General features: G+C 42.5%; 99 protein-coding genes, 4 tRNA genes, 1 pseudogene, 1 riboswitch and 1 other annotated feature (1 of these 106 running past the window's edge). Of the genes and pseudogenes, 48 read left to right on the plus strand and 56 right to left on the minus strand.

The window, feature by feature from the left end; genetic code table 11:
* Positions 1-207: 207 nt before the first annotated feature.
* Positions 208-2187 carry a tetratricopeptide repeat-containing diguanylate cyclase gene (locus DZ860_RS13315; RefSeq protein WP_120032059.1) on the minus strand — a complete coding sequence of 660 codons (1980 nt, stop codon included), beginning with the start codon at positions 2185-2187 and terminating at the stop codon, positions 208-210.
* A 712-nt stretch (positions 2188-2899) separates the two neighbouring features.
* Between DZ860_RS13315 and DZ860_RS13320 the strand changes: the two genes are divergently transcribed.
* Complete coding sequence (locus DZ860_RS13320; protein ID WP_120032061.1) at positions 2900-4291, plus strand: peptide MFS transporter; 1392 nt, start codon at positions 2900-2902, stop codon at positions 4289-4291.
* Between the two features lie 677 nt (positions 4292-4968).
* Here DZ860_RS13320 and gltS read toward each other — a convergent pair.
* From gltS to DZ860_RS13355, 7 genes are all read right to left on the minus strand, one after another.
* Positions 4969-6195, minus strand: a complete 1227-nt coding sequence (gene gltS / locus DZ860_RS13325; protein ID WP_120032063.1) for a sodium/glutamate symporter — start codon at positions 6193-6195, stop codon at positions 4969-4971.
* Between the two features lie 288 nt (positions 6196-6483).
* The gene (locus DZ860_RS13330) at positions 6484-9138 is read right to left on the minus strand and encodes a beta-N-acetylhexosaminidase (protein WP_120032065.1); all 2655 of its coding nucleotides are present in this window, start codon (positions 9136-9138) and stop codon (positions 6484-6486) included.
* A gap of 709 nt (positions 9139-9847) precedes the next feature.
* Entirely contained in the window at positions 9848-10084 is a 237-nt protein-coding gene (locus tag DZ860_RS13335; RefSeq protein WP_120032067.1) for an HP1242/YdcH family protein, read from the minus strand.
* Between the two features lie 168 nt (positions 10085-10252).
* Positions 10253-10804 (minus strand): DUF2301 domain-containing membrane protein, encoded by a 552-nt coding sequence (locus DZ860_RS13340; protein WP_120032069.1) that lies wholly within the window; start codon positions 10802-10804, stop codon positions 10253-10255.
* 210 nt (positions 10805-11014) lie between these two features.
* Positions 11015-11227 (minus strand): transcription antiterminator/RNA stability regulator CspE, encoded by a 213-nt coding sequence (gene cspE, locus DZ860_RS13345; protein WP_120032071.1) that lies wholly within the window; start codon positions 11225-11227, stop codon positions 11015-11017.
* A gap of 292 nt (positions 11228-11519) precedes the next feature.
* Positions 11520-11870, minus strand: a complete 351-nt coding sequence (locus DZ860_RS13350) for a DUF3147 family protein (protein ID WP_120032073.1) — start codon at positions 11868-11870, stop codon at positions 11520-11522.
* A gap of 61 nt (positions 11871-11931) precedes the next feature.
* Positions 11932-12870: a LysR family transcriptional regulator gene (locus DZ860_RS13355; RefSeq protein ID WP_120032075.1), complete on the minus strand. Its 939-nt coding sequence runs from the start codon at positions 12868-12870 to the stop codon at positions 11932-11934.
* Between the two features lie 105 nt (positions 12871-12975).
* Here DZ860_RS13355 and DZ860_RS13360 point away from each other — a divergent pair, with 105 nt between their 5' ends.
* On the plus strand, positions 12976-14313 hold the full coding sequence (locus tag DZ860_RS13360) for an MATE family efflux transporter (RefSeq protein ID WP_120032077.1): 1338 nt from the start codon (positions 12976-12978) through the stop codon (positions 14311-14313).
* 114 nt (positions 14314-14427) lie between these two features.
* On the opposite strand, the gene DZ860_RS13365 is transcribed toward DZ860_RS13360, so the two are convergent.
* The 8 genes from DZ860_RS13365 to pheS all read right to left on the minus strand — a co-directional run bounded on the left by DZ860_RS13365 (position 14428) and on the right by pheS (position 25871).
* The gene (locus DZ860_RS13365; RefSeq protein ID WP_120032079.1) at positions 14428-15396 is read right to left on the minus strand and encodes a hypothetical protein; all 969 of its coding nucleotides are present in this window, start codon (positions 15394-15396) and stop codon (positions 14428-14430) included.
* The gene (locus DZ860_RS13370) at positions 15396-18383 is read right to left on the minus strand and encodes a toxin VasX (RefSeq protein WP_120032081.1); all 2988 of its coding nucleotides are present in this window, start codon (positions 18381-18383) and stop codon (positions 15396-15398) included. Before DZ860_RS13370 ends, DZ860_RS13365 begins: the two co-directional genes overlap by 1 nt.
* Entirely contained in the window at positions 18373-18678 is a 306-nt protein-coding gene (locus DZ860_RS13375; RefSeq protein WP_120032083.1) for a hypothetical protein, read from the minus strand. Before DZ860_RS13375 ends, DZ860_RS13370 begins: the two co-directional genes overlap by 11 nt.
* Before the next feature lie 6 nt (positions 18679-18684).
* The gene (locus DZ860_RS13380) at positions 18685-19197 is read right to left on the minus strand and encodes a DUF4123 domain-containing protein (protein ID WP_120032085.1); all 513 of its coding nucleotides are present in this window, start codon (positions 19195-19197) and stop codon (positions 18685-18687) included.
* Positions 19197-21314 carry a type VI secretion system Vgr family protein gene (locus DZ860_RS13385; RefSeq protein WP_120032087.1) on the minus strand — a complete coding sequence of 706 codons (2118 nt, stop codon included), beginning with the start codon at positions 21312-21314 and terminating at the stop codon, positions 19197-19199. Before DZ860_RS13385 ends, DZ860_RS13380 begins: the two co-directional genes overlap by 1 nt.
* A 248-nt stretch (positions 21315-21562) precedes the next feature.
* Positions 21563-22081 carry an Hcp family type VI secretion system effector gene (locus DZ860_RS13390; RefSeq protein ID WP_120032089.1) on the minus strand — a complete coding sequence of 173 codons (519 nt, stop codon included), beginning with the start codon at positions 22079-22081 and terminating at the stop codon, positions 21563-21565.
* 367 nt (positions 22082-22448) lie between these two features.
* The gene (gene pheT, locus DZ860_RS13395; RefSeq protein WP_120032091.1) at positions 22449-24869 is read right to left on the minus strand and encodes a phenylalanine--tRNA ligase subunit beta; all 2421 of its coding nucleotides are present in this window, start codon (positions 24867-24869) and stop codon (positions 22449-22451) included.
* An 18-nt stretch (positions 24870-24887) separates the two neighbouring features.
* The gene (pheS, locus tag DZ860_RS13400) at positions 24888-25871 is read right to left on the minus strand and encodes a phenylalanine--tRNA ligase subunit alpha (RefSeq protein WP_005594293.1); all 984 of its coding nucleotides are present in this window, start codon (positions 25869-25871) and stop codon (positions 24888-24890) included.
* A 462-nt stretch (positions 25872-26333) separates the two neighbouring features.
* On the opposite strand from pheS, the gene DZ860_RS13405 reads away from it, so the two are divergent.
* Positions 26334-26825, plus strand: a complete 492-nt coding sequence (locus DZ860_RS13405) for a GNAT family N-acetyltransferase (protein WP_120032093.1) — start codon at positions 26334-26336, stop codon at positions 26823-26825.
* A 137-nt stretch (positions 26826-26962) separates the two neighbouring features.
* A complete protein-coding gene (locus DZ860_RS13410) occupies positions 26963-28057 on the plus strand; it encodes a PQQ-dependent sugar dehydrogenase (RefSeq protein WP_120032094.1) in 1095 nt (364 codons plus the stop codon).
* Between the two features lie 163 nt (positions 28058-28220).
* Here DZ860_RS13410 and DZ860_RS13415 read toward each other — a convergent pair.
* From DZ860_RS13415 to uvrY, 7 genes are all read right to left on the minus strand, one after another.
* Positions 28221-28296 (minus strand) — tRNA-Gly (locus DZ860_RS13415).
* 24 nt (positions 28297-28320) lie between these two features.
* Positions 28321-28407 (minus strand) — tRNA-Leu (locus tag DZ860_RS13420).
* Positions 28408-28484: 77 nt separating this feature from the next.
* A tRNA-Gly gene (locus DZ860_RS13425) sits at positions 28485-28560 on the minus strand.
* Between the two features lie 36 nt (positions 28561-28596).
* Positions 28597-28670 (minus strand) — tRNA-Cys (locus DZ860_RS13430).
* A 396-nt stretch (positions 28671-29066) separates the two neighbouring features.
* Positions 29067-29624 (minus strand): CDP-diacylglycerol--glycerol-3-phosphate 3-phosphatidyltransferase, encoded by a 558-nt coding sequence (gene pgsA / locus DZ860_RS13435; RefSeq protein WP_120032096.1) that lies wholly within the window; start codon positions 29622-29624, stop codon positions 29067-29069.
* 74 nt (positions 29625-29698) lie between these two features.
* Positions 29699-31531 carry an excinuclease ABC subunit UvrC gene (gene uvrC / locus DZ860_RS13440; RefSeq protein WP_120032098.1) on the minus strand — a complete coding sequence of 611 codons (1833 nt, stop codon included), beginning with the start codon at positions 31529-31531 and terminating at the stop codon, positions 29699-29701.
* A complete protein-coding gene (gene uvrY, locus DZ860_RS13445) occupies positions 31531-32175 on the minus strand; it encodes a UvrY/SirA/GacA family response regulator transcription factor (RefSeq protein ID WP_120032100.1) in 645 nt (214 codons plus the stop codon). The genes uvrC and uvrY overlap by 1 nt, the downstream gene beginning before the upstream one ends.
* A 345-nt stretch (positions 32176-32520) precedes the next feature.
* On the opposite strand from uvrY, the gene DZ860_RS13450 reads away from it, so the two are divergent.
* From DZ860_RS13450 to DZ860_RS13460, 3 genes are all read left to right on the plus strand, one after another.
* Positions 32521-33006: a DUF3015 domain-containing protein gene (locus DZ860_RS13450; RefSeq protein WP_120032102.1), complete on the plus strand. Its 486-nt coding sequence runs from the start codon at positions 32521-32523 to the stop codon at positions 33004-33006.
* 94 nt (positions 33007-33100) lie between these two features.
* The gene (locus DZ860_RS13455) at positions 33101-34984 is read left to right on the plus strand and encodes an Lnb N-terminal periplasmic domain-containing protein (protein WP_120032240.1); all 1884 of its coding nucleotides are present in this window, start codon (positions 33101-33103) and stop codon (positions 34982-34984) included.
* Between the two features lie 64 nt (positions 34985-35048).
* On the plus strand, positions 35049-37418 hold the full coding sequence (locus DZ860_RS13460) for a DNA polymerase II (protein WP_120032104.1): 2370 nt from the start codon (positions 35049-35051) through the stop codon (positions 37416-37418).
* A gap of 57 nt (positions 37419-37475) precedes the next feature.
* Here DZ860_RS13460 and DZ860_RS13465 read toward each other — a convergent pair whose 3' ends face one another.
* Positions 37476-38240, minus strand: coding sequence for a nucleotidyltransferase domain-containing protein (locus DZ860_RS13465; RefSeq protein ID WP_120032106.1), 765 nt, complete (start codon positions 38238-38240; stop codon positions 37476-37478).
* Between the two features lie 135 nt (positions 38241-38375).
* Here DZ860_RS13465 and yeiP point away from each other — a divergent pair, with 135 nt between their 5' ends.
* Positions 38376-38942 (plus strand): elongation factor P-like protein YeiP, encoded by a 567-nt coding sequence (yeiP, locus tag DZ860_RS13470; protein ID WP_120032108.1) that lies wholly within the window; start codon positions 38376-38378, stop codon positions 38940-38942.
* 3 nt (positions 38943-38945) lie between these two features.
* Positions 38946-39266 carry an HI1450 family dsDNA-mimic protein gene (locus DZ860_RS13475; protein WP_120032110.1) on the plus strand — a complete coding sequence of 107 codons (321 nt, stop codon included), beginning with the start codon at positions 38946-38948 and terminating at the stop codon, positions 39264-39266.
* Positions 39267-39512: 246 nt separating this feature from the next.
* Here the strand turns inward: DZ860_RS13475 and ihfA are convergent, their stop codons facing one another.
* Positions 39513-39809 carry an integration host factor subunit alpha gene (gene ihfA, locus DZ860_RS13480; RefSeq protein WP_120032112.1) on the minus strand — a complete coding sequence of 99 codons (297 nt, stop codon included), beginning with the start codon at positions 39807-39809 and terminating at the stop codon, positions 39513-39515.
* A 351-nt stretch (positions 39810-40160) separates the two neighbouring features.
* Positions 40161-42272 (minus strand): sensor domain-containing diguanylate cyclase, encoded by a 2112-nt coding sequence (locus DZ860_RS13485; RefSeq protein WP_120032114.1) that lies wholly within the window; start codon positions 42270-42272, stop codon positions 40161-40163.
* 525 nt (positions 42273-42797) lie between these two features.
* Here DZ860_RS13485 and DZ860_RS13490 point away from each other — a divergent pair.
* The 6 genes from DZ860_RS13490 (at position 42798) to DZ860_RS13515 (ending at position 45750) form a co-directional block, all read left to right on the plus strand.
* On the plus strand, positions 42798-43049 hold the full coding sequence (locus tag DZ860_RS13490) for a hypothetical protein (protein WP_120032116.1): 252 nt from the start codon (positions 42798-42800) through the stop codon (positions 43047-43049).
* An 86-nt stretch (positions 43050-43135) separates the two neighbouring features.
* Entirely contained in the window at positions 43136-43678 is a 543-nt protein-coding gene (locus DZ860_RS13495) for a septation protein A (protein ID WP_120032242.1), read from the plus strand.
* A gap of 211 nt (positions 43679-43889) precedes the next feature.
* Positions 43890-44291, plus strand: coding sequence for an acyl-CoA thioester hydrolase YciA (gene yciA / locus DZ860_RS13500; RefSeq protein WP_120032118.1), 402 nt, complete (start codon positions 43890-43892; stop codon positions 44289-44291).
* A 110-nt stretch (positions 44292-44401) separates the two neighbouring features.
* Positions 44402-44698, plus strand: a complete 297-nt coding sequence (locus DZ860_RS13505) for a YciI family protein (RefSeq protein WP_120032120.1) — start codon at positions 44402-44404, stop codon at positions 44696-44698.
* Positions 44699-44700: 2 nt separating this feature from the next.
* On the plus strand, positions 44701-45102 hold the full coding sequence (locus DZ860_RS13510; protein ID WP_120032121.1) for a GspS/AspS pilotin family protein: 402 nt from the start codon (positions 44701-44703) through the stop codon (positions 45100-45102).
* A gap of 426 nt (positions 45103-45528) precedes the next feature.
* Positions 45529-45750 carry a hypothetical protein gene (locus DZ860_RS13515; protein WP_120032122.1) on the plus strand — a complete coding sequence of 74 codons (222 nt, stop codon included), beginning with the start codon at positions 45529-45531 and terminating at the stop codon, positions 45748-45750.
* A 324-nt stretch (positions 45751-46074) separates the two neighbouring features.
* On the opposite strand, the gene DZ860_RS13520 is transcribed toward DZ860_RS13515, so the two are convergent.
* Positions 46075-46323, minus strand: a complete 249-nt coding sequence (locus DZ860_RS13520; protein WP_120032123.1) for a DUF1289 domain-containing protein — start codon at positions 46321-46323, stop codon at positions 46075-46077.
* A gap of 201 nt (positions 46324-46524) precedes the next feature.
* Here DZ860_RS13520 and DZ860_RS13525 point away from each other — a divergent pair, with 201 nt between their 5' ends.
* The 10 genes from DZ860_RS13525 (at position 46525) to DZ860_RS13570 (ending at position 59167) form a co-directional block, all read left to right on the plus strand.
* Positions 46525-46968: an META domain-containing protein gene (locus DZ860_RS13525; RefSeq protein ID WP_120032125.1), complete on the plus strand. Its 444-nt coding sequence runs from the start codon at positions 46525-46527 to the stop codon at positions 46966-46968.
* Between the two features lie 282 nt (positions 46969-47250).
* Positions 47251-48393 (plus strand): ABC transporter substrate-binding protein, encoded by a 1143-nt coding sequence (locus DZ860_RS13530; protein ID WP_120032127.1) that lies wholly within the window; start codon positions 47251-47253, stop codon positions 48391-48393.
* A 49-nt stretch (positions 48394-48442) separates the two neighbouring features.
* Entirely contained in the window at positions 48443-50143 is a 1701-nt protein-coding gene (locus DZ860_RS13535) for an ABC transporter permease (protein ID WP_120032129.1), read from the plus strand.
* A complete protein-coding gene (locus DZ860_RS13540) occupies positions 50109-50744 on the plus strand; it encodes an ATP-binding cassette domain-containing protein (protein ID WP_120032131.1) in 636 nt (211 codons plus the stop codon). Before DZ860_RS13535 ends, DZ860_RS13540 begins: the two co-directional genes overlap by 35 nt.
* A 22-nt stretch (positions 50745-50766) precedes the next feature.
* On the plus strand, positions 50767-51384 hold the full coding sequence (locus tag DZ860_RS13545) for a CDP-alcohol phosphatidyltransferase family protein (RefSeq protein ID WP_120032133.1): 618 nt from the start codon (positions 50767-50769) through the stop codon (positions 51382-51384).
* A gap of 207 nt (positions 51385-51591) precedes the next feature.
* Positions 51592-53502 (plus strand): arginine decarboxylase, encoded by a 1911-nt coding sequence (speA, locus tag DZ860_RS13550; RefSeq protein WP_120032135.1) that lies wholly within the window; start codon positions 51592-51594, stop codon positions 53500-53502.
* Positions 53502-54431: an agmatinase gene (speB, locus tag DZ860_RS13555; protein ID WP_120032137.1), complete on the plus strand. Its 930-nt coding sequence runs from the start codon at positions 53502-53504 to the stop codon at positions 54429-54431. Before speA ends, speB begins: the two co-directional genes overlap by 1 nt.
* A gap of 184 nt (positions 54432-54615) precedes the next feature.
* The gene (norR, locus tag DZ860_RS13560; RefSeq protein WP_120032139.1) at positions 54616-56145 is read left to right on the plus strand and encodes a nitric oxide reductase transcriptional regulator NorR; all 1530 of its coding nucleotides are present in this window, start codon (positions 54616-54618) and stop codon (positions 56143-56145) included.
* 184 nt (positions 56146-56329) lie between these two features.
* Positions 56330-57991 (plus strand): hydroxylamine reductase, encoded by a 1662-nt coding sequence (gene hcp / locus DZ860_RS13565; RefSeq protein WP_120032141.1) that lies wholly within the window; start codon positions 56330-56332, stop codon positions 57989-57991.
* An 87-nt stretch (positions 57992-58078) separates the two neighbouring features.
* Entirely contained in the window at positions 58079-59167 is a 1089-nt protein-coding gene (locus DZ860_RS13570) for an FAD-binding oxidoreductase (protein ID WP_120032143.1), read from the plus strand.
* A gap of 59 nt (positions 59168-59226) precedes the next feature.
* Here DZ860_RS13570 and DZ860_RS13575 read toward each other — a convergent pair whose 3' ends face one another.
* From DZ860_RS13575 to DZ860_RS13585, 3 genes are all read right to left on the minus strand, one after another.
* Complete coding sequence (locus DZ860_RS13575; protein ID WP_120032144.1) at positions 59227-60159, minus strand: class I SAM-dependent methyltransferase; 933 nt, start codon at positions 60157-60159, stop codon at positions 59227-59229.
* Between the two features lies 1 nt (position 60160).
* Positions 60161-60856 (minus strand): TIGR01621 family pseudouridine synthase, encoded by a 696-nt coding sequence (locus tag DZ860_RS13580; RefSeq protein ID WP_120032146.1) that lies wholly within the window; start codon positions 60854-60856, stop codon positions 60161-60163.
* 146 nt (positions 60857-61002) lie between these two features.
* Positions 61003-62373, minus strand: a complete 1371-nt coding sequence (locus tag DZ860_RS13585; protein WP_439333132.1) for a sodium-dependent transporter — start codon at positions 62371-62373, stop codon at positions 61003-61005.
* A 414-nt stretch (positions 62374-62787) separates the two neighbouring features.
* Here DZ860_RS13585 and cls point away from each other — a divergent pair, with 414 nt between their 5' ends.
* A complete protein-coding gene (cls, locus tag DZ860_RS13590; protein ID WP_120032150.1) occupies positions 62788-64242 on the plus strand; it encodes a cardiolipin synthase in 1455 nt (484 codons plus the stop codon).
* A 146-nt stretch (positions 64243-64388) separates the two neighbouring features.
* Positions 64389-65594 (plus strand): cystathionine beta-lyase, encoded by a 1206-nt coding sequence (locus tag DZ860_RS13595; RefSeq protein ID WP_120032152.1) that lies wholly within the window; start codon positions 64389-64391, stop codon positions 65592-65594.
* Positions 65595-65711: 117 nt separating this feature from the next.
* Here DZ860_RS13595 and DZ860_RS13600 read toward each other — a convergent pair whose 3' ends face one another.
* From DZ860_RS13600 to pspA, 7 genes and pseudogenes are all read right to left on the minus strand, one after another.
* Positions 65712-66284: a DNA-3-methyladenine glycosylase I gene (locus tag DZ860_RS13600; RefSeq protein ID WP_120032154.1), complete on the minus strand. Its 573-nt coding sequence runs from the start codon at positions 66282-66284 to the stop codon at positions 65712-65714.
* A gap of 97 nt (positions 66285-66381) precedes the next feature.
* Positions 66382-69480: pseudogene (locus DZ860_RS13605) on the minus strand (efflux RND transporter permease subunit); the annotation flags it as partial.
* Entirely contained in the window at positions 69473-70555 is a 1083-nt protein-coding gene (locus DZ860_RS13610; protein WP_279386834.1) for an efflux RND transporter periplasmic adaptor subunit, read from the minus strand. The pseudogene DZ860_RS13605 and the gene DZ860_RS13610, both read right to left, overlap by 8 nt.
* A 13-nt stretch (positions 70556-70568) precedes the next feature.
* Positions 70569-71600, minus strand: coding sequence for an efflux RND transporter periplasmic adaptor subunit (locus DZ860_RS13615; RefSeq protein ID WP_120032160.1), 1032 nt, complete (start codon positions 71598-71600; stop codon positions 70569-70571).
* 176 nt (positions 71601-71776) lie between these two features.
* On the minus strand, positions 71777-72166 hold the full coding sequence (gene pspC / locus DZ860_RS13620) for an envelope stress response membrane protein PspC (RefSeq protein WP_120032162.1): 390 nt from the start codon (positions 72164-72166) through the stop codon (positions 71777-71779).
* Complete coding sequence (gene pspB / locus DZ860_RS13625) at positions 72159-72392, minus strand: envelope stress response membrane protein PspB (RefSeq protein WP_120032164.1); 234 nt, start codon at positions 72390-72392, stop codon at positions 72159-72161. The genes pspC and pspB overlap by 8 nt, the downstream gene beginning before the upstream one ends.
* 145 nt (positions 72393-72537) lie before the next feature.
* Complete coding sequence (gene pspA, locus DZ860_RS13630; RefSeq protein ID WP_120032166.1) at positions 72538-73206, minus strand: phage shock protein PspA; 669 nt, start codon at positions 73204-73206, stop codon at positions 72538-72540.
* Positions 73207-73410: 204 nt separating this feature from the next.
* On the opposite strand from pspA, the gene pspF reads away from it, so the two are divergent.
* The 7 genes from pspF (at position 73411) to DZ860_RS13665 (ending at position 80563) form a co-directional block, all read left to right on the plus strand.
* On the plus strand, positions 73411-74406 hold the full coding sequence (gene pspF / locus DZ860_RS13635; protein WP_120032168.1) for a phage shock protein operon transcriptional activator: 996 nt from the start codon (positions 73411-73413) through the stop codon (positions 74404-74406).
* A gap of 117 nt (positions 74407-74523) precedes the next feature.
* Entirely contained in the window at positions 74524-76143 is a 1620-nt protein-coding gene (gene sapA / locus DZ860_RS13640; RefSeq protein ID WP_120032170.1) for an ABC transporter substrate-binding protein SapA, read from the plus strand.
* Positions 76144-77106, plus strand: coding sequence for an ABC transporter permease (locus tag DZ860_RS13645; protein WP_120032172.1), 963 nt, complete (start codon positions 76144-76146; stop codon positions 77104-77106). It begins immediately after the preceding gene.
* Positions 77093-77980, plus strand: a complete 888-nt coding sequence (sapC, locus tag DZ860_RS13650; RefSeq protein WP_120032174.1) for a putrescine export ABC transporter permease SapC — start codon at positions 77093-77095, stop codon at positions 77978-77980. Before DZ860_RS13645 ends, sapC begins: the two co-directional genes overlap by 14 nt.
* A complete protein-coding gene (locus tag DZ860_RS13655; protein WP_120032176.1) occupies positions 77980-78975 on the plus strand; it encodes a peptide ABC transporter ATP-binding protein in 996 nt (331 codons plus the stop codon). Before sapC ends, DZ860_RS13655 begins: the two co-directional genes overlap by 1 nt.
* Positions 78972-79757, plus strand: coding sequence for a peptide ABC transporter ATP-binding protein (locus tag DZ860_RS13660; protein WP_120032178.1), 786 nt, complete (start codon positions 78972-78974; stop codon positions 79755-79757). The genes DZ860_RS13655 and DZ860_RS13660 overlap by 4 nt, the downstream gene beginning before the upstream one ends.
* 32 nt (positions 79758-79789) lie before the next feature.
* The gene (locus tag DZ860_RS13665; protein WP_120032244.1) at positions 79790-80563 is read left to right on the plus strand and encodes a DUF2927 domain-containing protein; all 774 of its coding nucleotides are present in this window, start codon (positions 79790-79792) and stop codon (positions 80561-80563) included.
* 69 nt (positions 80564-80632) lie between these two features.
* Here the strand turns inward: DZ860_RS13665 and DZ860_RS13670 are convergent, their stop codons facing one another.
* Entirely contained in the window at positions 80633-81538 is a 906-nt protein-coding gene (locus DZ860_RS13670; protein ID WP_120032180.1) for a manganese-dependent inorganic pyrophosphatase, read from the minus strand.
* A gap of 201 nt (positions 81539-81739) precedes the next feature.
* On the opposite strand from DZ860_RS13670, the gene DZ860_RS13675 reads away from it, so the two are divergent.
* Entirely contained in the window at positions 81740-82942 is a 1203-nt protein-coding gene (locus DZ860_RS13675) for a putative manganese transporter (RefSeq protein ID WP_120032182.1), read from the plus strand.
* Between the two features lie 97 nt (positions 82943-83039).
* On the opposite strand, the gene hisIE is transcribed toward DZ860_RS13675, so the two are convergent.
* From hisIE to DZ860_RS13720, 9 genes are all read right to left on the minus strand, one after another.
* Positions 83040-83690, minus strand: a complete 651-nt coding sequence (hisIE, locus tag DZ860_RS13680) for a bifunctional phosphoribosyl-AMP cyclohydrolase/phosphoribosyl-ATP diphosphatase HisIE (protein WP_243641857.1) — start codon at positions 83688-83690, stop codon at positions 83040-83042.
* Entirely contained in the window at positions 83687-84460 is a 774-nt protein-coding gene (gene hisF / locus DZ860_RS13685; protein ID WP_120032184.1) for an imidazole glycerol phosphate synthase subunit HisF, read from the minus strand. The genes hisIE and hisF overlap by 4 nt, the downstream gene beginning before the upstream one ends.
* Positions 84442-85179 carry a 1-(5-phosphoribosyl)-5-[(5-phosphoribosylamino)methylideneamino]imidazole-4-carboxamide isomerase gene (gene hisA, locus DZ860_RS13690; RefSeq protein WP_120032187.1) on the minus strand — a complete coding sequence of 246 codons (738 nt, stop codon included), beginning with the start codon at positions 85177-85179 and terminating at the stop codon, positions 84442-84444. Before hisA ends, hisF begins: the two co-directional genes overlap by 19 nt.
* A gap of 12 nt (positions 85180-85191) precedes the next feature.
* Positions 85192-85806: an imidazole glycerol phosphate synthase subunit HisH gene (gene hisH / locus DZ860_RS13695; protein WP_120032248.1), complete on the minus strand. Its 615-nt coding sequence runs from the start codon at positions 85804-85806 to the stop codon at positions 85192-85194.
* Between the two features lie 30 nt (positions 85807-85836).
* Positions 85837-86910 (minus strand): bifunctional histidinol-phosphatase/imidazoleglycerol-phosphate dehydratase HisB, encoded by a 1074-nt coding sequence (hisB, locus tag DZ860_RS13700; protein WP_120032189.1) that lies wholly within the window; start codon positions 86908-86910, stop codon positions 85837-85839.
* A 108-nt stretch (positions 86911-87018) separates the two neighbouring features.
* A complete protein-coding gene (gene hisC / locus DZ860_RS13705) occupies positions 87019-88059 on the minus strand; it encodes a histidinol-phosphate transaminase (protein WP_120032190.1) in 1041 nt (346 codons plus the stop codon).
* 11 nt (positions 88060-88070) lie between these two features.
* A complete protein-coding gene (gene hisD, locus DZ860_RS13710; RefSeq protein ID WP_120032192.1) occupies positions 88071-89366 on the minus strand; it encodes a histidinol dehydrogenase in 1296 nt (431 codons plus the stop codon).
* A 3-nt stretch (positions 89367-89369) separates the two neighbouring features.
* Positions 89370-90266 carry an ATP phosphoribosyltransferase gene (gene hisG, locus DZ860_RS13715; protein WP_120032194.1) on the minus strand — a complete coding sequence of 299 codons (897 nt, stop codon included), beginning with the start codon at positions 90264-90266 and terminating at the stop codon, positions 89370-89372.
* Positions 90267-90333: 67 nt separating this feature from the next.
* Positions 90334-90470: a sequence feature (His leader region), on the minus strand.
* 171 nt (positions 90471-90641) lie between these two features.
* Positions 90642-92240 carry a Na+/H+ antiporter NhaC family protein gene (locus tag DZ860_RS13720; RefSeq protein ID WP_120032196.1) on the minus strand — a complete coding sequence of 533 codons (1599 nt, stop codon included), beginning with the start codon at positions 92238-92240 and terminating at the stop codon, positions 90642-90644.
* 116 nt (positions 92241-92356) lie between these two features.
* Positions 92357-92541: riboswitch (Lysine riboswitch) on the minus strand.
* Between the two features lie 483 nt (positions 92542-93024).
* Between DZ860_RS13720 and DZ860_RS13725 the strand changes: the two genes are divergently transcribed.
* The gene (locus DZ860_RS13725; protein ID WP_120032198.1) at positions 93025-93432 is read left to right on the plus strand and encodes an H-NS family histone-like protein; all 408 of its coding nucleotides are present in this window, start codon (positions 93025-93027) and stop codon (positions 93430-93432) included.
* Positions 93433-93548: 116 nt separating this feature from the next.
* Here the strand turns inward: DZ860_RS13725 and DZ860_RS13730 are convergent, their stop codons facing one another.
* Together DZ860_RS13730 and DZ860_RS13735 are read right to left on the minus strand one after the other, a co-directional pair.
* A complete protein-coding gene (locus tag DZ860_RS13730; RefSeq protein ID WP_120032199.1) occupies positions 93549-94853 on the minus strand; it encodes an inosine/guanosine kinase in 1305 nt (434 codons plus the stop codon).
* Between the two features lie 94 nt (positions 94854-94947).
* Entirely contained in the window at positions 94948-95217 is a 270-nt protein-coding gene (locus DZ860_RS13735) for a hypothetical protein (RefSeq protein WP_120032201.1), read from the minus strand.
* A gap of 191 nt (positions 95218-95408) precedes the next feature.
* Here DZ860_RS13735 and mnmA point away from each other — a divergent pair, with 191 nt between their 5' ends.
* The 3 genes from mnmA to purB all read left to right on the plus strand — a co-directional run bounded on the left by mnmA (position 95409) and on the right by purB (position 98701).
* Positions 95409-96530 carry a tRNA 2-thiouridine(34) synthase MnmA gene (gene mnmA / locus DZ860_RS13740; protein WP_120032203.1) on the plus strand — a complete coding sequence of 374 codons (1122 nt, stop codon included), beginning with the start codon at positions 95409-95411 and terminating at the stop codon, positions 96528-96530.
* Positions 96531-96559: 29 nt separating this feature from the next.
* Positions 96560-97177, plus strand: a complete 618-nt coding sequence (gene hflD, locus DZ860_RS13745) for a high frequency lysogenization protein HflD (protein ID WP_120032205.1) — start codon at positions 96560-96562, stop codon at positions 97175-97177.
* Between the two features lie 153 nt (positions 97178-97330).
* Positions 97331-98701, plus strand: coding sequence for an adenylosuccinate lyase (purB, locus tag DZ860_RS13750; RefSeq protein WP_120032207.1), 1371 nt, complete (start codon positions 97331-97333; stop codon positions 98699-98701).
* Positions 98702-99066: 365 nt separating this feature from the next.
* Here purB and htpX read toward each other — a convergent pair whose 3' ends face one another.
* On the minus strand, positions 99067-99936 hold the full coding sequence (htpX, locus tag DZ860_RS13755) for a protease HtpX (protein ID WP_120032209.1): 870 nt from the start codon (positions 99934-99936) through the stop codon (positions 99067-99069).
* A gap of 335 nt (positions 99937-100271) precedes the next feature.
* On the opposite strand from htpX, the gene DZ860_RS24435 reads away from it, so the two are divergent.
* The gene (locus DZ860_RS24435) at positions 100272-100439 is read left to right on the plus strand and encodes a hypothetical protein (RefSeq protein WP_165862901.1); all 168 of its coding nucleotides are present in this window, start codon (positions 100272-100274) and stop codon (positions 100437-100439) included.
* A 130-nt stretch (positions 100440-100569) separates the two neighbouring features.
* Here the strand turns inward: DZ860_RS24435 and bioD are convergent, their stop codons facing one another.
* The 4 genes from bioD to bioB are packed head-to-tail and all read right to left on the minus strand — an operon-like array spanning position 100570 to position 104256.
* Complete coding sequence (bioD, locus tag DZ860_RS13760) at positions 100570-101250, minus strand: dethiobiotin synthase (RefSeq protein WP_120032211.1); 681 nt, start codon at positions 101248-101250, stop codon at positions 100570-100572.
* A complete protein-coding gene (gene bioC, locus DZ860_RS13765; protein WP_120032213.1) occupies positions 101247-102053 on the minus strand; it encodes a malonyl-ACP O-methyltransferase BioC in 807 nt (268 codons plus the stop codon). Before bioC ends, bioD begins: the two co-directional genes overlap by 4 nt.
* Before the next feature lie 9 nt (positions 102054-102062).
* The gene (bioF, locus tag DZ860_RS13770) at positions 102063-103220 is read right to left on the minus strand and encodes an 8-amino-7-oxononanoate synthase (protein WP_439333131.1); all 1158 of its coding nucleotides are present in this window, start codon (positions 103218-103220) and stop codon (positions 102063-102065) included.
* The gene (gene bioB / locus DZ860_RS13775) at positions 103204-104256 is read right to left on the minus strand and encodes a biotin synthase BioB (RefSeq protein WP_120032215.1); all 1053 of its coding nucleotides are present in this window, start codon (positions 104254-104256) and stop codon (positions 103204-103206) included. Before bioB ends, bioF begins: the two co-directional genes overlap by 17 nt.
* 127 nt (positions 104257-104383) lie before the next feature.
* On the opposite strand from bioB, the gene bioA reads away from it, so the two are divergent.
* Positions 104384-105670 carry an adenosylmethionine--8-amino-7-oxononanoate transaminase gene (bioA, locus tag DZ860_RS13780; RefSeq protein ID WP_120032217.1) on the plus strand — a complete coding sequence of 429 codons (1287 nt, stop codon included), beginning with the start codon at positions 104384-104386 and terminating at the stop codon, positions 105668-105670.
* Between the two features lie 112 nt (positions 105671-105782).
* Here the strand turns inward: bioA and DZ860_RS13785 are convergent, their stop codons facing one another.
* Positions 105783-106382, minus strand: a complete 600-nt coding sequence (locus tag DZ860_RS13785) for a YccT family protein (protein ID WP_120032219.1) — start codon at positions 106380-106382, stop codon at positions 105783-105785.
* 176 nt (positions 106383-106558) lie between these two features.
* A complete protein-coding gene (locus DZ860_RS13790) occupies positions 106559-107512 on the minus strand; it encodes a porin (RefSeq protein ID WP_165862902.1) in 954 nt (317 codons plus the stop codon).
* A gap of 512 nt (positions 107513-108024) precedes the next feature.
* On the opposite strand from DZ860_RS13790, the gene dinG reads away from it, so the two are divergent.
* The 7 genes from dinG to DZ860_RS13825 form a co-directional block, all read left to right on the plus strand.
* Complete coding sequence (dinG, locus tag DZ860_RS13795) at positions 108025-110097, plus strand: ATP-dependent DNA helicase DinG (protein ID WP_120032223.1); 2073 nt, start codon at positions 108025-108027, stop codon at positions 110095-110097.
* A 22-nt stretch (positions 110098-110119) separates the two neighbouring features.
* Positions 110120-110899, plus strand: a complete 780-nt coding sequence (locus tag DZ860_RS13800; RefSeq protein WP_120032225.1) for a TSUP family transporter — start codon at positions 110120-110122, stop codon at positions 110897-110899.
* Complete coding sequence (gene priC / locus DZ860_RS13805; RefSeq protein WP_120032227.1) at positions 110896-111444, plus strand: primosomal replication protein PriC; 549 nt, start codon at positions 110896-110898, stop codon at positions 111442-111444. The genes DZ860_RS13800 and priC overlap by 4 nt, the downstream gene beginning before the upstream one ends.
* Before the next feature lie 2 nt (positions 111445-111446).
* Positions 111447-111611, plus strand: coding sequence for a pleiotropic regulatory protein RsmS (rsmS, locus tag DZ860_RS13810; RefSeq protein WP_120032228.1), 165 nt, complete (start codon positions 111447-111449; stop codon positions 111609-111611).
* The gene (locus tag DZ860_RS13815; RefSeq protein WP_120032230.1) at positions 111611-112750 is read left to right on the plus strand and encodes a ribosomal protein uL16 3-hydroxylase; all 1140 of its coding nucleotides are present in this window, start codon (positions 111611-111613) and stop codon (positions 112748-112750) included. The genes rsmS and DZ860_RS13815 overlap by 1 nt, the downstream gene beginning before the upstream one ends.
* A gap of 152 nt (positions 112751-112902) precedes the next feature.
* Complete coding sequence (gene xthA / locus DZ860_RS13820) at positions 112903-113709, plus strand: exodeoxyribonuclease III (RefSeq protein WP_120032232.1); 807 nt, start codon at positions 112903-112905, stop codon at positions 113707-113709.
* A 139-nt stretch (positions 113710-113848) separates the two neighbouring features.
* Positions 113849-115343: the 5' portion of a type I secretion system permease/ATPase gene (locus tag DZ860_RS13825; protein WP_120032234.1), read on the plus strand. The gene runs 260 nt beyond the window's last position; the window shows 1495 of its 1755 coding nt (coding positions 1-1495); its start codon is at positions 113849-113851; its stop codon lies beyond the right edge, outside the window.

Here is a 115343-nt window from a genome sequence, read left to right on the forward strand (position 1 = left end):
AAGAGTTGAGGGACAATGGCAAACGGCTAATACTTCCTAAAAAGAGAAAAAGAAAGCCTTACCCCAGAGCTGTGCTAAAAAAAGCGCAAAAATACCCCTCACGCTCTAGAGATAAAAATGCCACTCGCTCTTAAGCGAGTGGCATTACTCCATGAGTGGCTTTTATTGAGCAGATTGCGTTCAGATATTATTTATCTGTTATTGTTATTACTTTCGATAGGTATTTTCAATAATCGGTGCAACTAATAGTTCCTGAACTGCCGTCGGAAAAACAACATTGTTTTTACCCGTGCGTTTTGCCTCATAGAGGTTGTTGTCAGCTTTACGGAAAAACATATCGTTATCTAGAATCTGCTGAGTCGTACCAGCAATACTCACCCCAACAGATGAAGTGATACATAACTCGCCAACTTGAGTGGTAAATTTTTCATTACTGATGGCAGCACGAATTGATTCGATTCTCTCGATGATATTCTCATCATCTAATAACAACGCTAAAAACTCTTCACCGCCCCAGCGTGTTAATAGCTCACCGTGATGAATCAATGGGATCATACGGTTTGCCATAGCGATAAGCACTTCATCGCCGACATCGTGACCATGAGTATCATTAACCGCTTTAAAATCATCGACATCAAAGAGAACAATTCGATATTTACACTCACACAACACATTTTCGCCATTGTCTAGCTGATGATGATAATAACGACGGTTATTTAAACCGGTTAATGAATCAACAAAACTAAGCGTTTCCAGCTCTTGATTTTTCTTTTTCACAATAAAAACTTTACGAATAAAGAAGATCAGCATGGCTAATGAGAAAGCGCTCCAGATACTCACAACTTCAAATCGCAACGTCTCTTTTTGCAATTGGCTCGCTTTAAGTTTGTTTTGCATATCCAATATTTCAACCCGTTGACGTATTTGACGCATCGCAAACGCATTTTCCAAATCAACCACTTTACTTAATAACTGTTTCTTTTCCTGTTGGTAATAGGTTTCAAACATCGCCAAAGCACGTTGATAATCGCCCAGAGCTGAGTACACTTTAGCTTTTTGGCGGTCAGCTCGAATCAGCCATCGGCTATGTTCAACTGACGAAAACATATCAATTGCCCGATCAACGCTTTTCAGCGCAGCTTGATATTCACCCATGGCTAATTCGACACGAGATAAAACCAAAAAACATTGTCCATATTCATATGGAAACTGCTCAGCGGATGGCAATGCAACGCATGCTTGAGCTGCTTGTTTTGCGGCTTGATTATGTTTAGTTAATAGCTTTATGTCTGCCAAGCCTTTCAAGTTCAACAAGCGATTTCTTGGCTGTGTCTTTGCTTCATCATAATATTTCAAAGAGTTCAGATAGGCTTGCTCGGCAAGTTTTGCATTTCCCTTGCTACGATATACATAAGCTTCGTTAAGATAGAAAATCTGCATCACCGATGGTTCATTACTTCCACTGGCAAGATAGAGGGTTCGAGCTTGTAAAATGTACTCCAGTGCTTTATCCCAGTTTTCAATTAATACGTATAATAAACCTAAATTATTGTGAAGTTTACTGTTGTACAACGTTGCTGATAGCTGATCGGCAACTTCAATTCCCCGCAAGAAATACTGCTGTGCATCCACCAATTGATTTGATGCATTACTTAAAAAACCCGCTGTGTTGTAAGCTCGCGGTAAAAGAAATAGCGCATGGTTTTTTTCCGCAATATGAATTGCTTGCTTAATGGTTATCATGCCCTTAGGTACTTCCCCATGCCGTGCGTATTCAACCGCTTTATCCACCAGCAACTGGGCTTTTAGCCAATGTAATTGATGCTTGCGAGCAAGTGACGACAACTCTTGTGTATACTTTTCAAACAATTCGGTGTCTTTGTTCTGTTTCGCTGCATTTCTCAGAATCAGCAAGTGATAGGCACGCTGTATTGGCGTTTGCTTGACACGGAATTTACTATCGAGATCACCAAGACGTTCGACTGCTTTTGGCGCATCTTGCATCGATAACTTTTTAATTTTGACTAACTGAGTACCGTAAGCTGTCAATTCAAGCTCACTATCTGGGTTATAGCCTGGTATTTCAGTGGAGATTGCAACGGGATCTATCCAGTACAAGATGGCGACAGTGGCAGAGAAAATGCTGAAGCAGAGAATCACGATAGATACTAACACACTATTTTTCATGTAATTTTCTGTCTATTTCGAGCCAAGATCAGGCCAGATGTTACTACGCGAATTTGATTCCGACAATAGAAATATCAATAGTATATATACGGGTAATCATGCAATAAAACTTGAGGTCGCCAGAAAGACAAGCGATAAAAATATCGCTAGCAAATGCTTAGTTCGTGATTAATACCTCGTAACTATAAACTATTCCCCTACCTTGCTTGATATCTCGATTTCCGCGTTCTACTTTTTTCTCTAGAAAGAGAAAAACGATGATGTACATTTTTAGCTATTACCAAGGATGGAATAGTGCTTTTTCTTTTATCGTTTTTACTTTTCTTCCATATAAGTATACATCTGCATACTCAAGTAATGCTTATCATGATGTGATCTTTATCACCTCACCACTCCACGTTTTCGCTCGCCTTATACTCATTCTTAACTAAACACGCAAAAGCCACGTTTATCGATTAGTTAAATTAAGCCACCAAAATGCAAACTTATTCGGGTTTGAGTGCATAAATAGTACATATTTCTCTCAACAAATCTGAAAAGTAAGTTTGTATTTCAAAAATAAAACAAACGCAAAATGATATAGTCATTAATTTTCATTAACTTACCAAAAACGAAACAATACAACAACATAATAATCCATTGCAGTGAGTTCAACTGAGGGGTATATGTAAATAGAAATAAAATTCTTTAATAGCAGACATTAGTAAAATTTATGGTAAACCAACATCGACAAATCTTAGGCCACCCACGCGGGCTATTTCTTTTATTTGGTACTGAACTTTGGGAACGCTTCTCATACTACGCAATGAGAGCCATCCTGGTATTATTCTTAACTGACACAACCATCAATGGTGGTTTGGGCTGGTCGACTAAAGATGCTCTGGATCTCTACGGCATCTATACTGGACTCGTCTACATCACTCCACTTATTGGTGGCTGGTTAGCAGATAATTACCTAGGCCAACGCCGCTCGATTATTATCGGTGGTGCATTAATGGCAATTGGTCAATTTACCTTGGCCGTTCCGGGTGATGTTCTGGGTTTAGATACCATCCACACATTCTATTTAGGCTTAGCTTTGCTTGTTGCTGGTAGCGGCATGTTTAAGCCAAACATCTCTACCATGGTAGGTGACTTGTATTCAGAGGGTGACCATCGCCGTGATGGTGCATTTACTATCTTCTATATGGGTATCAACATTGGTTCTCTTCTTGCTGGTGTTGTCTCTGGTTCAGTGACTAACGAATTCGGCTGGCGTGCAGGCTTTATTGTTGCTGGTATCGGTATGGTAATGAGCATCATCATTCAAATGACCATGGCTAAATCTTGGTTGGGTGATATTGGTACTGTTCCTGCTGCTGCACGTGATCTTGAGAAGAAACACGCAACACAAAAAGAGCCACTGACAAAACAAGAAATGGATCGCTTAAAAGTGATCATGGTTATGGGTCTATTCGTTATTGTATTCTGGGCTGGTTTTGAACAAGCTGGTGGTTTGATGAACATCTACACCCAACAATATACTGACCGTATGATTGGTGGCTTTGAAGTTCCTGCTGCCTGGTTCCAATCATTAAACCCATTCTTCATTATTACACTTGCTCCTGTGCTCGCGGCACTTTGGGTTAAATTAGGTAAGAATGAACCAAGTTCACCGATTAAATTCGCATTTGCACTATTCTTCTTGGCACTCGGCTTCCTATGTATGGTTGGCGCAGTAATCCAGCAAGGCGGCGATCTCAATGTGAAAACTTCAATGATGTGGTTAGTTGGTGCATTCTTCTTCCACACATTAGGTGAACTGTGTATTTCTCCTATTGGTCTATCACTAGTTACGAAACTGGCACCGCTTCGCCTTGCATCACTAATGATGGGCGCTTGGTTTGGTTTCAATGCGATTGCTAACTATGTTGCTGGCCTTATCGGTTCTCACGTTGGTGAACTGGGTACAATGGCTATCTTTGGCGGCATCGCAATTGCGGCAACCATTTCAGGTCTGATTCTACTGATTTTCGCTAGCACACTAGTGAAATGGATGCACGGCGCTGAAAGCAATGCAAGTAACGCTGAACAAGTGGAAGAGCAACAAACACAGATTGCTTAACACTAACTGTTAATATCTCAATTAAAGCCCAGTCGTCGTTACTGGGCTTTTTTTCGTCTGTTTGTCCCGTCCTGAATGACGCCTATCATCAGGTGCTAGCAGGACTCAGCAGATAATTTCGCTACACATCACAATCATCAAAACTGTTAAGCTTCGCACTACCCTGCCTTAATAAATGTACTTATTAAAGTGTCTGTCCCTAATAATTCTCCCTAGTAATTCTGTGCCTGTCCCCTAAGCTCTTACGTCATAACATTGAGGTGTCTGTCCTTAGAAAGGATGCTTAGAAAGAATTTCACCTAAAAATGCCAATCCTAAAACACTTAGAGAAATTAAAGCGTCTGTCCCCCATATTCCTGATGACGATACTGAATGTGGTATTGAAGCGCTCACACCGGCTCTAGAATATAGACATAATTAAAGTATCTGTCCCTATTACAACCATTACTATTAGGACAAGATAGAAGTGCCTGTCCCTAGAAAAGGACACCATTACTTCCCCATTACTAAGAACAAAATAGAAGTGTCTGTCCCTAAAAAAAGAAGATAGGAAAGGTAGATAAATGACAGATAACAAAAAAGCCCCCAATGCCGATGTCCGTCGGTATTGAGGGCTTAAATTGCAATACGTTGCTTTACTACTTTTCGGTTAACGCTCTAACTCTTAGCGATGAGGGTTAACCAAGAAACGAGATACAACCTTGTAGAATAATCAGGTTCACAATGTCGATAAAGAATGCACCAACAATGGGTACTACCATGAATGCCTGTGGCGATGGGCCGAAACGGTTCACAATCGATCCCATGTTCATTACTGCTGTTGGCGTTGCACCTAGGCCAAAACCACAATGACCACTCGAAATCACTGCCGCATCGTAATTGCTTCCCATGACTTTGAACGTCACGAAGTAAGAAAATACGCCTAACACAACAGACTGCACGATTAAAATCACAAGGAATGGGATCGCTAAGTCGAAAATATTCCACAATTTCAGGCTCATCAACGCCATCGCTAAGAATAGTGCTAACGAAACAGTTCCAAGGATATCGACAGTTTCTACGTCGATTTTACGACACTTAGTAATTTCAAATACGTTAGTGATCACCACACCAATAAACAGTGCATAAACAAAATCGGGGATCATTAGCCATTTCACTTCAAAGCTTCTAACGATTTCGCCTAAGTAATGTGCCCCGGTGACACAAATTAAAACAATCGATAATCCTTCAATCACTTTCTTAGCGGTTACTTTGTCGATTTCATCTTCGTTATAAGTCACCAATTCAGGAAAACGTTCGTGTGTTTGTAAGCTACGACCATACTCCGATTCTAGATTATCACGTACGATCAATCGTTGTGCGACAGGGCTACCAATGATACCGCCCATAACAAGACCAAATGTTGCAGAAGCCATTGCGATTTCTAGTACATTTTCAAGTCCGTATAAGTCTTGGAACGTTTGCGCCCAAGCAGCACCAGTACCGTGACCACCTGATAAAGTTATCGAACCAGCGATTAATCCCATTAATGGATCTAAACCAAGTAGTGACGCCAGTGAAACGCCAACTATATTTTGAATAACGATGTAAACCGATGCGACCGCCAAAAACAGGAAAACTTTTGCCCCGCCTTTAACCAACTGGGTGTAGTTTGCTGCTAAGCCAACTGTGGCGAAAAACATCAGCATAAATGTGTTCTGCAGTGGTAAGTCAAACTGTAATTCAATGCCATTTAGGTGTAGGCCAGTAATAATAAAAGCGATGATTAGACCACCGACAATTGGCTCTGGAATATTAAACTTCTTCAAGATTGGAAGTTTGGCATTAATAAAGTGGCCTAAAAACAGCACACTAATAGCGACTAAAAACGACTCCTGCGGACCCACTGATATGAAATGATTCATAAAACCTCTTTGTTCTGACTCTCAATTTTTAGGAATTTGAGAGTGTGAGTTGTGTTTCTGTCGTTCAGTGTGCACATCCAAAGCACCCATTACCAATACGAAACCAATGAAATTATCAAATAGTGGGAATAATTAAGCTTTTGATGATATTTATTTCTCATAAAACGGAAAATAACTGCATAAAAAAATCCGAGTGTACAAAATACACTCGGATTTTTATCGCAAAAGTATTCGCCAATATTGACTAGTTACTTAAAAGTTTATCCTTATAAACGCCAATTCTTGGGTTTATTTTACACGGGTAACTCGGCTCTGTTTCTCACCAGTTGCGGAAATGGTACGAATAAGAACTTCACCATCAACACTTGGTTTCTGAGCGTCATCATATGTCATCCACGTTTTACCATCGAATGAATATTGAAGTTCAACACCTGGGAATTGAACATTCATTGCTAACTTGCCCGCTTCAATCTTCGCACCCGGAACAGGTAAACGGTAATCAATACCCGCTTTTTCTAGTTTTGCTAGTTCACGTTGGCCAAGGATGTTAGCAAAGCGGTTGAAGTCTTTGTTTAACGCCTCTTTATCGACAAGTTGAGTCTGTTGTGAATACTCTACGCCGACTTTATAGTCATTTTCCCAGTCTGCGCGATGCCAAGCACGCTCTGCTGCGGCAAGAACTCGTGGGAATACCATGTATTCATATTGCTCATCGGTACGAACCGTTTCAGACCAAAGTTGTGCCGACAAACCATAGAAAGGTTTTGCTTCAATTTCGCCTTTTCCTGAGAATCCGTTACCATCACGGTCTAGTGATGTCTCCGCATTTTGTGGCATGTTTTCTGGAGCAAAGCCAAACATCTTACGTGTATCAGTCGCTCGAGTAGCCCAGTAGTAACCACGCTCTTTGGCATCAATTTCATAAGGCATATCCATGTAAACGTAATCTGGGTTAGAAACAATCACGTCATACCCTTTCTTAGACCACTCATACACTGACGATGTACCGCCCCAGTAAAGAACATCCCAGAAGTTTACACGCGTATTTTCCGTCGCAAAATCCTCCTCACCACCCTCACTGTACTTCAAGCCATCTTGCCAAGCTTGGAAGTTTGGAATGCCTTTCTCTGCCACTATCTTAGACACTTGCTCAGCAAAATAGCTCGGCAGATGCGCGTAGTCGCTAACCGTACCATCTTGGATTAGAGTCTGACATTGTGGCGATTTAGCAAACGGCTTGTCTTGTTGAGACAGATCAATCGATCCTTTCCAATCAACATTATCTGCCGCTTGGCTGTCTTGGAAACCAGCGCCTAGTTTGATATTTTTCGCTTCATCACCACCAAAGTGCCATGTTGTCAGTGGCGCGCCAGCTTCTTGGTGCATCGCCGCGACTTCAGAGATCACTTTGTCGACGAAGCGAGTTGAAGAATCAAGACATGGATTAATAAAGCTTTGTTTGTCATAAAACTGAACCGTTGTGACGTTCGATGTATCTTGAGGATCCATCAGACGATATTCATTCGCTTCACTATCTTTACCCGCTGCCATTAAGCGTTCATAACGAGCTTCCATTGACACAACTGCTGAGCGAGCATGCGCTGGCATATCGATTTCAGGAATGACTTCGATATCACGCGCTTTTGCGTACTTCAAAATATCAACATAATCCGCTTTACTGAAGTAACCCGAACCAAAGTTATCTGAAGTAGGTCCAGAGCCTAACTGAGGTAACAGACATTGTTGCTCATCAAGATCAAAGCAACGCTGGCCGCCGATATCCGTTAACTCAGGAAGGCCTGGAATTTCTAGACGCCAACCCTCATCATCAGTTAAATGAAGGTGCAGCTTATTCATTTTGTACGCTGCCATTTGGTCCAGCGTAGCAAGTATCGCTTCTTTAGAATGGAAGTTACGTGCCACGTCAACCATCACGCCACGATATTCAAAGCGCGGTGCATCCTTGATCACTAACTCAGGCAGTGAATCTGGACGTTGGCTATCCACCAAGCCAAAAATAGACTGAATTGCGTAAAACGCACCGGCTTGGTCAAATGCTTTAATTACAATACCGTCTTCTTGGATACTGAGTTCATACGCTCCAGATTTAGCCAGTTCACCGCTAAAGTCACTAGGTTCAACCGTGATACTCACTGGAAGATCACCATCAATATTGACATTCAATAGCTCAGCACGGTCATCTATCGCTTCATATTGTGCAGCGTTAAATGCTCCCTGTGGCAATGCGATACCGTTAGTGATATTAATTGTACTTTCGCCAGCTTCGACGAACATTGGAGTTGGTAGTAACGTTGTTGCGACGTCTTGCGTTGTAATATCGGCATTCTTCTCGAAGCGAGAAACTGCCGTTGCCATTACATTGTTATCATCTGGCGTACGTTTAAGGTTATTACCTTCTAAACCGGTAACAAAAGAAGCGACATCTTCCGTATTCAACGACGCAATCATCTTAGGTTCAGCATTAGGAGCGGTAACAAATGCGCCAGGCATGAAATCTGTTTCGAATAACTGCCAATACTCACTGATTAGCGGTAATACAACTTCTTCCCCAGCAGCGAAGCCATCAAATTTTTCTGTTGGCTCAAGTTTGTGCAAGTCACCTGTTATACGAGAAATTTTAAATTGGTCATTATCGACATCAAGAATTAAGCGGATGCTGTGAAAATAAATAGCCCAATCTTTAGAATTAACAGCTTCGCCATCATTCACTAAGGTCATATTGACTTGATTACACGATGCCCACTCTGCACCTAAATCTTTACACGCTAAGCCTTCGTTTGCACCGTGGTTCGTCAACACTTCATATTGAATATCTAAATTATCAGCCAAGGTGTTAACAACTTGCTGTTCTGGGTTTTGTAATGAAGAGCATCCCGCTAACGTCGCGATAACAGAAGCGGCAATCAAACTATGTTTCAACATCTTACCTACCTTAAATAATCAACAATGTATTACCAAAAATGTCAGTGACAAACGAACAACTCACTGATGGCGTAAATATATAGCCATTTAATTCGCTTAGTAAATTTATTGAATTAATTAAGGTGAAGCAGATCAAATTCTATAAATTCAACTGCCTTTTATTCTTTAAAAAACAACAAGTTAAAATTTACGTCAAATTCCATAATTACTAATAGACAAATTTGACGTGATCAAAATCACACAAAAATGCAACAAAACAACATATTATCGAAGCAATATCACAGAGTGAGATAATGAATTTAAGGGAAGCTAGGGAATAGCGATACAACAACGTGAACTTAGTCACCTTATGCAGAGCATTGCTCTCACCACCAAGAGGAATAATTAACGAAAGTGACGAGAAAGTGTGATGTGCAGCAAGATGCAAATAAACAACTGGCGTCAAAAGCACCCACTTAATTATCAATAGAAAACAACATACATAGATTTAGTACTATCGTGCGCGCTAGTTCAGAACTTTAAGTAGTCAGCATGGTTCTAAATCGATGGTCAACGCCCCCGCAACGGCTATACACGCACCGAGAGCGCCTCGAAAGGCACACTTAAATTAATGATGTTGGGATGAATAGTGTTAAATGCTTTTACTCGAATCTCATCGCTAAAAAAGGAAACCCAAGCAATAACTAAGATCATCGAGTCATTACCCATCTCAACGTAAAAGTTGACGATACAACCAGTTTTTTAACTCTGCTCTATCATGCTTTAATGCGTTCATTGCGCTATCGTCGATTGGCGCTCCATTTAATTCGAGCGTTCTAATTTCTTTGTCTAACGCATTATAGTGACCAGCATTTCTGGCAAAAAGCTCGTTTCCTTGGGAAAGCTGACCAATTTTTTCGATATGCTCTGGAAATTCGTGAGCTAAAGAATGGACTTCACCTAACATAGAGACCTCACTGTTATGGGGTTAGAATGTGATCAACCTCATAATTTTAGCAGTGAATCGATACTAGAAAGCACTAAAACTAATAAATATTATCAACAAGTGTATGAGCTTCATCTAAGCTACTGAATGTAAAAACAGACCTGATCCTACACTCCCGAAGATATTATTTCACACTTGATAATTTGCTTTGTTACCAATATCAAAATGCAAAGGCATGCGCCATTTAGCTATCGATAGATAACCGATAATGAGACCTGATAAGCCAACAAAAAATGAGGCTATTTGCGTTTGATTGATCCAAAGAAGAAAAACCGATAGTGCTAATATCATAGGCACCAATTTCAACCCCATTACTTTGAAACAAAACGATTCTTTCAAAGCAATGCCTGAGAAAGTGACAAAGATAAACCCCAATGAGAGCCAGATACGCTCAAATCCACTGTCGCTCAACATCAATAGGATTCCTATCCAAGCAGACCAACTGATCGCAGCTCGAACAAACTTACTGTAGACGTGAACATTGCCAGCCGAAAATGCAGCAGATACTGCGATCAGCAACAATGCGATCGGATAATGTGATAGTAAGCTTTCATCAATACCGCTCAGGATCACGGCCAAATAGAGCAAGGATACTGAAAATAGACTTATGCCACCTCGATACAGACAAACACTGACTTTATCAAAACTATCCAATACTTCTTGATGCTCCGGATTCGCCATAATGTGGTTTCCAATTCAATATTCAATTTAGTGGGATAAACAAGCCCGCGTAATATGATGTGCTATGTTATTAGGCAATAAGATGGTTAAGACGTAGGAGCTCTAACTAGACCCGTTAAGCTCCAAGAATAGCCATATTGCAGATACAAAAAAGGCCGCTATTAAGCGACCTTTCATTATTCAATATCAGCTTTCGTTACTGAAGCTCAATTATAGAGCGATAACGTTGCTAGCTTGAAGACCTTTTTGGCCTTGCTCTACTTCGAAAGACACTTTTTGGCCTTCGTTAAGAGTTTTGAAACCTTCAGAAGCGATAGCACGGAAGTGTACGAATACGTCAGCGCCGCCGTTGTCTTGAGTTAGGAAACCGAAACCTTTAGTTTCGTTAAACCATTTTACAGTACCAGTGATTGAGTTAGACATTGTGTGTCCCTTATTTATTTAATTGAGAAAAGTTCAACATTAACAGCATTTAACTGCTTGAATTACATCATGTTAAGCTACAATAAAAGGGAAACGCCTAACTACAAAAACCGCGGTTTAGTAGTTGAAGTTTTACTTGTACTTGATGCTGCATTTAATAACTCTCTGAACAACTGAGCGTATAGTAAAGGAGGTTTGTTTTTTGTACAGCTATTTTTAGCATTTTCTTAAAATTAATTATGAGACAAAGAGATAGTGATACATTCAACAAAAAGCACCTAAAAATTTAAAGCTATGTCAACTTTATTCCAAACTCTTTGATCACGAAAGCCACTAACAAGAAGCAGAAAATAGAGACACCGGCGCAAATTCCCAAAGACACCCAAAATGAGTAACGATTCAATAAATAAGGGAAGATCAAAAACATCGGTAATGTTGGCAACACATACCAGAAAGTATAGAAAGCGTGATTGGCTAATTTATCTTGCTCTTGCCCTTCTACATACATCCAAATCAACGCTAAGATAGTGACAGTAGGCAATGCCGCAATCAATGCACCCGCTTTGTCACTTCGTTTAGCAATTTCTGATATCAGCACCACAATTCCCGCGGTAAGCAAATACTTAGTCACTATCCACAACATCGCAATACCTCATCTTCCTAATGACTGTTATCTGAGTATATATCCAAACCTTAAGCAACCGTCAGAGTATCCAACCATGGCTATTCGCAAGTCGTTTTAATTCAGCTTCTTCACGTGCGGTATCTTCTTCAAGCCAAAGGAGGAGATCTTTCGATATCGAGCTCGGATTAGGACAATAGCAATAATACCGCCACGCACTCGCTTGAATCTTCGCTTCAACAGGACAACGTAAAAAACCTCGCTTGAGTTCCGGCAGGACTAATAGTAAATCGGTAACCGTGGCGCCCTGCCCCGCTAAACAACCACTTATCGCAAGATCTAAGCTAATAAATGAGGTGTTTCGCACAGAGCGATGACTTCGTTCTTCAATACCCGATAACCACGCATTCCAATCATAGTGATCTAACGTCGAGTGAAGTCTAGGTAACGCCAGCACTCGATTAAGGTCCATAAAACTCATTCCCAACGATTCTGCATAAATCGGAGCCATATATTCATCACGTAAGAAAGTAACGTGCGCTTTCCCTTGATATTTCTCTGGTCGCCTGGAATTAATGATTTGCAGGTCAAATTCGCCAGAGGTCAAATCAGGGTCATCATCGATGGATGGCACGATCACGATCTCATGCTCAGGATAGCGTTCATTCAATTCCATTACTTTAGGGATCAGTGTCCGAGTAGCAAAACTCAACGCACTTTTAATGACAATGCGTTTTTTTTGCGGTGCTTTCCATTGACCGACAAGATGCTCTAACTCTTTAAAGCCTTTCTGTAAGGTTTTATATAGAGTTTGGCCTTTTTCCGTCAATTCGATTGATCGGTGCTTACGTAAAATTAAAGATGCACTGAGATCATCTTCTAACTGGCGAACTTGTCGACTGACAGCACTTTGAGTCACATTAAGCTCATCAGCCGCAAGCGTAAAGCTCATCAGCCTCGCGACCGCTTCGAACACTTTCATTCCATTATGAGAATAGGGCAAATTGGGATAAGGGGTCATTTTTCACTCGCATTACCTGAAGTCATACTAGGGTGGCATAAATATCAATTGAACACCAGCCGATAAAAACGTAATTTCTCGAGACTTTCACCTCGAGTTTTTATCATGAAGAAAATCCTGTCCCTTGCGTTTCCTCTCATCGTTTCGCAAATGATCTCTATGGCATTGGTGCTAACCGATGTATGGATGATGTCTCGCTTAAGCGTTTCTGCGCTGGCGGCAGGTGGCTTGGGCGCTTCTATTTATAGTTTTGTCTTTATTATTGCGAGCAGCACCGTTGGTTGTGTCGCTAACTTGATTGCCATTGCGTATGGGCAAAGAATTAGTAGACCTGAATTTGGCACGCAACAAATCCGTTATTCTGTAAAGGGTGCGGTGCTCTTATCCGTGATACTTACTGTCGGATTGACGTTCTGCTTTAACTTTGTGCCTCACTTAATTTTAATGGCAGACCAACCCGCAGAGTTAGTAGAGCCAGCGATGGAATACGTCGACACGCTAAAATGGGCAATGCTTCCCTCTTTGTTACTACTGGTGTTACGCGGATTAACCAGTGCTATGGGTAATGTTCGTTCGATTATGGTGATGTCTCTAATGACGGTTACTTTAAACGTACCGATTAGTTACGTCCTCGCTTTCCCATTAGGGTTTGGTCTCTCTGGTCTTGGAGCTGGCACTGCATTGTCAGCGTTAATTTCAATGCTCAGTTATGCTTTTTGGGTATTTAAACAAAACGAATATCATAGTTTTGCGCCGTGGTTGAATTTGAACGAATACTCATTATCACTACTCAAACCTCTACTTGGCATGGGCATTCCCATCGCGCTGGCGGCACTGTTGGAACATGGTTTGATCTATGGTGGCACGTTAATGGCGGGAACAATCAGTATTGCTGCATTGGCGTTACACCAAATTTTACTGCAATGCTTGAGCTTTACTTGGAACATCAATTTCGGTTTCTCACAAGCTGCCGCGATCTTGGTTGGTAAAAGTTTCGGCGCCAATGACTTTGATGGCATCAAACGAATTGCCATCCGAAGCTTCATTATGACTTCGGTTTTGAGTATTGTTCTGGCGGTCGGTTTTACCCTTTACCCAGAAATTATTGCTTCAATTTTTAATCTCGATACTCAATTATCGACTCTACTTAAAGGAGTATTGTGGGTTGTCGCCTTGTCGTTCGTGGTTGATGCATGGCAATTACTGGCGATCAACTTGCTACGTGGTATGAAAATTGTGATGGCTCCAACCCTTATTACCGCGATTGGTTACTGGGCGTTCGGCCTTCCTGCCGCATGGTTGCTGCTACCAAAACATGGTTTAACTGGCATTTGGGGAGGGATTGGTATTGGTTTAGCGGTTACTGGCATATTGTTATTAATCCAACTGTTGCTCGCGATTAAAAAACACAAAACACCAGAAGATCTCGCCTTAGTTGTTTAACGACAAGTGCCGTTTCTATCATCAATAGATTTCCCGATTGTACCCTCGATACAAACGGCATAGCGAATGAATCAGGGCGAGTGTTGAACTCGCCCTTTTGTTGGCATATCTACATCAGAAAATCTTTTTATCTGCCTCAGCTTGCTTAATTTCATTCTCGGCATAAAGATCCACGAGTTGATGCTGACGTTTCAATACTTCTTCCAGTCGATGCTCAAAGTCTTCTGGCTGTTTATCTTCCATCAAACTAAAGCTCTTCGGGCGATGAAACTCATCATCGGTGATAATCGCACTCTTACCCTCTTCCATAAATTTAAGCACGGCAGCAAGAAAATAATTATTATCTTCTTCTGTACAAAAATAGCCTTTATCTGTCGGTTGCATATAGCGAAATATATGTTGATATTGACCACGTTTCGGATATTCACCATACATAAACATGATCAAACCAAGCTTGTTCTCAATAATACCCAAGTTTTCGAACTTACAGCCCATCACTTTATTATGATGCCAGGTGTAAACAATCTGCCGTTCTCGATCAAAAAAGAAATCGGCTTGACGGCGGAAAAATACCATATGATAAGTGCAAAATAAGGCGATTGATAAACAAAAAATAAAGAACAACACTTTGAGACCAAGATAAAGATATCCACCATCTTGATCCTCTCGATATTTCAAATACTCACTAACGCTAATTTTACCATCGCTACCGACAATATTATAGAACCAAAGTGACGTTTCATTTTCTGTAATTATAAAATAATCATCCCCAAACCTTTCTTTACTGGAATCAATAAAACTATTAGATCTTTCCTCTAGCTTATCTATATTAATCGGGTAAAGAACGTTAACGCTGATATATAAAACAAACCACGAGAGTAACATTAATGGGAGTAAGTAAATCATGCGAGCAGTCTGACTAGCACCTTTTGCTGTCATGATCGTATCTGTCACTGACATTATCGGAGACAATGGTTCATCTTGCGGGTCGATCTTTACGTTTCTTCGTAAGTCATCCCACCAAATGGATAAAGGGCGAGCATATATCAGCTTCCATGGTGCTCTTTCTTTATGACGACGCATTAATATATCTCCATAAATTGATCGTTCAGCATCCCGATTGCTGGATCTTTTAATTCACCATTACTCTTTAACCATCGCAATGGCACCACGATATCTGGTGTCGGCTTGTATACCCATATTAATTTAATATCTTCATTGAACTCCATTTTTATATCAACACTCAACGTACTGTCATTGAAATTATAATTTGATGGTTCTAATAGTGCTTGTTGTATAGATTCTTTAAACTTTTGGGTTAGTTCATCATTATAAGACGAATAGAAACGTCCCATCTCATCTACGCCAGATCGAGTATACAAGCCAGCATGCATCTCTGAAACACCTGGGCGAAATTGAGGAAGTTCAAATTGGAAGCGGCAAGTGCGTTCTTTGCCTCCTGCGTTACCTAGCCAAAAGCGAGCAGAGCTCTGCTCATAATCCAAATCCAGTGTCAGTTTAGGCATAGCTAAGAGGTTCATAAATTCTTGCAACTCAACTCGATACACATGACTCACTTTGTCAGGCTCATTAGTTGCCAACACCAACCTTTTCTGTATGTCTAAATCACTAGATTCAATAGCATTCCAAAAAGGATACCTATTGCTTTTCCCCCAAAAGCAATAGAACAATAAGTTCTCCAATGGATTTTTCTCAAAGGCATACACTAAACCTACCCCACCAACAATTAAAGCCAAAGCAAAACAAGCGACACCCACAGGTAAACCTACACCTGTCGCAGTGGCACCACCACCTGTTACTGCCAACGCTTTTACTGCGCCAACAAACAGCAAAGAAGAACCCACGCCAATAGCGGTATGCCCGATACCGACCTCTGTTTGTCCATCATTAAAACTATGCCAAGCATTGTAGAAAGAGGTGGCTGCTGTTGCGAAGTTTGCGACCGCTATCAAGCTACCCACGGCCTTCCCTGCCAAAAGGCGAGCTGTATGTTCAGCACCGCTTTTTAATCCCGGAAGAAAACGTACAGCCACTCGTGCTGGCAGAACCTTAATTACGCCTTGTCCAGCAACCATTGTGCCCCTAGCAACTGACAATACATCAACGGTAAGTGCTGAAATAGCAGATGTCATTGCTAAAGCATCGTATCGTCTCCCTGCGTGTTTTAGCGGATCACGTTGATCATAATCCGTTTGCAAAGCTATAGCTGTAATATTGGAAACGTTGAAAAAAGCTGATAAGCCAGCAAAACCACTATCAAACAGTATCCCTATGTTTCCGGTTACTGCTTCATTAGTTACAAAAGAAAAATGCTTGCCAGATAAGCGGGTTACCTTAACTTTCGCTAACTCCCACTGTATATTTAATCTTCCTTGTCTATGCTGCTCTCCCCAATCAAATATATCTTGGCCTACTTTCATTTTGCTTTCCGCATTTTCAAGGATGTGATCACTAGCTATAGTGCCTAACCCTTTCCCCCAAGCAATTTGCTTATCGAGTGCTTGTGCAAAAGTACGCGCTAATTCATCAGCAGAAAGTTTGATTTTTTCACCGTCAATTTCGAGACCAAAAACATTCAGCATGCTCGGGATCAATTTATCAACCGTATATTGTGCTGCTGATGCTTTAATTTGATTAACTGCTTTCCATCCATTTTGTTGGCCATATAGATGGATTGCTCGCATTTCTCCCCATTTCGCTCCTACCCAATTATACATTGCGTCCAGCGCAACTTTAGTGGCTTTGTCCCAGTTAAACTCAGACTGTGGAATAGTGACTAAAGTAAATAATCCATTCACTGCGAGCTCATAAGTATTGACCACATTCTTACTTACTAATTCCTCAGAGTGCGCTTTGTTAATCAAATCTGTTAGTAAAATACTGCCTTCAGAAGAGCTCATTAAACCATCAAAAATTGAGCAACTAAGTAAAGCGAGTTTTTGAATTTCACGTTCACATGAGAGGTTATCATTTGGGTCTAAATCAATAAAATTATGGATAAAGGCTGTAAGTGTACCGACTTCGTTTACTGTTTTTTCACCCTGAGAAAAATGATCATATAGTTCAAGAATCTGTACTCTTCGAGAGAAAAATAATGCTCGCTCGTTACGCATAGCGGACCAATATTTTTCATGACTGACGGTATCAATATTATCTGTTGCGATTTTCTTAATTTCCGGGTCTTTATGCATCAAAAACCCGTTGACCATTTCGCCTATGGTATAAGGATAAATATTCATTGCAGCATAATCATTTTCCCAAATAGTCAACTTGGCATGAGTCTGAGATAACTCCATCTGCCTGCCGACAGGATCAAACAGTGTGACAATTCGTGCTCGTTCGCGACTGCAATATTGCTTCTGTAACTGAGCAACCATCACATCCGAAGCTTGTTGATAGCTTGGTTGAGTAGTAAGAACATCAAGGCTGAATTGATCTAATTCGTCACCATCACTTGTTATCTTGGTTAACATTCGATCCTGAAAATCACGATAATCTTCTACCAAACTTTTTAAGTTATCAGCAGTAGCGGCGATCGTATGATCGGTTTGTTTGGGAATGAGATCGATTAACTGCATCGAGTTAATACGCACATCTTGATTGCTGTGCATCTTGTCAATCAAGTTAGCTGAAAGCTCATGTTCAGTATAAACGATGGAGATTTTAGACGTGTTAGCCGAGACAAAAGCAAATGGCAGTTGATTGGCTGAACTATCAAGCATTAAACCATCTTGAGCATTCTTTTTATTTTTAAATAAATATTTTTCAAAACTCTCAGTAACAGCCGTACCACTTTGCTTTTGTGTATATTTAAAAATATGCAGTAACTGATTACTATCTTCTTCGCGTATATATACCCACCCTTCTCGCAACAAACGAATAGCATAGCCTTTAGTGACAGCAACATCCTTTGTGTCCATCATCGCTGAGACAGCCGGTGGATTAGCCGCTGGTACTAAATCATCAAAGATATTGATATATGCATAACGTACAGGGTAAATTGGAATAATGGGGTTACATGCAGGGTTTGAGGAAAAATTAGCTGACATGGTTATTTTCCTTGAATCTGTTTTCTATTAGATCAATTTTCTGTTGGTCAGATAAATTGACGGCTAATGCGATATCTTGGGGAATAAGTTGCAACATGGCCTCGCCTAGCAAGACCAGCGAGAAGTAACGTTGAATCTGAGACTTATCTGTTACGGATAGTTGCTGGCAATTGGAATAGGCCAATCTCAAATTTTGCCACTGAGTCGCAGAGATATCCTCGTTCTCTAAGCTCTGCTCGATAAACCGATCAAGCCACTGTCGATTGAGCTGTTCTGCTTGAGAAGCGGTTAACACCCATTGTTAGGTATCTATTGAGCTAAGTGCTTCCTCAGTATCAGGTTCACTCTCAACTGTCCTCCACTCCTGCTCTTCAGCCTTAACTTGATTAAGCCAGCTAACGCTCGAAAGGATGCCCATCCAACTATGTGTCTCACGTCGTTCAGCCGAGAAGAAATAACTGGCGATCTCCGGTTGATAGTAATGAAAGATACCTTTTCGGTTGCCATCAAAAGTTACTTTCATGCGATTTCTTAGATGATTGAGCACGTCACCTTTACTGTATTTGTCAGGCGCAGAAAACAGCAAGGAATGTGTCTGAGGCAATTCAGCGATTAGAGAGTCGTGATCTTCCAGTTCAATGAGGTAAGGACTATGCTCCAACATTCCTTTCAATACCGTTCTGTTATACAAGGGCGATACATTGTGCCCCTTTAGTGAACTAAACAATTTTTGATGCATGTCAGGATAAAAAGCGACTAATGCATACCATCGGACTGGCTTATTCTGCTTACTGAAATATGGCAAATCGACCATTATTCCCCTTCCCTACATGGACAATCAGATAAAGGACAAGAACCATCGGTCTTTTTTTGACATAGTTGTGTAATCGCAGTTCCAGACACTAAATCTGTTAATACTTGTTGATGCAGTGGCATACTCTGTTCAAGGGCGATAATATTGAGATCGGAAAATACCGAATCCACTTTTAATGACTCTACCCCCAATGGCAACGCAGCCACTTGCCCACCAAACCCGCTGCCGCTACTGGCGCTGCCGCCGGAATTGAGATTGATTGCAGGGCCGACTAAATGGACACCACCCGCATCAATTTTTACGAAACTTCCACCGGCTTTAACGGTAATTTCACTGCTTGATTCAATCACCACCTTTTCACCTGCTTTAATGTGAATTTCATTGGCGGCCTCATTAACCAAAACTCGTCCCGCTTTGATATGAATACTGCCATCAACCACCACACTCTGGTCTTGGGTGATTTTGCTTCGGCTCTCACCTAGCACGGTCAAGTGGTCGTGATTTTTGATTTCCGTGAAACGATCGTTATCCACCGTTAAGTGCTTGTCATGTTTGATATGAGTGGTGTGATCGTTAAGCACATCCGCTTCAAAATCTTTTTGCGCATGTAAATACACTTTTTCTGACTGAGCTTGATCTTCAAAGCTCAGTTCGTTGAAGCCCTCTCCTTGGTGAGTTTCGCTGCGTAAAATAGTCTTGGTTTTGTGCTCGGGTAAATCGTAAGGCGGCGTGTTGGTCGCATGATAAGTGCGCCCGGTCACTATTGGTTGGTCTGGGTCGCCATTTAAAAACGACACAATCACTTCATGCCCAATCCGTGGAATAGCCATCATGCCATATTGAGAGCCCGCCCAGCCTTGAGAAACACGCACCCAACACGAGCTGTGTTCATCACCATTGGAGTATCTATCCCACGGGAAATGCAGCTTCACTCGACCATGTTCATCACAGAAGATTTCTTCCCCTTTCGGTCCAACCACCAGGGCTATCATCGGCCCATCGACTTGAGGTTTCGCTTGGGGTTCGGCGCGCCATGTATAAATCGCGGGGATCAGGGTAAACGTATTGTGGTAGGTGGTAGCACCGTTACCTCCTGATTCTTCTAGCGCTTGAGGTTGCTCACCTTGACGAGATACCGACACCACCAGCCATTCACGGTTAAACTCGGGGTTTAAATGCTCTTGCAGTTGGAATCGGTAACCTGCTCGTAGCAAAGGCTGATTGCTTTTACCAAAAGCTAAGTGGGCTTCACGGCGTAACGATTCAAGGCGGATTTGGCTGAACGCCTTGCCGTTGTTGTCGTCTTTATAGCGCCCCGGGTAATCAAAGTGTTCATAGCTATCTCGTTGATAGGCCATGTCAGTACCTTGCGGTTTTTGCAAAAATCCGTAGCTCGGCTTTTTAAAACTGTAATCTTGCAGCGCGACCGACGCAGTTTCACTTTGAGTGCGTTTTTTGATGGCGGAAATATAAGGCGTATCGACCACGCCACCAGAAAGTGCGTTGTAAGGCACAGGCTCACCAAGGGCAGGCAGCAGCTCTGAGCTGTCGCTGAAAATCACCGTGTGCTTACCCTCAATGTGTTCAAAGCTGTAGACCAACCCCTTTTCCGCCGCCAAGCGCTGCACGAACGCCAAATCGGTTTCTCGATATTGAACACAAAATTCACGCGCTTGATAATCGCGCGACAACGCAAACGCGTAATCTTGAATGTCCATCTCTTGCAGCAATACGGAAATGATTTCCGGGACGGTCTGTTTTTGGAAAATGCGGCTATTGTGACGTAGCGATAAACGCTCTAACGCCGGAACCAGAGTTAAAGAATAGAAAGTATGGTGATGACCAATATCACCTTGGGTAAATTGGCGCACTATGCCATGTACACGCTGCGTCAGTTGACCATTACGATACAATCTCAGCTCGGCCGGTTTATCAACGACATCATCAGGAAGCAAATCGCTTCGGCGGCTGGCTAATTCAATCTCGTAGCGAAACCCGTAACACGCTTGAGCGTGAAATACACTTTCAGATAACGACTCTTGCCCATCAAAACTGCGCACCACCAAACTGTCGTCTTGCACTCCGTCAAGCGTCAGAGTGTAGGTCAATGTAGCCATGAATAATCCCTATTCTTTTTACGAAAACTGTACCCTAACCACAACAGGCTGAACTCATGCATATCTTTAAATGCATAATAGTGAATATGCATAATGTGAATGCATTTTAGTGAACCTGTTTTGGTTAGGGGAAAAAGGCGACACGAATGCGAGTCATGTCTAACACACGTCTCACCATACGGTCGCCATACGTTTTACTATGCCCCAACCACTTGCAGCGATGGCTCCAAGTCAGCCAGGAACAAAGCTTACGCTTCGATCGGCTTACGCCAATCGTCTGAGCCTGAAGTCCCTGCGTTAACGTGATCCCAAGTGATCTTACGGTAAGACATAGAAACGGTTAGGTTCTGGGTGAAGTCAGCATTCACAGGATCTTGACAGTGTGGCATTTCACATTGGATATCGATGATCGAGGCGTTCTCTAGCGTAGTGGTAAAGAAGTTCTCTTGCTTACCCTCGATTGAAGTACGGTACCATTTCAAGGTCACTTCATTCATCTTCTCGCCAGAAGCCAATGCGTTATAAAGCAGAGGAACAGCTTTGTTCAAAGAAACCGTGAATTGAAACGCTTTGTGTACACGTTGACCTGAAGGTTGACCTGATTGTGGATCCGTTGGAACTGTCACGGTGTGGTCAAATTGTTGAACCAGCATTTCATCTTCGTGGCCCTCTACATAAGAGTCACCAATAGAATCTGCGGTACAAGCGCCGGCTGTGATAAGACCCTGAGTTTGACCATTGATCTGGATATAACAAGGAGTTGGCATGTTTAAGTCCTTTTATTGCTTACGGATAACTCATTCGTAACTATGCATAATGGCTATGTAGTGATGGTTATGTCGTAATGGTTAATAAGTTAATAAATCGCTAGTTGAGTGAACTTCAATGAATTGATGAGCGAAACACTCACTAGCTACAAGTAACGTAAGCAGTAACCATGCCAAAAATAAACCATTGTAAATCAACAACTTAAAATTAAGTTAATTTATCTGAGCAAGATCTTGCTCAGTTCGAACAAAAAGTTGCCCAGCGGGCAAGATCTTGCTCGCTAGGGGTTATAGGGTTTTGTAGCGCGCAAAAAAAAACCCGCTGAAATCAGCGGGCTTTCTATATCAGAACGAATCAGATTAGCAATTAGTCACGTAAAGCTGCGCCAAACTTCTCTGATACGTGCGCAACGATAGCTTCAACCGCACCAGCGATATCAGCATCTTCTAGCGTACGCTCGTTCGATTGTAGTGTTAGTGCGATAGCTAGGCTCTTCTTGCCTTCTTCTACGCCTTTACCCACGTAAACATCGAACAGTTTCGCATCTTTAAGGAACTCACCACCTTGTTCTAGACATGCAGCAACGATGTCACCTGAAGCAACAGCTTCGTCAACTACGACTGCGATATCACGACGGTTTGATGGGAATTTAGAAAGCGCTACTGCTTCTGGGATCACTTTGGTGTTGATCGCAGACCATTCGATTTCGAATACGATAGTACGGCCGTTTAGACCAAACTTACGCTCAAGCTCTGGGTGAACCGTACCAATCACACCGATTTCCTTGCCATCAACAACGATTGCTGCTGATTGACCTGGGTGAAGTGCTGGGTTCGCCGCTTTTGCTTCTGCAGAAAGTGCTGCGAAAGAGTAAGCTTTGTCGTTCGCTGTTAGCTCAAGAACGGCTTCTAGATCACCTTTAAGATCGAAGAAATCAACAGTGTTAGTTTCTACGTTCCAGTGCTCTTCACCACGAGTACCTGCGATAACACCAGCAAGCATAGGCTCTTGGCGCATACCATTTTCAGCAGATTCACAAGGGATGAAACGTAGGCCGTATTCAAACAAACGAACACGTGGTTGCTGACGTTTTTGGTTGTGAACAACCGTGTTCAGCAGACCTTGGATTAGGCCAAGACGCATTGCTGACATATCCGCAGAGATAGGGAATGGCAGAATTAGCGGCTCAACACCCGGTACAACTAATTTTTGCTGTTCAGGTTCAACGAAGCTGTAAGTGATCGCTTCGTGGTAACCACGGTCAACAAGAAGGTTACGTACACGCTTAAGCGGTAGGTTAGCTTCTTTATGATCGTTCATGCTTAGCGCAGCAACTGGTGATTGGTTAGGAATGTTGTCGTAACCGTAGATACGGCCAACTTCTTCAATCAAATCTTGCTCGATAGCAATGTCGAAACGCCATGTTGGTGCTGTAGCAACCCAACCTTCTGACTTGTCGTCAAAAACAGAGGCTTCAACAGTCATACCTAGACGCTCTAAGATTTCAACCACATCTGCATCTGCAATGTGGTGACCTAATAGGTTGTCTAGTTTAATGCGACGGAGTGAAACTTGGTTTGCTTTTGGTAGATCTGCTTCAGATTCTACTGCAACCACTGGTGCTACTTCACCACCACAGATTTCAACAAGCAGTGCTGTTGCTCTTTCAACCGCATTGAATTGCAGTGCGTAATCCACACCACGTTCAAAACGCATAGAAGAATCTGTATGTAGACCGTATGCACGAGCACGACCACGGATATGATCAGGTGCAAAGAAAGCACATTCAAGTAACACATCTTTCGTTTCAGAGCTCACACCAGAGTGTTCGCCACCGAAGATACCAGCAATCGCAAGCGCTTTACCGTGATCCGCAACGACTAAAGTATCTGCGTTTAGTTCAGCTTCTGTACCATCTAGAAGAGTTAGCTTTTCACCTTGCTCTGCCATACGAACTACGATGCCGCCTTCAATCTTAGCAAGATCAAATGCATGCATTGGCTGGCCTTGCTCTAGAAGAACAAAGTTAGTGATATCTACGATTGGATCGATAGAGCGAATGCCACAACGACGCAATTTTTCTTGCATCCAAAGTGGTGTTTCAGCTTGAACGTTTACGTTCTTAACAATGCGACCTAAGTAACGAGGACATGCTGCTGGCGCTTTTACTTCAATAGAGATAGTGTCTTCGATAGACGCAGCAACCGCTTCAACTGTTGGTTCAGTAACGTCAGCGCGGTTTAGAACACCAACTTCACGAGCCATACCGCGAATGCTGAAACAGTCAGCACGGTTTGCCGTTAGGTCTACATCGACTGTTACGTCATCTAGGCTTAAGAATTCACGGAAATCTGTACCGATAACTGCGTTTTCTGCAAGCTCCATGATGCCTTCTGATTCAACGTCGATACCCAGTTCAGTAAATGAACAAAGCATACCGTGAGAAGGTTGACCACGTAGTTTCGCTTTTTTGATTTTGAAATCGCCTGGAAGAACAGCACCCACAGTTGCTACTGCAACTTTGATACCTTGGCGGCAATTTGATGCGCCACAAACGATGTCTAGAAGCTCTTCTGCGCCTACATCAACTTTAGTTACGCGCAGTTTGTCAGCATCTGGGTGCTGACCACATTCTACAACAAGACCGACTTTAACGCCGTTGAACGTGCCTGCTACTGGTAGTACGTCGTCTACCTCTAGGCCCGCCATTGTAATTTGGTGTGTTAGTTCGTCAGTGGTAACCGCAGGGTTTACCCACTCACGAAGCCATGATTCGCTGAATTTCATAGTGATGAACCCTCTGGATTACTTGAACTGTTTTAGGAAACGAAGATCGTTCTCGAAGAACGAACGTAGATCGTTTACGCCGTAACGCAGCATGGTTAGACGCTCAACGCCCATGCCGAATGCGAAACCAGAGTATTTTTCAGGATCGATGCCTACGCTACGTAGTACGTTCGGGTGAACCATACCGCAACCTAGAACTTCTAGCCATTTACCGTTTTTGCCTTTCACGTCAACTTCAGCTGAAGGTTCTGTGAATGGGAAGTAAGATGGACGGAAACGCACTTCTACTTCTTCTTCGAAGAAGTTACATAGGAAGTCATGCAGCGTGCCTTTCAGCTGTGCAAAGTTCACGTTCTCATCAACCAACATACCTTCCACTTGGTGGAACATTGGCGTGTGAGTTTGGTCGTAATCGTTACGGTATACACGGCCCGGAGCGATGAAACGGAATGGTGGTTTGCCACTTTCCATGGTACGAATCTGTACACCAGATGTATGAGTACGAAGCATCAAATCTGGGTTAAAGAAGAAGGTATCATGATCAGTACGTGCCGGGTGATCGGCTGCAATGTTCAGTGCATCGAAGTTGTGGAAAGCATCTTCGATCTCAGGACCAGACTCAGTGGTAAAACCAAGTTCGCCGAAGAATTGCTCGATACGCTCAACAGTACGAGTTACTGGGTGTAGACCACCGTTCTCGATACGACGACCTGGTAGGGTTACGTCAATCGTTTCTTCAGCCAATTTCGCTTCAAGCTCTGCACGCTGTAGAGCGTCTTTGCGAGCTGAAATTGCTTGTTGAACTACGCCTTTCGCTTTATTGATCTCTTGACCAGCTTCACGGCGTTCTTCTGGTGGCAGTTTACCTAGGCTTTGAAGTTGAGTAGTTAGCTCACCTTTTTTACCTAGATACTGAACACGCACTTCATCAAGTGCGACTAGCGACTGCGCAGCTTCAATAGCGGCACTCGCATTAGCAATGATCTCTTCTAGATGTTGCATCGTTTCCTCATCTACCTATGTCTTTGTCCGAGTCTTGCTTCGAAACAATACACATAAGTGGTAGTGTCCATAAGCGTCCCGACAGGGATCTTGGGTCTTTAAATAGCCCCACATAGTAATCAATGCGGCGCCTAAAGCCAAATTGAAATACGGGGAAACGACCTTATCGCTGAAAAAAACATCGATAACGCACAATGAAATATTGATTTTTGCTTCGTTGAGTCCCAGATTGGTACCAAAGCATACATTTTACAATAAACTCGATTTCTCCAAGTCAGCATTTTCGACCTACGCAGCCAACATTTATACATGGCTAAGTAAGCTAAATATGTTTGTGCTTAGTTTAGAGTTTGTCATTCAAGCCAACACCTTATATCTAAGTCGTTTCACCTTTGGGAATGCAAGCTCTTGGATATATAGGTCACTAAGTATAATTTTTTCTGGGTATATATGGAGCCCTCTATGAATATTGAAATCTTACCGATCAGCGCTCAATTTGACGCTCAGATCTGCACTATCATTAAAACGGTAGGTGCTGAGTATGGAGCAGTTGGTGAGGGTTTTGGCCCCTCGGATGCAGAAGTATTGGCAATGAGTCAACACTACACAAAAGAGCAATGTAGCCTCTACTTAGTCGCATTCATCGATGGGGAAATTGTTGGGGGATGTGGTGTCGCGCCTTTTAATGGTTCACAACAAGTATGTGAGTTAAAGAAACTCTTTTTGCTTCCTAAAAGCCGTGGAAAAGGCATCGGAAAAACCTTAAGTACACAATGCCTAACGTTTGCGCAGCAGCAAGGCTTCCAGCAGTGCTACTTAGATACGCTCAATACTATGCAGTCAGCGATTTCACTCTATCAGAAACTAGGATTTGAACACCTTAGTGCCCCACTCGCCGGAACCGAACACAACGGGTGTGACGTATGGATGTTGATGTCGTTAAATGACATCTGATATAGCCCATCGTTTTGTTATAGAGTGATTCTGAACGTCGAGAAGTGATGCATGATAACCTAACTCCATTTGATGCAAAAATAAGCACATAGAGGTAGCTAGGTATACTGCATCCTGCCTCGAAATAAGGAATTATCATGAGAAAATTATGGATATTCTGTCTCATCGTCTGTAGTAATCAAAGCTTTGCGACGCCAACTTCCGCTACAAAATGGCATGCAGAAGAAGTGATTAGTGGTCTTGGCGTTCCTTGGGGCATGGCACCAATAGATCAGCATCAAGTTCTCATAACTGAGCGAAATGGACGCGTTGGGATCCTCAACCACTCAACTCAAAAGTATCAGCCTATCTTCCACTTTCCTAATGTGGTTACCAATGGTCAAGGTGGATTGCTCGATGTTGCTCCCTCGCCATTTGACGACAAAGCATTCTATTTCACCTACAGCAAGGAAGTTGAGGCCGGAATCGAAACCGCATTAGCAAAAGCCTATCTCGTCGAAAATCACATTGTTGGCTTAACCGAACTTTTTGTCTCATCTTCAGGCTCAACGACAAATCGACATTTTGGTAGTCGAATCGCCTTTGATCAATACTATTTGTACCTATCGATTGGTGACCGAGGGGAAAGAGAGAACGGGCAGAACTTGACTACTCACGCTGGCAGCATCATTAGGTTAAATCCCGATGGGACACCCCCTAAAGACAATCCGTTTGCCGAACAAAATGATGCACAAAATGCCATATGGAGTTACGGACACCGCAATCCACAAGGCATTATTTTCTTGCGAGATCGCAACGAACTATGGTCTGTCGAACACGGCCCTAGAGGCGGTGATGAGGTGAATTTAATCGTAAAAGGGGCAAACTATGGCTGGCCAATCACTTCACATGGCAAAGAATATTGGAATCCATTGCCGGTCGGCCAAGCACAAGAGATGAAAGGTATTGAATCACCAAAAAAAGTCTATATCCCATCAATCGCACCGAGTAGCATGATTTACTACCAAGGTGAGCAATACCCTAATTTAAAAAATAAATTGCTCCTAGGGGCACTAAAACTCACTCACATCAACATCCTAACGCTAGACGCTCACGGTAATATCATTGAAGAACAACGAATTTTATCGGATCTAAAAGAGCGTATTCGAGCGCTCACCGTGACTCCTGATGGTCACATCCTCTTTAGCTCCGACAGCGGTAAAGTCTACCGCCTTAGCACATTGCACGAATAAATACGATTGCACTAAGCAAAGCGTGAATAAACTAGCTGCTCGCTAATAAGAGCGCTACGTTAGCTAAACCCGTCTCTGAATGAGCCTAGAGCATAATCAAGCTAAGTGTTGAATCCAAATTATAGGCATAAAAAAAGCCAGTCATTAGACTGGCTTTTCTATTTGGAGCGACACATCGGGTTCGAACCGATGACCTCAACCTTGGCAAGGTTGCGCTCTACCAACTGAGCTAGTGTCGCATAAAGCTTACGCTTTTAAATTAATGGTGCCCCGGGCCGGACTTGAACCGGCACAACGCGAACGTCGAGGGATTTTAAATCCCTTGTGTCTACCAATTCCACCACCAGGGCACACAAATCTCTTTGTGATGCCTTTACTGAAAAGTAAAACACCATTATAGATACCGCTTTCGCCATATCGTTGTATTTGGAGCGACACATCGGGTTCGAACCGATGACCTCAACCTTGGCAAGGTTGCGCTCTACCAACTGAGCTAGTGTCGCATATTTTCTAGAAGCTTTTAAAAACTTAAAGAAATATGGAGGCGCCTCCCGGAGTCGAACCGAGGTCCACGGATTTGCAATCCGCTGCATAGCCACTCTGCCAAGGCGCCATATTCATTCCCTACTTAGCTAAACAATCATGCGCTAGCCTTGGGTACGGGATGCATTTTACGGATCCACTGCGATGAGTCAATACTATTTTTCGAATTTCGAATCGTTTGGCCAATTAACGTTCAATAATCAGCAAATACAACATTTAAGTAACCGATTTTCACTTAAAATCAAGCAACTAGTTTGTATTTACATAACACTATGTACACGCCTACCCCACCCAACTATCAAGTAATTTATCAACTCCATTCTAGCGCAGCCAAATATAGAATAGCGATCGGCTAGTATCTTACTTCATTCGATAAAAAGCAGCGGGGGTAATTTACACTATGTTATTGCTGCATCTAAATACCAATACAAAAAATCCCTCTAATGTAGAGGGATTTCGAAATTGGTTAATGATGTTCTTCGTTAAGGAGATCATCTTTTGCAGCCAGCAGATATTGAGCCATAGACCAATACGTCAGTACTGTCGCGACATACAAGGCAATATAACCTACCCATATCATCCAGTCGTCGTAGCGCCATATCAATACCCACAAAGCAAACATCTGACTCACAGTCTTCACTTTACCAACCCATGAAACCGCAACACTAGCGCGTTTACCAATTTCAGCCATCCATTCACGCAATGCAGAAATAATGATTTCACGAGCAATCATCGTCACCGCAGGAATTGTCACCCAGATACTGTGATAATGCTCAGTAATCAAAATCAACGCTGTTGCGACAAGCACTTTATCAGCTACAGGGTCAATAAAAGCACCAAATCGAGAGGTTTGGCCTAATTTCCGTGCGAGCATGCCATCCAACCAATCGGTGAAGCCAGCAACCCAGAAAACCATCGCAGCGGCAAAAGGAGCCCAACTGTACGGCAAGTAGAAAATAACGACAAATACTGGAATTAGGAAAAGTCGCAACAAAGATAGAATGTTGGGGATATTTAAACGCATATATTTTGCTCTTATCGTTTGCGTAAGGCGCTGTTTAGGGTCCAGAAACAGGCTCATATGGTGCGGGATTTTTGTTATTGTTTCAATGCTTGATAAATGATTTCTGCCAAAGAATGGCTAATGCCTGGTACTTTGGTGATTTCTTCGACACTCGCACGCTTCAATTCTTGTAATCCGCCCATATATTTTAATAAAGCTTGGCGTCGTTTTGGTCCGACACCCTCAATACCTTCTAACACACTGGTACGACGCGTTTTTCCACGCTTCGCCCTATGCCCAGCGATTGCATGATTGTGGCTCTCATCACGAATATGCTGCATAAGATGAAGAGCAGGAGCATCACTTGGCAAGTGAAATTCATCTCCATCCGTTGTAATCAATGTTTCCAAACCTGGTTTGCGAGTTACCCCTTTGGCGATACCAATCAGTCGCGGCCGCTTTGGCCAATCTTGCCAACAGGTTTCGATAATCTCATGAGCTCGATTTAACTGCCCCTTACCACCATCGATAAAAACGATGTCTGGTATTTTTTCTACATCAATCTGTTTCGAATAACGGCGTTCAAGTGCCTGCCCCATCGCGGCATAGTCATCACCACCGGTAATACCAGTAATGTTATAACGACGATACTCTTGCTTAACTGGGCCCTCTTGATTAAAGACAACACACGACGCAATAGTACTTTCTCCCATGGTATGAGAGATATCAAAGCACTCCATTCGATTAATCGTTTCCATGCCGAGTACCTCTCTCAACGCTTTGAAGCGCTGTGAAATCGTCATTTTGTGATTAATTTTGGTGGTAATCGCCGTTCGTGCATTCGTATTCGCCAATTTTAAGTAGCGACCCCGTGTGCCTGTTGGACTGCTATGAAAATGTATTTTCCGTCCTGAAATTTGAGAAATGGCATGCACAAGCGATTCGCTCTCCTCCACCAACCCCGAATTAAGAATAATCCGTGTTGGGATAGTACGAGCTTCATTGTGGCTCAAATAATATTGGCTTAAAAAGCTGTAAAATACTTCCTGCTCGGTGGTTTGAGATGGAATTTTAGGAAAGTGGCTACGACTACCAAGTACTTTACCTTGTCTAATCATTAAGATGTGAATACAAGCAATACCATTTTCCTGAGCAAAACCCAGCACATCCATATCATCCATGCTGTCATCAGAAACAAACTGCTGCTCTTGCACTCGGCGAATAGCTTGAATTTGATCACGGCATTTAGCCGCTTCTTCAAATTTTAGCTCTCGACTAAACTGCTCCATCTTTGCCACGAGAGTAGAAAGAACTTGATTGTCTTTTCCTTGCAAGAAAAGACGCACATAGTTCACTAACTCTTGATACTCTTCGTCAGAAATTATGCTGCTTACACAAGGTGCGGCACAGCGGCCAATCTGATACATCAAACAAGGGCGGGTTCGATTGCTGTAAACCGAATCTTCACACTGTCGCATCGGAAATAGCTTTTGAAGCAAATGCAGAGTTTCTCTCACCGCTCCCGAATCGGGATAAGGCCCAAAGTACTCACCTTTGCGCTTTTTAGCACCACGGTGCATAGAGAGACGCGGATGATGATGACCGCTGATAAAAATGTATGGGTAAGATTTATCATCTCGGAGCAGCACATTATATTTCGGCAAATATTGCTTAATATAATTGTGCTCAAGGATAAGGGCTTCAGTTTCGGTGTGGGTAACCGTTATATCGATTTTGGTGATATTGCTGACTAACGCGCGTGTTTTTTCACCGTCAACTTTCTTACGAAAGTAACTAGAGAGGCGTTTTTTAAGATCTTTGGCTTTGCCGACATAAATAACAACAGCCTCGGTGTTATACATTCTGTACACACCGGGCTGATTTGTTACAGTCTTAAGAAAGGAGACCGAATCAAAAGCAGAGGTCACTATAAAGTCTCAGTGTCCAACATTCCGTGGCGAATAGCTAAATGTGTCAGTTCCACATCACCGCTAATCCCCAACTTACTGAATAGTCGATAGCGGTAACTGTTTACCGTTTTCGGGCTTAAGCTCAGCTGTTCAGAAATATCCGTTACTTTCTGACCTTTGGTGATCATCATCATTATCTGCAATTCACGTTCAGATAACTCAGCAAAAGGATTTTCCGAAGCCGGAGAAAATTGACTGAGTGCGATCTGCTGCGCGATTTCAGGAGAGATATAGCGTTGACCACTATTCACAATCCGAATGGCATTGACCATTTCATCAGGGCCTGCACCTTTGGTTAAATAACCAGCGGCTCCAGCCTGCATCACTTTAGTTGGAAACGGATTTTCCGTATGAACAGTTAAAACGATAATTTTCACATCCGGATTAAATCTCAGGATTTTCTTGGTCGTTTCAAGACCTCCAATTCCTGGCATATTCATATCCATCAAAATGACATCGGCATGATTATTCCGACACCACTTCACTGCGTCTTCACCGCTTTCAGCTTCCCCTGCTACGTTCATCCCACGGACGTCTTCAATAATACGTCGTATCCCTGTGCGAACCAGCTCGTGATCATCTACAAGGAAAACACTTATCAAGCTTGTATCTCCACACTATTACATTGGCTCTGCACCCACTTAACTGTGGATAGCAATATGGATGCTTAGTTTAACCCAATTAAGAAAATTTAATTACACTGAATATGTGCCCAAACGCAAACTTTCGCAAGCTCTTATTTAAAATCCAATTTTTTTAGCCTTTCAATCAATAAGTTGAATCAACGACGATACAAAATGCAAACAAAAGGCTCTATCTGTTAATAATTTCATTGTAACGATTGAAAATGTAACACTTTTCAACTATCTATATGAGGTGCGGTTCCTATGTACTGCATGCAAAGCCTATTTGAACCAATAGGTAACAATAATGATTAAGGATATTTTATGAAAAAGCTTCTTGCAGTGGCAGCCCTTGCTACAACTCTTCCACTATCTAACTTAGCAATGGCAGATGCTGATATCGGTTGTGGTCTAGGTACAATGATTTTTGATGGTAAGTCAGGCAAAGTATTCAAAGTACTAGGTGCAACGACTAACGGTACTTTTGGTAACCAAACTTTTGGTATCACTTTTGGTACACTAGGTTGTGACGGTTCAGGTACCATCACTTCTTCTCAAAAACTTGCTTTGTTCATTGATGGCAACATGGATAACCTTGCTCGCGATATCGCGAAAGGTGAAGGTGAAACACTAGCAACTCTATCTGAAGTTTGGGGCATTCAAGAATCAGATAAAGCAGCATTCAACACGCTAGCACAAGATAACTTCGCAGAAGTTTTCAAATCAGAAAACGTAACATCTGAAGAAGTATTTGCGAATCTAAACAACCTAGTTGCAGAAGACACTGCACTAACAGGCTACGCTATCTAACGCTTCGCTGAATATGTTTCATTAAGTGCCCTTTTATTGGGCACTTTTTTCATGTTCAATCCTCTATAAACTTGAGATGTTCTCTGCGGTACTCATGACGTTGATAAAATTTCCCTCGGCACTCTTCGCAAGTTGCGGACTATTTCTAGCTAACGCAGTATGGGCTGAGCCCAATTTCGATCGAGAATTGCTAGCCAAAGATGCCTACTGGCTTAAGTTAGGCCACTATTTACCGACACTATCTCAAGGATACAAAAGTACAGTAGACAGCGATAAATTCTTCTTTGCCGACCAAGGCAAGACTTCTCCACAAGCTGAACTAGATGCAACAATCGCAGCTCTCTATAACCAAGATGAATCGGTAGCTCTAATTTCTCGTTGTCAGTACCCTGCTCGCTATACTTGGCTAGAGCAGCAACTAGGCAATGAAGCGGTTCTCGATTGCGATGAGCTCAATACATGGCGCGAGGTGTTAAATCCAAGAGGCATGACTCTAGTTTTTCCTACCGCCTACATGAACAACCCATCCTCAATGTTTGGTCATACACTGCTAAGAATCGATGCAAAAGATCAAACTCGACACAAAGAATTGGTCGCCTTTGCCATTAACTTTGCAGCCGAGCCTGAAACTCAAGATAACGCTGCTCTATACGCACTAAAAGGACTCGCTGGTAGTTACCCAGGCCGATTCACTGTTATGCCTTATTACCGAAAAGTAAGGGAGTATAATGACATCGAGTCACGGGATATCTGGGAATACCAACTCAAATTTAACGAAGCAGAAGTTAACCGCGTACTGCTTCACTTATGGGAAATGCAGCGCGCTGAATTTGATTACTACTTTCTTGATGAGAACTGCTCATACCAACTTCTTGCGTTACTCGAACTCGCACGTGAAGATTTGCAATTAGTTAAGCACTTCCCTTTACATGCCATTCCCTCTGATACGGTCGAAGTGTTAAATCAAAATGAATTACTCGAAAAACCAAACTACCGCGAATCATTTGGTACTCGATTGATGCACCAAGCGAACGAAATCGATCCGGCTCTTTTCGATGCCGCGAAAGCTGCAAAAAATGGCGATTTCCCATCAAGTAACGATTACGATCCTCAACAACGAGCCGCGATTCTTGAATTTGCCTACGAATGGCTCAATTTTGAACTGTATGACCAAGGCTTAGAACGAGATAAAACTGCAAAACTGTTAACTCAACTACTTCATCAACGCAGTCAAATAAAATCAGCATCGCCGTTTAGTCCGGTCACTATGCCCGATATTTCCCCTGAAAAAGGCCATGCCTCTGCACGCTTCGGCTTGGGTTACCAGTACAGTGAAAACCAAGGCCGTGAAAACCTTAGCAGCGATAACCATAGCAATCGAGTAACACTAGACTGGCGAGTCGCCTACCATGACTTACTCGATTCACAGCAAGGTTACATTCCTGGAGCACAGATCAGCTTCCTCGATACCCAATTAAGCGTTGATCAAAACAGTAATGTTCGTCTAGAAAGGTTCTATCTGATTGACGCGATGGCCCTCGCGCCAAGCAATACCCTATTTGACAACACAGCTTGGAATATACGCACTGGCTTTGATAGAAAACCATTAAGGCATAAAACCGCAGGGCGTTGGTTTGGGCAAGGGGGATATGGTAAAGCATGGGGGGATGCCGATGATCTCCACCTATATACTCTACTCTCTGCTGAAATTAGCGGTGGTGAGTTAACTCACTATGACGCTGTTATAGGGAGTGGTGTTGAGGCGGGTTTAATGTACCAAGCCTCCTCAAACCATCGCTTAGGCCTCCAAGGACAGTACTTAGCTCTGTTTAGTGGCCCTGCTGAGCAAAACTCGCAGATGACGGCCAGTTGGCACTGGGGAATTAGCCGCAACGTGGCATTACGCAGCCAAGTTCGTTATCAAAAATGGCAAGCTGAGGACATCAGCGCTAACTTAACCGCGTTTATTTACTATTAGCCTACGCGTGTTACACTCAAGAAGCGGCAGTTACGCCGCTTTTTTTCGCATTTAGCTACGATTTATGACTATTCAGCAAGGCTTTGTCCTCACCCGCCAAGCACGTGATGTTTCTGGCCACACTCAAATTGAACTTTGGTTATCAACCCCTGATGGGCCAACACAGCTTATTATTGATGGTGAGCGCCCAGTGTTCTTTATTGATCAAGCATCCATCTCATCGGCTTCAACGGTCGCGGAGCAACTCAACATTAAAGTCGACATCAAGCCTTTATCGCTGTGCAATTTTGAACATCAGCCGATGGCAGCTTGCTATTGCGACAACACAAAAGATTCTCTACGTTGGAGTGATTTACTCACACAAAATAATGTCGTGACACATGAAAGCGATATTAGACTCGCCGATCGCTACCTTATGGAGCGTTTCATTAAAGGCGGTATCGAATATTCCGGGCGTCCCACACAGAACAATGGTGCTGCGTACAAGAAGTTTACCCATGTTAAATGTCGGCAAGGCGATTACACACCAAAACTCAGTGTCGTATCCCTTGATATTGAATGCTCTGAAAAAGGGCTGCTTTATTCAATTGGTCTCGATAGCCCATCTGATAGTCGAGTGATCATGGTGGGTGATCCCGAACCAAGTGATACTCCTATCCAGTGGGTCGAGAATGAACGAGCGTTGTTGCTCGCCATGGTTGATTGGTTCCAAGCTTTTGATCCCGATGTCATCATAGGTTGGAGTGTTATTGATTTTGATTTTCGCTTACTACATAAGCGTGCAGAATTTCACAAAATAAAGCTCATGATAGGTCGAGGTCATCAAGCCAGTTTCTTTCGAACCTCTAATACCAGTCAGCAATCTTTCATCACCATACCTGGTCGAGTCGTGCTCGATGGTATCGATACACTAAAAACCGCTACTTATCACTTTCGTAGTTGGTCATTAGAGTCCGTATCTCAACAGTTACTTGGTGAGGGGAAACAAATTCACAACGTCCATGATCGTATGGATGAAATTAACACTATGTTTCGTCAAGATAAAACGGCACTTGCCCGTTATAACTTACAAGATTGCGTGTTAGTAAATAAAATATTTAACCTCACGCATTTACTCGATTTCGCCATTGAACGCACCAAATTAACTGGTGTCGAGCTCGATAGAATTGGAGGCTCGGTCGCTGCCTTTACCAATCTGTACCTACCACAAATCCATCGTGCAGGATACGTCGCACCAAACTTAGAACCAGAAAACTGGATAGCGAGCCCCGGTGGCTACGTCATGGATTCAATTCCCAACTTATATGATTCTGTTTTGGTTCTCGATTTTAAAAGTCTGTATCCAGCAATTATCCGTTCATTTCTTATTGATCCTATGGGGCTAATAGAGGGATTAAAGCTACCAATTGGTACAGAAGAGAATCAAGCCGTTCCCGGATTCCGTGGTGGTCAATTTCATCGAACACGTCACTTTCTTCCCAACATGATCGAACAATTGTGGGCTGCTCGTGATGTGGCTAAACGTAACAACGAAAAAGCATTTTCTCAAGCGATTAAAATCATCATGAACTCTTTCTATGGCGTTCTTGGTTCATCTGGTTGCCGTTTTTTTGATACGCGATTAGCATCAAGCATCACAATGCGTGGTCACGAAATAATGAAGCAAACCAAAATACTCATTGAAGCAAAAGGTTATCAAGTGATTTATGGTGATACCGACTCCACGTTTGTCTCTCTAAACGGCCAATATAGCCAACAACAAGCGGATGAGATCGGGAATCAACTTGTTGAATACGTCAATCAATGGTGGAGCCAACATTTACGCGACGAGTTTAATTTGACCTCTATACTCGAGCTTGAGTATGAAACTCACTATCGCCGATTTTTAATGCCAACGATTCGTGGGCAAGAAACCGGATCAAAAAAACGTTACGCTGGCCTTATTGGTGAGGGAGATGCAGAGCGAATTATCTTTAAAGGTTTAGAAAGCGCTCGTACGGACTGGACGCCACTGGCTCAAGATTTTCAGCAAACGCTATACAATATGGTTTTTCATGGAGAAAACCCAAGCGATTATATTCGCCATTTTGTTGAACAAACGCTAAATGGTGAGTTTGATGACTCGCTCATTTACCAAAAACGTTTACGTCGCCGTCTACATGAATATCAGAAAAATATCCCACCTCAGGTTCGAGCCGCTCGAATGGCAGACGAGATAAATGCACAGTTAGGCCGACCTTTACAGTATCAAAATAAAGGACGTATTGAATATATCATTACGCTAAATGGACCAGAGCCTCGTGAGTATCAAAAGAGCGCCATCGACTATCAACATTATATCGATAAGCAATTGCGCCCTGTTGCCGAAGCAATACTGCCATTTATTGGGCTCGATTTTAGTACGTTAAGTGAACCGCAATTGGGATTATTTTAACCACTTAACAACGGTCACCAAAAACGCTCGTTATCAAAAACAGAGTTTGCGATAGTACTAACCAATTCGAAACTCTGTCTTTTGGTATTGCGCCACTAGCCAATCACCAAAACCGTCTAAAATTCCCACCACAGAACGTTTAGCGATGACTCGATCTCGCAATAAGATACCTAAACGTTCAATATCAAGCTGTTTCTCTGGGTGATACTTCAAAAATACGTCGCCACATTCGACGGGATCATCAAACCAATTTTTGTCCCTATACATCACCAAAGAATAACTGGCTCGCAGTAGCTTTTTCGCAATGATCTTCTGCGCTTTAATTTGTTCTTCCGGCGTTGAAGCTCGCGCAATACGATTGCGATAAACGGCGATCCAGTTCTCTACGTCCATATTCCAATGTTTCGCAATTTCCCAGCTTGGTTCGTAATCACCAAAACACTCAGACAAATCTGAGCCATAAACACACACTGCACAATGACGCAACTGAAAACCATAGGAAAACAAGCTGTCTAAACTTACCACGTCACTCACTAATGCGGGTTTAAATGCAACTTCACTAATAAAAGGAAATTGTTTTTGAAAGCGCCAACGAATTGAGTTGAACAAAGCAGTTCGTGTATTCGAGAAGCCCTCGTTAGTCACGACAATGACGTCCAAATTCGAGCGATTTGGTATCGCTGTTTTGCGAGCAACGCTCCCGTGAAGGTAAATACTATGCAAGTTATTGCCCAAGCCGCTACGCAGCATGGTGACCAGATCTTGGACAGGTTGACGATATTCTGATTGAAATGGCTGTGATGGATCGATGACAGTCAGCATGAAAATAGATAAAACTCGCTAAAATGGTTCTTTTTTTATGTTCGCTCAGACCAACACATCAATCAAGATATTCCTTATCCGCTATCTATTGCTATAATACCCCCAGTTAATCGACACTAATAAAGGAAAACGTTCATGCCTAAGGCAAGTGAGCTGAAAAAAGGTTTTGCAATCGAATCAAACGGCAAAACTCTACTAATTAAAGATATCGAAGTTACGACTCCTGGTGGTCGTGGTGGCGCAAAGATCTACAAACTACGTTGTACTGATCTAAACACTGGCGCACGCGTTGATGAGCGTTTTAAATCTGACGATGTTGTAGATACTGTTGATATGTTCAAACGCGCTGTTTCTTTCTCTTATGTTGACGGCGACGAGTACATCTTCATGGACAATGAAGATTACACTCAATTCACTTTCAAACAGGCTGACATCGCTGATGAGTTACTATTCATCACTGAAGATGTACAAGGTTTGATGGTTGTTCTAATCAACGGCGCTGCTGTTGCACTTGAACTACCAGCAACAGTAGTACTATCAATTGCTGAAACCGATCCTTCAATTAAAGGCGCTTCAGCATCAGCTCGTACTAAACCAGCTCGTCTTTCTACCGGTCTAACTGTTCAAGTTCCTGAATACATCGACGGCGAAGATCGCGTCATTGTAAACACGGCTGAACGTAAATACATGAGCCGCGCATAAACTATGTCTGAATTAATTTCTTACGATGACACCATCGATACGGCTTACGACATTTTCTTGGAAATGGCGCCTGATAATCTAGAGGCTGTTGATGTAATTCTGTTTACCGCTCAGTTCGAAGAACGTGGCGCAGCAGAACTCGTAGAAACAGGTGATGATTGGGAACAACATGTAGGTTTCAGCGTTGACAAAGAAACTTACGCGGAAGTACGCGTTGGGCTCGTCAACGAAGAAAATGATGTTCTAGATGATGTTTTTGCTCGACTACTTGTTAGCCGTGATCCTGACAATAAGTTTTGCCACATCTTGTGGAAACGTGACTGATTGGAAATGGATAACCTATAACCTGAGACTACGTTAGTTCGCCTTAAGGCTTAGTTTGTCTTAAAGCATCGACTGGCGTAGGCCGGGGAATAAAACAAAAATACCCAAGCTAAGGCTTGGGTATTTTTCTATCTTACGTACCAGCGTCGCATAATATTGGGACGACTGAATATTTGACTGCGATAGAAACCTATCACAGCCAATTCAAATAAGTGTTAGATAAACTAAAGAGCGTCGCTCTATATACTACTTATCTACCTTAATGTTCTCTACGCGGGCTTTCAGTTTTTGTCCCGGGCGGAAGGTCACTACGCGACGAGCGCTAATAGGAATGTCTTCACCAGTCTTCGGGTTTCTACCTGGACGTTCATTTTTCTCACGAAGATCAAAATTACCAAATCCAGAGAGTTTTACCTGTTCGCCACTTTCGAGAGCTTTACGAATTTCTTCGAAAAACGCTTCAACCGTTTCCTTAGCATCCCGTTTACTATATCCAAGTTTTTCAAACAGGTTTTCAGCCAAATCGGCCTTTGTGAGCGCCATAAAACTTTCCTCAACGCTGTGTTAAACATTAGCTGCCTGCGTGACAGCACCAAAGTATTTTGTCCAACCAATCAATAACATATCAGTGGCACTTGGAAAGTGTATGCCAAGCTTCTGATTTTCGCCAACTTTTTATTTAGGCCTTTAAGCAAATCTTTACAAAACAATGACATGAGCCGTTGCTCAAATCTTGCCATGTTTTATAAAACCATTAATTTAATCATTTAATATCAAACACTTAAACCAATTACTTTCATTAACTTGTCGGCATAAAATAATCTTCAAAAAAAACAGAAATTGCTCAAATAAGCAACTATTTTCAATTCATGTATATGATTATGGTACTTCCAACTAAATAATGAAAACACCATCATTACGTTGCTGTTTAACAAGCTGCATATGGTTATCCAACTCACTGAGTTTATTCTCACACTCCACCACATCCTCAAGATCTCTTAGATGGGTGATACCTATCGTGCAACTCAATATTTTTTGAACTCCCCCACCTAATGTCGCCATAAAGTGTTGTTTAATATTATGATGAATAGTTTGCGCATACGAAGTTGCTTCGGCTGATTCATCTACTTTTCCGATGATTAAAAATTCATCCGCATGTAGCCTAAATACTTGCAAGTGTTCGGGGATAAGGTCACGGATCAACTTTGCACAACTCGCTAATGCATCATCCCCATGCTGTCGACTGTATTTTCGGTTAAACGGCTTAAAACCATCCAAGTTTAACAATAACCCGATATTAGGGATGTTTTTTGCTTGGAAACTTTCATTCAGCCATTGAACAAAGCCATAGTGATTCTTTAACCCGGTCAAATGATCAGTATGATAAATCTGTTCCAGATAAACGTTGTGATTCTCTAACTCTCTTCTTTGACCGTCGTGACTAATTGCAACGGCTAAGTAACTCGCAATTTGCTCAACGAGCTGCTCATGAACCTGCGTATAATCATTGCTACGGTTCATTTGAACGCTCATGACCCCCAAGACTTTGTCTTGAAAGATAACAGGAGCCCAGATAGCAGAAGTACCTTGCAAGCGATCTTCTTCATTATTAAGCCAGATTGAATCTTGCCATGTATCGCTATCGAGATACTGACTCAATTCTTGGGGGCTGGAGGTAGCGAGACGAATGGTCTGCTTGCTTTTGAGGCAATAAACGCCCATTCGAGATACGGTATTACAATCTTGAATGAAAGGAGGATAGAATTTCCCCTCTTCAACTAAATACCGATACTCCAGTTCATTGCGCTGTTCATGATAAAAAGCGAGACAAAACGCACTCGATGGGATCAATTTATTGATGGCGTTAAAGATGCGCAGAAATTCACTTTCACTGCCGCGAGTATTAGTAATTAATTGCCCCAATTTACGTAGGTCACTCAGGCGATCTTGAATCAGGAGTGATTGCTTATAACGGTTTTCAATTTCCGTATAGCTGATCACCTTGTCGATATACTCAACTTCGTTTTTCTTACGAGTCACCAACTCTTGGTTTTGCTTTTCTTGGATCAATCTTAAGAATCGGTTCTCTTCTTCGTAGTTTTTCATCGCATGATGACAATCAGCAACCACACTATACAGCTTAACTAAACTGTTATTGTTGGCTTGTAGCTGAGGACTTTTAAATATTTGATAGCAAAACTTAATCGCATGATGGTATTGACGCAGCCCTTTTAAGAACTGCGCGTAACTTTCAAAAAATTCAATTTGGATGAAGCTATCACCATATTTTTTGATATAAACGAACGCTTTGTTATAGCTCTCGTTACTTTGCTTATTATTCCCTTTAAGCTCTTGCCATTTTGCGTAATAAAGCAAGGCGCACGAGTGGGCATGCATAAGTTTATGTTTCTTGGTGAAACCAACGGCATAGTCAAGTGCATGCTGGGCCGCATCGAAGTCCCCCAGGTTGGCATAAGCAAGGCCTGAGTTAATCCACGCAAGAGCATAGGTATCTAAATTATCGCTATTTTTCCCGGCTTCGATTGCTCGTTGACTATGAGCCAGCGCCCGGTCCCATTGACCAAGCTGTAAATAAATGTCCCCCAAGTTCACATTGAGAAACAGCAATAATTTAGGGTCTTGCTGTGTAAGGTTTTTTTCCGCCAGAGTAAAGTAGTGCTGTGACAGAAAGCTCTGCCCTAAACGTGAGTAGATAGTCCCAAGATAAATACAAACATAAGGATAAAGCACATACTCTTCCTCCTTATGGATCTTAGCCAATACGTTCTCGTAAAGCTCTAGTGCCTTGTGGTGCTTATCTTGACGATAACAGAGCGTTGCCTCCAAGTAGTCGTAATAGACTTGGCTCAATTGCTCATTATGGTGAGCACCAATTTCTTGCAACTCAAGCTTAGCGGTATGGACACCAACTACATTGCGATCACCATGCAACCCAGTCAATACTGCCAGTGCTTTTGTGCTCGCTTCGGAAAAGTAGATTTGCATTTCTCAATGGGTAATAAAAAACGACATTTAGAACATCATACTATAATTAAAAAAACCTCCTATCACATTCTCTCGTTAAAAACGTAAATTTGCATTTTGAGAACCCATACCACGACTTCTATTTCCAATTATGAGAGTCAGTTTGCGATTTACTTTCGAGTGTTTTGTTCGAAATAGTCGTTACTCTTAAGCAACACAACTATGACTAGCGTGAAATGTCCCTCTCCGATTTTCATTACAAATTTGACAAAACGTCCTGAAAATATAGTGCTAACAATTCAATGGTAAGCGTATTGAATGTCTCTGAAATACCCACTCTAAGTTTACTCTCTCCTAAAAATGCAGCGAATCTGATGAAGTTTCATATAACGTTCATCTTTGGCATTCAATATGCTTACTGTTTTATTAACCAAGACTACGCATTAGCGAACGCTATGTATTAATGAAGACTATGCATTAATGAAGATCGCGCATTAACAAAGACTAAACATTGAAGATTGCCATCTTTCAGTGAGGAGAAATATTATGGATATCCATCGCCACACCTATTACCGTTTAATTCATCACGGCGTGAAAAGTTTAATGGTTGATCGTATTGGCCACTTTTCAGAAATGGAATACCACGAATATCTACAATCTATGACAGGAAAATCGAGTTGTTTCTCTATGAGCAATGATGAGTTGCAAATCACTGTCAGTAATTTGCGCTCTGAAGGGTATTTAGAAGATATGAAGCGTCTGATTCCGCGTTATGAAGCAACGTATTCAGAGAAATAACATGGCTTCAAGTTGCCATGAACCACTTTGTGTTATCCGTTTATTTCGTTAGACTGGTGATATCTGGCAATACAATCTGGTTAAAAATGAAACAACTACTTGATTTTATCCCTCTTATTATATTTTTTGCGCTTTATAAGATGTATGACATCTACACCGCAACGGGTGCGCTTATCATAGCAAGTGCCATTCAAATCGCTTTAACGTACGCCATCTACAAGAAAGTAGAAAAAATGCAACTCATTACATTTTTAATGGTCGCTGTATTTGGTGGAATGACTATCTTTCTCCATGATGATAATTTCATAAAATGGAAAGTCACCATAGTGTATGCTGTTTTTGCCATTGGACTGGCTGTCAGCCATGCTATAGGCAAATCAGCAATCAAAGGAATGCTCGGAAAAGAACTGACGCTTCCTGAATCGGTTTGGGCAAAAATAACCTGGGCATGGGTAGCATTCTTTTCATTTTGCGCCGGACTAAATATCTATGTTGCTTACCAATTGCCGCTCGATGTTTGGGTTAACTTTAAAGTATTCGGATTATTGATCGCAACACTTGGATTTACCCTCGCAACTGGCGTTTATATCTACAAGCACATGCCGAAAGAGAACAAAGAAGAAGAATGATTTTTAGCATAACTTTGCTATAATTCATGGATACTAAAGCGACCCGATGGTCGCTTTTTTTTGATTTTGTTTCTCTTACTAGAGAGTCATAAGTTGTTGAGTTGCTCTTTCACTCACATCGTTATGACGTTATTTTGGTAAGGTCACGCCCTGTTAGATTCTGTGCAGTTCTTCAACTAAGAACTGACATCATCGTGTTGTAGGTGTCAAAATGAGTCAGGAAATACACTCCCCTAAAGGCCAATTGCTTCTTCGAACGTTAGCAATGCCAGCGGATACAAATGCCAATGGTGATATTTTTGGTGGCTGGATTATGTCACAGCTGGATTTAGCTGGTGGGATTCTCGCAAAAGAAATCTCATGTGGACGCATTGTTACCGTTTCGGTATCCAGTATTGAGTTCAAAAAGCCCGTCAGTGTCGGTGATGTCGTCTGCTGTTATGGCGAATGCACTAAAATTGGTCGAACTTCGATGTCGATTAATCTAGAAGTCTGGATTAAACCGATTAAAGAAGATGGCCTAAAAGATAGGTTCATGGTTTGCCATGCCACTTTCAATTACGTTGCGATTGACGGTAATGGACGCCCAAGACCCATTAAGATTAACGACTAATTTCACAAAATTCCGTTTATCGCTCTTCTAATATTTGTGACTTTAGGTACAGTGATGCATCAATTGGTGTGCATACACTTTATCTGCATTATTCGTAAGGACAACAAATTATGTGGTACGTTATTTTTTCTCAAGATGTAGAAAACTCACTAGAAAAACGCGCAAGTGTACGACCTGCGCATCTAGCTCGACTACAAGCACTTCAAGACGAAGGCCGCCTGTTAACCGCAGGTCCAATGCCAGCGATCGATTCTGATAATCCAGGTGAAGCCGGCTTTACAGGCTCAACGGTCATCGCGAAATTCAATTCACTTGCAGACGCGCAAGCTTGGGCAGATACTGACCCTTATATCGATGCGGGTGTTTATAAGACGGTAATTGTAAAACCGTTTAAAAAAGTATTCTAATTATGAAGTTTAAACCGACTGTTATTCTCGCAACACTTGCTTCTACCTTGTTGTTCGGTTGTAGCTCAGGCTCTGACAATCAACGCAATCTCGAACTTCTTGCATCAAACCGAGCCAGTTTACTTTCGGCGGAGCTGCCAATGGAAGCCGGCCCACTTTCCATCATGAGAGCGAACGCTAAAGGAACGACGATTGAAATTATGATGGTATACAACGATGAGCAAAGAGGAGCGAAACCGCTTCAAGATGTGCTTCGTTATAGCATTAATTCGTACTGCACTAATCCTGATACGAAGACAAACTTAGAAGTCGGATTAAGCTACCGTATTAAAATTCGTAATAGCCGCGGTCAACTTATGAGCGATGAGTTCATCAATCAAGATCGCTGCGATCAAGCGTCATAATTGCCTAGATATACTAAGTATTTTCAAGATACCGGATTCAAAGTTTAGTTACTGAATCAATATGGTCGCTATCTAAAAGGCAAGCAGAGATAAACCTTGTTTTCGAACAAGGTTTCTTTTTTTCCAACAGCTATTCTTGTCTATCTAATGTTTGTGCATTTATCGCAATAAAGATCTATCCTTATCGTCACGCCAACCCCATTACTCACAAATCTTTTACTGTCAAAATTCCCCGCTACTCTGTAGCACATTATATCAGTTAAATATTTGGTTTAAATCGACTTAAGCCAAAATAAAATCTTGATGACTGCTGCATTTTTAAACAATCATCAGAAAATAAATCTAATATTTACTTTTAAATCATTGACGATTTTTTGTTCAGATCCTAACTTTTGATATTAGTGTCCAATAAGGAGGATCATCGTTATGAAACGCGCCAGCAACTCTTATCGTCTGCAATTAATTAAAGAAGTAGCAATCAGGCATGAACGACTGACGAGCGGGGATCCCATGGTGAGTTACATACAGAATTTACTTGATGCGACACCAAGCAATGACAAGAGCCCAGAAACAAACCAACGATTTTCCGGCTGTCACTTTGATGAAAGCGCGGGAGGTTGGGTCAGTGACAATTGGAACATGAAATAATTTCTACTGCATCATATCTAGACCTAAGCAACTTATGTTAAAACTGCGTGTACCTTTCATGATATCTAAAGTCTGCGTGGCAACAAAAAGAAGTGACTTAGGTTCAATACAATATAAAATGCAGCTCAATACGCCCTACGTTGTTTATGGGCGTTTTATATATCTCAAGGTAGATCTATTTCACTGAACTTTTTCAACATATTCCAGTTTCAGACTGCACTTTCACAAAACCCAAGTAACTTAGCGTTGCAGTTAGGTGTGAAGAGAATGAATATCCATGTGCCGAGATAAACCGAGTGAGATATAAACGCATTATGCAATCATTTAAAACAAGTCTTGTTGACTATTTTGTGGTTGTTCTACTTCCAATGTAGAGGTTTTTCCTTGCTGTATTTTGCGACGATAACGTTGCCGACACAGCTTGATAATATGAAGCTGCTGACTCGGTGAAAATGAAAGCCAATGGTAGCGTTCTTCACGCTTACGCATGCACCCTTTACAATATCCCTTTTCATCAACACTACAAACACCGACACATGGGCTTGGGACCGAAAAAAACTCTAGCTGCTCCATTCATTCCTCTCATAAAATGAGAATTTACAGATCACCTTACGACAATATCGACTAAAATGGACAACATCGCGTTAAGGTTGTGATATTTAACAAAGTATTACCTTAAACTGACAAATATCATCCTGCAATACTTATACTTCCCACTATATTATTCACTGACTCATGTGGGAAGTCATCCCCCATATACTGGAGCCTAACAATATGAAGTTTAGTTCAAAAACACTACTTGCAGCAATCAGCCTTCCTGTTCTAATGACAGCATGCGCAAGCAACGGTGATGATGTTAAAACAATCACTGCACAAGACTTGCAGCACCACAACTGGCAACTAGTAAGTGTTGATGGTAAAGCTCTACCTGAACAAGCACTAACAGAAGCACCTCGTCTAGAAGTCGGCGAGAAAATGACCGCTAATGGTAACGCTGGTTGTAACAACTTCTTTGGTCAAGCAGAACTGAAAGACAACCAGTTCCGTATCGAAAAAATGGCTTTAACCATGAAGATGTGTATGGATGCAGAAATGAACGTTGAACGTGCTTTCTCTTCAACACTATCTAACTGGAGCGACATGACGCTAACGAAAGATAGCCTAGTACTAAAAAATGCTGAACACACACTAACGTTCAAATTGAACGATTGGAAATAATCAATCAGCCTATTTATATCTAAAGCAGCCCATGGCTGCTTTTTTCATATCTAACCCCCACACTCCAATGCGAACTCTCCCATCTTTTATGATAAAAGCTGATTAACATCGAAATGCTTGAGCATAAGTGCACAGTTATTAAACATCTAAGCAACAAATTCATCAAATGAATAAAAACCTAACGATTTTTCCGTCATAATGAACGAAAACAGATTGTTATCCGGTCTAACCCTTTACAACAATCTTACTTCTCCTCTACGACTACATAAATAAAGGACTACTATGATAAGGCTGATCACTTTTCTTTCGATTCTGTTTACGTCGATAACGGCAATGGCTTCAGACAATTGGCAAACCATCACTGACAAAGCTCGTGGTCAAACGGTCTATTTCCATGCTTGGGGTGGTAGCCAAGAAATAAACAACTATCTACGTTGGACTGGTTCCCAACTCCAAAAGGAATATGGGATTACGTTTAAGCACGTCAAAGTGACAGACATTGCTGAAACAACCACTCGATTGTTAGCTGAAAAAGCTGCCGGTAAAAACAATGCGGGTAGTGTCGATATGGTTTGGATTAATGGCGAAAACTTTAAATCAATGAAAAACAATCAGTTGCTATTTGGTCCGTTTGTTTCTGCATTGCCTAATTGGAAATTTGTTGATAAATCATTGCCTATCGATAGCGATTTTTCCGAGCCAACAGATGGTCTAGAAGCCCCTTGGGGGGTTGGACAATTAGTCTTTATCCATGACGAAAAAACGCTCAACAACCCACCAGCATCGTTCAGTGAACTACTTAGCTACGCCAAAGCATTCCCAAATAGTGTGACCTATCCACGCCCACCAGAATTTCATGGTACGAGTTTTCTCAAGGCGTTATTGATTGAATTAACCAATAACGATACCAGCTTATCCAAACCGGTTAATCCACAAGATTTCGCCTTGATTACCGCTCCACTTTGGCAATATCTTGATGAGTTTCACCCTGTCGCATGGCGTCAAGGCAAGCAATTCCCAGCCAGCAGTACGGAAACTTTTCAGTTGTTAGATGATGGTCAACTCGATCTTGCGATCACATTTAACCCAAATGCGGTTTATAGCGCACAAGCCAGTGGCAATTTATCAAACACCACTAAAACTTATGCAATGGAGGCTGGAGCATTATCGAATATTCATTTTCTAGCCATTCCTTGGAATGCCAACGCGAAAGAAGCAGCCCAAGTCGCGATTAACTTTCTAATTGGACCACAAGCTCAATCTCGCAAAGGCGACCTCAACATTTGGGGCGATCCATCCATAGTAAGCAATCAATATCTTGAGGGTTCAGCGAAACAAACCACACTATTTAAGTCTGTTGCAGAGCCTCATCCTAGTTGGCAGGTTGCGCTAGAAAAAGAGTGGCAAAAACGATATGGCCATTAATGAACTGTCGTATATAGCCATTTCATAAAATAAGAGTGACCAAGGCCAGATGTTTAGAGCTGCGTACTTTATTGTTTTTATCATAGGAATAGCGCCTACCATACCCGGTTTGGCGGGGGCTATCCTATCTTCTTTCAGCTATATTCCCCCTATAGGCTTAGCTCAGTTTTCCTGGCAAGGCTACCATTTGTTATGGCTGTGGAACGGCGTTGGACAGGCAATTGCACTCACTTTATTCAGCGCTATTACGAGCACCTACATAGCGCTGTTGTTTTGTTTTTCGATCCTACAGCGTTTATGGCAAAGCCGTTATTGGAAGAAAATAGAAACTTGTCTTTCACCACTTCTTGCTATGCCTCATGTGGCGTTTGCCATTGGTTTTGCTTTTCTCTTTTCTCCAACAGGAATGTTAGCTCGTTCGATCCAAACTGTGTTCGATACGGGGATTAATACTCAAGGCGCAACGTGGCTGATCCACGACCCCTACGCCCTTGGTTTAACCTTAGCTCTTGCGTTAAAAGAAGTGCCTTTTTTACTGTTAATGAGCATTCCTATCTTGCAACAGCTACAGATTTCCCGGCTACAGCAAGTCAGCCACTCATTAGGTTATTCCACCGCTCAAATGTGGTGGAAAGTGATCCTTCCACAATGGCTGAGCAAAATGCGCTTTGCGCTATTTGCGGTTATTGCTTATGGGTGCTCAGTCGTCGATGTAGCATTAATTTTAGGGCCCAACAATCCAGCAACCTTTGCCGTACTAGTTTGGCAATGGTTTAACGATCCAGATCTGTCACTGTTGCCTCGTGCGGCTGCGGGAGCAATGGTGTTGTTCATTATCGCAACACTACTCTTGTTACTGGTCATCGCTATCGAAAAAGCCGCTACAAAAGTTTGGACCCAATGGCATTATTCTGGTCGTTCAGGTATTAATCTGCCGGGTAAAAGTATCTTCAATATACTTTTACTGATTGCTACGTTGATGGTGCCAATGATGATCGTATGGAGCTTTGCCCATCGATGGCGCTTTCCTGACCTATTACCATCACGTTGGAGTTTACGCTTTTGGGAAATAGAATGGATTAATATTGTCCCAACAATTAATGAAAGCCTTGTGCTGGCATTGACGACGGCCACAATTGCTTTACTTCTCGCATTAATCGCCCATGAATACAAATTAAAGCATCAGCTGCGTATTCCCGATTATGTTGTCGCGTTGCCAATGTTGATCCCGCAGCTCTCTATCTTATTCGGTCTACAGGTTACTACCTTGTACTTAGCAGCTGACGCTTATCATGTATGGGTTATTTGGGCCCACGTTTTCTTTGCATTCCCATATGTGTACCTTGCTCTTGATGGACCATGGAAAAGCTATAATGACAACTTTAGCAAAGCAGCCTTAAGCCTTGGAAAGGCTCCTTTGACCGTTTTCATTCAAATCAAAGCACGTTTACTTTTGCCCGCCATTCTCTATGCATGGGCCATTGGTGCCAGTGTCAGCCTCGCACAATATTTACCAACACTTATGTTGGGGGGCGGTCGCATTGCCACCATCACGACCGAAGCAGTCGCGCTATCAAGCGGTTTTGACCGCAGGGTCACAGCCATCTACGCAATATGGCAAGCAGCGTTGCCTTTCATCTTTTTTACTTTTGCGGTTCTGACTAGTCGCCTCACTCAACGCAAGTTTACGTTCATCAATAAGGAAATCGTGACAAATGACACTTTGTCTCAACGACCTCGCCATCTATAAACCGGATGGTGAAGTACTGCTCTCTAATTTCAATTTAACCATTAAACCAGGCCAAATTACTTGTTTAATGGGGCCAAGCGGGTGCGGAAAATCCAGTCTGCTCAATGTGATTGCTGGCCATGTTTCAGAGGGTTTTCGCTACCAAGGCAAGGTGCAACTTGATGATCAGGAAATTGGAAGTATGGACGCCCATTTAAGAAGAGTGGGTATTTTATTTCAGGATGATTTGTTGTTTCCCCACCTTACCGTTTGGCAAAATCTCGCGTTCGCTTTACCAAACGAAATCAAAGGCGAAGCGCGTAAACGACGAGCAATCGAGGCTCTTACCGAAGTCTCATTAAATGAACTCGCCAACAGTTATCCTGAACGAATTTCTGGAGGGCAAAGAGCGCGTATCAGCCTACTCCGAATGTTATTAGCAAAACCAAAGTTAGCACTGTTGGATGAGCCATTCAGTAAATTGGACGCCACGTTACGTAGTCAGTTTCGAGAGTGGGTTTTCCTGCAATTACAACAAGCTCATATTCCGGCGTTGTTAGTCACTCACGATGCCCATGACGCACCCAATGGTGGGGAAATAATACAATGGCCCCAAAACTAAGATTGGCCATAAGAAGGTTCGAATGTTAGATAGATTTACCGTAAAACTGATCCGTACGCCACTTTCCAGTGCTGCTGTGATGCTTGATAAAGCAGGGATAACCGCCAATCAGACCACACTGTTTGGTTTTGCTATTGGTTGCTTAGCCTTTCCTGCACTCATTCAAGAACAATATTTATATGCATTGCTATTTATCGTAATTAACCGCGTGTGTGATGGTCTTGATGGCGCGCTGGCACGAATCCAAGGTATTACCGACGCTGGTGGCTTTCTCGATATTAGCCTCGATTTTCTATTTTATTCTCTTATTCCTTTTGGCTTTGTACTCGCGTCACCTGAGAATAATGCGATTGCCGGTGCGTTTTTGATTTTTTCGTTTATAGGAACCGGTTCAAGCTTCCTTGCTTTTGCTATTATGGCGAGCAAACAAGGCATAGAAAACCCAGTCTATCAGCATAAATCTCTCTATTACATGAGTGGCCTTACTGAGGGTACCGAAACCATCGCCTGTTTTATCCTATTTTGTTTATTTCCCAGCTATTTTGCTGCAATCGCATATGTGTTCGGCGCTGCATGCTGGTTTACAACTTTCACACGAATTTATTCCGGTTTTGACACCCTAAATAAAACCAATATGTAACCCATTATTAACCTGCATGGCGTTTGATTAAAACTTGTCGTTACGATAATTTTTAATAATTGGACTCTCTTTTCTTTTTGCCTGTTAATGCACCCGACACCATGGCGGTGTCAGGTGTGATTTCAGCTATTTCTGAATCACGGTCTTCCGCTATGTCACCCATGCATTCATAACTTAAATGGGGGCATCTGCTGATAGAGATGAGATGTGGAACAAGTATCCAAACTAGACAGTGTTCGTGCTGACTACAACGTCCATTACTGGAGCCAAGGCTTCTACGGTATCAACGACTCAGGTGAAGTTTATGTTTCACCGAGAAGCGACAAGGCTAACCCCCTACCCTTAAGTCAAATTGTGCAGCAAATTGAACAGAAAGGCCTGAATGTGCCAGTTTTAGTTCGCTTCCCACAAATTTTACATCAACGCGTACATGGTATTTGCCAAGCATTCAACCAAGCAATTGAAGAATATCAATATCCAAATAACTACCTACTCGTTTACCCAATTAAAGTAAACCAGCAACGTGAAGTTGTGGATGAGATACTAGCAAGCCAAGCACAACTTGAAACAAAACAACTCGGTTTGGAAGCTGGTAGTAAGCCAGAACTACTTGCCGTGCTTGGTCTTGCTCAAAAAGCCAGCTCTGTCATCGTATGTAACGGCTATAAAGACCGTGAGTACATTCGATTAGCACTGATTGGTGAAAAGCTAGGCCATAAAGTCTTTATCGTTCTTGAGAAGATGTCAGAGCTCGATCTGATCTTAAAAGAAGCGAAGAGCCTTGGCGTGAAACCTCGTATGGGTATTCGTATTCGTCTTGCCTCTCAAGGTGCGGGTAAATGGCAATCTAGTGGCGGTGAAAAGTCTAAATTTGGCTTGTCTGCCTCGCAGGTTTTGGCCGTGATGAATCGTCTACGTGAAGAAAATCTTCTCGATACGCTTCAACTGGTGCATTTCCACCTTGGTTCGCAAATGGCCAACATTCGCGATATCCGTAACGGCGTGAATGAATCTGCGCGTTTCTATTGTGAACTTCGCAAAATGGGCGCTGAAATTGATTACTTTGATATCGGTGGCGGTTTAGCGGTTGATTATGACGGTACTCGCAGCCAATCATCCAACTCGATGAACTATGGTCTTGCTGAATATGCACGTAACGTAGTCAATACCGTTGGTGATGTGTGTCAGCAATACGAACAACCAATGCCAGTGATCATTTCTGAATCAGGTCGCTCGCTAACTGCACATCACGCTGTTCTGATCACTAATGTGATTGGCACAGAAGCTTACCATCCAGAGCAGCTTACTGAACTTGAAGCAGACGCGCCCGTTCTGCTGCAAAACATGTGGCGTAGCTGGGAAAGCCTACAAAGCCGTAGTGATGCGCGTGCATTAATTGAGATTTATAACGATACTCAAAGTGATCTCTCTGAAGTACATTCTCAGTTCACTATGGGTATGATGAATTTGCAGCAACGTGCTTGGTCTGAACAGGTTTCTTTACGTATTTACTACGAACTGAGCCGTCAGATGAGCACCAAAAATCGTTTCCATCGTCCAATTTTGGATGAATTAAGTGAACGATTAGCAGATAAGTTTTTTGTCAATTTCTCACTATTCCAGTCACTACCGGATGCTTGGGGTATTGATCAAGTTTTCCCTGTTCTGCCAATTTCTGGTCTAGAGCGTTTAGAAGACCGCCGCGCTGTTATGCTTGATATCACTTGTGATTCAGATGGTGCGATCGAGCAGTATGTGGAAGGTCAAGGTATTGAAACGACTTTGCCTGTTCCAGCATGGACGACAGACGAACAGTACTTAATGGGCTTTTTCTTAGTCGGCGCATACCAAGAGATTTTGGGGGATATGCATAATCTTTTCGGTGATACACACAGTGTTGTCGTAAATATTAATGACCAAGGTGAAGCAGAGTTGACTTCAATCAACGAAGGTGACAGCGTCGAGGATATGATGCGCTATGTGCATATCGACGTAGACAGCATTCGAGAACACTACCGTGAGTTAGTGAGTCTACGCGTTGCAAAAGAAGAACAACAAAACGTACTGCAAGAGCTTGAACAAGGCTTGAGTGGTTACACCTATTTAGAGGATTTCTAATGAATGATTTGTTTACTAAAACTGATTATTCACTGTATTCAAATGCAATGACTTTTCTACGTCGTCCTTACCTACGCAACCCTGTAGGTTCGGATGCTGACTTAGTGGTACTTGGTGTACCACTAGATATGGCTACTTCTGGTCGTCCTGGTGCTCGTATGGGCCCAGACGCGATTCGTCGTGCTTCTGTGAATCTTGCTTGGGAAGAGAAAAAATTCCCTTGGGATTTCAATGTATTCGATCGCGCTAAAGTAATTGATGCTGGCGATCTTGTTTTCGATTGTGGTGATGCTGAAGATTTCACTTACCGCCTTGAAGCTGCAACATCTGAAATACTAAAAAGTGGTAAGACAATGCTAGCATTAGGTGGTGATCACTTTATCACACTACCTATTTTGCGCGCATACGCAAAACACCACGGTGAAATGGCCCTGATTCACTTTGATGCCCACACTGATACTTATGCTAATGGCAGTGCTTACGATCACGGTACCATGTTCTACCATGCGCCGAACGAAGGTTTGATTTCTCCAAAGCACTCAGTTCAAATCGGTATTCGTACTGAGTACAGCAAAGAGAATCATGGCTTCAACGTCATCAACGCAATGCAAGCCAATGACCAAAGTGCTGATGAAATCGTAGCTCAAGTTCGTAACATCATTGGCGATAAGCCAGTCTACGTTACGTTCGACATCGACTGCTTAGACCCTGCGTTTGCACCAGGGACAGGCACACCAGTTTGTGGTGGTTTAACTTCAGATAAAGTGCTAAAAATCCTACGTGGTTTAGCCGGTATCAACATTGTTGGTATGGACGTTGTTGAAGTATCACCAGCTTACGACCAAAGTGATTTAACTGCACTTGCAGGTGCAACTGTCGCTCTAGAGTTGATGTACGCTTGGGCTTCTAAGCGTGAAAAACGAGCATAACGACGATAACCAGCAAACTTAAACAATGCCGGATATAGTTGTTGTGAATTTCAAGCCAGCCTTCGTGCTGGCTTGATCATAATCAAACGTATACCATTCCTTTATCATTCCCCATATCAAATTGATGTCAAATTGACATCATCCTGTTAGCATGTCTCTCCCCTAAGCCAATTTGGATTCATGCATGCCTTCTGTTGTTGATCATGTCTTACTTAACCTTGCTCTAAACCTCAGCGCCAATCTGTCCGATGATGACCAATATCAGCATATTCTCGAGGGTATTGACCAAGCATTTCCATGTGATGCCAGCGCGCTGTTTGTTCTAGATGAAGATGGATTTCTAAGCCCTGTCGCGGTAAAAGGGCTATCTACTGCGGTGCTTGGACGCCGGTTCTTTCCTGATACACACCCAAGGCTAAAAGCCATCATGCAAAGCCGAACAGCGATCCGGTTTGATGCAGATAGTCCACTGCCGGACCCTTTTGATGGCGCTTTATTAACCGAACAACAGAATATTGATGTCCATGATTGCCTAGGTTGTAGCTTGTTTGTCGAGGGACAACTGGTTGGCGTCTTGACTCTTGATGCACTTAATGTCGGTGCTTTTGATAACCTTGATTGGGTTTCTCTTGAAACATTTGCAGCCCTAACTGCGGCGACCTTAAGAAATATTGCTCAATTTCGAGCACTCAAGGCACAAAACCGTAAACAGAAGTCAGTGACTCAAACACTGATTCAACAAGCTCGTTCACAACACAATGAGATGGTCGGTTTAAGCCCCCAGATTAATCAATTGCGAACCAATATCGCCACAGTCGCTCAATCTGACTATGCGGTATTGATTACTGGTGAAACCGGAACGGGAAAAGAGTTAGTTGCACATCAACTGCACGCGCAATCGCACCGAAGCGATCGCCCTATGATCTATGTAAACTGCGCAGCTCTTCCTGAAGGCTTGGCTGAAAGTGAACTGTTTGGTCATGTAAAAGGGGCATTTACCGGCGCAAATAGCCATCGTGCCGGGAAATTTGAACTGGCGGATGGGGGGACAATCTTTCTTGATGAAGTAGGTGAATTACCACTGATTTTACAAGCAAAATTGCTGCGCGTAATTCAACAAGGCGAGTTACAACGTGTGGGCAGCGATCAACATCTCACGGTTAACGTACGCTTAATTGCAGCAACAAACCGAAACCTTGAGCAAGAAGTTGAACTCGGTCATTTTCGCGCCGATCTCTTTCACCGCCTCAATGTATTCCCGATTCTGGTACCACCTTTGCGCCAACGTGACGGCGATATTCCCGTTTTAGCTGGTTATCTCCTAGAAAAAGTACGCGCTCAGTTTAATGCACCGCATTTACACGTTCATCCGAAAGTTCTCAATCAACTAGAGAGAATGAGTTGGTTTGGTAACGTGCGTGAGCTTGAACACTCTTTAACCCGTGCTGCATTGCGAGCGATACAAAGTAATGATGCCACCATCAGCGTCCATCACTTTGATAGTGTGCTTACTCCAGATGATGTCGAAATGACAACCAATCATTTGCCCCAAGAAAGCCAATCTTTACGCACCTTGGTAGAAGAATACCAAAAAGAGCTGATCGTTCATGCTCTTGGCAAAACGGCTGGAAATTGGGCAAAGGCCGCTGATTTTCTTCAAATGGACCGAGGGAACCTCTATCGAATGGGTAAAAAACTCGGGGTCAATTCATAGCCAATCCTTGATTACCGTTGTCATTACCACATCACTGGCGATGTGATAATGACAACACAAACCTTGCCAAATGAAGATAAAACCCTACAAATCAACAAGATAACTATTGGCACACTCCGTGCATTATGGTGCTCAGATTAGGCGAAGATCGCCATGACTATTATAATGACCACTGGAGAAAACCATGTTCTGTATTCAATGTGAGCAAACTATTCAAACCCCAGCCGTAAAAGGTTGTTCGTTCGCCCAAGGCATGTGCGGTAAAACTGCAGAAGTCTCCGACCTACAAGACGTACTTGTGTATTCTCTTCAAGCGGTTTCTTACTGGGCAGTGCAAGCGGCTAAATTCAACATCATTGATGATCAACTTAACCTTTGGGCACCAAAAGCATTCTTTTCAACGTTGACTAATGTGAACTTTGACCCGCAACGTATTCTTGAGCTAACAGAGCAAGCTGCTCAATTTAAAGCACAACTTAAACAAAACGTGATGGCAGCTGCTCAACTTGCAAATGTTGAATTGGATGCTGTTCCTGCCGTTGCAAATTTTGAACTACCAACCAGCGCCGAAGCTATTCTTGCTTTTGCTCCACAAGTTGCGGTTAACCGTGGTAAAGAAAGCGTTCATGAAGATGTCATTGGTCTGCGTTTACTTTGTCTTTATGGTTTAAAAGGCGCTGCTGCATACATGGAGCACGCTCGCGTACTCGATCAAACGAATAACGACATTTTTGCTGAATACCATGAAATCATGGCATGGTTAGGTACAGATCCTGAAGATTTAGGCGAGTTGCTTGATTGCTCAATGCGTATTGGCTTAATGAACTACAAAGTGATGGAGATGCTAGATCTCGGTGAAACAGTGACGTTTGGCCACCCTGCTCCAACGGCAGTCAATGTAAAAACTGTTAAAGGTAAGTGTATTCTGGTTTCAGGCCATGACTTACATGACTTAGAAAAAATCTTGCAGCAAACCGAGGGGAAAGGCATCAACGTTTACACTAATGGTGAAATGTTACCTGCTCACGGTTATCCAGAATTGAATAAGTACCCTCACCTCGTGGGTAACTACGGTAGTGCATGGCAGAACCAACAAAAAGAGTTCGCGAACTTCCCTGGTGCCATTGTAATGACATCAAACTGCTTACTTAACCCAAATGTTGGCCAATACGCTGACCGCCTATTTACTCGTAGCATAGTAGGTTGGCCAGGTGTTGCGCACTTAGAAGGTGATGATTTCTCAACTGTCGTTGAATGTGCGCTTGCTCAACCGGGTTTCCAGCACGATGAAATTGAACAAATGATTACCGTTGGGTTTGGTCGCAATGCTCTTATGAATGCAGCACCAGCTGTGATTGAGCAAGTAAAAGCCGGCAACATTAAACACTTCTTCTTGGTTGGTGGTTGTGACGGTGATAAATCTGAGCGTAGTTACTACACAGATTTCACCGCTGAAGCGCCAGAAGATACGCTAATCCTTACTTTGGCTTGTGGTAAATTCCGTTTCAACAAAAACCAATTTGGTGACATCAACGGCATTCCTCGTCTATTAGATGTGGGTCAATGTAATGATGCATATTCAGCGATTCAACTAGCACTAGCACTTGCACAAGAGTTCGATTGTGGCATCAATGAACTACCGCTAACACTGGTACTTTCATGGTTTGAACAAAAAGCTATCGTGATTTTGTTGACTCTATTCGCTCTGGGCGTAAAAGGCATTTACACCGGACCAACGGCACCTGCATTCCTAACGCCTAACCTAATTGCAATCATTCAAGATAAGTTTGATATGCGTAGTATTGGCAACGTTCAAGATGATTTAAAAGAAATTCTTGGTGCATAAGCTTTACCAATCCTAATTAGGATTATTTTACAAGCCCTCTACTGTTGAGGGCTTGCTTTCATCAAACCGCGATATTAAGAGATAAATATGTTTTTTGAATGGCAAGGTAATCAGCCTGTTACGCTTCGTTGCATTGATAAGTTCCACGAAACACACGACTGCGTGAGCATCCAACTCGCCGATCTAACCGAATCTTTTTTGTTTGACTTTAAGCCAGGTCAATTCATAAATCTTGGTGTAGAAATCAATGGAAAAATGGAATTTAGAGCCTATTCAGTTAGCTCAATGCCAGGTGATGATCATCTACAATTAACCATTAAACGTGTTGAGGGAGGGAAAGTATCAAACTACATTCTCGACTCATTGCTTATTGGTGATACCGTTCAAGCTCTTGCTCCAATTGGTGAATTTAATATCGTGGATCACCCTCCACTTGAACGAGAAAATCAGACCAAGGCACTATTTATTAGTGCCGGTTGTGGAATAACGCCCGTATTCGCGATGGCAAAACATTGTCTGGATAAAAATATCGATATCGCATTTCTCAATATTGCACGAACTCCAGAAGAGACGATTTACTTCGATCAACTCGAAACCTTACACAGTGTTTATCCAAATTTTGAATTGAGCTTGCTATTGAAAGACAACCAAAATACGCGCCATCCAAAAGGTCGATTAAACAGTGAATGGTTACAGCAACTTGTTCCCGATTTTAAGCAACGCACTATTTATTTATGTGGACCAAACCAATTTATGTTGGACACACAAAACAACTTAATAGCACTTGGTTTTGATATGGATAATTTCCATCAGGAAAGCTTTACACCTACATTAGAACCGACTAACGCCGTTAGCCCAGATTCAAACCAAGATGCAAACGTAACTTGTGACAACAATGAAACTGACTCGTTGGGTGTATCGATTGCAGTACCAAACTTTGCAACTACCATTGATGCTGCAAAAGGGGATTTGCTAGCAGATAAACTTGAGAGTGCGGGATTACCACTTATCATTGCATGCCGCAGTGGCATTTGTGGTTCATGTAAATGTAAAGTGACCAAAGGCGCTGTTACATCAAGCAGTCAAGAAACCTTAACGGAAGAAGAAATTGCTCAAGGCTACGTCTTGGCCTGTTCATCCTCGTTACAATCTGATGTGGAAGTGGAAATCGGATAATCATAAAAATGCCCATCACTCGATGGGCATTTTTAAACTTGATAACGATTTGCGATCAATTAGCTAAAAATCAACGCTTTCAAACTCGCTTCGCTATCGATATCCATAAACTCTGGTGGATTATCTAGACGTTCGCGGTAAACCAGTTGTGGCGCTTCTTCTTTCATACTTTCAATCAGAAACTCACTGCTTACTGAAGGCGAGTTTACGCACGCAAGAACTTGCCCACCTTCAGCCAACAGATCAGGTAAACGACGTAAAATCTTTTTATAGTCTTTAGTTAGAGCAAAGCTGCCTTTTTGAAATGACGGCGGATCAATGATGATCAGATCATACTGCCCAGACTTCTTGATTTTTCCCCAAGATTTAAAAATATCATGGCCAAGAAAACGAATTGAATTTAAGTTGTGTTCGTTGAGCTGATGGTTATCGCGTCCTTTAGCTAGCGACGCTCTCGCCATATCAACGTTGACAACCTGATCCGCACCACCTGCAATCGCAGCGACAGAAAAACCACAGGTGTATGCAAACAAATTGAGCACGTTTTTATGTTGAGCATTCTGACGTACCCAATCACGACCAAAACGCATGTCTAAGAACAAACCAAAGTTTTGATTACGACCAATATCTAGTTGATACTTCAACCCCGATTCCATAACAACCGGACGTGCATTTAATTCACCTAGCAATACTTCTGATGGGGCACCCTCGGCATAACGGTGTTGTAAAACAATCGTATGCCCTTGCTTAGCTTGCCATGTTTCAGATTGAGAAAAGACAACCAACCCCTCTTTTAATGCTGTGAGAAATTGATCATCCACTGCTTTAAATAGATTGACGATCAACTGGCCTTGTAACCAATCACAAGTGAGTTGCTCTAACCCCTCAAAACGGCGACCACGGCCATGAAACAAGCGACGAACTTCATCTGGCGCGTTTGCTAATTCAGTATCAATATGTGTAAAAAACGTTGTTAAATTTGATGTTTGCATTTTACTTCTTAATATTTGGCCAAGTTAATTCCCAAGGAGATAACCAAGATTCAATTCCAGCTGAGACAATCTCTGAATTCCATTGCTTCCCCATGAGCGAAGAGCCTCTAGGATCGCAAACGAATCGATGCGATTCTCCTTGGTAAGGAAAACACAATGAGAACGCATGTAGATAACCACGATCAGCTTCACTACCAGAATTGTAGATAGGATCCCCAACAATCGCAGAGCCGACGGATTTCAAGGCAACTCGAATTTGATGAGTTTTCCCCGTATGCGGCTTACACAAAAATAGACGCTCGCCCGGCTCACCCGACAAAGAAAAAAACTGCGTCACGGCAGGGTTATTCTGAGAAGTCATTAACTTCCATGACGAACGACGAGATCGTTCCATATCACCACTGACTAAGCCTTGCTTTTTCTTCGGTTTTTTACTGCCGAGTGCCAAGTAAAACTTTTCGACAACACGCTGCGCAAAAGCCTGTGACAGCTCACTTGCGGCTTGGCTATTTCTCGCCAAGAGTAAAATACCTGATGTCATCTTATCTAAACGATGAACTAAATAGAGTTGTTCATCTCCACTGACTCGCGCAACTTCCTGCAGTAACATAACGTCACCGTCATCTTTATGCACCGAGACATTCGGGTGTTTGTTAATAATTAAAAAATCAGGATGGGTATGTAAAATTTCAAACATTCACTGGCTCCACTTTGGGGAGCGAAGTATACCGTTAAATCCGCCTATTCCCAAGTAAGCCAAGCTGCTATTGGTTTCGATATACAAAAAAACGGGAACCCTAGGGGCTCCCGTTTCTGATAACGTTCTTGACTACAACTCCGAGATTATAGCTTCTTAGACAGCAAAGCGATAAAGCCAATCACTGCTAACCCGAGAACCATAATTTCGCCTTTGCCACTGTCAAAACCGGCTTTCACACCTGCAATAGCAACGATCGCAATCGCAAATGGAATCACGTATTTTACTAAGTTGTACCAAAGACCAAATAGTGGAAATTTAACTTCGCCATCATTTGTGATCTCTTTTTCTAGCTCACTTCGGCTTAGTCTCCAGCCAGCAAAGATACAAACAAACATACCGCCAACCGCTAGGAAGATTTTATCAGTAAGAAGATCGAAGATATCAAATGCACCAGTTCCAAATAGTTGCGGTCCTGTACCACCAAGCGATAGTGAAGCAAAGACACACAAGCCAGCCATAACAGCACTTGCAAGCAATACTGCTGGAGTACGTTTCATCCCTTTCTCATCAATAAGGTAAGAAACAACCACCTCAAGTAGCGATACTGATGATGTTAATGCTGCAACACTTAAGCCAATAAAGAACAGTAGCGCAAGCAATAAGCCTACCATACCGCCCATTTCAGCAAACAGTTGTGGGACAACAACAAACACTAAGCCTGGTCCTGCAGCAGGTTCCATGCTAAATGCGAACATCGCTGGGAACATTGCGACACCGGCTAATATCGCAACACCTGTATCCATCGCGGTTACCATTGCCGTTGTTTGCACAAGGTTTTCTTTCTTTCTCAAGTAGCTGCCGTACGTGATCATACAACCCATACCTAAGCTTAAAGAGAAGAACGCTTGTCCAAGCGCAGCAAGAACCACACTGCTATCGACTTTTGAAAAGTCTGGACTAAATAGGAACTCTAAGCCTGCCATAGCGCCTGGTAAGCTCATGCCTTTAACCGCAACGATAATCAAGATGACGAATAGCAAAGGCATCAAGATCTTACCTGCTTTTTCAATTCCGCCTGAAATCCCGCGAACCACTACCAAAATGTTCAATAGTAGGTAAAGGCCCATCCACATTAATGGTTGAATCGGATCAGAAATAAAGCTTCCAAAGCTATCGCCAATCACTTCAGGTGTACTTAGTAGGCCTGTAGAAATTTTGTAAATATAAGCAATTGCCCATCCGCCTACCACTGGATAAAAACCCATAATGAGCAAGCCGCTGAGCACGCCAAGTACGCCGGCGAACGTCCAACGACGATCGGTTGACTTAAATGCACCTACTGCTGATAAACCGGTCTTACGACCCACAGCGAATTCGGTTAGCATCACACTAAAACCAATAAAAATAACAAACAGTAGATAGATAACGACAAAGGCACCACCGCCACTTTCTCCTGCTGTGTAAGGGAACTTCCATATATTTCCCAAGCCAACAGCCGAACCGGCTGCTGCCATGACAAATCCCAATTTTGAACCCCAATTATCACGGGGTTGAGCGGTTGAATTACTGATCGCCACGTTCTCTCCAAATTTTTATATTGTGTTTGCTGGTACTACTAGGCGTCTTAAAAGTAAGGTGTAATAAAATATTTACACTTAGAAAAAAGTATACTGACGCTCTATGTATAGTAAGTAAAACAGTTTGGGATTAAAATTGGAACCCCAAATAGTGCATTTTTCGCTCACACCTCTCATTTACACATTTTTTTGCTATTTATTTAACATATGCACATATAATAGCCTAGTTTTAACACTCCCATAACGGCTATGTCCTTTTTATCTTCCCTTACACATTCCATACAAACCACTCTTGTCGTGCCCTCTGGTTAGGATTAATATCTAAATCACTATATTCGCACAGGAATTTGCATGGAACAGTTCTACCACTTCCTCACTCTCGCAGGCCTTGCCTTCTACTGGATTCTCGTTGCCGGTGTTACGTTACGCGTAGTGCTAAAACGCCGCGCGGTCAGTGTTTCTCTCGCTTGGCTTATGATTATTTACCTCATTCCTTTTGTTGGCCTTATTGGATACGTTCTTTTTGGAGAACTCAACCTCGGCCGTAAGCGAGCAGAACGAGCTAAGGAGATGCTGGCACCATTTACACAATGGTTTTCCCAACTTGATGATTGCCACGCTCATGCACCAGAACACTTTGGACGCCATATCTATCGCATCGATGAATTGTGTAACAATCGTTTAGGCTTACCTGCTCTAAGTGGGAATACACTGCATCTTCAGCGTACACCCCAAGAGATCCTCAATTCCGTGATAGACGATATTGAATCAGCGCAACACGAAATAAGGATGATGTTCTATATATGGCACCCGGGCGGTTTAGCCGATGCGGTTGGTGCGGCTTTGATCCGAGCTGCGCAACGAGGCGTCGATGTCAAACTACTTCTCGATTCAGCAGGGAGTCCACGGTTTTTCCGCAGCCCATGGCTTGGGCAGATGCAAGAAGCTGGCATTGATGTCATCCAAGCCTTAGAAGTGAGTCCGTGGCGGATATTTTTACGCCGTCTCGACCTACGCCAACACCGAAAAATCATCGTCATCGACAACACAGTTGCTTACACCGGCTCAATGAACATGGTCGATCCTGCTTTTTTCAAACAAGATTCTGGTGTGGGTCAATGGGTCGATATTATGGTTCGCCTAACCGGTCCAACGGTCAACGTACTTTCAGCGATTCATTGCTGGGATTGGGAAGTTGAAACAGGTAAACGAGAATTTCCTCCTCTACCTGAGTGCAAACTTTCTCCAGATCAAGCGCAACACCCCGTTCAAGTGGTTCCCTCTGGCCCAGGGATGCCAGAACATCTGATTTCTCAGGTATTAACCTTGGCGATCAACCAAGCTAACCAATCAGTTCGTATTACAACGCCATACTTTGTACCCAGCAATGATCTATTAGAAACACTAAAAATGACTGCTCAGCGTGGGATTAGAGTTGAACTCATTATTCCGCATAAAAACGATTCATTAATGGTCCAGTGGGCATCTCGCGCGTTCTATACGGAGTTAATGTTAGCGGGAGTGAAGATCTTTGAATTCTATGGCGGTTTACTGCATACAAAATCTGTCGTGATCGATGAGCAGTTCTGTTTAGTTGGTACTGTGAATATGGATATGCGTAGCTTGTGGCTTAACTTTGAAGTTACGCTCGCTGTTGATGATGAAGATTTCACCAAAGAGATGTACGAACTGCAACAGGGATACATGAATCAGTCTCATCCCGTTGTGCTTCAAGATTGGGCTGAACGTCCGTTCTACTATCGCTTCCTAGAAAGAACTTTCTACTTATTTAATCCACTACTCTAATTCTCTAATCCTCTCACTACGGGGTTGGCTCATGTCTAACCCCGTTATCACTCCCCTGCCTTATACCTTTACTATTGTTCCATCCTAACGACTAATGCTTTACCATGTTTTAATCGATCGAAGCATAAATATCACAAGGATTTGATATGTCGGGAAAGAAAAAAACTCAGCTAATCACTGCAGGGCGTAAGAAACAATGGACAAATGGCGTTGTTAACCCACCAGTACAACGTGCATCTACCGTTGTTTTTCATAGTGTGGCAGAAAAAAACCACGCTATAAAAAATCGCGCGAAACAGACTCTATTCTATGGCCGACGTGGCACACACACTCACTTTGCTTTCCAAGATGCCATGACTGATATCGAGGGCGGCGCTGGTTGTGCGCTCTATCCATGCGGGACCGCTGCTATCACCAATTCGATCCTTGCCTTTGTTGAAACAGGTGATCACATTCTCATGGTCGATACTTGTTATGAACCGACGAGAGATTTTTGTAACACCATCATGAAAAAAATGGGGGTTAAGACCACCTACTTTGATCCTCTGATTGGGGCCGAAATTAACGAATTGATTCAGCCCAATACTAAGGTGATGTTTCTAGAATCCCCTGGGTCAATCACTATGGAAGTACAAGATGTTCCTCTCCTGTCCAAAATCGCCCACCAGCACAACATTGTTGTAATGCTTGATAATACATGGGCAGCAGGGGTTCACTTCTCACCTTTCGAACATGGTGTCGATATTTCAATTCAGGCAGCAACGAAATACATCGTTGGCCACTCGGATGTCATGCTGGGAACCGCCGTTGCTAATGAGAAACATTGGGATCAGCTACGGGAACAAAGCTACTTAATGGGTCAATGTATCTCCCCTGATGATGCTTATCTTGGGCTGCGAGGCATACGAACGCTCGATGTTCGATTGCGTCAACATGCTGAAAATAGTCTTAAAGTTGCCCAATGGTTACAAACGCGCCCTGAAATTGATCATGTTCGTCACCCTGCCCTAGAAACCTGCCCGGGTCATGACGTATTTAAACGTGATTTTACCGGTGGAAACGGGCTGTTCTCATTTGTGCTTAAAGGTAGTTTCCCCAATGCTACCACTGCGCTATTAGACGGAATGACACATTTTAGTATGGGTTATTCTTGGGGGGGCTTTGAAAGCTTAATTCTTGCCAATGAGCCAAACAGCTTTAACGCGCTGCGTACTGTTGCCCACCCACACTTTGAGGGAACATTAATTCGTCTTCATATCGGCCTTGAAGATGTCGACGACTTAATCAGCGATCTTGAATCGGCACTTGAACGCTATAACGCTGCCGTTCTAGAAAGCGTAACCACTGCCTAAGAAAGTTATTCAAATAGCATCGAATAAATAGCCAGTTCCCTAGACGATGACTGTTGTTATGGTGATTGCGATATCCGTTGTGATGGTAATAGCTTAAAGCCAACAAAAAAAAGAGCGCTAAGCGCTCTTTTGGGGACATCCTTGAATATGGTCATCAATCATGCCGACAGCTTGCATAAAGGCATAACATATAGTTTCGCCGACAAATTTAAACCCCCGCTTTTTCAAGAAACGACTCATGGCTTTGGACGCGTCTGTCGAGGTAGGTACCTCGTCCATGGAATCCCAATGATTCACGATCGGTTGATGATCAACAAATTGCCACAACGCGTTGGAAAGGCTTCCATACTCATCGATTAACCCTAGTGTTGCTCTTGCATTACTGAAAACAGATGCGATTTTTCCTCGATGTCTCACGACATCAAACTGCTCAATAATGGCTTCGACTCTCTTTTCACATTGATCTTGATCATATTGACTTAGACATTGTAAATCGTAGTCTTCAAATGCCGCGCGATACCCTTCCCGTTTTTTCAGAATGGTTATCCAACTTAATCCAGCTTGAGCCCCTTCTAAAGTAATAAATTCGAACAGAACTTGATCGTCATAAACAGGAATGCCCCACTCTTCATCATGATAAATGCGTTCTAATTCGTGCTTCATAGCCCATGCACATGTTGCTTGATTCATTCTACTGTTCCTAGTTCATATCACTAACTTCTACACCGTCTCTTTTATCACCTCGCGTATGATTTCCGTGAGTATGATGGTTTTGAGTATCATTACTTTGAGGGACGTGAATACGGTGGAACAGACGATACAACACAGGCACAACAATTAATGTCAGAACGGTAGCAAAACCCAAACCAAACATAATGGTAACGGCCATTGGCTTAAAGAAGATATCTGGTAATAACGGAATCATACCCAAAATTGTGGTGATTGCCGCCATACAAACTGGTCGAACACGACTGACCGCAGCATCTACAACCGCTAAATACGGGTCTTTACCCGATTTCATTTCAATTTCAACTTGATCAAGTAACACAATGCCATTTTTTAGCACCATTCCCGACAAGCTCAAGAAGCCCAACAATGCCATAAAACCAAATGGAGTATTCAATGCCAGTAGCCCTGTAGTTACCCCAATCAGGGCAAGCGGAACCGTGAACCAAACTATCAATGGTTCTTTGACCGAATTGAATAAAAATATCGTAATCAAGAACATAAATAGATAGCCAAGTGGCATCGTGGTAAATAGCGAAGCTTGAGCATCACCTGATGACTCATATTCTCCCCCCCACTCCAAGAAGTACCCAGGAGGAAGTTCTATCGACTCTATTTGAACTTGTAAGCGTTTTTGAAGTGTTGCTGCAGTTTCTTCGCCGAGAATATCGGGGTCAGCCATAATCGTCAGCATACGTTTTCGATTCTTACGAACAATGATCGGATCTTCCCATTTAAACTCATAGCCCGGTGCAACTTGCTGTAATGGAATATATTCACTCAGTGCCGGACTCCAAATTTTCATCCCCTCGATATTTCGAATATCAACACGTTCACTGTCTGGTAAACGAGCGACAATGGGCATTAATGTTGTACCATCACGATAAACACCAATCGCTTTCCCTGAAAACGATAACGCTAAAATATCATCAACATCCGACTTGGTAATACCATAGCGTCTCGCTTGGCTCTCATTAAATTGAGGTTCCAATACTTTGGTTCGCTCACGCCAATCATGGCGCACATTTGTTGCCCCAGAATCAGCATTCATAATATCAATCACCTGGCTTGCAATTGTTCGCAATACAGTAGGATCAGAGCCTATGATGCGAGCTTCGATCTTAGCGCCACCACCTGGCCCCAACTCAATTTGCTTCAATTTATATGCAATTTCAGGCATCTGGTTTTCAATATAATCACGAAAGTTCGACATAATGGCTGGCAACGATTCGTAATTTTCCATGCGTACCGTTATTTCGCCATAGGCGGCGTAACTCTTTTCAGGCGCATAAGTCAGCATGAAACGCTGCAAACCTTTACCTGCGGTTGTGGTGATATGAGCGACGCTATCCTGTTTTGCTAGCCAAGACTCAAGCGCAACTAACTTAGTATTGGTTGCTCGAATATCGGTGCCCTCAGGTAACCAGACATCTACTTGAAACATCGGTGTTGTCGATGATGGGAAAAAGGATTGTTTTACATGGGTGAAGCCATAAACACTGGCGGCTAAGCCCAGCAAACAAACAACAACGGTGAGCCATGCGCGTTTTAAGCAAAACTCTAAGAACCCTTTATAAACGACAAAAATGATACCGTTATACGGGTCACTTTCCCCGTCTTCTTGTTTGTTCTTCATTCCTCTAAAAAACAGATCTGCAAAAAATGGGGTTAATGAAATCGCTGTAAACCAACTCAGCATCAGAGAGATCAATAATACGGTGAATAAGGTGCCACAATACTCACCGGTAGAGTCTTCCGATAAGCCGATTGGCGCAAAAGCGGTTACCGCAATAACCGTTGCCCCCAATAACGGCCATTTTGTTTGGGTTACAATGTCGGTCGCAGCCTGCATTCGACTTCGCCCTTTTTGCGTACCAATCAATATTCCCTCGACCACCACTATGGCATTGTCCACCAGCATACCCAGTGCAATCACCAAAGCCCCCAAAGAAATACGTTGTAGATCAATTTGATAATACTTCATAAAAATGAACGTACCGAGGACGGTAAGTAGCAAAATCAAACCAATCAATAGGCCCGATCTTAGTCCCATAAAAAACAACAGTACGATAATTACAATTGCTACCGCTTGCCCAAGACTCACCACAAAGCCTCTTACGGATTTATCAACCTCTTTAGGTTGGCTGTATATCTCAGCAATACTTACCCCAACTGGTTGTTGGTATTTCAACTCGGCTAAGCGACGGTCAAAGCCCTCACCAACCTCGACCACATTGACCCCTTGGGCAAAAGAAACACCGACATTTAACGCAACGTCACCTTTGAACGTAATCACATTGCTTGGTACTTCGACATAGCCACGTTTGATATCCGCAACATCTTTAAGGTAGATCAGGCCTTGAGATCCCGTTTCGGACAAAATAAGATCGCCCAATTGGTCGACATTTTGGAACTCACCTGTTGGGTGAATACGGACATATTCGCTACCAATACGAATCGCTCCGGCATTCGAAACGATATTCTGCGTCGACAACAGATTAAATACCGTATTCGGTGATATACCTAAGCTACTCAGCCGTTTCGTCGACATTTCTATAAACACTTGTTCTTGTTGCTGCCCAGTAACTGAAACTTTACTGACACCATTAACTAATTCGAGCTCTCTACGTAGATAATCCACATAATCAAGCAGCTCTTTATAGGAGTAGCCCTCGCCAGTAATAGCGAGCAAAATTCCGTATACGTCACCAAAATCATCGATTACTTGAGGCTCTTCCACTCCTGGCGGAAACTGACCGTTCAAATCATTAACTTTTCGTCTTAATTCATCCCAAATTTGTGGTAAATCATTAGGCCCGTAATTGTTTTTCATTGTTACCGTAATTTGAGACAAACCACGGCTAGAAATTGAGTTGACTTCATCAACATAGGTCAATTGTTGAATGGCTTTTTCTAGAGGGTAAGTCACCTCTTCTTCTACTTGTTGTGGGGTTGCACCGGGATAAGCGGTGACGACCATGGCATCTTTGATCGTAAACGCCGGATCTTCTAATCGACCTAAACCAAAGAAAGACGAAATACCACCAATCAGGAAGATCAAAGCAATCATCCAACTGATCACTTTATTTCGAATAAAGTAAGCGGCAATGCCCGTAATTTCATCGTCACTCGATGGTTTGTTTAATTGCTCATCACTCATGGGTTGCCTCCGTTTCAATGACATCCACTTTCATTCCATCCCTTAGCTTGGAGATACCCGCAATAACGACTTGTTGATTCACAGAAAGCCCCGAAAGAACCTGAACAGCTAACTGAGTTGCTTTTCCTATTTCTACTTTGCTTTTACGAACTGTACTGTCACTTTCAACCACCCATACGTATTTTTGTGCTCGATCAACATCATCACCGTCACCATTAAAGATCGCTTCTATCGGCACCCGAACTCCCTCATCAAAACCTAAGGTTGCATGTTCTGTTTTTGAGGTCACTTCCACAGCCATACCATCAAGGATGTACTCGTCCTCAGGCATGGGAAGTGACAACGTCACCGTAAAAGTTCCTGTCGCAGGATCAGGCTCCGTCGTAAACTCCTGTACCGCTGCTTCATAGTTATTGCCACTTGGAACACGTACCTGTACCTCTATTTTGGAGAGATTTGATTGGTCTGGTTGGGTAACATACAAACGATCCGGTAATTGAAGTATTACCTCCACCCGTTCTAAGCTGTGAATGTTGACGATTTGCTGACCTACTTGAATGTTTTCAAAGCGATCGACATTAACCCGTGAAATAACACCATCAACCGGGGCCAATAATCGAGTAAATGATAAACGCAGCTTCGCTAATTTGAGCTCAGCCAAAGCGATTTGACGCCGAGCCGCAATTTCATCGAATTGAGATTTTGCTAACAATCCTTTATTTACCAGAGGACGAGATCGTTGATACTGATTGTTGACAACGGTATAACGAGCAGAGGCGTTATCGACATCCAGTTGGTAATCGGTTGGATCTAACTCCGCGATCACATCTCCTTTCTTAAGCTTATCGCCCTCTTTAACATTAATCTTACTGATCTCACCAGCGACACGAAAACTAAGATGCGAACGCTCAGCCGCGTTAGCAACCGCGGGGAAGTACAAACTATCCCCCTCGATATCTCCTTTTAAATCTGCCACTTTCACTTTAGGCACATCGGTATTTTCCACCAACGGTGCCTCACTGCATGACGTCAAGGCAAGTATCAAAGAAAGAGCGAACAATAGCGTGTGAATCATAGGTAACCTCATATTAAAGCCCTCGCTCTTTGATCCATTCACGAACCTTGATACCAGCGGTTATGCTGGTCACACCCGAAATAACGATTTGGTCTCCATCGGACAAACCATTAACTACCTGACGCTTGTCATTTAATTCAATTGCGGCTTTTTCAACGATTCCTTGCTCATTCACCCGCCAAACACACATTTTGTTGTTCTCTGTAAATACCGCTGATTCTGGAATTCGTGTCGCGCCAGCCGATGCGGACACCACATTAACGGTTCCCGCCATCCCAGGTAGCACGCCAACATCTTTTGGTCGTTCCATCACCATGGTGACTTTATAGCTCCCTGTTTTAGAATCTGCTTCGGTATCAATTTCTTGGAACATAAGGGGGTAACTTTTATCGGGAAAGGCATCAAACGTCATACTTGCTTCAGGTTCAACACCTCGGGAAAAGCGGTTAAGCAGATGATCCGGGAGCTGGAAAATCACTTTCATCAACTCATTGGTTTGGATATTCATCACTCCCTGCTTCGCTGCGAGGTATTCAAAATTATCGGTGTAGACAATAGAAACAGTGCCATTATAAGGTGCGATTAATTGGGTATAGCGGAGGTTAGCTCTTGCTTGATCTAATGTGGCGCGAGCTGAGTTTCGGTTCGCTTTTGCTTGGTCAAAGTCTTGTTCTGAGACTACTTTATCTTTGCGCAATTTTTTATAACGTTGATACTCTACGTCAGCAAGTCTGAATTGCGCCTGAGCTTGATCTGCCAATAATGTGTACTCATCTGGATTTAACGTCGCAAGCACTTCGCCCTTTTTAACAGGTAACCCCGAAACAGCGTCAACCGATTGCAACAAGCCCGGAACACGAAAAGCAAGTACGGCTCTATCCCCTGCTTCAGAGGTTGCAGGAAAACGACGTTCAAATTGAGAGTTGCCAACGGAGACATTAAAAAGCTTTGCGGGACGAGACTCAGGTTCGGGAATAGGAGGGGGAGCTTTATCACAACCAACCAAAATCGTGGCTGTCATCAGCAGAAAAATCGTCTTAAGCATAAGTAACCATCCATAGTTTGATCGTTGACTTCTTATCTCGAAGCCTAGAACAAAGATAGATGACCCATGCCAACTCTGCCAGAAAAAATCAGAAATTTACTTTGATAATGAATAAGTTGAGGGATGTCGAATGACATCCCTCAATTGAAAATAACGCGCTTCACTCATGTAATAAATTAGAGTTTACTAAACTCTCTATCTACCTTATACGAATCTGAAGTGACATACGCCTCCATCGCTCGGACTTTCCCCTCAAGCTGATCAAAATCTTTTTCTAGAGTATCCAACAACATTGATGGTGATTGACCACGCTGCCAAGGCTTATCCTTTAACGTATGTTCTTGCTGAGCCTTGAGGGTTTCTACGTAATTAACCGGTTGTTTTTCTAGCATTAATGTCATTGCCACATACACTAATACCACCAAAAAACTACCACCGAGCAACGCCGCTGAAATCACTAGAATACGAATTAGCCAAACTTCCGCTCCGAAATAGTTGGCAATCCCCGCACACACACCTGAAAGTTTGCCATTGATCGTATCACGGTAAAGTTCTCGTTTACTCATAACGACGTCTCCAGTTTGGTGCCTCCGCATCGAGAATACGTTCTAATGTCTCGACACGCGTATGCATGGTTTCCGCTTTATTTGAAAGAACTTGTAAGCGTTGATGATCTTCCTGCGATAAGCTTCCACTGGTGTTCTTCTTGCTGCGGTAATGTAACCACAGCCACAGTGGCGCAACAAAAATACAGAAAGCCAACAAAGGCAAAGCGATAAAAAACGATGACATTTGCATCTCCTAAAAATTTAGACAGCTTACTCATAACATACCGAGTTAGGCTCATATTTCCAAGGTTAACCCTTGTGAAATTCGATGTATAATTTCCATAAGCAACTGCATTAAACTAACAACAACTGGTAAGCATGAGGCTCAGTTACTTGTTATCTTCCATTTGCTTCTTCAATTTTGCGAGCTCTTGTTCAATCTCATCTTGAGCTTGAAGCTCTGCAAACTCTTGGTCTAGCGATTTGGCATTGCCTGTTTTGGCAAATAGATCAGCTTCAGCTTCCATTTCATCAATTTTACGAGAGAACTGGTCAAACTTTGCCATAGCTTCATGAGTTCGCGCTGTATGTAGATGTTTTTGCACATCACGACGATTTGAAGCGGTTTGGCTGCGAATTGCTAATGCTTGTTGCTTGGCACGCGTCTCTGTAATTTTGCTTTCTAACTTAGTGATTTCGCCAGTTAACTTGTCAATCGTCTCTTCAACTAATGTTTGTTCGGTACGCAAACCTTTTAAAGCATCAACCAATTTTTGTTTTTCAATCAGTGCCGAACGCGCAAGATCTTCTCGCTCTTTAGTTAAAGCCAAAGTCGCTTTGTTTTGCCATTCAGCAACCTGATCTTCGATAGAGCCAATTTTTCTCGCGAGTTCTTTTTTATCAGCGATCGCTTTAGCAGAATTGGTTCGAACCTCAACAAGTGTATCTTCCATCTCCTGAATAATGAGACGGATCATTTTTTCAGGATCTTCTGCTTTGTCCAATAAAGCACTAATGTTTGAATTCACGATATCTGCAAATCGAGAAAAAATACCCATAATTAATCTCCTTAATGGTGTGGCGGTTAAGCCCTGAAACCTAGTGTTAGTTACTGTATCTATACTAGCTATATCAAGTAACGTGCCACTTATTAAAACTAAATAATATCAATAACTTAAATATCTTGCGCATATTTAGAGCAAATAGGTTATGATGAATTTAGCCAATGTTAGGTAAAAATCACCACCTTGTAAGGGGTAACTATGAAGCAAAACTTAATTGGGGAATCTCCGGCATTTCTCGCCGTACTCGATAAAGTATCAAAACTCGCAGGAATAGAACGCCCAGTCCTTATCATTGGTGAGCGGGGAACAGGTAAAGAACTCATCGCCCAGCGACTTCACTACTTATCTAAACGTTGGGACCAACCGTTAATTTCCATCAACTGTGCCACGTTGAGCGAGGGGTTAATCGATTCTGAACTGTTTGGCCATGAATCAGGGGCATTTACCGGATCGAAAGGCCGACATCAAGGCCGTTTCGAACGGGCAGAAAATGGCACTCTATTTCTTGATGAATTGGCTACAGCGCCATTACTCGTACAGGAAAAATTACTACGCGTTATTGAATATGGCCAATATGAACGTGTTGGTGGCCATCAACTACTTAATGCCAACGTCCGTTTAATTTGTGCGACTAACGCTAACCTACCCGAAATGGCACAAGATGGACTGTTTCGCGCAGACTTGCTCGACCGCTTAGCATTTGACGTTATTCATTTACCCCCTCTTCGACGCCGTCAAGAAGATATCCTTTTGTTGGCTGAATATTATGCGATACGTATGTGCCGCGAATTGAGCTATGACTATTTTGTGGGATTCACACACGATGCTCAGCAACGTTTACTCAATTACCCTTGGCCGGGTAATGTGCGTGAACTCAAAAATGTCGTGGAACGTGCCATCTACCAACATGGTGCTATTGATAGCCCGATTGATATACTCACCTTTAATCCTTTTGAACAACAATGGAATCAAACCGATCCTGACAATCAGGCAACTAACCACCATACTGAACAGGTTAACTTTGATTTCCCTATGGATTACAAGCAATGGCAGGAACAACAAGATCTTGTGCTGTTGAACGCAGCTCTTGAAGAAAGTAAGTTCAACCAACGTAAAGCTGCTGATTTATTAGGCTTAAGTTATCACCAATTTAGGGGTATGGTTCGTAAGTACAATCTTAATAACCCATCCTAGATTCGAAAAAAACGAAGTGTGACATTGGTTTGCACGAATGATTAATGGTAAATTACCGAGATCTTACGGCATAATGGTCTGTTCCGTTATTCCCAATCTCCAACAAACGTTGTTTTTATGAAAGCATTCATACAACTGACCATCAGTTTACTCTCTCTCAGTTTCATTACTGGGTGTGGTGAAGATGTTGATCATGAAGAAATTCGCCAAAGCGGTTTTGTTTTTTGTGGTCAAGGTGGCCCAAATACATTCAACCCACAATTGGTTGATAGTGGTATTACTTCAGAAACTCTGAGCCCACAGATATTCGATACGTTATTGACGCTCGATCCCAATAGCTTCCAGCCAATCCCAAGTATTGCGCAGGCGTGGGACGTCAATGAGTCAGGCACAGAGTACACCTTTACTTTAAAACCGGATGTTCAATTCCAAACGACACCATGGTTCACTCCGTCACGTCCGTTGAATGCTGACGATGTTGTGTTCAGCTTTCGTCGAATCATCGACCCAAATCATCCATTCCACTATGTGGGCGGTGGTTTATACCCTTGGTTTGTCGGGATCGATTTTGCCAACCTCGTCACTAGTATTGAGGCGATTTCTGATCATCAAGTAAAATTCACCTTGAGTCGCCCTGACAATACGTTCCTATCAAATATTGCGACGTCTCACGCGGTCATCCTCTCTAAAGAGTATGGTGATCAACTGATCTTTAGTGATGAAAAATCATTACTTGATTCTAAGCCAATCGGAACCGGACCTTTCTACCTTGTGGAATACCAAGTAAATGATTTAATTCGTCTACTTAGACACGATAGTTATTGGAAAGGTCCAGCCAAAATGGATCAAGTCGTCTTCGATATTTCTCACAGGGGAACGGGTACTTTAGCCAAACTATTAAGAAATGAGTGTGATGTTTTAACGTCACCACGCTCAAGCCAGGTTCCAACCATTGTTGAACAACAAAATATTACGTTGACCGTTAAACCTGCAATGAACGTCTCTTTTATCGCAGTAAATACGTCACATCCTGCACTGAATAATGCCAACGTTCGTAAAGCACTAAACTATGCTATCAATCGCCAGAATATTTTGGATTCTGTTTATTACGGTACAGGTAGCCAAGCTTACTCAGTGTTACCACCCTCTTCTTGGGCTTACCAAAAAGATACGGTTCAAATCCGATATGACCGCAATTATGCATTAGCACTTTTACGTGATGCCGGTGTAGAGAAAGGGACTGAGTTCACAATGGCTGTTCCACTAGAACCGCGAGCGTATAACCCAAGTCCGAGAAAAACAGCTGAACTGATCCAAGCGAATTTTGCCGATATTGGTATCAAATTAAACCTAATGACAGATGATCGTTATGACCGCAACGACATCGGACATAATGACAATATCGACCTCTATTTAACTGGTTGGAATGCCAACACTGGCGATCCTGATAATTTCTTACGACCACTGCTCTCTTGCGATTCAAAACGCGCTGGAATCAATATTTCGAGTTGGTGTAACCCTGATTTCGACTTTTTGCTTGATCTTGCATTAGAAGTGGAAAAAAAACGTTACCGCGTCAACTTATATCATCAGGCGCAAAATATCCTCAATGAAGAATTTCCAATCATTCCACTTAGCCATGGGATGCAATTTCAAGCTCATGATAACTCATTATCTGGCTTCAAAATTAGCCCATTTGATGCTCAACCATTTGATCAAGTAGAAAGGGTAAAATAGATGTTCTTGTATACTATTCGTCGCCTCAATCTATTTATCATCACTTTGCTGATATTGACTATTATCGGCTTTAGTTTGTTACGTCTTGACCCAACTTCGCCTTGGTCTCAATACGAATTTTGGTCTGGCTGGACAACTTACCTTGGTGAGCTTAGACATTTAAATTTTGGTGTGAATAAAAATGGAGTACCCATCCTAAGCGAGTTGGAAATCGTCTTTCCAGCAACATTAGAGCTGGTCTTTATCGCTTTTATGTTATCGCTCATCATTGGTATTCCTCTTGGTACACTGGCAGGAATGAGACAAGGAAAATGGTTAGATACCATTATTTCTTTCACTTCTATGTCTGGCTACTCGGCCCCAATATTCTGGGTTGCGCTACTCATGATCATGGTCTTTTCTTTGCACTATCAGATCTTTCCGGTCGCAGGTCGTTATGACCTCCTGTATCAAATCGACCATGTCACCGGTTTTGCGCTAATCGACGCGACTCTTTCAGACAATGAATATCGAATAAATGCTCTACAAAGTGTTATTGATCATTTGATTCTGCCTTGTTTTGTCCTCGCACTAGCACCGACAACTCAAGTTATTGGCCTGATGCGGACTTCTGTATCAGAAGTAATGGGACAAAACTATATTCGAGCGGCGCGAATCAAGGGTCTCTCAACTTACGAAATCGTCACTCAGCACGTATTACGTAACTCAATACCTCCTATTATTCCTAAAATAGGTGTTCAGCTTTCCAGTATGCTGACACTGACCATCATTGCTGAGTCTATTTTTAACTGGCCAGGAATTGGGCGCTGGTTGCTTGATGCGCTTTCCAACCAAGATTATGTCGCCATTCAAGCAGGGGTCATCGTTGTCGCTACACTGGTACTCACAGCAAACATTTTGTCTGACTTAGTGGGTGCTATCGTTAACCCGCATGTAAGGAAAGAGTGGTATGCTAACAAATAATATCTATCAAGAAGAACGCATCCCGACTCAATTTGAACGTTTCTGGAAAAGCTTTCGAACCAATAATCTCGCTATGTTTGGCCTTTGGTGCTTAGGGTTTATCGTATTCGTAACCTTGACCTCACCTTGGCTTGCACCGCACGCGCCACAAATGCAAACTGGAGAGTTACTGCTTCCGCCATCTTGGAACCCTGCTGGGACCGTCGAGTACTTTCTTGGTACGGATGACTTAGGCCGTGATATTCTTTCACGTCTGATTATTGGGTCACAACTGACATTTGGTGCTGCTGTCTTGATTACTGCTATCGCCACTTTCATCGGCTGCTTGATTGGCATCTTAGCAGGCATGACTAAGGGGCTATTATCAAGCACGCTTAATCACCTACTTGATACCGTCATGTCTATTCCATCGCTACTGTTAGCGATCATTTTTGTGGCTTTTTTAGGTTTTGGTGAGTTCAATATTTTATTGGCGATCTGCCTTGCTCTGATCCCTCGATTCATTCGTTCTGTTTATCTTGCGGTACATACCGAAGTTGAGAAAGACTACATCATGGCTGCGAGACTCGACGGGGCAAATGATTTCTACCTATTATGGAACTCAATTTTACCTAATATTCTTACCATAATTGCCGCCGAAGTAACTTTGGCGCTCTCTATTGCCATTTTAGATATCACAGCCCTTGGTTTCCTTGGACTTGGTGCTCAGGCACCAAGTACCGAATGGGGGGCTATTTTAGGTGACTCAGTGGAATTAATTTACCTTGCTCCATGGACGGTGACACTACCAGGATTGGCGATTATGTTTACCGTTGTTGCTGTTAACCTCGTCGGTGAAGGCGTTCGACGCGCACTCAATGCGGGGATCGAATAATGCCTTTATTAGATATCCGACATTTAACGATTGAGATTGAAACGCCTCAAGGTCTCGTTAAAGCTGTAGATCGCATGAGTCTTACCTTAAATGAAGGTGAGATTCGAGGTCTCGTAGGTGAATCGGGCTCAGGAAAAAGCTTAGTCGCAAAAGCCATCGTCGGCGTTTGTAAAGACAACTGGAAAGTTACGGCAGACCGTATGCGACTTGGCAATATCGATTTATTGCAATTAACGCCTCGTGAGCGTCGCCGTGTGATTGCACGTGATATCGCAATGATCTTCCAAGAGCCATCAACCTGTTTAGATCCCTCTGAAGATGTGGGGCAACAGTTGATTGAATCGATTCCAGCACGATCTTTTGACGGCAAGTGGTGGCAGCGTTTTGCTTGGCGTAAAAAACAAGCGATTGCTTTGCTACATAAAGTGGGTATCAAAGATCATAAGAAAATAATGAATAGCTACCCTTATGAATTGACCGATGGTGAATGTCAAAAGGTGATGATTGCCATGTCAATTGCCGCTAAACCCAAGCTATTGATTGCTGATGAACCAACCAACGACTTAGATCCAATCACTCAATCGCAGATTTTACGTCTGCTCAGTCGTATGAATCAGGTTCACAATACGACCATCGTACTTATCGGCCACGACTTGACCACTATTACTCAATGGGCAACGCGTATTACTGTTATGTATTGTGGTCAATCCGTAGAATCAGCCGACACTGACAAAATCTTAAATGCGCCAAAACATCCGTACACGGTTGCGCTACTTAGAGCTATGCCAGACTTTAGCGATTGGATCCCGCACAAGCAAAAACTCGAGTCACTTGCGGGAACAATTCCTCCACTTCAGCATCTGCCTATAGGTTGTCGATTAGGTCCAAGATGTCCATATGCACAGCGCCAATGCGTTGAGATTCCACAACCAAGAAAAGTAAAAAATCATAAGTATTCGTGTCACTTCCCACTCAACATGGAGAAAAAATCATGAGTGCTTTATTAGAGGTCACTGATCTTTCTAAAGATTTCATTACTCGTTCGGGATTATTTCGCAAGAAAATTCACCACGCTGTTAAACCCGTCAGTTTCTCACTTGAAGCAGGCCAAACCATTGGCTTCATAGGTCAAAATGGTTCGGGAAAATCAACATTAGCACGAATGTTGGCAGGAATGGTGGAACCAACTTCCGGGGAAATTCGAGTCAATGGGGATTTGTTAGAACACAAAGACTACTCAACGCGCTGTAAACTGATTCGCATGATTTTTCAAGACCCCAATACATCATTGAACCCTCGCATTCAGATTGGTCGTATTCTAGAAGGACCTCTGATGCGAAATACAAATATGACGCCAGAAGCTCGTATGAACCGAGTGAAAGCCACTTTACTCCGTGTTGGCTTGCTCCCTGAACATGCTTATTTCTATCCCCAGATGTTAGCAACGGGGCAAAAACAGCGCGTATGCCTTGCTCGAGCTTTAATACTTCAACCATCAATAATTGTAGCCGATGAAGCATTAAACGGCTTAGACATGGCGATGCGCTCTCAAATTATTAACCTGTTTTTGGAGCTCCAAGAGGAAATGGGAGTTGCCTTTATCTATGTTTCACAACACATCGGCATAATGAAACATATTACAGACCAAGTCATGGTAATGCATGAGGGAGAAGTGGTGGAATCTGGTAACACGCAACAAGTGCTTTCATGCCCAGAACACCCTATTACTCAACGTCTAGTCGAGAGCCACTTTAATAAGGCTCGTAATTTCAGATAACCTCTTCAAATAGCACCTATGGATGGATGATGATGGCAAGGATTGCCCTATTTATCTCACTAATAACGTTTCCTTTGATGTCATTTGCAACACCAAAAACCTGGCTGGATACATCATTTGTAAAGCGGGCCTTTTTAGAAGTTGCACTTAAAAATGAATACTCATCTGGTGATAAGCCTTTAGTTAAATGGCAGCAGCCCATCAAGATTTGGGTAAAACATAAAGTCGCTGATCAGATACTACATGACGAGCTGGTCGACGCACATCTCCTACATCTTCAGAAAATAACAGGACATAGTATCTCTCGAGTCTCGACTCGTAAGCATGCTAATGTAATCTGGATATTTACTCGAGAATCACTTTGGCAGCAGGATATCAGCCAAGAAATCGGCAAAGACGCTCTTAAGCATATACATGGTGCCATCTGTACAGCCAGTTACCGAGTCTCAGTAAAAAACAAAGACATAGTAAGAGCCACGGTTATTGTTCCGGTTGACCAGAGTCGTGCACATGGAAAACTACTTGCTTGTATTGTTGAAGAGATCACCCAAGTGATGGGACTACCGAATGACTCACAACTCGCCTACCCATCAATCTTTAATGATCGTACGCCTGATGATCTATTATCTCCGCTCGATGTCGTATTACTTAAATTACTCTATGAACCGTCGCTAAAGAGCGGTATGAGTAAATCTCAAGTATCTGATCAGATTGATATTTTATTAGTTCAATATCAGCGAGATGGGATTCTAAAAAATGCTGTCAACGTATCACGCTCAGCGCCACTGTGGAAAATATTAGAGTAAACCGAAATTCGATGAACATAAAAAACCCATCCGAAGATGGGTTTAAAAAATCATGCTGTACTTTACGAATTAAGCAAGTTCAGTTTGAAGCCAAGGCCAACCTTGCTTCTTACGGCTTAGTGTATTTTCCATCATTAACATGCCATCTTTTTCATGCTTGATGAGTTTCTCTGCCCACTCACCTTTGTGTAGTAGACGAGTTTGTGCTGTTGTAATGTCAGTTAACATTACCGCAGCAAATGCTAGGTTCTCTTCAAGACAACGACGCTCAAGATCAGCTTCTAGTGCTTCAATCATCGCATCAACTTGCTCAAGTGTTGCAAGTTCAACCTGACCGACAACAACGTCACGACCATTGAATGGGTAGCCTTTAAGATCTTTCTCTACAAGTTCAGCAGCAGAAAGTCCTTCGATGTTTGTTTTTGCAATCAGCAAATCTTTAATGAATGCATCAACGTCTTGAACGTCTGCAATCTGTGCCAATTCTGCTACCGCGTCTTCATCTTTTTGAGTACACGTTGGTGAAGCAAAACCCACAGTGTCTGAAAGAATTGCAGACATCATTAGTTTAGCGATTTGAGGAGTGATTGTGTGACCTTCAATTTTGAACATATTGAAAAGCACTGTGTTTGTACAACCAACAGGCCAGATCCAAGCTTCCATTGGGTTTATTGTCATAACATCACCTAGACGGTGGTGGTCAACAATACCCACAATTTCTGCTTCAGCCACATCATCTGGTGCTTGTGCTAGATCTGAGTAATCAACGAGCCAAATTTTTTCACCGGCAACGCTAGTACGTAGTTCAGGCGCCTGAGCACCGGCAACTTCCAGAATGTGCTGGGTTTCGCGGTTAATTTCACCTTGACGAATTGGCATTGCTTCAACACCACGTGCTTTTAGAAGCTCAGTCGCAACAAGTGCACTACAGATACTATCACTATCAGGGTTCTTGTGACCTACAACTAGAATCATCTTATTTCCTATTGGTTTTCTATCTATACCCTCCAAAGAGAGGGCTATTACTCACAACGGACGTTACTTTACCTGATTTTCAAAATTTGTCATCGGTTTCAAGGTCAGCTGCGGAAAAAGAAGACAAAAAACGATGAAATTTGTTGCAAACAATTCTCATTTATTTATATTGATAATAATTCTCATTATGATTTGGCAAATATGAACTCCATACCTTTTTCTCAGTATTTACCTAGCTGGCTATCCATTTCCCAGTTCCAATTGGCCTATAAACGTCTATTGTTGCCCGTGGCACTTCTTGCTCTGTTAGCAACACAGCAAACTCGTGAGCTGACAGTCAATACTCTCTCAGACGCTTTTTGGGCCGTTTCCGCCTATGTCGCATTTACGCTTGCGATTTATCACTACTTATCTTTATTTATTAGTAAGCAAAATCGCGTTGTTAACTTATTCCATCACTCGCGCCGCTACCAAGTCTTTTTCTCTGCTCTTTTAGGTGCTCTGCCCGGTTGTGGCGGCGCTATCGTCGTAACAACCCAATTTGTCAGTGGTCGAGTAGGTTTTGGTGCGATTGTTGCGGTTTTAACATCGACTATGGGCGATGCCGCCTTTTTATTACTCGCCAGTAAACCTGATATTGGTCTCGCAGTCATCGCACTTGGTGTTGTTGTCGGAACGCTTTCTGGTTGGGCAGTCAACGCTCTTCATGCCGATGATTTTCTACGTCCTAAAACAGAGGGGAGCGATACCCATCTCCATTCGTGCAAAGGGGCAAACACACTAGAAAAGAAAGCCATTAATCTGCAAGGCACCTTTTGGAAATGGCTGCTTGTACCTACCGCAATCATTGCAACACTGGGCTCTTTCCAAGTCGATATCAACGCGCTGTTTCACCTACCTGAGATGACCATTGAATGGATTGGTACCGTACTTATTGTTGTCAGCATGCTACTTTGGGCCATGACGAAAGAACTACATGACTATCAATCCACGGTATCGGAAGACACAAAATGTGTCTCTTCTCATCCACTACAAAAAGCAGCGCAAGATACCAACTTTGTCACTGCTTGGGTTATCGTGGCATTTCTTGCTTTCGAGTTCACAACCTCTTTTGCTCACCTTGAACTGCCAGTCATTTTCGAAGGGTTGGGTGTCTGGATGCCACTGATGGGCTTGGCTATTGGCTTGTTACCTGGATGCGGTCCCCAAATCTTAGTCACCAGCTTGTACATTTCCGGCGCAGTACCACTTTCAGCTCAACTAGCCAATTCAATATCAAATGACGGGGATGCATTATTTCCTGCTATTGCACTGGCTCCTAAAGCAGCCCTAGTTGCGACATTTTACTCAGCAGTTCCGGCTCTAATCGTGGGTTACGGCTACTATTTCTTATTTGAAATGTAACGTTCATTCTCTTAACGAGACGAATACTGAGAAAACAAAAAGCCGCTTGTCGTTTAAAAACAAGCGGCTTTGGGAGATATCTAGCGTCGGTACGAACTTATTTGTGGCGTTCTTTCAACTTATTAATCACGTCATTGAAAGACAAACCTTGGTCTTGCAGCAGCACTAATAGGTGATAAATCAAATCGGCAGATTCACAGACTAATTCCGCCTTATCACCCGACGTCGCCGCAAGCGCGACTTCAACGCCCTCTTCGCCCACTTTCTGCGATATACGTTTGGTACCACGAGCATACAAGTTTGCGGTATAAGAGGAGTCAGGATCGGCATGTTTACGCTCAGCCAAGAGTTGTTCCAATTGATGAAGCCACACCATTTGTGACTCCTGCTGCTGATCACCATCCCAACACGTCGTTGTTCCTGTATGACAGGTTGGCCCAACTGGGTTTACCTTAACTAATAGCGTATCGTTATCGCAATCCAATGCGATATTTTCTAGTTTCAAAACGTGGCCTGACGTTTCACCTTTTGTCCACAAACGCTCTTTCGTTCGCGAAAAAAATGTTACGTGCCCCGTTTGAACCGTCTTATCCAGCGCCGCAGGGTTCATGTACCCCATCATTAGGACTTGGCTCGATTGATAGTCTTGTACAATGGCCGGAACCAAGCCATCTACTTTCTCCCAATCAATTCGTTTAGACAATGCCGTGACATCTGTGCTCGAAAATTGGTCCATTGCAAAACTCATAATCGTACCTCTATCCCTTGTTGTTTCAGGTATTGTTTTAGCTCACCAATATTGATCACCTGCTTATGAAAGACCGAAGCAGCCAATGCTCCATCGACATTCGCTTGTTGGTACGCCTGTGCAAAGTGCACCATTTCCCCAGCACCACCTGAAGCAATCAACGGGACCTTACATACTTCACGAACCATATTTAGCTGTTCGATATCATAACCATTACGTACACCATCTTGGTTCATCATATTTAATACGATTTCCCCTGCGCCACGTTTTTGTACTTCAATAACCCAGTCACGAGTTTCCCACTGTGTGGCTTTGGTGCGTTCTTCGTCACCCGTAAATTGATAAACTTGGTATTTACCTGTTTCTTTGTCGTAATAAGAATCGATGCCGACCACAATACATTGAACACCAAATTTATCAGCCAAGTCGGTGATAAGTTGAGGGTTCGCCAATGCAGGGGAATTAATCGAAACCTTATCCGCACCATATTCTAAAATACGAGCCGCGTCTTCAGCAGACTTAATACCACCAGCAACACAAAAAGGAATATCAATCACTTCGGCTACACGTTTCACCCAGCTTTTATCCACGACGCGTCCATCACTTGATGCCGTAATATCATAGAAAACCAGTTCATCAGCACCTTCTTGCGCGTAACGCTGAGCTAAAGGAACAATGTCACCAATTATTTCATGGTTACGGAATTGAACCCCTTTAACGACTTGTCCATCACGAACATCAAGACAAGGAATTATTCGCTTTGCCAACATGCAAATGCCTCCTGTGCGTTAAATTTACCATCAAGCAGTGCACGTCCCACGATCACTCCTGCGACACCGGTACCTTTTAGTGCGGCAATATCTTCAAGGCTACCGATACCACCTGAAGATTGGAACTGCACTTGCGGGTATTGCTGACACAAATCGATATAAAGCTCGACGTTTGAACCTGCCAACGTCCCGTCTCTTGAAATGTCTGTACATAACACATGCTTAAGCCCAACGGTCAAAAAATCTTCGATCAGTGCTTCAATCGTCACTCCCGAATCTTCTTGCCAGCCAGAGATCGCTACTTTACGAATGCCATTCTCATCAATATTGATATCCAACGCTAAGACAATTTTTTCAGCGCCGTATTTTTCCATCCAACCTTTGACTAACTCCGGTTGCTTCACAGCCGTCGAACCCACCACGACCCGCTGAGCTCCGGCTTCAAGCAGATTCACCACATCTTGTTCTGTACGAACCCCACCACCAATCTGAATATTGGCCGGTGTACTCGCCAATAACTTAGCGATCAAATCAAGCTGGCGTGCTTGCGTATCTTTTGCCCCGGTAAGATCCACCAAGTGCAACCAATTAGCACCCGCTTGATGATACAAATTGAATTGTTCAACTGGGTCTACTTTGTATTCAGTCACTTGACCGTAGTCGCCTTGATAAAGACGTACGACTTGTCCTTCTATTAAATCGAGAGCTGGAATAATCACGTCTAATTCCCTTTATAAATTCAAAAAGTTTTCGATCAGTTTTGAGCCAGCTTTACTTGAACGTTCTGGGTGAAACTGAACTCCATAGTAATTTTCGCTTTGAACAGCCGCTGTAAATGGTTGACCGTATTCACACTGAGCAATGGTGTAATCCCCAACTGGCATAGCAAAGCTATGGACAAAATAGAAATATTCACCTTCTTCAATATCTTTAAATAGTGGATGTTCTGGCAATGATGTGACGGTATTCCATCCCATATGCGGTAAAGGTAAGCCTCCCGTTTCCAACAGGTGCACTTCTCCCTCACACAGCCCTAGGCACTCCACAATATCATTGGCTTTTTGGCCTTTTTCCTTGGAAAATTGACCCAGTAACTGCATTCCTAAACAAATGCCAAGTAGTGGTTTCTCTACTTGCTTTACTAGCTCAATCAAATCACGCTCAGCGAGGTTTTTCATCGCCTCACTTGCCGTCCCCACGCCGGGTAAAAACAGTTTATCTGCGGCTAAAACCACTTGCGGGTCTTTCGATACTACGACATCACAACCTAAACGCTCTATCGCAAATTTAACGGACGAAACATTCGCGCAACCCGTATCAATAATCACGACTTTCTGCTCAGACAACTTCTTTTGTGTCATTGCTCGCTCCTTCATTTAAAGTACGCCTTTGCTACTTGGAAGCTCATTGCCTTCTACTTTAATGGCTTGGCGTAATGTGCGACCGAACGCTTTAAACAAACTCTCGATAATGTGGTGGTCATTGTGACCACTTGACGACAAGTGCAATGTACAAGCTAACGTATCGGTCAAAGAGCGGAAGAAGTGAACCACCATCTCCGTAGATAAATCGCCAACTTGTTCGCGGCTAAACTCAGCATCAAACTTTAAATATGGGCGGCCAGAAAGATCTAACGCGCACTGTGCCAGACATTCATCCATTGGCAAGCTAAAGCCAAAGCGCCCTATACCACGTTTATCACCTAAGGCCTCTTTCAATGCTTGCCCTAACGCCAATGCGGTATCTTCAATGGTGTGGTGATCATCAATGTGCAGATCACCACTCACCTGACATTTCATCTGGAAACCACCGTGTGTCGCAATTTGATCGAGCATGTGATCAAAAAACCCGAGTCCGGTAGTGATATCGTTACCTCCTTGCTCATCCAAATTCACAAAGACTTTTATGTCTGTTTCTTTGGTCGTGCGCACGACTTCAGCAGTACGCGCTTTTACCGTAAGATCTTTTAATATTTGTTTCCAGTTCATCGTTTCAGGGTGATATTGAATACCTTGAATTGCCATATTTTCGGCCAGTTGCAAGTCGGTTGCGCGGTCACCAATCACCACTGAATTTTGGAAGTCGACCTTACCCCCTTGCAGATATTCTTTAACCATTCCTAATTTAGGTTTACGACAAGTGCAATTGTCTTGCTCGAAGTGCGGGCAAATCAGCACATCATCAAACACCACACCCTGGGAGGTGAAGATCTCCATCATCATGTTTTGAGGCGCATCAAAATCAGCTTGAGGATAACTATCGGTACCCAATCCATCTTGGTTTGTCACCATCACTAGGCGATATCCCGCGTCTTGTAACGACAGCAGGCTTGGAATAACAAAAGGCTCGAGTTTCAGTTTATCAAGTCGATCCACTTGGAAATCAATAGGTGGTTCGACAATCAAGGTGCCATCTCGATCAATAAATAGAATTTTTTGCTGCTTGCTCACTTGGACTTCCTTTTCATTCTTAGCTCATTTATCACAGAACGAGCCCTTATTCTTATTGATGCTTCACGTTAGTATTTTTATCTTAACGCCAAGCATCCGACCGTCTAATTACGCGTAAAAATTACGAATAAAACCAAGAGTTTTTTCACACTCATCGCGATTACCGACACTAATTCGCACACAATCTTCAATTGGTGAGTTACGTAAAATGATTCCGTTATCCCACGCGGCTTTAAATAGTGCATCGCCATCCGGGAATTTAACCAGCATATAATTGCCCCAGCCATCAAAGACTTGCAACCCACCAATCATTGAAAGACCGACTTGTAAGTAAGCTCGGTTGGCATTGAGATCCAACACTTGATATTTCGCGCGCGCCAGGCCCGCTTCAGACAATGCTTGTATCGCGATTTCAGCCACAGGAATTGGTACCGGATACGGCGCTATAACTTTAAGCAATACGTCGATGACCTCTTGGTTTGCGAGTGTGAAACCACAACGCAAGCCAGCGAGTGCAAATGCTTTTGATAAGGTGCGCAAAATAGCGAGGTTGGGATATTGCTCAAGAAGATCGACCGTAGAAGCTTCTGGACAGAAGTCGATATACGCTTCATCCATCACCACTATCGCTTTATCTTTTGTCATCTCTAGCAAGGTAATAATGTCTTCTCGCTTAACCAAATTCCCGGTCGGATTATTTGGGCTACACACGAAAAGTAACTTTGCCCCATCAAGATTCGCTTTAATGCCCTCTAAATCGAGTTGCCAATCTGCGGTTAATGGGACGGTTCGTCTTTCTACACCAAATGTTTCCGCACTGATAGCGTACATCCCATATGTTGGTGGACAATATAAAATGGCATCCTCACCTGGCTCACAAAACGCGCGAACTAATAACTCAATACCCTCATCAGCCCCACGGGAAGTCAAGGTCTGTTCAGGCTTAACGCCTGCATAGGCTGCATAGGCTGCGATCAGTTCTTTAGGCTGACATTCGCTATAACGGTTTAAGCGAACAAAGTTGGTTTTATATTCATTATTGAATGGGGATTCGTTCGCATTAAGCCAAACATCCCCAGTACCACCAATACGTCGAGCCGACAAATAAGGTGTTAATTGCTGAACTTGTTTACGCGCTAATTTTTCCATTGCTCTTTTCCTCAACCTTTCGCCAACAACTTTTCGACACGAATTGTTACTGCTCGTTTATGCGCATCTAACCCTTCAGCTTCTGCCATAGTCACGACTGTTGGAGCCAGAGTTTGTAAACCTTGTGCGGTGAGCTCTTGAACCGTCATACGCTTTGAAAAATCGGCTAAACCTAAACTTGAATAGGTTCGGGTGTAACCATACGTCGGCAAAACGTGATTGGTCCCAGAAGCGTAATCACCAGCCGATTCCGGCGACCAATCGCCTAAGAAAATAGAACCAGCGTTGTCTAGCAATGGCAACAATTCACGAGGATTCTTGGTTTGAACAATCAAGTGCTCAGGGCCATAGAAATTAGAAATTGAAACTGCTTGAGTTAAAGACTCAGCAATAATAATTAAACTCGATGCGAGCGCTTTTTCAGCAATATCAGCGCGAGAAAGTAATTTCAACTGTTCACGAACAGCGTCACTGACTTGATCGGCAATGATTGGTGATGGTGTCACAAGCACCACTTGAGAGTCAGGGCCATGCTCGGCTTGGCTTAACAGATCCGCAGCGACGAAATCTGGGTCAGCAGATTCATCCGCAATCACCAATACTTCAGATGGGCCTGCTGGCATATCGATTCCGGCACCACGAAAATCGTTACTCACTTGTCGCTTCGCTTCCGTAACGTAAGCGTTACCCGGGCCAAATATCTTATCAACCTTAACAACGGTTTCTGTCCCATAAGCCATTGCAGCAATCGCCTGACCGCCACCGACGTTATAAACTTCATCGATGTTACACAGCTTAGCAACATATAAAATTTCATCTGCAATCGGTGGTGGTGAGCACAACACAACTTTACGACAACCTGCAATTTGAGCAGGAACACCTAACATCAAAACCGTCGACGGCAGAGGCGCACTACCGCCAGGGATGTACAAACCGACTTTATTAATAGAACGCGTTACCTGTTCACAAACGACACCTGGTTGTGTTTCTACCTTTATTGGCTGAGGTTTTTGTGCATTGTGAAACTTAGCGATATTCTCATAAGCTTGCTCTAAAGCCTGCTTCATCTTGGATGTTAAACGCTCTGATGCTGCTTCTATTTCCCCCTTAGAAACACGAATAGAAGCAGGGGTGACCTTATCGAATTTCTCGGTCAACTCAATCAGTGCGGCATCTCCCTCACTGCGAACTTTTGCAATAACCTCTGAGACAGCGGCGGTGATATTAGCCCCTTCGCTGATAGCAGGACGCTCTAGTACTGAGTCTTGCTGAGTTTCACTAAGTGATTGCCAAACGACTGTTCTCATCGTCTACTCCATCATTTTTTCAATCGGTAATACCAAAATCGAGCTCGCGCCTAATTCTTTTAACTGTTCCATTGTTTCCCAGAATAAATTTTCTGTACTCACCAAGTGGACAGCAACTTTCTGCTTTTCTGCCGATAGCGGTAAAACGGTTGGATCTTCTGCGCCCGGTAATAGAGCTTTAATCTGTTCTAACTTATCGACTGGCGCATGTAGCATGATGTATTTAGATTCTTTTGCTTGTTGTACACCTTGCATACGAGTGAGTAATTTCTCAATCAATGCCAATCGCTCAATATCAAAATCACCCACACGTTGAATAAGTGTCGCTTTTGATTTAAAAATCACTTCGGCTTCTTTTAGGCCATTTGCTTCTAATGTTGCCCCTGTCGAGACAAGATCGGCAATCGCATCAGCCAATCCGGCGCGTGGCGCGACTTCAACTGAACCGGTCAGCATACATGTTGAAAATGGCACTCCTTGTTCATCCATATATGCTTTTAATAATTGCGGATACGTTGTTGCAATACGCTTACCCGCGAGATCTTGAGGCCCGTTATATTCTTGGTCTTTATTAATCGCGATAGATAAACGGCAACCACCAAAATCAAGACGACGAAGTTGAATAAATTGGCAAGGCTCACCTAGTGCTTTACGATCTAAACGAACTTCTTCTAGTTCATTTTCACCAATAAAACCTAAGTCGACGACCCCATCCATGATCAAACCTGGAATGTCATCATCACGAACAAGAAGTAAATCTATTGGCATATTTTCCGAATGAACGACAAGACGTTCACCCATAATATTGAATTTCACGCCGCATTTTTTAAGTAACAACTGACACTCTTTACTTAAGCGACCTTTCTTTTGAATTGCGATTCTTAGGCGTTGTGTTTGCATTGCTTTATCCCTGTGCAAATTAAAAACGATTTTAAAATAACCAAAACCAAATTATGAAACCGGTAAAACTGAAAAACCCTCGGAAGATGTTCATCTCCCGAGGGTTTTAATCATAAATTCTTTGATATAAGCCTCCGGGAGTTTCCTATCTCCCGGGTATGCGCACATCTCCCGAAAGACTACAAGGGATGATGGTGATGATGAATTTGCATTACAAAATTGCGCATACTTATTAAACTCTTACCGTTTCATTTAACTATAACCACACTAACTAAGCCGTTAACTTTTTTCAACCATTAATTTGAGTTTTTTTCATCTTTCAGAAACAGAAAAAGGAAGCCGAAGCTTCCTTTTTATCATCCAATCTTTTAACTACTACTCAATACTATTCACGATACGACTTGTAGACATATGCTTCATTACAAAACATACCGCGACGAACGTAATGCTTGCAGCTGTGAATGACAGTGCAAGTGAATCTGTCATTCCCAATACAATAAAGCCTACAACCGACACGAATGCCACTGCCAATGCGTATGGTAGCTGAGTTTGTACGTGGTCAATATGGTTACAACGTGCACCTGTTGAAGACAGGATAGTGGTATCAGAGATTGGTGAACAGTGGTCACCGAACACTGCGCCAGCTAAAACCGCACTTAGCATTGGTAGCATAAGAGCGATGTCTGTGTTGCCCGCTAGGTCACCGGCGATTGGCAGCATAATACCAAAAGTACCCCATGAACTACCGGTTGCAAATGCCATCACACCAGATAGCAAGAACAAGATCACTGGCAACCATTTAGGGTCGATATTACCTTGAACTAGGCTTGATAGATAACTACCGGTATTCATATCACCAATAACCGTACCAATACACCAAGCGAAGACTAAGATAAGGATGGCACCAAACATCGATTTTGCACCGATCCATAAAGTATTGCCGATTTCCACCGCCGCTAGACGCTGTCTCAATACTGTTGCAAGAGCAACTACTAGCCCCGTAAGACCGCCGTAAACTAGAGACGTACCTACGTTAGTATTTTCAAATGCACCAAGTAATGAATATGATTTACCGGCTGCTTCTAGCGCTTGAGCTCCCGTGAATAGCATTGACGCACAAGTGGCAATAATCAACATCACGATTGGTAAAATTAGATCCAATACACGACCGTGGTTGCTTTCTTTAATATCAAGTTCTTCATCAATTTCACGCGCTTGTTCACGTTCATCATTTGCGTCTTCGTCAAATCCACGACCTTGAGAGGCCGCGATTTCATGTTCACGCATTTTGCCAACAGTCAGGCCAAACCATGACACAGCAAATACCATCAACAATGCAAAGATTGCGTAGAAGTTCATTGGTACTACGCGCATAAATGCACCCAAAGCAGAATATTCGGTAATACCGTGGGTCACTAGAATGCCACTGACTATCGTCATAATATAAGCACCCCAACTTGATGCTGGCATTACAACGCACATCGGTGCTGCAGTTGAGTCTAAGATATACGCAAGTTTTGCACGAGAGATGTAAAAACGATCTGTTACAGGGCGAGAGATAGCACCAACCGCTAGGCTATTAAAATAGTCGTCAATAAAAATGAAAATACCTAGGAATGCGGCAAGTAGCTTTGCTCCACGTTTACTTTTGATGCGAGATTGCGCCCAATCAGCAAATGCTCGCGTACCACCAGACAATGTTAACAGTGCTGTCATCATACCCAGTAACAATAGGAAAGCTACAATGCTCATTTTACCCGCATTAATGCCACCATCTTGGACAAACACGCCCAAAACAATGTTTTTTATGTAGCTAATCGCGCCGCCAAATGAAGCATCGGCAAGTAAAAAAGCACCAATGGCAATACCCGTGCCAAGAGATAACAGAACACGACGCGTAACAATCGCTAGCGTCAAGGCTACTACCGGAGGTAGTAGTGAAATAGGAGATGTTGCAAAATCGATTAAATTCATGATCTTCAAAAACCAGTTCTAATTGGTTAGAGATCTACTGCAGACTAATTGTAAGAAATCATTTTCAAACAACTAATGTTGAACATAGCGACAGGGAAGTGAACACTTCAACCCAACCCTACAGTAGCGCTCCATAGTTTAACAAAATTATAGACTATGGCAGTGTTGCCCCTATTTGAGTGCAACCCCAGCAAGTGGTTTTGATGAACCGGCTCACTTCGGCGTCAATGACCTTTCACGTTTGCTCATTGGCATCACCCCAACAAACGCTACTGATTCATTTCGCTCCTCTACCGCGACAATACTTTAGACTATTGCAAAATAAATTTAACAATAATTTAACCACCCGTCGCATTAGGTACAGATGATTGTACTTATCTCGACTACCATTTCAATACAAAAAATAAACTTTATTCAGCTTTCTAATGATCTTTTTAGCGACACCAAAATCAGTACATTTGCTCTAATACTGAATTCAATTCCCACCTATAAAGATGAACTTGTGAGATGAAAAGTTTATAAACTACTAAATTTTATATGTATTCATTTCAAACATTTTAGGGATTTTATATTTCTCGTATGAAACTTGATTTCTATAATAATCGTCTATGTATTGCGACTATAATTTAGAGGTATTGGATAATAAAAGGTCACTCGACTGAAAAACATACATTATCTGAATTCAATTTGTTTTTATTTCAGGAACTTTTCAAAATTAATATTGTATAATTTAAAAGTCAGGTTTAATATTTATCCATCAGTTACTTTATTTGTGAGTATAACCATGTCGGAAATAACAAAAACTCTATTAAACATTCGCAGCCTTCGCGCTTTTGCTCGTGAACTAACTGTAGAGCAATTAGAAGAAGCACTAGAAAAACTAACTATTGTTGTTCAAGAACGTAAAGAAGCTGAAGAAGCTGAATTTGAAGCACGTGCTGAACAAGAATCTAAATTAGCAGCAATTGCTGAACAAATTGCTAAAGATGGCATTGACGTAGAAGCATTAATTAGTGCGCTATCTGGTGAAACGAAAAGCAAAACTAAATCAAAACGTGCTCCTCGCCCTGCAAAGTATAAATATGTAGATACTAACGGCGAAGAAAAAACTTGGACAGGTCAAGGCCGTACACCGTCTGCAATCCAAGAACAATTGGATGCAGGAAAATCGCTAGACGACTTCCTTCTTTAATTAGAAATATTTGAAAAAAAGCTCCTACTATAAGGAGCTTTTTTTTATTGATATTTATTTGACCAATAAAAAGCCTGCATATAACAAGCAGGCTTTATGAATACGATTAATGAAGCTTATCTTTCCCAATAGGCTTCTTCTAAGCTATCTTCTCGTTCAGGCAAGCCGCGTGATAAACGTGGTGAATGTTGAACCAACACTTCATAACTTGCACGGTTAGAATATTTACAAACTTGTGAAAATGAAGAATAAGTTAAAAACGCATAAGCGTGTTTACTTGAGTTTGGCACATTCTCTTTGTGGTACTTATTTGCTGCCATATCATGCAATAAAGCAGATAAAGCGGCATCACCTGCTCCATTTGTATTCTTAATTTTCTCAGGGCCACCCATATAAGGTGAAATATGAGAGAAAACTTTCAATGGATTTTGGCACAGTGATTTAAATGCTGGGCGACTAAATTCAAAACGATTAAATTCAGCAACACTACCTGGCAATAATGGCAAACTGGTTTCACGTTTTGCTTCGTCTTCAGTGTAGCCACCCATAAACAAACCAACAGGACCAGCTGTACATAACACCAAATCCACCCACTCCAACGCTTTGTCAGATGCTGCCAATGGATCGGTTTCACCAGTTAACGCTTCAGCTTCATCTTCATTCATCGCCACTACGCTAACATGGTCACGTAAGAAGTCTTGCCAGAATTTAGGGTCATCTTGAATAACAAATTTAGTCCCTAGTGTTAATACAACCGGAACGTCATGCTTTTTCGCATACTCAATCGCTCGCATTGTCGCTTCAGGCATAGGGTCGCCCTCTTTACAACGTACTAAGTAGGCTGTTAATACTAAAGCTGACGCATTTTTAAAAATTTTCTCAGGAATACTATTTGGGCTCAGCTGATTCATTTGCCCTTCGCTGATTGCAAACGTGCGTTCACCATCTTCAGTGATCAGTGCGAAACAACGACCAATCGCTCCCTCTACGGCTTGCAGATAGTTTAAATCCATGCGACTAGACGTATTGCAAAGGTAGCGGTAGCCATAACTGCCAATCTTAATATCTTGGCTCATTACGCCTAACAACGTAGAACGGTCATCAGCTAATACTGAGTAGTTATGTAATGTATTTCCGATCGTACCACCGGCATACTCATTAGTAATCAAGTCACATTCTTTTAGCTCGTTATATAAAGCTTCAGCGGCTTGATCATCAATAACTAGTGAGTGTCCCTTACTCAATCCATATTTAGCAATAAGATCTGAATCTACTTTCGCTTCGATGTCCACTAGTGTTTGATCAATGCCAATAATGTGTGTACGTGACATTTTCTTACTTTCTTGAGCCTGACTGACTAAAGGATCACGTGCATGAACGGGAAAGTAGTGTTTAGACTTACGTTGACCGGGAAATTTCATAATTTACATTCTGAGTAAGGGTTCGATTGGGGATGCGGATTCTACCGCGCTCAGATGAACGCGGCAATAGGGTCAATTATAGCAAACGTTTTCGCTATTCTCCGTCCATAAAGCTAAGATCTGGCAAGCTATCTAAATGCTCTGAATAACGTTTAAGATTGAATGTCCCATCGTTTTTCATGACATCAAATATTTCAATAGAGACAGCGCATGCCATCATCTCGATCGCTTCTTCGCGAGGTGTGCCTGTCATCATTAAACGCATTAATGTTTCTTTTGCTTTAATCGGATTGCCATCTTCAAGTTGATTTTCAATAACTTCGATTAGCTGAGCTTCTTCGAACACTTGGTTTTCTTCAGTCATAATGCTGTTTCCTCTTGGATTTTCGGTCACTATGCCATATATAGCTATTCTCAACCTATCGAAATTACCTTTGTTCGTTTTTATTGCTTAAAATATCTACAAAAACGAAGTGTGATTTCGATCTCGGATCTGTCACCGGTCTGCGGTTTCTGTTAGAATCTGCGTCCAGTTAATTTAAGTGGTATTTTGTAATGTCTGCGAACTGTAAAGACAACAGTCAAAAGAAAGTCATCGTTGGTATGTCTGGTGGCGTTGATTCATCTGTTTCTGCGTATCTTTTAAAACAACAAGGCTATCAAGTTGAAGGTCTGTTTATGAAGAACTGGGAAGAAGATGATAACGAAGAGTACTGTACTGCAGCTGAAGATTTAGCTGATGCTCAAGCAGTCTGCGACAAGCTGGATATCCCACTTCATACCATTAATTTTGCTGCAGAATATTGGGATAATGTTTTTGAATATTTCCTTGCTGAATATAAAGCAGGACGTACTCCAAACCCAGATATTCTGTGCAATAAAGAAATCAAGTTCAAAGCATTCCTAGAGTTTGCTGATGAAGTGCTCGATGCTGACTACATTGCTATGGGTCACTATGTTCGTCGTTCATTCCCTGAAAATGGTGAAGCGCCACAAATGCTACGTGGCAACGACAACAATAAAGATCAAAGCTACTTCTTGTACACATTGAGCCACGAACAAGTTGCACGCAGCCTATTCCCTGTTGGTGAACTAGAGAAACCTGAAGTTCGTCGCATCGCTGAAGAGCAAGATTTGATCACTGCGAAGAAAAAAGACTCTACGGGTATTTGTTTTATCGGTGAGCGCAAATTTACAGACTTCTTGTCTCGCTATCTTCCTGCTCAACCGGGTAAAATTGAAACGCCAGAAGGCCAAGTTATTGGCGAGCACCAAGGTTTGATGTATCACACATTAGGCCAACGCAAAGGCTTACATATTGGCGGCCAAAAAGGTGGTGGCGGCAATGAAGATCCATGGTATGTAGCAGAGAAAGATCTGAAACGTAACGTGCTAATCGCAGTTCAGGGTGCTGATCACCCTCTATTAAAGTCAAATGGCTTGGTTGCAGCACAGTTACATTGGGTGGATCGCACACCAATTCGCGAACCATTAAAATGCACAGTGAAAACACGCTACCGCCAAACGGATATCCCTTGTTGTATCATCCCTATCGATGACGAAACAATCAAAGTGATATTCGACGAGCCTCAGGTTGCTGTAACCCCTGGCCAATCTGCTGTTTTCTATCTAGATGATGTTTGCCTTGGTGGCGGTATCATTGAAGAACGTATTTAATTCGTCGAATTTATTAGGAGTGCAACTACGTGGCTAACACACTTTATGATCGTACTATCGCGTTTGCTGGTATCTGCCAAGCGGTTGCTTTGGTTCAACAAGTAGCGAAAAATGGTCATTGTGACTCGGACGCGTTTGAAACTTCACTAAAAGCGATTTTGAACACAAATCCAAGCAGTACGCTGAATGTGTTCGGTCGTGAGTCTGACTTAAAGTTAGGCTTGGAGTGTTTAGTCAAAGGTATCGATAGCACCCCGACTGGCAGTGAAATCACTCGTTATATTATTAGTTTAATGGCTCTAGAGCGTAAACTTAGTAGCCGTAACGATACGATGTCTCAGCTTGGTGACCGCCTCCAAACTTTGGAGCGTCAACTCTCTCATTTTGATCTTCTTGATGAACAAATGATTAGTAACCTTGCGAGTGTGTACTTGGATGTAGTGAGCCCAATCGGTCCGCGAATTCAAGTCACAGGAACGCCATCTGTACTTCAACAAACCAGCAACCAACATAAAGTTCGCGCTTTGTTATTATCCGGTATTCGAAGCGCTGTATTATGGCGCCAAATCGGCGGCAAGCGACGTCACTTGATCTTCGGTCGCAAAAAAATGGTCGAGCAGGCACAAATCCTTCTCGCCCGTATGTAGCGGACGAATATAATCAGCAGCTCGCGTTTATCGCGAGCTCATTTTTTTAAGTCGGACACCCCTTGCGCAAACGTTTGCGCAATATTCGTGACAATTGCCATTGTTATTGGTATAAAGCACACGAAATTTAGAAAATCAATTCAGGAGAACATCATGGAACTGTCAGCATTGACTGCTGTTTCACCAGTAGACGGCCGTTACGGAAGCAAGACTATTGCATTACGTGAAATATTCAGCGAATACGGTCTATTAAAATACCGTACTATTGTTGAAATCCGCTGGTTACAAAAGCTTGCTGCCACTGCTGAAATTGCAGAAGTGCCAGCCTTTAGCGCTGAAGCAAATCAATTCCTAGACAACCTTGCTGCAAACTTCTCTGAAGAAGACGCTCTACGTATCAAAGAAATTGAACGCACAACCAACCACGATGTAAAAGCGGTTGAGTATTTCTTAAAAGAACAAGTTGCTGGCGTTCCTGAACTTCATGCGGTGAATGAATTTATTCACTTTGCTTGTACTTCAGAAGACATTAACAACACTTCTCATGCTTTGATGCTAAAAGAAGCTCGTGAAACGATTATTCTTCCAGAAATTCGTAACCTTATTGATGCAATCAGCAAACTTGCTGTTGAATACCGTGACATTCCTTTCCTATCACGTACGCACGGTCAACCAGCTTCTCCATCAACGATGGGTAAAGAGATGGCAAACGTTGCTTACCGCATGGAACGTCAATACAAGCAAATCGAAAACGTTGAAATCTTGGCGAAAACTAACGGTGCAGTTGGTAACTACAACGCTCACCTTTCGGCATACCCTGAACTAGATTGGCATAAGTTTAGCGAAGAGTTCATCACTGAATCTCTAGGCGTTACTTGGAACCCATACACGACTCAAATCGAACCTCACGATTATATCGCAGAGCTATTTGATGCCGTTGCGCGTTTCAACACCATTCTAATCGACTTCGACCGTGATGTTTGGGGCTACATTGCTCTTGGCCATTTCAAGCAAAAAACCATTGCTGGCGAAATTGGCTCTTCAACAATGCCACACAAAGTTAACCCAATCGATTTCGAAAACTCTGAGGGTAACCTAGGCCTTGCAAACGCAGTATTTGGCCATCTGGCTCAAAAACTGCCTATTTCTCGTTGGCAACGTGACCTTACTGACTCCACAGTACTACGCAACCTTGGTGTTGGTGTTGGCTATGCAATCATCGCGTACACATCAACATTGAAAGGTATTAGCAAACTGGAAGTAAATCGTGAAGCACTGCTTGCTGAACTTGATAAAAACTGGGAAGTTCTTGCTGAACCCGTTCAAACGGTAATGCGTCGTTACGGTATCGAGAAGCCTTACGAGAAGCTAAAAGAGCTAACTCGTGGAAAACGTGTTGATGGCGAAGCTATGCGTCTATTTATTGATGGCCTTGAACTGCCTGAGCATGAAAAAGCACGTCTAAAAGAGATGACACCTGCGAACTACATCGGTCAAGCTATCGAACTAACTGACAAATTATAACTTTCTTTGTTATGTCATTTATTGCAAAGGCTTCCTCAAGGAAGCCTTTTTTCTATCTATAATTCTTATCCTCAGCGCTCCTTGCCCAACAAGCGACATAATTAGCGTGCCATACATAGTTTAGTTAGCATTTCATAGCTATATTGCAATATTGCTATATTGCTATATTGCTATAGCGCAATGACGTTAGCTCATGTCCTTAGTGTCAAATGTATCCACTCACTTGTAGCAAATAAACCGCACAGAAAATAAACGCTGCTGGATCAAAAAAGGCTTGGTCTATCACCAAGCCTTTCGTTTATCACGTCGATTTTCTATCGTCTCATTTTATCGTTAGACTAAATAAATCCATCCGATAAATAAGATTAAGCGTTACGTAACGCTGCGATTCGCTTATCCAATGGTGGGTGGCTCATCAACAATTCCGTCATTGAGCGTTTACCATTAATACCGAAAGCCATCATTGAACCTTCCAATTGAGATTCATGGCTCACTTTCAAACGCTCTAGAGCAGCAATCATTTTTTGCTTACCGACTAATTGCGCTGCACCCGCGTCAGCATAAAACTCACGATGACGGCTGTACCACATGGTAATAAAGCTTGCTAGGAAGCCAAAAACCAATTCCAATACCATAGAGACACCGAAATATACCATCATATTTGAGCCGCCCTCGCCCTCTTCATCACTATCATTTGAAGAAACGATGTTCGCGATAAAACGAGAAAGGAAAATAACAAACGTATTCACAACACCTTGCATCAGCGTCATGGTCACCATGTCGCCATTCGCAATGTGACTCACTTCATGGGCAAGTACTGCTTCAGCTTCATCACGGGTCATGTTATGAAGTAGCCCAGAAGAAACTGCGACTAGTGAATCATCACGCTTTGCACCGGTTGCAAAGGCATTAATATCAGAAGAATCATAGATCGCTACTGTTGGCATACCAATACCAACCTGAGCTGACTGTCGACGTACTGTTTCAAGCAACCAATGCTCTGTTTCGTTACGCGGACTTTCAATAACCATGCCGCCAACTGAACGCAGTGCCATACTCTTCGACATCAATAGCGAAATAATTGAACCACCAAAACCAAATACTGCTGCCATGACAAGTAGACCTGACAAACTGCCTGGCTGCATGCCTGTAACTGCATAAACAATATTCAAAACAACGCTCAACACCAACACAACGGCTAGGTTTGTTGCTAGGAATAACATGACTCGCTTCATTGACTTTCTCCAAAAATTGGAAGCTTATTATAAATGTTCTTGTGTAGATGCCACACGAACTTGTTATTTGTATAGATATAGTTTAAACCGAATAATTACAAGGTTAAGCAGCAAATTGAAACATTTGTTTTCGATAATGACATAGATTGACATACTCTTCGGTGTATAACCAAAAAATATGACTCACTTTAAGCAACTTGATGCAATTAAATCTTGTATTATTTTATATAGTTAACATCGCTATAGACTTTGGTCTTATTGCTGAGTTGTAGAAAACTGCTAAATTCAAATTATATAAAAAATGAACCACTTAATGCAGTTTGAGGGACAGAACAATGATTGAAGCAAACAACTACCAAATGGCGATCGATCTTCTCCGCTGTCACTTAGGACTTTCAGAAGATGAAGCGCTGCAAGAGTTAGGCTTAGAGAGTACTATCGGCAATGATCCTCATGTCGCGGATTACCAGCAAGCACTACTCGGTATGGACAGTGATAAGTAAGTAATAAAAGCTCTGACTCATTACATAGAACCACTAACTCTAATAAAAAATTAAGGCTGCCAAATGGCAGCCTTAATTTTTATTCTTACGATGGTCTTTTACTACAATCGTACCTAACTTCAATGAGACCCTACTTCAGTAGCGGCTCGACATTGATATAACGACCAAGATTAACGCGTTTAACTTTAGGTACATAAGGAATCTCGCCTAATTTAGGCGCATCGATTCTAGTCTCTAGCATCTCAATAATTTCAGCATAGTGTTCTGTTCCTGGGTTGATTCGATTAGCAACCCAACCGATCACTTCAAGCCCGTCAGCTTTAATCGCATCCAATGTCAATAAAGCATGACTCAAACAGCCTAACTTAATGCCTACAACAAGAACAACGGGTAGTTTTTCTTGTTGTACCCAAGTTGACAAACAATCACTGTCAGAAATCGGTACACGCCAGCCGCCCGCGCCTTCAATCAAGACGATATCTGAATTTTCCTTATGCAGGGCAAGCTTTTCGCTCAATACCGCATAGTCAATAACCACATTTTCACGTTTAGCAGCAATGTGTGGTGATGCTGGCAACTTAAGAGCATAAGGGTTTATATCGTCATAATTGACTTCTACCGTCGCCGCATTTTGTAGATAGAGCGCATCAGAATTTCGCATACCACTTTCAGTTTCATCACTACCAGAGGCAACTGGCTTGTAACCAATAGTGTTTAAACCTTTATCCGCTAAAGCATTCAAAATCGCTTTCGAAGCGATTGTTTTTCCAACATCGGTATCCGTACCTGCAATAAAAAAAGCATCAATCATAGATTAATCGTCCCCAAACATACTTGATAGGTTGCGGGCAGAAGGCCCCGGTGGATATTCCGATGTGCTTGATAGTATCTCTCAACATCCAAAATAGATCGTCGTCGAGTGAGCCCATTTGAGCGACCTGCTACATGATTCGCGCCAATACCTTTTAGATCGCGCATCAGTGAAAATGCAGAGTCATACCAAACAACAATGGTGGGCAAGTCTAGATGATGGACTGGACAGTGAGATTGCGCTAACGCAATTTTTACCTGATTCACTGACACAAAATCATTGACGTGTTGATGTGAGTCAATTTTCGCCCATGCCTTCTTCAGTTCAATAAGTGAACCATCAAGTAAAGTAGAGAAAAATAACTCGCCTCCTGCTTTTGTCACTCGACGCATTTCACTTAAAGGCCATGCTAAATTCTCGCACCATTGTAGTGCCAGACTTGAAAAGACATAATCAACAGCATCATTTCCTAATGGTAATGACTCCGCATCGGCTAAGTAATAATGGCATTGTTTATCGCCACATCGCTTGCGTGTCTCGTTAAGCATCTGTTGTGATAAATCAATACAGATAACCGTCGCTCCTCGCAACAGTAATTGTTCACTGAAATATCCTGTACCACAGCCAAGGTCAAGCACGATTTTATTCGACAAATCACTTGGCATTTTATCGAGTAAGCGGTGACCAACATCTCGTTGAAATGCCGCGTGATGATCGTATGTCGCAGCGGCCTTACTAAATGCGTCGGCAATCGCTACCTTGTCCTGACTTGACGATAGATCACCCAATAGATTTAAGCTCATCGAACACTCCTAAATTATTTTGTGTATCTGATTGGCAAGGTCCCGGATCTGCTGCTTATCATGAGCCGCTGTCAAAGTAACTCTTAGCCGGGCTGTTCCGGATGGAACGGTTGGCGGCCGAATTGCGGTTAACCAAAAACCCCGTTCTTTCAGCTGATTCGCCACGTCTACAGCTCGATTAGCACATCCAATATGAATCGGGCAAATAGGCGTATTTGTCGCGACAAATCCCTCAACGTCAGCCAAGTAGTGATTAAAATCATACTGCAATTCCAGTAGCTTCTCACGTCGCCACTCCTGTTGTTGGACCATTTTAAGGGCGTAAGTTAGTGCATAGGCTTGAGCTGGCGGCATAGCCGTCGAATAAACATGATGACGAGAAAATTGCGTCAGGTAATCCCCAACTTCCTCGCTGCACAATACTGCAGCACCGGACATCCCCATCGCTTTGCCAAATGTCACAATCAAGATATGAGGGTGAATACCACTTTCATCACAACTTCCCCGACCTCGCTCCCCCAGCACACCAAAACCGTGAGCATCATCTACCATCAACCAAGCTGAAGAGTTAATCATAGCCGCGATCTCAGCAAGTGGCGCGCGATCCCCATCCATGCTAAAGACCCCTTCCGTCACAACTAAAGCAGCTGAATTCAGGTTTTCATTTTCACGCTGAAGTAATGTGGCAAGATGAGCTGTATCATTATGCTGAAAGCGACGCATCGTCGCCGGAGATAGCATTCCCGCTTCCATTAATGAAGCGTGATTAAGTCGATCTTGGAATAAAGAATCGTCTTTTTCTAATAAACTGAACAAAATTGCTTGGTTTGCTGAAAAACCAGATCCAAAAAGTATCGCGCGAGGATAACCTAGCCATTCACACAGTGATTTCTCTAAACCATCATGAGCGGAACTATATCCTGTCACCAAAGGCGAAGCACCACTACCATTGCCATAGCGTGCTATTCCCTCTTGCCAAGCCTGTGAAAGCTCCGGATCCGTCGCTAGGCCTAAATAATCGTTACTCGAAAAATTAATATATTGACGCCCATCATGGGATAGTTGGATCCCATTTCCTTGGTCAACAGCAATTAATTTTCGCGTAAGACCTTTGTCTTTTCGAATATTAAGTGCTTCTTCAATACGCCTGTTAAACGCTGGCATCATAAAACAAATCACCTTTTGACGGTCGTGACGCAACACGTTCGACGACTCGATCTAACAAATCGTTTTCTTCGATTTCATCTGGTTTTTGTACGACTTCTTGGCGGTTGATGCCCAATGTCTCAAATAACTGTAAATCTTTGTCTTCTGATGGATTTGGCGTCGTCAACAACTTACAGCCGTAAAAAACCGAGTTTGCGCCAGCCATAAAGCATAAGGTTTGCATCTGCTCATTCATATTTTCACGACCCGCAGATAAACGGACAGCTGACATTGGCATCATGATACGTGCTATAGCGATAAGTCGAATAAAATCAAATGGGTTAACATCATCTACGTTTTCTAATGGTGTTCCCTTTACCTTAACCAGCATATTAATCGGAACGCTTTCTGGGTGAACAGGTAGATTCGCCAACTCCACAAATAGTCCAGCGCGATCATTGGTACTTTCTCCCATTCCAATAATCCCACCTGAACAAATTTTCATCCCCGCATCTCTCACGTGAGATAAAGTATCGAGACGATCCTGATATGTACGTGTCGTAATAATATTGCCGTAGAACTCAGGAGAGGTATCAAGGTTATGGTTATAGTAATCCAACCCCGCCTCAGAAAGTGCAACAGCTTGCTCTGGCGTCAACATTCCCAACGTCATACAGGTTTCAAGTCCTAACCCCTTAACTCCTTTGATCATTTCAGTTAAATGAGGCATATCTCTTTGTTTCGGGTTTTTCCACGCGGCCCCCATGCAAAAGCGAGTAGAACCCGCACTTTTCGCTTTATGCGCTGCGTCCAACACTCGTTCAACTTCCATTAAGCGTTCTTTCTCAACGTCAGTCGTGTAGCGCGCACTCTGTGGGCAGTATTTACAATCTTCAGGGCAAGCACCGGTTTTGATCGACAATAATGTACTAACTTGAACATGATTATGTTGCTGAAACTTCCTATGAACTAATTGCGCTTCAAACAATAAATCCATAAAAGGTTTATCCATGAGTGCTGTTACCTCTGCAACAGTCCAATTGTGACGAACTTCCACATGCTTTCCTTATGATTAGAATTGTTACTTGGCTAGTCTAACGACTGGATGTAGACTGTCAACAATGTTAGAAATCAAAAGTTTACATTTGGTTAATTTTTAAACAAACTTAACAGTGGTACATGCAATGGACTTAGCCTTTGATAGCCGCCATATATGGCATCCTTACACTTCGACATTAACACCTCTGACCTGTTACCCAATTATTTCGGCACATGACATCTATCTTGAATTGGAAAATGGAAAACAGCTTGTTGATGGCATGTCATCCTGGTGGTCCGCAATACATGGCTACAATCATCCCCATTTAAATAGGGCTGCTCATCAACAGATAGATAAGATGTCACACGTCATGTTTGGGGGAATTACCCATGAACCGGCTATCAACCTCTGCAAAAAATTGCTGGCCTTTGCTCCAAATAACTTAGAGCATGTCTTTCTCGCCGATTCGGGCTCGGTTGCCGTCGAAGTGAGTCTAAAAATGGCACTACAGTACTGGCATGCTAAAGGTGAAAAACGCTCTAAATTTTTAACATTGAGAGATGGCTATCATGGCGATACATTCGCCGCGATGTCAGTCACCGATCCCGATAACTCCATGCACTCTTTATACAAAGGTTTTTTACCTGAACATATCTTTGCCCAATCACCAAAAACTGGATTTTGGCAAGAATGGAATGACAAGGATATCCAAGATTTCCAACAGAAACTTGAATGCCATCACCAGCAAATTGCTGCCGTTATCCTCGAGCCAATCGTACAAGGTGCCGGGGGAATGCGTATCTACCACCCGGAGTTTCTCAAGCAAGTTCGAATACTCTGTGACGCCTATGGCGTATTATTAATACTGGATGAAATCGCTACGGGGTTTGGTCGCACCGGGAAAATGTTCGCCTGTGAACATGCCGATGTTGAGCCCGACATTATCTGTGTTGGTAAGGCGTTGACCGGCGGCTATATGACTCTATCTGCAACCTTAGCTTCAAAAGAAGTCGCAGATACCGTTTGCGACGGGGATGCAGGATGTTTCATGCACGGCCCGACTTTTATGGCGAACCCTCTCGCATGTGCAGTAGCGACAGCCAGTATGGAATTACTTGAAACTCAACAATGGGCACAACAAGTCACCAACATTGAGCAATGGTTCTCCCAACTGCTTCCACCTTTAACAGCATCCCCGTTAGTCAAAGACGTGCGCTGGTTAGGTGCGATTGGCGTTGTAGAAACTCATTGCCCCGTAGAGATGGAAACAATTCAAGCTTTATTCGTAGAGTTAGGAGTCTGGATCAGACCATTTGGGCGCCTAATTTATATTATGCCTCCGTATATCAGCCAACGTGAGCATATCGACAAGCTTGTTGCTGCTATTTCGATCGCTCTAGATAATCCAAATTGCTTCAAGTCTATGCGTTAATTCTCGGGTGACTCTAAGATCGAGAATTCAAATCATTAGATAAAAGTCAAAGATCAGTAGGACAAAAATCGCACCTACAGGTCTATTGACTTTAACTCTACTGAACGATTAATTATTGTGATTCCATCCAGCGACGAAACTCTTCTCTTTGTTCCACAGACGCTTTCTTATACCAGAGCTTTAGCTGTTTTGAAGCTTCATTTGATTTGGCTTGTTGGACACTTTTTAGCTCACCAGCTATTGTATCGGCATCGGCAGATAACACGATATTGTGTTGGTTGTTATACGTTGTGATAACCGCAGCGAGATCGCCATAAGGCATGAAGCCCTCCTTGCCTGGTAAATACGCAGAGTTATAGCTCAGGTTTTGTCCAGAGGCAGTAATTCGCCAGTCAGGTCCATGACGAAACTTGGTTTCTGCATCTGAATAGCTGGTGACTTTCGGCACATCAATATCGACATCTTTATCGGTATCAAACGAAATAATGTAAGGTGATGAGATAAATTGATCGCGTGAGCTGCCATTAGTTAAGCGTTTTGACATCCGAACCACAATTTGGTTAAAACCATCATTAATTTGATAATCGGACTTCCCTTTCACTTCAACGCCGTTTACCGCCATAATTTCAACACCAAATTCTGCACTGATCTGGTTGGCAGAAACCATAAACGGCGCCATTGACACTAAACCTAGGTATACGTACTTCTTCATTATTTTATCCTTGTGCGTTTATGACTCTCGTTACCAAAGTTGATATTATTCTATATAACGTTACCAGTTCCGACAGTTCGATTCTGTTATCCAAACAATGCTGTTGAGACAAATAAAGCCGCCTAAAAGGCGGCTTTATAATAAACGTAAGTTAACTATCGATGAATAATCATCAATTAGAAGTTAACATTGATACCTAGAGCTAGACGGTCATCATCAGCACTTGTACCGTTGTCATAGCTTGCGCCTTCAACAAATAATGTTGTTTTTGCGCCGAATGCGTATGCAACACCTGCATAGAAACCATCTTTATCTACGCTATCACCAACAACTGGCTTCTCATCAACTTGACCGTAACCTGCGTATAGACGGTATGCATCGATAAAGTACTCGCCACCTAGACGGAAAGCATCAGCAGAAGACTTATCGAAGTGATCTTCGCTTGAGTAGTCAGCGCCCACTTTAGCATCACCAAACGCATAACTTGCACCAACGTTAAAACCAGTTGCATGGTCATTGTTACCTGATTGTTTGTAATCGAAGTAACCAGCAGATAGACCTAGACCAAACTCAGCATCGTAAGAAGCGGCTAATGTCGCACCAGTGATGTCTTTACCAGCTTCTTCTTCTTTGAACTGGTAAGAACCAGATACAACAAGGCCGTTCATATTCGCAGATTCTGCTTTGATGATACCGTTAGCACGGCCACGATCTTCTAGTTCTTGTGAATAACCGTAGTACTCATCGAATCCACCGCGGAATGCGTAGTCATCAAAAGATGTTGTTTGGCGACCAAAAGTAACCGCTACCGTATCCGTAAAATCTAGACCAGCGTATACATCACGATTTTTAAGTGCTGAACCGTCATCTTGAGTTGTTAGTTGGAATTCAAATTTACCAACGGCTGCAACTGCATCTGTTACTTGATGACGAACTTTAAAACCTAGACGAGAGTCATCAACTAGCACATCTGTGTCGCTGTCTGTGTCAGTCTTTTTATGTTCAATAATTGCGAATGCACGACCTGTAAGTTCAAGAACTGAACCATCTGCGTTATAAATTTCTGCTGCGTTTACTGCGCTTGCTGTACCTGCTGCTAGTACAGCTAAAGCTACTAGAGTCTTTTTCATAATAATCCACTGCCTTTTCTTAATTTGGGAATTCCTTATCCGGTTCCCTTTTATAATTTGAAAGTACTCTCGCTCTGTTTGGCTTGATGTCCTTTCAACTAAATTTCGAGGTCTAGATTGCAAAAGAATATCCTGCGTGTCAAATAACCTAAAATAAAACATAAAAAAAGATAAAAGCCATTCAATTTCAACAGCTTAAATTTAGAGAAAATATAAAAAAACAAAAAACATTCATATCATCCTTGATATTACCCCAAGCCGTAATCGCGGCAAAAACAGCAGAAAACCCCACACAACCAACATAAACCAAAAACAAAAAGAACAAACCACCAACAAACAAACACATTTAGAGATATATATTTTTTACATTTTGAATTAATTCTAAGCCTATGAAGGTTCAGTTTTTTTTTGTGAACAAGATCTAGATTTGCTTTAAAAGAGTTCTATTTCGTGAACTACGTACACATAAGCAATATGTGCTATTATCGCTGACCAGCAAATAGGCACACAGTATGATCACCAGTAAAACACAACAATCCATTCGTAATAGTTATTCAAACCTCCAATCACAGTTGGATAACTTTGTACCTCGTCGTGCACAAAATTATCTTGTCGCCGAAATTGCCAAAACATTGTCCGGCAATTACCACAAATCTAATCGCATGATTGTTGCTGAAGCCGGTACTGGCATTGGTAAATCACTCTCTTATTTGATGGCGACAATTCCGGTAGCAGTATTTAACAATCGCAAAGTTGTTATTTCCACAGCCACTGTGGCACTCCAGGAACAGTTAGTAGAGAAAGACTTACCTCTATTTCGCAGAATTACTGATGTACCGTTCTCTTTTATTCTGGCGAAAGGAAGGCAACGCTATTGTTGTGCAGAAAAACTAATGTCGGCGTGTGGCGTCGATGGTGGTCAGTTGGCGATATTCGAAACAAAACCAAAAAAGAAAGACATCGAACTATTGGAAACAATGCACAGAAGTTTGGCACAAGGTAAGTGGAACGGTGATAGAGATGCGTGGCCGAAAAGCATACCTGATGAAATCTGGCAACTGATCGGCAGCGATAAGCATAGCTGTAATAATAGTTTACCTATGCACCGTAACTGTCCTTTTCAAAAAGCACGTGCTGAACTTGATAAAGCCGATGTCATTATTGCAAACCATAGTTTAGTCATGGCGGATGCCGATCTTGGCGGTGGTGTCATTTTACCCGAGCCAGAAAATACTATTTTTGTTTTTGATGAAGCACACCACTTGCCTCAAGTTGCACGAGATCATTCATCAGCCGCATCAAGTTTAAAAGGGGCTGCAACCTGGTTAGAACGTTTAAATCAATCGATAAGCAAATTTTCCGGGATGACGGATGAAAAACGTGTTGGGCGTTTTCGTAATGAATTACAAGACTCCATACAGCAATTGATACCAGCCTTATCGCAACTGGCTAGTCGTTTTGACCCTGCTCAGTTTGAAGATAAAATTTATCGTTTTGAACACGGCGAGTTACCAAGTTGGCTTGAAGAAGAAGCGAAATCACTTAAGACGCTAAGTCAGAAAGGTGCGCAAGCTGTTGCAAAAATAGCCGACCTTATTGCTGAACGAGTTAAAGATGGAGAACTATCAAGCCGTTTGGCAGAACCTGCATTAGCAGAATTGGGATTCTATATCCAACGTATGGATAACCTAGCACAAGTTTGGCACCTTATGGCGCAACCACTTCGGGACAAAGGAGCTCCCCTAGCCCGTTGGTTGGAAATTAGCCCCGAGCGTGAGGGTGATTTTATCGTCAGTGTTTCCCCACTGGAAGTTGGCTGGCAGCTCGATCAACAGCTGTGGAGTCGATGTGTCGGCGCTGTGCTTGTTTCAGCGACATTGCGCGCACTTAACTCATTTAGTTTTTTCTGTCGTCAAGCTGGTGTAAGTGATAAACCAGAGGACGGTACGCAATTTCTCGCGCTTGCGTCGCCTTTTGACTATCAAAATCAAGCCGAGCTATTCATCCCAAAACTGCGTTACGAACCACAAGTACCACAGTTCACGGAATATCTTATTGAAATTTTGCCTAACCTCATTGAAGACAAGAAGGCCAATTTAGTTTTATTCTCTTCTTATTGGCAAATGAACCAGGTGGCCGAGGCTCTGGAAAGCGCTTTTATTAAGAAAGGCTGGGCATTACAAATTCAAGGCAAAGAATCTCGTGGGGAGATTTTGAAAAAACACTCCACTTTGGTGCAATGTGAAAAAACCAGTATCTTATTTGGTACCGGAAGCTTTTCAGAGGGGCTTGATTTACCAGGCACCCTGCTTGAAAACTTAATCATCACGAAAATTCCATTTGGCGTACCAACGTCTCCAGTTGAACGTGCCCATGCCGAATATATTGAGCGTAAAGGTGGCAATTCATTTATGCAGATCGCAGTGCCTGAAGCGAGTAAAAAATTGATTCAAGCCGCGGGTCGATTACTGCGAAAAGAACGAGATTCTGGTAAAGTCATCCTCCTTGACCGACGAATTATTAGCAAGCGTTATGGCAAAGCATTACTTGATTCCTTACCGCCGTTTAAACGCAACATCGAATAACTAGAAAGAAGAAATCGATTTTATGGAATTACTTGAGCCAACAATGCTGTTGGTGTTGGCACTGGTTGCTTTTGTTGCTGGTTTTATCGATGCAGTCGCGGGCGGAGGTGGCATGCTTACCGTTCCTGCTCTGCTCTCGATTGGATTACCGCCACACATTGCTTTAGGGACAAATAAACTAGCAGCAACGTTCGCCTCTTCGACGGCAGCATTAACTTATTATCGCAAACGTTTGTTCAAACCCAAATATTGGGGGCGAGCATTCGTCTGCACCTTAATTGGCGCCACGCTAGGTACACTCTTTGTTGATTGGATCAGCACAGAATGGCTTGAAAAAATGCTTCCGCTCATTATTCTTGCCGCGGCTATTTATACAATCTTTCATAAAACTCCGACCAGTAACCAAGACGAACTGCCCGCCTCTTGCTCTATCTTTAATAGAAAGCAGTACATTCAAGGGTTAACGTTAGGCTTTTATGATGGTGTTGCAGGACCTGGAACCGGTGCATTTTGGACCGTCAGTTCAATGGCGCTTTATCGATTAAACATCTTAATGGCATCAGGGCTAGCTAAAGCGATGAACTTTACTAGCAATATCACCTCTTTAGTCACATTTGCTTTACTCGGTCATATTGACTGGGTATTAGGGTTCACTATGGGACTTTGCCTGATGGCCGGTGCTTTTGTCGGTGCCCATTCCGCGATTCATTTTGGGGCTAAATTTATACGCCCAGTCTTTGTTACCGTAGTCAGTGTATTAGCTATTAAGCTCGCTTATGATGCATGGTTTATTAATTTATGAGTCGATTAAATCAACTAAGCAACACTTTAGCTCAACTAGCTTCTCAAGCAGAGCTTGTTGACCACAAACGAGGTGAACATTATCAACCTCTTTTTGATGAACATCTTTTTCAATGTAAATCTCATTTGTTGCTGCCTTGTGTCCATGAAATTCAAGCAACACTTACGACTCTGATAAATGAAGAGCAGTCAGGAAAATTAACCACCTCTTCAGCACAATATCTTACTGAACGATTGTTAACACAAATCTCAGCAATTCAACGGGAACTCGCCACACTCAATATTCGTCATAGTGAAGCAAAGCGCAATCAAGAGTTTCGAAAACCGATCCATCGCCTCTATCAAGAACTCGCACAACACCAGAATTGGGAATATCGCCTAATGGAAATGGTGTCGGATAAAGAACAGATGCTTCACAGTGCTCCATTAAATCAACAACCCGCCGCGTACCAAGATCTCATGATCACCAAACAACGCTTACAGCGATGTCGCGACGCCAAAGTAAAGTTAGAAAAGCAGATCGCTTTTAGAGAAAGGCAAAAATAACGATGAGTTCATCAAACTCCAGTCTAGACAACGCACCTGAAGAAATTAAACTTGCTGTCGATCTGATCTATTTATTAGAAAGTAATGACATCGATCTTCATATTGCACTAAAAGCCATCAACATCGTCAAATCGGACCTAGAACAAAAAATTAATTTGGAAGAATAATGTATCCACTTTCATTCTCGCTAGACGCTTTTTTGAGCGAATTTTGGCAGAAAAAACCAACCATTATTAAAGCTGGCTTTAACGATTTTATCGATCCTATTTCGCCAGATGAGTTAGCTGGTCTTGCAATGGAAGATGTTGTCGACTCTCGTTACATCACCAATGCCAACAATCAATGGCAAGCACAACATGGCCCGTTCGACGAAACCTTATTCGAACAACTGCCTGAAACTCATTGGCAACTCATTGTTCAAGCTTGTAACCATTGGCACACTGGGTCAGCTGAGCTATTAGAATCATTTAAAGCCATGCCACAGTGGTTATTCGATGATCTAATGGTGTGTTATTCTGCCCAAGGTGGCGGTGTCGGTCCACACATTGATCAATATGACGTGTTCATCATTCAAGGTAGTGGCAAACGACACTGGCGCGTGGGTGATCTTGACCAAGGCCAATATCAAGAGAAAATTGAAGCGGGTGCGTTACGCCAGATTGAGCATTTTGACTCAATTATCGACGATATTCTTGAACCAGGTGACATTCTCTATATTCCGCCAGGTTTCCCACATGAGGGAACAACCCTTGAACCAAGTTTAAGTTATTCTGTTGGCTACCGCTCTCCAACTGAGCAAGAGCTATTAAGCAACTTTGCTGATCACGCTATCGCATCTGAAATGGGTGAAAAGCACTGGCACAATCCAGCTCTAACCGTGCGTAAAAGCCATAGCATAATGACTTCTGATGATCTCAGCCAACTGACAGCAATGCTAAAAGCTTGCCTTGAATCAGAGCAACATATTGAAGAATTCATGGGAACCATGCTGAGTCAATCTAGACATCAACTTGATATTGTTGAAAATGAAGAGCAGCTCACTAGTGATGATGTTTTGCAACATCTCGATGGGATGGGTTGCTTACGCAAAGTATCAGGATTAAAAACCCTCTATCACGAAAATTCGATTGGTACTTTGTACGTCAATGGCGAAAAATTCACTCTTGCAGATAATACACAAGCGTTAACTCAATTACTCTGCGATACCGATGAAGTTTCTCTAGAGCAAATTCACTTCCCTATGAGTGAAGCAACATTAGTCCTCTTGACTGAGTTAGTAAATAAGGGGTATTGGTTCCTAGATTAGTCCCCTTTGTTCTCTCATAAAGAAGAGTAACAAGGTTGCTCTTCTTTATATTTGAGCTTACCTACATAGACTCGACGTTTTGAATCAAAGCAACACCGCGTGATAACATCACCACATACTTTATAATAAGAAAGTTACAGTAAGGACAGACGATGAAAGTTATTAGTTTTAACATCAACGGCCTAAGAGCGCGCCTTCATCAATTACAAGCAATTATCGATAAACATCAACCGGATGTCATTGGACTGCAAGAAATCAAAGTCCACAATGAAGCATTCCCAGTAGAAGATGTCGAAAAGATGGGTTATCACGTCTACTTTCATGGGCAAAAAGCGCATTATGGCGTAGCCATGCTATGTAAAAAACAGCCGACATCCATACAGTATGGCTTTCCTAGCGATACTGAAGAGCACCAAAAACGAATGATCATGGCGACATTTTCTGATGAAAATGGTGAACCAATTACCATTCTAAATGGCTACTTCCCTCAAGGGGACAACATTGGTCATGAAACCAAATTCCCTTACAAGCGCCAGTTTTACAAAGACCTTATGCAATACCTGAATGATGCCCACAGCAACGAAGAAAAAATCATTGTGATGGGTGATATCAATATTAGCCCGATTGACGCCGATATTGGTATTGGCGAGCAGAACAAAAAACGCTGGCTAAAAACAGGAAAATGTTCTTTCCAACCAGAAGAACGTGAATGGCTACAATCACTCCTAGATTGGGGATTCATTGACACTTTCCGTCAAATACACCCAGACACTGAAGACCGATATTCTTGGTTTGACTACCGTTCTCGCGGTTTTGATGACAACCGAGGCCTACGTATAGATGTGATCTTAGCGACTCGTAAGTTAGCGCAATCTTGTTTTGAATCTGACATAGATTACGAACTACGAGGTATCGAAAAGCCATCAGATCATGCTCCTATTTGGTCTACATTTAAGTAATAAATAATATCTGGGTTTCTTAAATCTAAGAAGCCCACTATAAGCTATTGATTTGGTTTCATTTATTATCCACTCTATTGGTAAAACTTGAAATCTAGTCATAACGGTCTATCGCATTAATTGTCATGGCAATGTTAGGATGCTGCCAACTATTTATAAACCATTCCTAACACCGATGAATATTAATAACTTCAGCTGGAAAGAGTTCTCTCCATTTAATAAAAAAAACGTTGTTGTTCTGTTAGGGATAAGTTTATTTCTCAATATTCTTGTATTGGCCATCCCTATTTATAGCCTACAAGTTTTTGATCGTGTTTTGACTAGTCGTAGCTTTGATACATTATTTTTAATCAGTGCTATCGTTGTTTTTCTAGTCACTATTCAATCTGCATTAGATGTTTTAAAAAACTACTATCTTCAACGTCGTGCTACTAAGCTTGATACATTTGCTTCAATAACTCTCTATAGTGGTATTAATACCGATACACCATCGAATCAAGTCTCACATAAAGATATAAAAGAGCTGCGTTCATTTATGACTTCGCCTGCCTTTTCTGTCGTCTTTGATATTCTTTGGACCCCTATTTTTATTATTGTCATGTTTATTCTCCATCCTATTGTTGGCATTGTTGGCCTTTCCGCCACACTACTCGTCGGAGGATTTTCATTTGTTGCCCATTATTTAAAACTTAAAAAACTAACCAATGCGCAGTTAACCAATATGGCTAGCACCTATGCTCATGATGAATCTGTAACGTTTAATGAAACGGTTCAATCTCAACATTTATCTAACGGATTAAGTCAGCAATACCACCAGTTAACCGCCGAACGAATTTGGTTTGAACATCAACTCTCAACATCAACATCAACGCTGACCTCTATCGCGAAGTACATCCGTTTACTTTTGCAAATGGTAATAATGGCTGTCGGTGCCACACTGGTGATTGATAATGCAATGTCTGCAGGTGGAATCATAGCAGGGTCGATATTGATGTCTCGTGCTTTACAACCGTTAGAGCAGCTATCCGGAGCTTTGCAAGCATGGCAACTCGCATTGGGGGCGAACAAGCGCCTTAATAAATACTTCAGTGAAATAAAACAGTTGCCATCAACAACCCAATTTAATCAGGTACAAGGAGCGCTGCATATCGATGGTGTATCATGGTATCCACCAAACGCTTCTCTCCCCTTGCTAAAAAATCTGCGACTTAAACTTGAACCCGGAAATCGTGTCGCGATACATGGTTCCAACGGCTCAGGGAAAAGTATGCTGTGTAAAATCATCGCTGGGCTCGTCAAACCAAATACAGGTTCAATTAAACTCGACGGGGCTAGCATCAATCAATGGTCAAAAGATCAACTCAGTCAGGTCGTTGGCTACGTACCACAGAAAATAGAATTTTTAGCCGGAACAATTAAACAGAATATTGCTCATTTCGATACGAATATTGATGATGACAAAGTAATCCAAGCCGCTAAAAAAATTGGGGTACATGATAGCATCATTAAATTACCTGATGGGTATAACACTCTTATTGGGCAACGAGGTTTATCTCTATCTTGTGGAGATGCACAAGCGATTGCTATCGCTCGAGCACTTTATAATCAACCTAAGTTGCTCATTCTTGATGAAG

Source organism: Vibrio sinensis (assembly GCF_003605645.1).
Taxonomy (GTDB): Bacteria; Pseudomonadota; Gammaproteobacteria; order Enterobacterales; family Vibrionaceae; genus Vibrio; species Vibrio sinensis.

What these genes read in the sequence shown, in the direction of transcription:
- DZ860_RS13315 (WP_120032059.1), bottom strand. Translation starts at nt 2,187, where the DNA reads ATGAAAAATAGTGTGTTAGTATCTATCGTGATTCTCTGCTTCAGCATT.
- DZ860_RS13320 (WP_120032061.1), top strand. Translation starts at nt 2,900, where the DNA reads ATGGTAAACCAACATCGACAAATCTTAGGCCACCCACGCGGGCTATTT.
- gltS (WP_120032063.1), bottom strand. Translation starts at nt 6,195, where the DNA reads ATGAATCATTTCATATCAGTGGGTCCGCAGGAGTCGTTTTTAGTCGCT.
- DZ860_RS13330 (WP_120032065.1), bottom strand. Translation starts at nt 9,138, where the DNA reads ATGTTGAAACATAGTTTGATTGCCGCTTCTGTTATCGCGACGTTAGCG.
- DZ860_RS13335 (WP_120032067.1), bottom strand. Translation starts at nt 10,084, where the DNA reads ATGTTAGGTGAAGTCCATTCTTTAGCTCACGAATTTCCAGAGCATATC.
- DZ860_RS13340 (WP_120032069.1), bottom strand. Translation starts at nt 10,804, where the DNA reads ATGGCGAATCCGGAGCATCAAGAAGTATTGGATAGTTTTGATAAAGTC.
- cspE (WP_120032071.1), bottom strand. Translation starts at nt 11,227, where the DNA reads ATGTCTAACTCAATCACTGGTACTGTAAAATGGTTTAACGAAACTAAA.
- DZ860_RS13350 (WP_120032073.1), bottom strand. Translation starts at nt 11,870, where the DNA reads ATGTTGTGGATAGTGACTAAGTATTTGCTTACCGCGGGAATTGTGGTG.
- DZ860_RS13355 (WP_120032075.1), bottom strand. Translation starts at nt 12,870, where the DNA reads ATGACCCCTTATCCCAATTTGCCCTATTCTCATAATGGAATGAAAGTG.
- DZ860_RS13360 (WP_120032077.1), top strand. Translation starts at nt 12,976, where the DNA reads ATGAAGAAAATCCTGTCCCTTGCGTTTCCTCTCATCGTTTCGCAAATG.
- DZ860_RS13365 (WP_120032079.1), bottom strand. Translation starts at nt 15,396, where the DNA reads ATGCGTCGTCATAAAGAAAGAGCACCATGGAAGCTGATATATGCTCGC.
- DZ860_RS13370 (WP_120032081.1), bottom strand. Translation starts at nt 18,383, where the DNA reads ATGTCAGCTAATTTTTCCTCAAACCCTGCATGTAACCCCATTATTCCA.
- DZ860_RS13380 (WP_120032085.1), bottom strand. Translation starts at nt 19,197, where the DNA reads ATGGTCGATTTGCCATATTTCAGTAAGCAGAATAAGCCAGTCCGATGG.
- DZ860_RS13385 (WP_120032087.1), bottom strand. Translation starts at nt 21,314, where the DNA reads ATGGCTACATTGACCTACACTCTGACGCTTGACGGAGTGCAAGACGAC.
- DZ860_RS13390 (WP_120032089.1), bottom strand. Translation starts at nt 22,081, where the DNA reads ATGCCAACTCCTTGTTATATCCAGATCAATGGTCAAACTCAGGGTCTT.
- pheT (WP_120032091.1), bottom strand. Translation starts at nt 24,869, where the DNA reads ATGAAATTCAGCGAATCATGGCTTCGTGAGTGGGTAAACCCTGCGGTT.
- pheS (WP_005594293.1), bottom strand. Translation starts at nt 25,871, where the DNA reads ATGCAACATCTAGAAGAGATCATTGCTAATGCGAGTGCCGCTATTGAA.
- DZ860_RS13405 (WP_120032093.1), top strand. Translation starts at nt 26,334, where the DNA reads ATGAATATTGAAATCTTACCGATCAGCGCTCAATTTGACGCTCAGATC.
- DZ860_RS13410 (WP_120032094.1), top strand. Translation starts at nt 26,963, where the DNA reads ATGAGAAAATTATGGATATTCTGTCTCATCGTCTGTAGTAATCAAAGC.
- pgsA (WP_120032096.1), bottom strand. Translation starts at nt 29,624, where the DNA reads ATGCGTTTAAATATCCCCAACATTCTATCTTTGTTGCGACTTTTCCTA.
- DZ860_RS13450 (WP_120032102.1), top strand. Translation starts at nt 32,521, where the DNA reads ATGAAAAAGCTTCTTGCAGTGGCAGCCCTTGCTACAACTCTTCCACTA.
- DZ860_RS13455 (WP_120032240.1), top strand. Translation starts at nt 33,101, where the DNA reads ATGACGTTGATAAAATTTCCCTCGGCACTCTTCGCAAGTTGCGGACTA.
- DZ860_RS13460 (WP_120032104.1), top strand. Translation starts at nt 35,049, where the DNA reads ATGACTATTCAGCAAGGCTTTGTCCTCACCCGCCAAGCACGTGATGTT.
- DZ860_RS13465 (WP_120032106.1), bottom strand. Translation starts at nt 38,240, where the DNA reads ATGCTGACTGTCATCGATCCATCACAGCCATTTCAATCAGAATATCGT.
- yeiP (WP_120032108.1), top strand. Translation starts at nt 38,376, where the DNA reads ATGCCTAAGGCAAGTGAGCTGAAAAAAGGTTTTGCAATCGAATCAAAC.
- DZ860_RS13475 (WP_120032110.1), top strand. Translation starts at nt 38,946, where the DNA reads ATGTCTGAATTAATTTCTTACGATGACACCATCGATACGGCTTACGAC.
- ihfA (WP_120032112.1), bottom strand. Translation starts at nt 39,809, where the DNA reads ATGGCGCTCACAAAGGCCGATTTGGCTGAAAACCTGTTTGAAAAACTT.
- DZ860_RS13485 (WP_120032114.1), bottom strand. Translation starts at nt 42,272, where the DNA reads ATGCAAATCTACTTTTCCGAAGCGAGCACAAAAGCACTGGCAGTATTG.
- DZ860_RS13490 (WP_120032116.1), top strand. Translation starts at nt 42,798, where the DNA reads ATGGATATCCATCGCCACACCTATTACCGTTTAATTCATCACGGCGTG.
- DZ860_RS13495 (WP_120032242.1), top strand. Translation starts at nt 43,136, where the DNA reads ATGAAACAACTACTTGATTTTATCCCTCTTATTATATTTTTTGCGCTT.
- yciA (WP_120032118.1), top strand. Translation starts at nt 43,890, where the DNA reads ATGAGTCAGGAAATACACTCCCCTAAAGGCCAATTGCTTCTTCGAACG.
- DZ860_RS13505 (WP_120032120.1), top strand. Translation starts at nt 44,402, where the DNA reads ATGTGGTACGTTATTTTTTCTCAAGATGTAGAAAACTCACTAGAAAAA.
- DZ860_RS13510 (WP_120032121.1), top strand. Translation starts at nt 44,701, where the DNA reads ATGAAGTTTAAACCGACTGTTATTCTCGCAACACTTGCTTCTACCTTG.
- DZ860_RS13515 (WP_120032122.1), top strand. Translation starts at nt 45,529, where the DNA reads ATGAAACGCGCCAGCAACTCTTATCGTCTGCAATTAATTAAAGAAGTA.
- DZ860_RS13520 (WP_120032123.1), bottom strand. Translation starts at nt 46,323, where the DNA reads ATGGAGCAGCTAGAGTTTTTTTCGGTCCCAAGCCCATGTGTCGGTGTT.
- DZ860_RS13525 (WP_120032125.1), top strand. Translation starts at nt 46,525, where the DNA reads ATGAAGTTTAGTTCAAAAACACTACTTGCAGCAATCAGCCTTCCTGTT.
- DZ860_RS13530 (WP_120032127.1), top strand. Translation starts at nt 47,251, where the DNA reads ATGATAAGGCTGATCACTTTTCTTTCGATTCTGTTTACGTCGATAACG.
- DZ860_RS13535 (WP_120032129.1), top strand. Translation starts at nt 48,443, where the DNA reads ATGTTTAGAGCTGCGTACTTTATTGTTTTTATCATAGGAATAGCGCCT.
- DZ860_RS13540 (WP_120032131.1), top strand. Translation starts at nt 50,109, where the DNA reads ATGACACTTTGTCTCAACGACCTCGCCATCTATAAACCGGATGGTGAA.
- DZ860_RS13545 (WP_120032133.1), top strand. Translation starts at nt 50,767, where the DNA reads ATGTTAGATAGATTTACCGTAAAACTGATCCGTACGCCACTTTCCAGT.
- speB (WP_120032137.1), top strand. Translation starts at nt 53,502, where the DNA reads ATGAATGATTTGTTTACTAAAACTGATTATTCACTGTATTCAAATGCA.
- norR (WP_120032139.1), top strand. Translation starts at nt 54,616, where the DNA reads ATGCCTTCTGTTGTTGATCATGTCTTACTTAACCTTGCTCTAAACCTC.
- hcp (WP_120032141.1), top strand. Translation starts at nt 56,330, where the DNA reads ATGTTCTGTATTCAATGTGAGCAAACTATTCAAACCCCAGCCGTAAAA.
- DZ860_RS13570 (WP_120032143.1), top strand. Translation starts at nt 58,079, where the DNA reads ATGTTTTTTGAATGGCAAGGTAATCAGCCTGTTACGCTTCGTTGCATT.
- DZ860_RS13575 (WP_120032144.1), bottom strand. Translation starts at nt 60,159, where the DNA reads ATGCAAACATCAAATTTAACAACGTTTTTTACACATATTGATACTGAA.
- DZ860_RS13580 (WP_120032146.1), bottom strand. Translation starts at nt 60,856, where the DNA reads ATGTTTGAAATTTTACATACCCATCCTGATTTTTTAATTATTAACAAA.
- DZ860_RS13585 (WP_439333132.1), bottom strand. Translation starts at nt 62,373, where the DNA reads ATGGCAGCAGCCGGTTCGGCTGTTGGCTTGGGAAATATATGGAAGTTC.
- cls (WP_120032150.1), top strand. Translation starts at nt 62,788, where the DNA reads ATGGAACAGTTCTACCACTTCCTCACTCTCGCAGGCCTTGCCTTCTAC.
- DZ860_RS13595 (WP_120032152.1), top strand. Translation starts at nt 64,389, where the DNA reads ATGTCGGGAAAGAAAAAAACTCAGCTAATCACTGCAGGGCGTAAGAAA.
- DZ860_RS13600 (WP_120032154.1), bottom strand. Translation starts at nt 66,284, where the DNA reads ATGAATCAAGCAACATGTGCATGGGCTATGAAGCACGAATTAGAACGC.
- DZ860_RS13610 (WP_279386834.1), bottom strand. Translation starts at nt 70,555, where the DNA reads ATGATTCACACGCTATTGTTCGCTCTTTCTTTGATACTTGCCTTGACG.
- DZ860_RS13615 (WP_120032160.1), bottom strand. Translation starts at nt 71,600, where the DNA reads ATGCTTAAGACGATTTTTCTGCTGATGACAGCCACGATTTTGGTTGGT.
- pspC (WP_120032162.1), bottom strand. Translation starts at nt 72,166, where the DNA reads ATGAGTAAACGAGAACTTTACCGTGATACGATCAATGGCAAACTTTCA.
- pspB (WP_120032164.1), bottom strand. Translation starts at nt 72,392, where the DNA reads ATGTCATCGTTTTTTATCGCTTTGCCTTTGTTGGCTTTCTGTATTTTT.
- pspA (WP_120032166.1), bottom strand. Translation starts at nt 73,206, where the DNA reads ATGGGTATTTTTTCTCGATTTGCAGATATCGTGAATTCAAACATTAGT.
- pspF (WP_120032168.1), top strand. Translation starts at nt 73,411, where the DNA reads ATGAAGCAAAACTTAATTGGGGAATCTCCGGCATTTCTCGCCGTACTC.
- sapA (WP_120032170.1), top strand. Translation starts at nt 74,524, where the DNA reads ATGAAAGCATTCATACAACTGACCATCAGTTTACTCTCTCTCAGTTTC.
- DZ860_RS13645 (WP_120032172.1), top strand. Translation starts at nt 76,144, where the DNA reads ATGTTCTTGTATACTATTCGTCGCCTCAATCTATTTATCATCACTTTG.
- sapC (WP_120032174.1), top strand. Translation starts at nt 77,093, where the DNA reads ATGCTAACAAATAATATCTATCAAGAAGAACGCATCCCGACTCAATTT.
- DZ860_RS13655 (WP_120032176.1), top strand. Translation starts at nt 77,980, where the DNA reads ATGCCTTTATTAGATATCCGACATTTAACGATTGAGATTGAAACGCCT.
- DZ860_RS13660 (WP_120032178.1), top strand. Translation starts at nt 78,972, where the DNA reads ATGAGTGCTTTATTAGAGGTCACTGATCTTTCTAAAGATTTCATTACT.
- DZ860_RS13665 (WP_120032244.1), top strand. Translation starts at nt 79,790, where the DNA reads ATGGCAAGGATTGCCCTATTTATCTCACTAATAACGTTTCCTTTGATG.
- DZ860_RS13670 (WP_120032180.1), bottom strand. Translation starts at nt 81,538, where the DNA reads ATGATTCTAGTTGTAGGTCACAAGAACCCTGATAGTGATAGTATCTGT.
- DZ860_RS13675 (WP_120032182.1), top strand. Translation starts at nt 81,740, where the DNA reads ATGAACTCCATACCTTTTTCTCAGTATTTACCTAGCTGGCTATCCATT.
- hisIE (WP_243641857.1), bottom strand. Translation starts at nt 83,690, where the DNA reads ATGAGTTTTGCAATGGACCAATTTTCGAGCACAGATGTCACGGCATTG.
- hisF (WP_120032184.1), bottom strand. Translation starts at nt 84,460, where the DNA reads ATGTTGGCAAAGCGAATAATTCCTTGTCTTGATGTTCGTGATGGACAA.
- hisC (WP_120032190.1), bottom strand. Translation starts at nt 88,059, where the DNA reads ATGGAAAAATTAGCGCGTAAACAAGTTCAGCAATTAACACCTTATTTG.
- hisD (WP_120032192.1), bottom strand. Translation starts at nt 89,366, where the DNA reads ATGAGAACAGTCGTTTGGCAATCACTTAGTGAAACTCAGCAAGACTCA.
- hisG (WP_120032194.1), bottom strand. Translation starts at nt 90,266, where the DNA reads ATGCAAACACAACGCCTAAGAATCGCAATTCAAAAGAAAGGTCGCTTA.
- DZ860_RS13720 (WP_120032196.1), bottom strand. Translation starts at nt 92,240, where the DNA reads ATGAATTTAATCGATTTTGCAACATCTCCTATTTCACTACTACCTCCG.
- DZ860_RS13725 (WP_120032198.1), top strand. Translation starts at nt 93,025, where the DNA reads ATGTCGGAAATAACAAAAACTCTATTAAACATTCGCAGCCTTCGCGCT.
- DZ860_RS13730 (WP_120032199.1), bottom strand. Translation starts at nt 94,853, where the DNA reads ATGAAATTTCCCGGTCAACGTAAGTCTAAACACTACTTTCCCGTTCAT.
- DZ860_RS13735 (WP_120032201.1), bottom strand. Translation starts at nt 95,217, where the DNA reads ATGACTGAAGAAAACCAAGTGTTCGAAGAAGCTCAGCTAATCGAAGTT.
- mnmA (WP_120032203.1), top strand. Translation starts at nt 95,409, where the DNA reads ATGTCTGCGAACTGTAAAGACAACAGTCAAAAGAAAGTCATCGTTGGT.
- purB (WP_120032207.1), top strand. Translation starts at nt 97,331, where the DNA reads ATGGAACTGTCAGCATTGACTGCTGTTTCACCAGTAGACGGCCGTTAC.
- htpX (WP_120032209.1), bottom strand. Translation starts at nt 99,936, where the DNA reads ATGAAGCGAGTCATGTTATTCCTAGCAACAAACCTAGCCGTTGTGTTG.
- DZ860_RS24435 (WP_165862901.1), top strand. Translation starts at nt 100,272, where the DNA reads ATGATTGAAGCAAACAACTACCAAATGGCGATCGATCTTCTCCGCTGT.
- bioD (WP_120032211.1), bottom strand. Translation starts at nt 101,250, where the DNA reads ATGATTGATGCTTTTTTTATTGCAGGTACGGATACCGATGTTGGAAAA.
- bioC (WP_120032213.1), bottom strand. Translation starts at nt 102,053, where the DNA reads ATGAGCTTAAATCTATTGGGTGATCTATCGTCAAGTCAGGACAAGGTA.
- bioF (WP_439333131.1), bottom strand. Translation starts at nt 103,220, where the DNA reads ATGATGCCAGCGTTTAACAGGCGTATTGAAGAAGCACTTAATATTCGA.
- bioA (WP_120032217.1), top strand. Translation starts at nt 104,384, where the DNA reads ATGGACTTAGCCTTTGATAGCCGCCATATATGGCATCCTTACACTTCG.
- DZ860_RS13785 (WP_120032219.1), bottom strand. Translation starts at nt 106,382, where the DNA reads ATGAAGAAGTACGTATACCTAGGTTTAGTGTCAATGGCGCCGTTTATG.
- DZ860_RS13790 (WP_165862902.1), bottom strand. Translation starts at nt 107,512, where the DNA reads ATGAAAAAGACTCTAGTAGCTTTAGCTGTACTAGCAGCAGGTACAGCA.
- dinG (WP_120032223.1), top strand. Translation starts at nt 108,025, where the DNA reads ATGATCACCAGTAAAACACAACAATCCATTCGTAATAGTTATTCAAAC.
- DZ860_RS13800 (WP_120032225.1), top strand. Translation starts at nt 110,120, where the DNA reads ATGGAATTACTTGAGCCAACAATGCTGTTGGTGTTGGCACTGGTTGCT.
- priC (WP_120032227.1), top strand. Translation starts at nt 110,896, where the DNA reads ATGAGTCGATTAAATCAACTAAGCAACACTTTAGCTCAACTAGCTTCT.
- rsmS (WP_120032228.1), top strand. Translation starts at nt 111,447, where the DNA reads ATGAGTTCATCAAACTCCAGTCTAGACAACGCACCTGAAGAAATTAAA.
- DZ860_RS13815 (WP_120032230.1), top strand. Translation starts at nt 111,611, where the DNA reads ATGTATCCACTTTCATTCTCGCTAGACGCTTTTTTGAGCGAATTTTGG.
- xthA (WP_120032232.1), top strand. Translation starts at nt 112,903, where the DNA reads ATGAAAGTTATTAGTTTTAACATCAACGGCCTAAGAGCGCGCCTTCAT.